This is a genomic window from Streptomyces sp. B93 (genome assembly GCF_018070565.1).
Lineage (GTDB): Bacteria > Actinomycetota > Actinomycetes > Streptomycetales > Streptomycetaceae > Streptomyces.
The window spans coordinates 1-115,343 of sequence record NZ_JAGPXL010000004.1 but is presented as its reverse complement, the minus strand read 5'-3'; the positions used below and the strand labels follow the sequence as shown (position 1 = coordinate 115,343).

Below are 115,343 nucleotides of genomic sequence, written 5' to 3'. Positions count from 1 at the left end.
CGCGACGACCGCCAGGCCGTCCTGCGCACCGCGCTGCTCGGCAACCGCTATCCGGCCCCGGCCGGTCCGCGCCGTGGCGCCGACCTTCCCGACCGGCTGGAAGGAACGAGCCTGGCCCGCACCGCGTGCGCGGTCGCGCTGGCCGCAGGCCGCACGGAGCAGGCGGCGGCGCTGCTGGAACAGGGGCGGGCCGTACTCATGGGGCAGGACCTCCAGGCCCGCAGCGATGTCTCCGACCTGGCCGCGGTCCATCCGCGGACGGCCCGGGAGTTCACCACCCTCGCCTCCCGCGTGCGGGAGACCGAGACGGGCACGCCGGACGGGCCCGTCGAAGCCACGCGGATCCGGCAGCAGCACGCGGTGGTCGAGGAATGGCAGCAGCTGCTGGCCCGGATTCGAGAGCTCGACGGGTTCGGGAACTTCCTGCTGCCGCCGAGCGCCGAACAGATGAGACGCGAGGCGAAGGAGGGGCCGATCGTCCTGGTCAACATCGACCGGCTGCGCTCCGACGCCCTCGTCGTCACGGCCGAGGACATCAAGTTGGTGCCACTCGAAGTCACCGAGGGGCAGCTCGCCCATACCGCGCGGCGATTCCTCTCCACGGTCTCCATGGGCGTCGGCGAGTCACGCGCCCGGCGCAGGGAAGCCGCGGAGGCCGTGTTCGACACGCTCGAATGGCTCTGGGACACCGTCGCGGAACCGGTGCTGGAGGCAGCGGCACTGACCCGGCCGATCCCCGCGGGCACCCCGCGCGGTGCGGTACCGAGGCTCTGGTGGTCGGCGTCCGGGCCGCTGGCCCATCTGCCGCTGCACGCCGCCGGTCATCACCGAACCACCGAACTCGGTCAGGGGCGTTCCGTGCTGGACCGGGTCGCCTCCTCGTACACCCCGAGCATCAGGGCACTGCGGCACGCGCGGCAGGCCGCCGTCGCGGGTGGCGGCGCCGGGCCCTCTCTGGCGGTCGGGCGCCCCACCGGTGCCGACGGCGCGGAAGGCGCGTCCGCGGCGGAGGTGGCGGCGATGGCTCGCACCATGAGCGGGCTGCGGATCGTGCAGGGCGCCGACGCGACGGTCGGACGGGTACTCACCGAGCTGTCCTCGGCGGCCATCGTGCACTTCGCGTGTCATGGCCTCAGCGATGCCGAGGACCCGTCCAGGAGCCATCTGGAACTCGCCGACGGGCGGCTCGAGGTGCGGGACGTGGCCCGCGGACACTTGCCGCACGCCCGGCTCGCCGTGCTGCTGGCCTGCCACACCACCCGTACCGACCGCCTCCCCGACGAGGCGGTCCATCTGACGTCGGCGTTCCAGACGGCCGGGTACCCGCAGGTCGTCGGGGCGCTGTGGGAGGCGCCGGACCTGGTGTCGGTGCGGCTGACGGAACGTCTCTACCGTGCCCTGCGGACGTACGGCGGCGGCCTCGACGTCACCGACACCGCGCGGGCCGTGCACGGGATCGTACGGGAGCTGAGGGCGCGGCACGCGGGGTCACCCGGTGTGTGGGCGCCGTACGTCCACACGGGGCGTTGACGAGGACGGACGAGCGAGTGGAAGGACGACGCTTGAGTACGTCGCAGGGGGCGGCCGCGATCGACCGGAGGACGGCGGACGCGGCGCGTCGGGTGCTGCAACTGATGCTGGGGGAGTGGCGACTGCTGCCCGAGGGGTGGGAGGAGATCGCCGAGCTGCTTGAGGAGCTGGCGGTGGCCGTCGCCGCGGGGGACACCGCGGCGGTGGACGCGCTGACCGGCGAACTGGAGGAGTTCTCCGGCAGCCGGGTGTCGAGGATCGAGAAGGGCCCGGACGGGAAGGTGCCGCTGCCCGACCCGGACCGGGAGCGCGTCGTCGCCCTCGTGCACAAGCTCGCCCCGGACGCCCGGCCCGGTGACCCCCCGCCCCCGCCCCCCGAGCGGACCTGAGGGCGGGCCGATGCTGTCGGTGATCGCCAACGTCGCGGTGGGTCTGCTGACCAGCCTGGTCGGTCTCGGGCTGGGAGCGTTGTGGGAGCGGGGGCGGCGGACCAGGGCGGTCTACCGCCGGGCCGCCTTCTTCGGCGTCAGGCCGGGGGAGCAGTGCGTGATCGTCGTCGGTACCAAGCACGGGCAGCCGGGCACGACCCAGCACCGGGATCTGCGGGCGGTCGTCGAACTGACCGTGCTGCTGAGCGAGCTGGGCTGCCAGGTGAGTGTGGAGTCCGGGGCTCTGCGCGGCAGCAATGGTGACCGGACCGAGTTCTGTGTCGGAGGGCCGATCGGCGGATCCAATCCGCGCACCGGCGGCCATCTGACGGCCCATCTGCCGGGGGTGACGATCACTCCGTTCGGTGACGGCCCCGACTCGGTGGCCATCGTGGTCGGAGGGCGGCGGTACTACTTCGACCGCGGGCACCAGGAGTACGCGGTGGTCGCCAAGTTCACGCCGCCCGAGTCGACCCGGCCGGTCGTACTGGTGTGCGGGCAGAGTTCGGTGGCGAACCAGGCGGCGGTGCACTTCCTGCGCCGCGAGTACGCGCGGGTGGTCAGGGCGGTGGCGTCGGCGGACCGGTACTGCCTGCTGGTGAAGGTCTCCCACATCGACATCTACTCGTTCCACCGTTCGGAACTCGAGCGGGACGTGTCGGCGGAGGCGTTCACAGCGGCCGGGTGACCGCAGGGTCGGGGCGCGCTCCCGGCACGGGCGCTGCGCGTCGGCCCTTCCACGGTGACGAGCACCCGGCCCCCCTGTGCCGGGTGCTCGTCGGACCGTCGGGCCCGAAGGCCGGCCGGGGCGGCCGACCGGGCCGGCCGCGCCCCGGGTTCTCAGATCCCCGTGTACTTCATGGACGGATCGAGATCCGCCAGCGTGTCGAGGTAGCGGCGGATCTTGCGGTTCGCCTTGATGCCGAAGGCGCCGAGGTTGCGGCCGACGCCGAGCATGATCTCGCGGTGGGCGCCCCGGTCCCACATGTACATGTGCACCGCGGACTTCTGGATCTCCGCTCCCCGGCCGCCGAGCAGCGCTATCACGGCGAAGTCGGGCCGGTCCTCGGCCACGGTGTCGAAGACCGAGCCCCTGGGCTCCTCGAAGGTGGTGCCCGCGCCAGTGATGTTCTCGTTCCACCAGCTCACCCGCATCGCACCGCGGAAGACGTCGGCCGCCTCCGCCATCGACAACTGGGTGGTTATCTCCACCGGTGACTTGGCCATGCTGTACTCCCTGCTCGTTCCGCTCGCTCTACTTGTCCTCGAAGACCTTTTCGCTGAACCGGTGGCGCTGACCGCTGTCGATCCAGTTCTTGCAGGCGGGGTTGCGGCACTCGTAGACGATCCACGAGCCCATCGGCTGCCGTTGCTCGCTCTTGACGCTCATGCGCTGCCGGCAGACCCGGCAGCTGAGACCCTTGGCCATGTCCTTTCCTCTCCTCGTGAACCGTTGCCTCAGAAACCGGACGGAGGCAGCGGGATGAACGGGCGCAGTTCCTCGGCGACCCAGTGGACGGGTGTCTGGAACACCTCGCCGATCTGCGTGTAGAGGCCGTGCAGGGTGTCCGCCGAGGCCCAGTCGAAGCGGGCCCGGGTCGGATCGGTGTCGCTGGCCGGCGCGTCCACGACGGCCTTGAAACGGCCGCCGGGCGCGGCGCAGACGTAGACGACGTTGGCGTCCGAGGCATCGGTGAGCTGTGCGATCCGACGCAGCTCACCCGCTACCAGGGCCGGGATCCGCACCCGCTCGGGCGTCGGTCCGGGCCGGCCCACGAGCCAGGGCTCGGAGCGGTTCTCCTGCCAGAACCGCAAGTCGTCGGCGGACAGCCGGTTGCGCGGCACCCCGTTCGCCCGGAAGAACTCCAGCGCGGCCATCCGTACGCTGTCGTACGCCGGGCTGCCGAAGTCGGAGCCGACGAGGTTCCACACCGTACGCGCGGCGCCGAACAGGGCGAAGCCACCGACCGGCAGTACGGCGTCCGCGAGCGCGCGGGCGAAGCCCTCCGGGTCCGACTGCGCGAACGGCAGGAACGGCGCCTGGAGTTCGCCCCACACGTCCGAGGCGTCGATGTCGGTGCCGACGGGGTCGAACTCGAAGCGGCCGAACCGCTCCATCAGGGACACCACGTCATCCGGCAGCCGCGGAGTGCGGGGCGTCCTCGCGAACAAAGCCATCGTTCTCTCTCCTGGCACAAGAGCGGGAACCGGCCGACGCGGGCGCACCGGAACCGGACGTAGCTTGTCTAACAAGGGCCCGAGGCGGGGCTCAACGGCTCTCCGGCGAACCGGACGATCTCCGGAAAACCCGGGCGGCACCCGGGCGGGTCCACAAGACCGGGACGAGTCGCCCCGCCCTGTGCGACACTCGGCCGCGACGTCGGTGGCAACATCGGTGCGAAGTGGAGGAGTTGCCTACGATGGGGCGCCCGCAGAAGGAGATCGTGCTGGACGGGTCACCGGCCCGGCTCTTCGCCTACTGGCTTCGCGACCTGCGCGGATCGGCCGGACTCACACTGGACCAGCTGGCCCGTCGCACCGGCTACGGCAGGACCACCGTCAGCGACGCGATGCGGGGCGAGAAGCACCCCACGCGACCGGTCACGCTGGCGATCGTCGGTGCCTGTGGGGGCGATGTGCGGCGGTGGGGCGAGTACTGGGCACAGGTGCGCCGGGCCCTGGACCCGGACTGTCCGGACGGCCCGGCAGGCGTCACTCCGCCGCCCTGGGACGATCCGGCGGACCGCATGACCGGGACGCACGCCGAGCGGTGTCCGGCGGGCTGCGCCCGCGCCGAGCCGCACGGCTGGTACACGGAGTCCGTCTCCACCGTGCTGAGGCTGGACACCCCGGCTCCCGAGGCGTGGGAGCGGCGGATCGTGGTCGCGACCTGCGACGGCCTGGCCCGGATTCCGGTCGGCGTCAGCGTGCCCCGGCGCCCCGGTGACGACACGGCCGGGCACGGGCTGGAGATCTCCCTCGTCAGGGGAGGACGGCTGGCGGACGGCGGGCCGCAGTACGAGAGCTACTTCGAGCGATTCCTCGTGCTGCCCACGCCCCTCAAGGCCGGCACCCGGCATGTGTACGAACTCAAGCTGCGCATCCCGCCGGCCCAGCCGATGGCACCGCACTTCGTCCATGTACCGCTGACGCCGAGCCAGCACTTCCGGCTGCGGGTCGGCTTCGACCGGGCGAGTCCGCCGCGCACGGTGTGGCGACTGGCCGGTGTGCCCACCGCAGTGATCTACCAGCGGGACCCGGGCACACCGGTCCTGCTCCCGGACGAACGGGGTCTGGTGGAGACCGAGTTCGGGGACATGAAGGTGGGCTACGGCTACGGGCTCAGCTGGCTGGAGGCGGCCACCGGAGGGTAGTCCGCCACAGTCGAGCGGAGTTTGGCACGGACCGCCTCGGCGTCGGGGTGGTGCAGTTCCTCGAACAACGCGAGGGCCTCCTCCCACAGGCTGTTCGCCTCCTCGCCCCGGCCGAGCGCACGGTGCGCGTCCCCGAGGTGTTCCAGGGCGTGGGCCTCGCGGAAGCGGTCGCCCAGGGCCCGGTCGATGGCCAGGGACATCTCGTAATGGCCGACCGCGGTGGTGGGCCGGCCGAGCCCCTGCTCGACGCGGCCCATGCCGAGGAGGATGCCCGCCTGCCCGTCCAGGTGGCCGAGCCCGGTGTAGAGGTCCAGGGCTCGACGGGCGTGTTCGAGGGCGACGATGTGCTCTCCCAGCCGCTCCCACTGCTGCGCCACGGCGGTGAGACCGTCGGCGAGTGCGAGGGGATCTCCGGTGCGCTCCGCCATGGCAAGGGCGAGCCGGGCGTGGGGCAGTGCCCTGCGCGGGGCGCCGTGGGAGTCGTACACCCGGACCAGGGAGAGCCGGACCTCCCGAACGCCCTCCTCGTCGTCGAGGCCGCGGCAGGTGCGCAGTGCCTCGTGCAGTAGTCCGAGTGCCTCGCCCGTGCGACCCAGGCGTGAGAGGGCGTCGGCGAGCCGACGGGTGGCCGTGGCCTGGGCGGCCCGGTCCTCGGCCCGCCCCGCCGCGTCACGGGCCAGCGCGTGAATGGCGGCGCGCTGGGCGCGGCGGCCGGAGCGGCGCAGATGCACCGCACAGGCGTCCGCCAGCCGCCACGCGTACGACTCCAGGCCCGCGGTGGCGGCGGCGAGGGCGATGGAGGCCTGGAGAGAGGGCAGTTCGGCCTCGAACCAGTCGGTCGCCGTGGCGCGGTCGCCGATCGCCGACCGCGTGGCCGTGGGCCGGGGCGGGCCGCCGATGCCCGGTCGCCAGGGCTCCAGGCGGTGGTCGGCCAGGCGCGCGGTGTCCAGGTAGTGACGCAGCAGCCGTTCGGTGCCGTCCCGGCGCTCCTGCCGGGGACCGCCGTCCAGGAGTTCAGCGGCATAGAGCCGGAGCAGGTCGTGCAGGGTGTAGCGGCCCACGGTGTGCTGACGGACGAGATGGGAGGCGGCGAGCGTGTCGAGGACAGCGGTGGGCGGGTCCGCGGCACCGATGAGGCCCGCACACGCCGCGGCGTCGATCTCGGGCCCGGGGTGGCAGGCGAGCAGCCGGAAGAGACGCGCGGCGGGAGCCGGCAGCAGCGCGTAGGAGCAGTGGAAGACGGTCCGCAGGTCGACGTCCGCGTCCTGCACCCCGAAGACGTCCAACGGCCTTCGGGCGCAGCGCAGTTCACGGACGAGCGCGGCGACCGAACCGGCCGGGCCGGCCGCCGTGCGGGCGGCGGCGACGCTCAGCGCGAGCGGTAACCGGGCGCACAGATCGACCAGTTCGTCGGCCTCGCTCGGTTCCAGGGCGAGGCGCTCGGCACCCAGCTGCCGCTCCAGCAGGGCACGTGCGGCATAGCGGGGCAGGACGTCGAGGGCGATACGGAGGGCACCTTCGCGTACGACCAGGCCGTCGAGGCGGTTGCGGCTGGTGACAAGGGCGACGCAGCCGGAGGCGGTGGGCAGCAGCGGCCGGACCTGGTCCGTCGAGCGGGCGTTGTCCAGGACGAGCAGCACCCGACGGCCCACCAGCAGGGTACGCAGCAGCCCGGCTGCCGCGGCGGTGTCGGCCGGGACGGCGGCGGGAGTGACGCCGAGGGCTTGGAGGAAGCCACGCAGCGCCTCTGCGGGGTCCGTGACGGCCCCGTCGCCGAAGCCCCTCAGGTCGACGTAGAGCTGACCGTCCGGGAAACAGTCCTGGGACCGATGCGCCCAGTGCAGGGCGAGCGCGGTCTTGCCGACGCCCGCGGTGCCCTCGACGACGGCGACGGCGGCCCTGGCCGCGGTGGGGTCCCGTAGCCTGTCCAGCCGGACGAGTTCTGCCTCCCGGCCGACGAACGCGGGGTTGCTGAGGGGGAGTTGCCGGGGAACGGCGGAAACGGCGGTGGACCGGTGGCCCCGCGTACGGGTGGCGGCGGGACGCAGCCGCCGGGCGGCGTCGGCCTCGTCCCGCAGGGTGGCGAGCCGGCCCGCCTCGGGCCCTGGGATGCCCAGCTCGGCCATGAGAGCGTCCAGCAGCACGGCGCCGGGCAGGGTGGTCCCGTTGAGATAGGCGTACAGGCTGCTGCTGGAGACGTTGAGCCGCCTGGCGAGTTCACGACGGTCCAGTGCCCTGCCGAGCGTCTTCTCGGCCCGGACGACAGCACGGGCCAGTTCGACCGCCAGGCGCTGTGCCGGCGCGTCCTCGTCCGCGCCGGACGGCCGGGGGAGTTCGTTCGCCACCGTTCCTCCGAGTGGGCGTCCGCGGTTCCGCACCGCGCGGATCCAGACGTTTCCAGTGTGTTCCAGGACGGCGGGCGCTGGACCGATCCGCGTGTTTGCCTGCGGATTCCACGGAGAGGGGATACCGGACCTCGCCCGGCCGCAGGAGGACGACAGCCGTGCAGACCCACTGAGCGCCGACGCCGCGTCAACCCCGGTCCTCCCCTCCCGCCGACGGAGCGTGGAGGGCCGGTCGCGGCGCGGTGGTCAGACGGTGCCGTGCCGTCCGGCACAGCCGAGCACGGTCGCGGCGGCCGTGGCCCAGGGGTGGCGGGACGCCATGGCGGCACGGAGTTCGGCGGCCTCGCGGAAGGCGGCCGGCAGGCTCCGCATGACGGCGTGGATGGACTTCTCCCACAACCGGACATCCGCCTCGAGGTCCCGTGCGGTGGCGGCCACATCCACCACGGCCTGCTGCGCGACCGGCAGCCGCTCCTGTTCGAGCAACAGCACACCGAGACCGCTGCGCCCGCTCACCAGCACGGGCACGCCCGCTGCGATCGCCTCCAGACCGACCAGACCGAACGCCTCCGCGCGGGACGGCATGAGGACCAGACTCGACCTCGCCACGTCCTCCATGACGTGCCGGGGATCCGCCGAGAACGGGCGGAGCGTCACATCCACCGCGGGAGTGCCGATCCACTCCTCCACCTGCGCTTTCAGCTCCCGGGACTTCTGGTCGGGCACCCCGCGGATCAGCAGTTCCCATGAGCCGTACCCCGCCCTCTGCGGTACCGCCGCGCCCAGCGCCCGACAGGCGATGTCGAGCCCTTTGAGCGGGGCGTCCTCCAGCCGGCCCATCATCAGGATCTGCGGGATCTCGTCGGGGCCGGGAGGCAGGGCGGCGGGCCGGCCGTCGAAGCCGGGGTCGACGCGCAACAGGGGGGCCAGATCCCGTGTGCGCAGATGGCGCCGCATGCTCCTCGCCAGCCGAGGACCGACCGCCACCGACCGCAGGGCGCCCTCGCAGAGTTCGAGCTCCCGCTCGGTACGTTCCTGGGCGCGGACCGCCAAGTCGGTCTCCACGTGGGGTTTCTGGGCTTCCGCGCGGTCCGGTTCCACGTGCAGGAAGTGCAGCCGTCCGGCGTCGGGGAAGTGCTCCTCCACCTGCGCCCGGGCGGCCTGCCCCATGTCCCTGCCGTGGCCGATGACGAGGTCGGGCTCGAACCCGTCGGTGAGCGGGGGCCGCAGGAACAGGGATTCCTTGCCCGGGAGGCCCGGCCGGGCGGCGTCGATGAGCCGCACGTCATGTTCGGTCGCGTCCGCCCGCTCCGCCGGAGTGGAGGACACCAGCAGGACACGGACGTCCGCGCCGGCCTGGGCGAGCGCGATGCACAGCCCGCGGTTGAAGGCGCTGAGGCCACCGTGCGCGGGGAACCACTCGTCGACGACGGCCAGTACCCGAGACCGTCCTGCCGCCCCGGGGCTTCGCTCCGGTGCTGGTGCTGGTGCTGGTGCTGGTGCTGGTGCCGGTGCCGGCTGCTTCACCGGCCCGGCCAGTTCCCGGAGTGCGAGGAGGTCGTCCAGCCGCTGGAGGAACGACGAACTGAACCGCCGGTCCCTCAGCAGCGGGTCATGGCTGTCGAGACCCGAGTCCTCCAGGGCATGCCGGGCGTTCTCCTCGAGCACCTCCACCACCCGCCGGGTGTAGCGGAGTTCGCTCTCGGGGTCCGGCAGCTTGTGGTGCGCCGGCCCCCAGTACGGAAGCCGCACCGTGGCGAGCGCCCCGTCCCGGCCCGCGGCCCTCTCCCCACCCAGCCATTGGTGCGTCGCCCACTGATGACGCAGGGCGGTCATGTGCATCAAGTAGCGCACGAAGTACGGCATTTCCGAACGATGGTCCTCGGACCATGCCCAGGACCCGAGCCGTGAGTCCGCGCCTACCCGCCCCAGCATGCGCAACAGCCGTTCCCGCTCCGATGCGTCCCCGCCCTCCGGTTCCGACAGATCGACGTCCCCGGGCGTTCCCTCCGGGAGCTTCCCCAACTCCACCGTGACCGCGCCCAGATGACACGCCGGGATCGGTCCCGTGATCGTCCTCGCCCGCTCCCGCAACCCGGCCCATTCCCGGTCCGGTCCGGCGCCGAGCAGGAACGACATGTTGAGGATCTCCTGGTGCCGGCGGAGGATCGCCTGGTCGAGCCGGTCGGCGGACTGCGCGCCTGCCACCACGACCGAGCCGTGTGCGGAAGGGGCGGGGCGGACGTCTCGCACCTGGACCGGTGACGCGGCGTACAACTCCGTATGGGCGTCCTGGAGTTGACGGAAGCGCTGCCACATCGCCCGCAGGGACGCGACTCCCTCCTCGACGTGGTTGCCGTCCAGCGGGACGAAGACGTGCACCACCACTTCCTGCTCCGTGACCTCGTGCTCCGTCGTTCTTCCTTCGGCCACGTGCCGGTACACCCCCGCTTCGCGTCGCCGCTCCCGGCGATCCCGCTAGAGTTGAGGTCATGCAGTCTAGGGCGGATTCTCCCGGAACGGACATGGATGCCGCGTTGCTCGCGCGGGCCGTCGAGTTGCTCGACGACGTCCCGGCCTGGCGGCTTCCTCCGGCCGCGTGGTCACGTCCCGCCGCCGCGGTCGAGGCGCTCGCCGCGGCGTACGACGCCGGGGACGGCGGCGCGCTCGAAGCCGCTGTCGCCCGGCTCGAAGTCCTCAGTCCGAACCGGGTGGGCCGGATCACCGACCCGGCCGACGTCCCGCCGCCGGAGCCCCTGCGGGAGCGGGTGACGGCCCTGGTGCACATCCTGGACGAGCCGGGCGGGGACACGGCGGGAGAAGCCGACGGCCAGGACGACCGACGCTGACGCGGGACCGCCCGCGACGTCGGTGCGGATGTCCCCCTTCGGCCGGCTGCGGCTCGCCCTGGCGCTCCGGCGTGCCCGCCGGGCGACCGTCGACAGCCGCTTCCCACGCCGTGTGGACCGGGCCGTCGGCTCACTGGAGGCCGTCCTCGGGTCCGCAGGGCGGGAAGACCGCGTCGCGCTGCTGGAGGGGATCGCGGCCCTGCACGCCGAGTCGGCCCGCCGCCACGGGGACGCGGCGGCGGCGATGCGATCGGTGGAGGCACTGCGCCGGGCCCTGACCGACGCGGGACCGGACGAGGCGCTGATCCTCGCCCAACTCGCCGAGGCGCGAGCCGCACTGCATGCGATGACGGGCGACACCGGGATGCTGCGTGCGGCCGTGGACGCCGCGCGCCTGGCGGTCGACCGGGCACCGGACGACCCGCTGTCCCGGATCATGGTCCTGTCGTCGGTGGCCCTCCTGCTGCTGCGGGCGGGGTCCGACCTCGCGGATCCCGAGCTGTTCGAGGAAGCGGTCGCAGCGGTCGAGAACTCACTCGCGGCGGGCGGCGGTTCACTCCTGCACCTGGCCCAGGCCCACCGGCTGCGGTACGAGTACGACGGCGAAGCCGAGACACTCGCGCGCGCCGAGACGGCGGCCCGGGATGCCGTGGCACAGTGCGAGGAAGCGGGGCTCGACGCCGCCGACGCCTACGCCGAACTCGCCCAGGTCCTTCGCTACCGCTCCGACCTCAGCGACGGTCCACGTCTCGCCCGCGAGGCCGCTGCCGCGGCGCGTGAGGCGCTCGACCGGACGGCCGACAGCGACGACGAACGCCCCAAACGCGCCGGCCTGTTGGCAGGCGCCCTGACCGAGTGTCACTACGCCGGGGACCCGCAGGCACTGGCCGAGGCGGTCGCGGTCGTCCGCGCTGCCACGGCCACGGGGACGCCGCGATCGCGGACAGCGGTGTCCGGCGGCCGGGCCGACGCTCCCGGGGCGAGAGGCCGCTCGTCCGTACCCCAGGCGGACTCCAGCCCGGGGGCCGCCCGCTCCGACGTCTGGCAGATCGCCGCCGCGGTGTTGTGCGCCTGGGCCGACCACCACGAGGACGCCGACGTGGCCGAGGAGGCCGAGCAGATGGCGAGGACCGCGCTGGTCCTGGCCGGGGACGACCCGCAGCGGCGGGCCGACGCCCTCGACGCCCTCGCCGACGTCCTGCGCTGCCGCCATCTGCTGACCGGCGACACCGGGTTGCTGGACCAGGCGGTCGAGTACGGCGAGTCGGCCGCCCCCGTCGAGGCCGGTCCGCCCGGCGACCGGGCCCGGCGCGTCGGCAACCTCGGAGTCCTCCTCGTCCTGCGGTACGAGGTCAGCGGCGCGCCCGCCGACCTCGACGCGGCGATCGACCGGTACACCGAGGCCCTCGCCCTGCTGGGCGACGACCACCCCGACGCCAGACTCCACCTCAACAACCTGGGCTCCGCCCTCGCCGCCCGCACCCGGCTGCACGGCGCCGACGACGAACTGGACGCAGCGATCGCCGCCGGCCGGGCCGCCGCACGCGGCGACGGTCCGGCCCACCAGCGGGTGCAGCGGCTGAGCAACCTGGGCGGGGCACTGTACGCGCGCTTCGAGCGCGACGGCCGCCTCGACGACCTCGACGAGGACATCGACCTACAGCGCGAGGCGCTGCGGCTGGCCCCGCCGGGCCACCCCGAGCGCCCCGGTCTGCTCAGCAACCTCGCCACCGCCCTCACCGAACGCCACGAGACGCTCGGCGTCCGCGACGACCTGTCCGAGGCGCTCGCGCTCCTGGAGGAGGCGATGACGGCCGGGCCCGCGCCCCGGCGGCTGGCGACCGTCGCGGGCGCCCACGGTCTGGCGCTGAGCGCGCTGCACCGGGCCACCGGCGACCGGGACGTGCTGGAGCGGGCCCTCGTCAGCCTGCGCACCGCGGTGAAGGCCACCGCGCCCACCGATCCGCATCTGCCGCTCCAGCTCGCCAATCTGGCCGCGTCGCTGCGTGAGGAGTCGGCGCATCGCGCGGCGGCGTCCACGGAGGCCGTCGAAGCGGCGCGCGGTGCCCTGGCCGCCCTCGCCGAGGGCCGGGCCGCCACCGCGGTCCGCGGGAGCCTGCTCCTCGCCCTGGCCGCCCGGTCCGGCGATGGAGACCTGGACGAGGCGGTGGCGCTGGCCCGCCGGGTGGTCGCCGACACCCCACCGGACGATCCCGACCTGAGCCGCTCGCTGAGCAACCTCGCCTACGTACTGAACCTGCGGTACGAGTCCACCGGAGCGACGGACGACCGGGCAAAAGCCGTCGGCGTTCTGCGGTCGGCCGCCCGGACAGGGACCGGCGCTGCCGACGTCCGCCTGCACGCGGCCCGTGACTGGGGCAGGCTCGCGGCGCTGGCGGGCGATGCGGCAGCCGCGGCGCAGGCGTTCGCGCTCGGAGTGGAGCTGCTGCCGGTGGCCACGCCCCGCCGGCTGGAGCGCCCCGACGCCCAGCGGAGGCTCGCCGAGGCCGCGGGACTCGCGAGCGACGCGGCCGCGATGTCGTTGGCCTGTGGGGATCCCGAGCGGGCGCTGAGTCTGCTGGAACTCGGCCGCGGGGTGCTCCTCAACCGCCGGTCGGGAATCCGCGCCGACCTCGCGGGCCTCCACGACGCCGACCCCGAGCTGGCCCGGCGCTTCGGGGAACTGCGCGACGCGCTCGACCGGCTGGACCGTCCTTCGCGGCAACCGCCGGGCATCCCGCCGCAGGCGGAGGTGAACGGCCGGGAGCGCGAACGCCGCCGTGATCTGGAGGCCGAGCTGGACGTCGTCGTTCGCGCCGTCCAGGCGCTGCCCGGTCAGGCGGGCTTCCAGCTCCCGCCGTCGGTGGAGTCGCTGCTCGCCGAGGCGGCGCACGGACCGATCGTCGTGGTGAACGTCAGCGAGTACCGTTGCGACGCGCTGCTGCTCACCGTCGAAGGGCTGCGGCAGGTTCCTCTGGACGGCCTGGACGCGCACGAGCTGGAGCGGGCGGCGGAGGACTTCCATACGGACGTCGTCACCGCACTGGACCCCCGGGCCGCCCAGGCAGACGTCGACGCGGCCAACGCGCGCGTCACCGCGACGCTCGACCTGCTGTGGCGGGAGGTGGCCGCTCCGGTCCTCGCCGAGTTGCGGGTGACGGGTCCGGACGCCCGCGTGTGGTGGGTGCCGACCCAGGCGCTGTGCCGGTTGCCGTTGCACGCGGCGACGGCGGCCCGGGAGGCATCGAAGTCGCCGGTGGACGGCGCGCCCCCGGAGTCGCTGGTGGACCGCACGGTGTCCTCGTACACGCCGACGATCACCACCCTGCACCACGCGCGGGCCCGCGGCGCGGCGCCCGAACGCGCGATGGCGGCCGTCGTGTACGCGAGCGCGCACCGGCGGGGACTGCCGGAGCTGCCCGCCGCGCGCCGCGAGGTCCGGGCGGCGGCGGACCGTTTCGGTGTCGAACCGCTGGACCTCGTCGTATGCGAGCGCGCCGTCCTCATCGAAGCGCTGAGCACCTGCACCCATCTGCATCTGGCGCTGCACGCGGTGGCGGACCGCGACGACCCGGGCAACAGCCGGTTCCTGCTGCCCGACCTCGATCTGACGTTCGCGGAGATCGCCGCGCGCCGAGGCGGCTGGGGCCGTCTCGCATACCTCTCGGCGTGCGAGACGGCGCAGACGCCCCGCCACCTCGCGGACGAGGCGATCCACCTCACCGCCGCGTTCCTGCTCGTCGGGTTCTCCGGGGTGGTCGGCACACTCTGGCGGGTCCCGGACGCCGTCGCGGAGGCGACGGCCCGCGACTTCTACGATGCCCTGGACGACGCCCGTGACGAACCGGCCGTCGCGCTGGCCCGCACCGCGCGACTCGCCCGCGTCCACTACGGCGACGCCCCCGCCGCGTGGGCGGCCCACCACCACGTCGGCATCTGAGGCGTCTGAGAACCCCGGGACGTCCGGAGTCATGCTGAACGCCATTCCCTCCGCCGGGACATTCGAGGTTCTCCGCGAACCCTTGCAAGGGCGCGGGACGAGGCCCGATCCTGATCGGGATACCGTACGGGCATCGCGGATATCCGTACGATATAGCGAACGCACATGGAAGTGAGAGGGGAGAACGTGAGCGTCTCCGAGGGTTCGGTGCGAGGCATGCTGGCCGTCAATCTCCGCCGCGTACGGACCGAGCGGGGGCTGTCGATCTCCGAACTGTCCCGGCGCTCGAAGATCGGCAAGGCGACGCTGTCGCAGTTGGAGTCGGGATCCGGCAACCCGACGATCGAGACGGTGTTCAGCCTTTCCCGGGTACTCGAGGTGCCGATCTCCGACCTGCTGGACGCCCGGCCCGCCAGCGGGCTCACGGTGGTGCGCGCCAAGGAGGCCGAGGTACTCAGCGGCGAGGGCGTGGACCTGCGCCCCCTCCGTCGGATCGAGTCCGGCGACACCGCCTTCGAGGTCTTCGACCAGGAGGTACGGGCAGGCTGCCGACAGGAGTCCCTCGGACATGTGGGGACCGAGCACACCATCGTGCAGGCCGGTCGGCTGCATGTGCAGGTGGAGGGGCACGACGTCGAACTGGGCCCCGGCGACTACGTCGGCTTCGACGCCTCCCTCCCGCACAGCTACGCCGCTCCCGGCGAGGCCGTCCGCTCGGTGCTGCTGCTCCAGTACCGGGCGGACCAGCGCCTGCACCTGTCGGACACGGCTCCCGGCACCCCTTCCTCGCCGGAGGGCTGACACCGCTGCGGCGGCGATCGAGAAGCGTCGCAGGGGGCCGAGGCCATACCGGCGTGGCCTGACCGTTGACACGTCCTGAATGGCGTCGTACGTTTCCTGGCGTTCGGTTTAACGAACAAGGAGGGTTCGGTGTACGGAACGCGAGTCGTCGTGCTGGGCGCCGGGATCGTCGGTGCCGCCTGCGCTCGCGAGCTGGCCCTGGCCGGACTCGAGGTGACCGTCGTCGACCGCGGCGCGCCCGCATCGCAGACCACGGCGCACTGCGAGGGCAATGTCCTCGTCTCCGACAAGGGACCGGGCCCGGAACTGGAACTCGCCCAAATCTCCCGGGCGTTGTGGCCCGAGGTACTCGCCCGGATCGCCGAACGGTCCCCGCACGCGGCGCGGGCCGTGGAGTGGGACCCCAAGGGCGGCATCGTCGTCGCCACGACCGACGCCGGGGCCCGGGAGCTGACCCGTTTCGCCGCCGACCAGCGCGCGGCGGGAGTGCGCGCCGAGGTGATGGACGCCGACGACCTCGCCAAGGCGGAGCCGTACGTCACCCGGGAGCACACCACGGCCCTGCTCTACCCGGAGGACGCCCAGGTACAGCCCGCCGGAGCGGCCGCCGCGCTGTTCGGCGACGCGCTCGCGGCGGGCGCGCGGCTGCGGACGGGCTGCGAGGTGCTCGGCGCGGTCGTCCGCGGAGGCCGGATCACCGCCGTCCGTACCTCGACCGGCCTGGTGGAGGCCGACTGGTTCATCGACGCCGCGGGCCCCTGGGCCGGTGAACTCTCCGCCCGCCTCGGCGCTCCGGTGGACGTGCGGCCCCGGCGCGGCGACATCCTGGTGACGACACCGCTGCCGCCGACGGTCTTCCACAAGGTCTACGACGCGGACTACGTGGGTGCGGTCGGCAGCAGTGCCGAGGATCTGCAGACCTCCGCGGTCGTGGAGTCCACCCGCGGCGGCAGCGTGCTGATCGGCTCCTCGCGTCGCCGGGTCGGCTTCGACGACCGGCTGCGCCCCGAGGTGCTGTCCGCCGTCGCCGCGAAGGCGCTGCGGCTGTTCCCGACGCTGGCCGACGTACCGGTGATGCGGGCGTACGGCGGATTCCGGCCGTACGTCCCCGACCATGTGCCGGTCATCGGTGCCGACCCGCGGCTGGCGGGCCTCTGGCACGCGGGCGGTCACGAGGGCGCCGGGATCGGTCTGTCGGTGGGCACCGCGCGGCTGCTGCGGAACCTGATGCTCGGCGAGCCGACGGTCATGGACGCCACCCCGTTCCGGGTGGACCGTCCGGCCGTGCTCGGTGAGGGCGCACATCCCGTGAGTGAGGAGACGGCATGAGCCCCAGACGCGTCCGCGCCGAGTCCGACGCCGTCGGGCGGCGGGACCGGCCGCTGCGGATCACCGTCGACGGCGAACCCGTAGACGGCATCACGGGCCAGACCATCGCGGGCGTCCTGCTCGCCGCCGACCGCCTGGCCTGGCGTCGGGGTCGCTCCGGCGCTCCCCGCGGGGTGTTCTGCGGGATCGGTGTCTGCTTCGACTGTCTGGTGACCGTGGGCGACGAGCGCGACGTACGCGCCTGCCGCCGACGGGCGCGCGACGGCGACATGGTGACCACGCAGAGCCGTGGGCCGACGCCGGACCTGCCGGGAGAGGCGGAGCCGGAGCCGGAGGCCTCGCCGGAGCCGAGAACCGCGCCCGCCCCCGAAACCCTGCCCGAGTCCGAAGCGGTGCCCGAGTCCGAAGCGGTGCCCGAGCCGGACCAGGTGACCGGCCGACGCCAGGCACCGGTCGGCCGGGAGACGTCCGATCCATCCGCTACGGAGGAGCGATGACATCCCGCCACGTCGTGGTCGTCGGCGCGGGCCCCGCGGGTCTCGCCGCCGCGGAGGCCGCGCTGGGCGCCGGTGCCCGGGTGACGCTGATCGACTCGGCGGAGCAGCCCGGCGGCCAGTACCACCGGATGCTGCCCGAGGCGTATCACGCCACCCGCCCGGAGGTTCTTCAGCACGGCTGGTCGGCCTTCGACCGGCGCCGTCGGCGGGTGCTGGCCCACCCGCGCTGCGCCTGGTGGCCCGAGGCCTCGGTGTGGGCCCTGGAGCGCCCGGACCCGGAGCACCCCGGCCCGCCGCGCGTCCATGTGCTGCGCGGGCAGGCCGACGGCGGCGGACGGCGCCGTACGACGCTGGACCCCGACGCGCTGGTGCTCGCCGTCGGCGCGCACGACCGTGTACTGCCCTTCCCCGGCTGGGAGTTGCCCGGTGTCTTCACCGCCGGCGCGGCCCAGGCACTCGCCAAGGGGGAGCGGGTCGTGGTCGGCGACCGCGTGGTGGTCGCGGGCACCGGACCGTTCCTGCTCCCGGTGGCCGCCTCGCTGCTGGAGGCAGGGTCCGAGGTGCTGGAGGTGCTGGAGGCCAACACCGCGCGCACCGTGGCCCGCGGCTGGTCGCGACGCCCGTGGCAGCTCGCGGCGCAGGTCGGCAAAGGCGGCGAACTCGCCGAGTACACCGCCGCGCTGGTCCGCCAGCGGGTGCCCTACCGGCTGGGCCGCACCGTGATCGAGGCGCGCGGTGACGGGCGGGTCGAGGAGGTCGTCACCGCACGGCTGCGTACGGACTGGTCGGTGGTGCCGGGCAGTGAGCGCACCGTCGCGGTCGACGCGGTGTGCGTCACGCACGGCTTCAGCCCGCAGCTGGAACTGCCGGTGGCCGCCGGATGCGCCCTGCGCACCACACCGGGCGGCGAGTTCGTGGCCGTCGACGACGACCAGGCCACCAGCTGCCCCGGCGTGTACGCGGCGGGCGAGATCACCGGCATCGCGGGCGCCCCCGCCGCACGGGCGGAGGGCGCGCTCGCTGGATGGCTCGCCGCGGCCGGTGACCCCGGCACCCCCGCTCTGCGTGCGCTGCGCCGCAGCCGCGACCAGGGCCGCGCGTTCGCCGAACGGTTGGCCCGGGCGCACCCGATCGGTGCGGCCTGGCCCGAGTGGCTGCGGCCCACGACCGTCGTCTGCCGCTGCGAGGAGACCGACTACGCCACGCTCCGCCGGGCGGCCGCCGACCGGGCGAGCACCGCGGCCCGGGTCGCCAAGCTGGAGACCCGGGCCGGTCTCGGTCCCTGCCAGGCACGTGTCTGCGGCCCCACGGTCGCCGAGCTGAACGCCCGCCTGTCGGGCGAGCCCGTCGGCCGGCCGGCCGAGGACCTTCCCGCCCCCACACCCCACCGGCGCCCGATCGCCCAGCCCATCCGGCTCGGCGAACTGGCCGCCGCCCCCGAACCGCCCCCCACGGCTCCCGACACCCTCTGACAGCCCGCCCCCTCACCCCATTGACTCCCCTTCCAAGGAGCGGAGTTCATGAAGGAGCAGAGTTTCATGAGCGACACCCAGAAGCAGTCCCTGTCCCTGGGCGGCGTGGTGGTGGCCACGGCCCTGCCGTACCGCGAGGACGCGTCCGCCCCCGCCGGGCTCGCCGTCGACTACGACAAGTACGCCGACCACTGCCGCTGGCTGGTGGAGAACGGCTGTCGCGGCGTCGGCCCGAACGGCTCGCTGGGCGAGTACTCCTCCCTGACCGACGACGAGCGCCGCAGGGTCGCGCGGACGGCGGTCGAGGCCGTGGGCGACTCGGGCGTCGTGGTCGTCGGCGTACACGGCGTCGGCTCGCACCAGGCGAAGCACTGGGCCGAGGTCGCCGCGGAGGACGGCGCCGACGGGCTGCTGTGCCTGCCGCCCACGATGTACCGCGCCAACCGCGGTGAGGTCCTGGCCCACTTCGAGGCCGTGGCCTCCGTCGGCCTGCCGGTCATGGTCTACAACAACCCGATCGACACCAAGGTCGACCTGACGCCGGACCTCGTCGCCGAGATCGCGCGGATCGACAACATCGTCGCGATCAAGGAGTTCTCCGGCGACGTGCGGCGCGTCCTGGAGATCAGGGAGCAGGCGCCCGGCCTGGAGGTCGTCAGCGGCGCCGACGACGTCGTCCTGGAGAGCCTGCTGATGGGTGCCACCGGCTGGTTCGCGGGCTTCCCGAACGTCTTCCCCGCGGAGTCGGCCCGCCTGTACGACCTGGCCGTCGCGGGCAAGCTGGAGGAGGCGCGGGCGCTGTACGAGCCGCTGGTCGCCGCCTTCCGCTGGGACTCGCGCACCGAGTTCGTCCAGGCCATCAAGCTCGGCATGGAGCAGGTGGGGCGGTACGGCGGCCCCTGCCGCCCGCCGCGCGGTCCGCTCACCCCACGGATGCGGGAGCGGGTCCAGGCCGACATGGCCCGCGCCATCGCCTCTCTCGAGAAGCGGGCCGTGTGATGCGGTCCGTCCGTACGGTCAGCGCGGTCGACTCGCACACCGAGGGCATGCCGACCCGTGTCGTCACCGGCGGGGTGGGCCCGATCCCCGGGGACACCATGGCCGAGCGCCGTCGCCACGCGATGGAGAACCTGGACGGGCTGCGCCGCTTCCTGGTGGACGAGCCGCGTGGGCACTCGGCGATGAGCGGGGCGATCCTCCAGCCGCCCACCCGGCCCGACGCCGACTGGGGCGTGCTCTACATCGAGGTCAGCGGCTTCCTGCCGATGTGCGGCCACGGCACCATCGGCGTGGCCACCGTCCTCGTGGAGACCGGGATGGTCGAGGTCACCGAGCCGGAGACCAGGGTGCGCCTCGACACGCCCGCCGGGCTGGTCGAGGCACGGGTGACGGTCACCGACGGCCGCGCCGAGAAGGTCACCCTGCGCAATGTGGACGCCTTCGCGCTCGAACTCGACGCGTCGGTCAAGGTGCCCGGCCTCGGTGAGGTCCGCTACGACATGGCGTACGGCGGCAACTTCTACGCCGTCGTCGAACTCGACCGGATCGGGCTGCCGTTCGACCGGGCGCGCAAGGACGAGATCCTCGCCGCCGGGCTGTCGATCATGCGGGCCGTGAACGAGCAGAACCGTCCGGTGCACCCGGTCGACCCGCTCATCGGCGGCTGCAAGCACGTGCAGTTCCTGGCACCCGACTCCACCGCCCGGCTCTCGCGCAACGCCATGGCCATCAGCCCCGGCTGGTTCGACCGCTCTCCCTGCGGCACCGGTACGTCGGCCCGTATGGCCCAGCTGCACGCACGCGGCGAGCTGCCCCTGAACACCGAGTTCGTCAACGAGTCGTTCATCGGCACCCGGTTCACCGGCCGACTCCTGGAGACCACCGAGGTGGGCGGGCTCCCGGCTGTGGTGCCGGAGTTCGCGGGCCGTGCCTGGATCACCGGCACGGCGAACTACCTGCTCGACCCGAGCGACCCCTTCCCCAGCGGGTTCACTCTCTGAGCCCCGGCAATCGCACGAGCGAGGCGGAGCCTTGGCGGTCCGCCTCCGGCCATGCCCCCGACCGGCACGCCTCCTCCAGCGCCGCGGCGGCGGCGCGCCGGTCGTCCTCTCGTTCAGGCGGGGGTCCACTTCTGGTTGTTCTGGCCGTTGCAGGGCCAGGTGATGACACGGGTGCCGTTGGCGGTGCCCTGGTGGTAGGCGTCCAGGCACTTGTCGCCGTAGACGCGGATCTCGTCGCCCGCCCATGTGGTCCACAGTCGGTTGGCGGCCGTGTGGCAGTCCCGCAGCGCCCCTCACCCGGTATGCGGCGACACCGTGCGCGGGGACGCTCCCGCCCCGGTGGAACAGCCCCACCGCGACAGAGCCGTCCGCCAGGGGCTTGGCGAACACCTCGGTGTTGCCGTCGTCACGCACCCTGCGTCCGCCCGCGCTCAGGGAGTCGTGGTTCACCGGCAGCAGACGCGGGTTGCGGACGCGGGCGGCTCCAGGTGCCTCCGGCGTCACGGAGCCGGCTGGATACGGTGCAGGTGCCGACGGGCGCTGAGAGGTCGGAAAGAGCTGAGTGGACCCGACCGTCGCCGTCCCGCAGAAGGGACTCAGAGGGCCGTATCTCAGCAGGTCAGCGCGCGGGACGTCCCAGGATGAGGTCACTTCCACGACACCTGTGGCCGAACATCGCGCTGAACCCGCAGTCTCGTCGCGGAGCCGATCCGTGCGGGAGTCCTGCGTCGGCAAGTGCCTTGCGCTGGGACATTCCCACCGACTGCCGCGAGGCCGCCGAAGCCCTCGCCCGCCAACAGCGAGCAACCGCCCGCCGAACCACCTCAACCATCCTGAAGGGGTTGAACCAGCATGTCGCGATTCAGCCGCACCATCATCGCCAGCGCCGCCGCTCTGGCATTCAGCGTCACCCTCAACACCAGTCCCGCCGCCGCCAGCGTGAGCAGGGGGTACATCGACGAAAACGCCGGCGCCCAGAACGACTTCTCCGACGAGGCCACCCTCTGGTCGGGCAGCGCCTACCAGAACAGCAACGCGGTGGGAGTGATCCAGGCGATTCTGTACGCCGAATTCATCATTGATGCCGTGGATGTGGACTGCGCCTACGGTTCGATGACGACGTGGGGTGTCAAGGAGCTGCAGAAGAAGCTGGGGTTCACAGGCAGTGACGTCGACGGCGTCGTAGGCCCGAAGACCTGGGACAAGCTGGACGACCGCCTCGTCGAGGGCAGTGTCTACAGCGACAGCATGCTGTACATCAAGTACCGCGCCACGAACGGTACGACTCCCAACCTGTTCCTGCGGGCAAGGGTCAGCGGCGGCACGTACATGTTCAAGTACTACGGCGGCCTCTTCGGCGGCAACGCGGGCTGGAAGCAGGCCCTGTACCGATCGCTGTCGGGTCGCGAGTGCAGCTGAGTCCTTCTGTTGGTGCTCCGTGTCTGGTGGCCGTGTGAAGTGTCGAGGCGAACGTGGAGGACGTGCGGCGGGATGCCGGGTGGTGGCGTCGAGCGGGACAGCTCCAGCACCCGGCAGGCGGGATCGAGCCCGAAACCCCGCAGGTGGGCGATCACTTGCTCGGCCTCGTCCGGGGGCGGTCGATCTCCTGGGCGGAGAACACGCGGGCGGCGGCCCGGCCCGTGGTCGTGTACCACTGGACGGCCAGCACGGCGGCCAGCGAGATCTCGACGAGATCGCCGCCGTAGTACATCAGCTGGGCTCCTGTGTGCAGGTCGCTGGTGGTGAAGGCGGTGCCGGGCGGGGGCGCGGCGTACAGGCTCTTGGCGAGCACGGCGTGGCCGGCACCGACGGCCAGCAGCGCGGGACCGCGCACGGCGAGGCTCCAGCGGTGTCGTACCGGGTCCAGTTGGCAGACCGTGAAGGTGAACAGCAGTCCGGCGGCCAGCACATGGGCGTGCGTCACGGCGTGCGGTAGCGGCTGGTGCTGTGCGGCGGCGAAGAGTCCGGTGCGGTAGAGCAGCCAGAGCCCGCCGATGTCCAGCACCGCCGCCACCGGCGGGAAGAGGAGCAGGTGGAGCGGCCGTGCGTTCCTCATGGCCAGCAGGCCGCGTCGCACACGTCCGGGTGGCGTACTGCGCAGGGCGAGGGTGAGGGGACGGGCGAGGACGAGGAGCAGCGGGGCCGCCATGCCGACGATCAGGTGCTGAGTCATGTGAGCGGTGAACGGCCCGCCCGGCAGCGGCCCCGACACCGCACAGGTCAGCGTGATGCAGCCGGTGGTGAAGGCCACGTCCCGCGGCCACGGCCACGCGTCCCCGCGGCGGCGCAGGCGGTGGGCGGCCAGCAGATAGACGCCGGCCGCGAGGATCGCGAGCGCGGCGGCGTACGGCTCGGCCGGGCTCCCCGAACCTGTTCCCGTATCGGCCGGTGCGGGGTGGACGTGGACCTGCGTCACGCTGTCGGCTCCGCCCGGGTGCGGCGGGCCGCGCGGGCGGCCAGGGCACAGCCGATGAGCAGCAGGATGAGTCCGCCGATGTTCCAGGCCCAGTCGTACGGGGTGACGTCCACCCCGTAGCGGATCTGGTGCAGGCGCAGCAGCTTGTGATCGACGATCCCGTCGAAGAGCTGGAAGGCGCCCAGGCCGAGGAAGAACCCCGCCCGCGCGTGTGCGGGGGCCAGGGCCCGTCGGCGGCGCAGGTCGGCGTAGAGGGAGAACCCGGCGACCAGGGCGAGCAGCTCAGCGGTGTGCAGGAGGCCGTCGGAGAACAGCCCCGCCCGGCTGGTGGAACGGTCGTAGAAGTGGTGCCAGCCGAGGAGCTGGTGGAAGACGATCTCGTCCACGGCGGCCATCACGGCCGCACCGATCAGCGCACTCACGGCCAGCGACCTCCGGCGCTGCGGACGCGGCCCCGACACGGGCTGCGGAAGGGCCGAATCACTCATGCGGGAGTCTCTCGCCTTCTGCCGGGCTGTGTCCTGTCGACCTTCCATCTGACCTGGTGAACCGGCCCGGGGGGACCCGCCTGGGATGCTGTTCAGTCACTGGCGCGGTGCAGTCCGCTCGGATGGGTGAAGGTATACGCGCCGGGTACCCGGCGGGGCGTGATCACGCGCGTGCTGTGGCGGGGACTGCAGGCCGGTACGGCCGGGGCGCCGTGATGACGCTCGGCGAGGAGATCGAGCAGGCGATCACCCGCCGACCCGGCTCCCATGGGCCCGGCGACCTGATGCGCCGCCACGAGGGACGCGACCCGCAGGAGATCCTCGCGCCAGAGCTGCCGAACGTGCTCACCTTCGAGGAGAACAAGCAGTTCGTCCGCGGCCTCCTCGACACCCAGATGGACCTCACCACCCCGGGCACCGGGTACGTCCGTGAGGCGCACGAGCGGTTCGAGCGGATGCAGGAGCAGACCCACGGCGGCGAGTACCGCCACCAGACCGAGGGCCCGCACCCCGACACGGCTTCCCGGGAGAGGTGAACGACATGGCTGGTGTCGCGGCATCGGACGCCGACGCGGTCGCCTTTCTGATGCGCCAGCACGGCGACATCCGCAATCCGGGCGGGGAGAAGGTGGTGGAGCAGCGTCTCACCGAGGGAACGCCAGGCCAAGGAAGCACTCGCCGAGCTGGACGGCATGGACCCCGACGACCCGGAGTTCCTGCCTCGGCTGCGGACCCTGCGCGCGGACGTGAGGACACACGCCCGCGCGGAGGAACGCTACGAGTTCATCCACATCCGTCGGCACGCGGACAAGGAGCGCCTGGCGGCCCTGGCGTCGGCGCTGCGCACCGCCGAGGCGACCGCCCCGACGCACCCGCACCCCGGCACCGAGTCCGCGGCCCAGAATTTGGCAATGGGGCCGCTGGCGGGGCTGGCCGGCCGGACGGCCGTCGGGCGGTCCACTGCGCGCCTGGATGGGTCCGCCGGCGATCGTCCGGACGTCCCGGGACGCCCTCGACGGGCAGACAGCCGACAAGGCCGACCTCGCCGTGCGGGAACGACCCGGTGGCGGACACCCAGATGGCGACCTGGGCGTCCGCCGGAGTCCTCGTGGGCAGCAGCAGAGCGCACAGACGACGACGGTGCGTCACCGAGCATGACGGTCCGGGCTCCTTCGTCGCCGTATCGGCCGTCTGCCGGCCGTCTGCTCAGCGCTCGGTTCCGCCGTAGGTACCCTCGGTACCACGTGCGTCGCTGGAGCGGGCTGCCGCGCTGGCGGCCAGGGCGAGCAGCAGGGCGATCACGCCAGTGATCACGTTGTTGGTGATGGTGCGTGTGGTGTCGACGTTGCCTGCCACCACCCATGGGGCGATGATCGTCCAGGCGCCCAGTGCGCAGGCGGCCCAGGCCATGCTGTGCGTCCGGTCGTAGGCGCGGCCGAATCCGCCGCTCATCAGCAGCGCGTAGCCGATCCCCACGATCAGGTTGTTGATGGCGAGCCGGGAGAAGTCGCCGCCACCGAATCCCGCGATCCACGGGGAGGCCGCGAGGTAGAGGCCCGTGAGCAGGGCCAGGGCGTCGATGGCTTGTGCCCTCGGGGTCGTTGCGGCACGTTCGGCCAGCGTGTGGCGCTGGCGCATCTCGACGATGTCGGGGTGGGTCTCCATGGCCGACCCGGTCGACGTGGCCGATCCACTCGATCGGGTCGATCCGGTGGGTCCGTAGCTGGGTGACGTCACTGCGATCACTTCCGGGAGAGAGGAACAAGAGCCGTGTTCAGCGCCGCTCCCAGAGGGCCGGTGTCATGCGGTCGGCCCGCTGGTGGGCGGTGCCCCTGGGTCCAAGGGCTGCGGGGCTTCCCGCGTCCTCCTCGGCCGATTAACCCTCACCGGGTCAACGAAACAGTAAAAATGCCATCAAATGGAACCAAATTTTGTCGTCAGGTCCCGTCATGGTCCCGCCATGTCGCCTCAGGGGGAGAAGCCTGCGGTGCATACCGCCGTCGGGCCGAGTCCCCTGCGGACTGAACCGCTACGGCGGATTACAGCATTGTCACGCAGAGGTCGGGGGAGTGGGGGCAGCGGAGTGATGCCCCTTGCGTGGTGGTGCTTGCCGATTGCGGGCTCTGCTGGGTGTGGAGTTGGGTGAGAGTCCAGGGCAACTGCTTGTGCGGGAGGGTGCGTTGTCGGCTGTCCTCCGCAGTCGCGTGCGCGCTGGGGGTGAGGGGCGGTCATCGAGGTGTGACGGTTGCCGGTCGTATGCCCACGGCTCGCCCACTACCTGAACCGCCTGCCCCAGTGATCAACTCTGCCTGTTTCATTGACATTTCACTCGGAAGACCTACCGTTGGGAGCGCTCCCAAAACAGCTGCGAAACTGGAAGGAGTTCCCCCCACATGCGCAACCAGAGTCCGTTAACCGGGCGGTCGCGGTCTTCCCTCCGTCGGCCCCTCCAGGCGCTCGTCATGCTGTTCGCCGCGGTGGTCGGCGCACTGGCCTGGTCAACCCCCGCCCAGGCTCACGGCACCATCGTCAACCCCGCTACCCGCGCGTACCAGTGCTGGAAGACGTGGGGCAGCAACCACACGAACCCGGCCATGCAGACCCAAGACCCCATGTGCTGGCAGGCCTTCCAGGCCAACCCCGACACCATGTGGAACTGGATGAGCGCGCTCCGCGACGGCCTCGGTGGCCAGTTCCAGGCGCGGACCCCGGACGGGACGCTCTGCAGCAACAACCTCTCCAGGAACGCCAGCCTGGACAGGCCCGGGCAGTGGAAGACGACCAACATCAGCAACAACTTCACGGTCCAGCTGTACGACCAGGCGTCCCACGGCGCCGACTACTTCCGGGTCTACGTGAGCAAGCAGGGCTTCAACCCCCAGACCCAGACCCTGGGCTGGGGCAACCTCGACTTCATCACGCAGACCGGTCGCTTCGCTCCGGCGCAGGACATCAGTTTCAACGTCAACACCTCCGGCTACACCGGACACCACATCCTGTTCGTGATCTGGCAGGCATCACACCTCGACCAGGCGTACATGTGGTGCAGCGACGTGAACTTCGGCTGAGCCGGAGAGCGCCGCACACGCACCGGCCCCGGCCGGGCGCCGGTAACCCGGCCGCCCGGCCGTCCGGGGCCCGTCGGGGCAGGGGACCCATGTGGTCACCCTGCCCCGACGGGGCTTTCCGCACTCCTGCTGCCCACCCGCTGCGCCCGTCGGCGCCGGGAGCCGCGCCCGGCCTCAAGGGCCGCCGGGAGAGCGAGGTGCGGGGCGTTCGGCGCCGCTGGTGTCGGCGGGACCCAGGCACGGGGTGCCCGCGCACACGTACACCACCTGCGCCGCGCGATCGCGGAGCTACAGGTCGTTTCAGGTGGCGGGGTGGAAGGGCCGTACCCCTTCAGGGGGTGTTACGGGCGCGGAAGGCGCTAGGACTCACGTCCCGGTGGCGTTTGAAGGCGGCGCTGAAGCCGAAGGCATCGGCGTAGCCGACCGACTTGGCGATCTGGGCGATGGAGGAGTCGGTGTCGGACAGGAGTGCCTCGGCCTCGTCCATACGGCATTCGGTGAGGTAGGTCAGTGGTGGGCGACCCATCACCTTGGTGAAGTGTTTGGCGAACAGCGCTCGGGAGACACCGGATTCGGTGGCGAGCGCCTCTACCGTCCATCTCTCGGAAGGCCGGGCGTTGAAGGCTTCGAGCGCGGGGGCGAGGATCGGGTCGGCCAGGCCGCGATACCAGTCGGGGGCTTCGGAGCCCGCCTGGTCGAACCAGGTACGCAGCGTGCACACCAGGGCCCAGTCCAGCAGTCGGTCCATCAGGGCCTGGGAGCCGGGAGAGCGCAGGGCGGCGTCGGCGGCGGCCGTCTCCAGCCAGGCGCAGACCTCCGTGCCCTCGTTGATCACGAGCACGGGCGGCAAAGCGCGGAGCAGTCGTTCATGGCGATGGCCCGAGGCACGGTAGGCGCCCACGATCAGTGCGGTGGCTCCGTCCGGTTCGTTGCCCCACCGGATGCCGCCGAGATCTTGCGCAGTGCATTCGGGATCTGCCGTGAAGCAGGCGATTTCGTACTCGGCGTGGGGGCGATCGAGGGTGGCCGGATGGTCGGCGAGGTGAAACGCCTCGGGCGTGCGCACGATGGCCGTGTCCCCTACGCCGACCGCTTGTTCGGCGCCGTCGGGCAGCAGCAGGGTGCCACCGCCCCGCAGCACGCTGACCATCGTGAGCGGGGCGCCGTCGACGAAGCGGATGCTCCAGGGCGCTTCCAGCACGGCGTGGCTGACGACGGAGCCCTCGGCCCGGATGCCACCGAGGAGCGCACTCAAAGGATCCACAGCAGCCATCGTAGACGAACTCCTATGCAGTGGAGGGTTTCTCCTATGGATCGTCTAATGGATCACGTGTCTACTGGACTGGTCGGACGCACCCAGACCTGCCAGGAGAAGCCGTGTCGCACCGTAGCGCCGCTGCCAGGACCGCCCTTGTGGTCATCGCCCACCATCGGGCCGATTCCCTCACCGCGCACACCGCCCGCCGTACCACCGCGCAACTCGAGACGGCCGGATACCGAGTCGACCTGCTCGACTTGCACGCCGAAGGGTTCGACCCGCGGATGAACGAGGCGGACCAGCCGGACTGGGGCAACCGGGAGAAGCCCTACTCGGACGAAGTCCAGGCCCATATGCGGCGCATTCTCGACGCCGACGTGGTTGTGGCCGTGTTCCCCGTGTACTGGCAGAGCGTGCCCGCCCTGCTCAAGGGCTGGATCGACCGCGTGTGGAACTACGGATTCGCCTACGGCCGCAGCAAGCCGCGCCTGGCGGGCAGGCGCATCCTGTGGCTGGGCCTGGCCGGCGCCACCTCCGATGACCCCGTCACAGAGGGAATGCAGGCCGCGCTGGAGACCAACCTGAGCGAGGGCATCGCCTATTACTGCGGCTTCTCCTACTCCTCCGTCGCCCTGCTCCCCGACGCCGAGGAGCGCCCGCAGCGCATCGACGCCGAGGGCAATCTGCTGGTGGGCGACGCCGTTGCGGGAGCCGAACGCGAGGCGCAGTACGCCGAGTTCGACCGCCGCGCGCTGAAGGCCGTCGAAAGCTTCCTCGCAGCGGAACTGTCGGCGGCCTGAGCACGGACACGGGCCCCCGCGCCGCCAGGTGCCGTGGGTTGTGGTGAGGGCGACTGGAGCGAGCAACACCCCTAGACCCGCCCCGACATGGGCGGCAGGCGGTTCTCGTCTGCTGGTGGTACGGCGCTTTGCGGGGCCGTGTGCCGCCCCGCGCTCGCGGATCTTTCCGCAGACGGGAGTAAGCCTGTTGTCGTCCACGAGCTGAAAACCACAGCGTGCGTAGTAGGGGGCGTCCCAGGGGAGCTGGGCGAACGTGGTGAGGGTGAGAGCGGGCGCCCCCTCGTTCCTGGCCTGGGTCGCCACATGGCCCCAGCAGCAACCGGCCGACACCGCGACGCGCGCTGTTTGAGTGCACCGAGACCTGCCCGACGTGGAGGCTGCCGTCGACGCGGTCGGCGATTGGGTAGTCGACCGGGGCGGCGGCGTCGTTGGCCACGAGCCAGGCCAGCCTCGTGGGGTGGTTGCGGACGAGTTCACCGGGAGGAAGCGGCTCGTCCTCGGCGATCTCCGGCATGCCGATGCGTCGGAAGCACTGCCCGGCGTCCCTCTCGATGTCCTGGAGGGCGGGCAGTCCGTCCAGGCGCACGGCTCGGATGTGAACGCAGGCCTTCTCCACGGCACGCCCACCGCCCGCACAGACCGGGTGGACGTCGACGTGTTGCTCATCCGGCCCGACGGCCGTGTCGTCCGGGCCTTGCCCACCGGGCAGGACCTCGATGCCACCACGCTGGTGCGTGTGCTGGGCACATGGTGCGGCCAACCGGCCTGAGCAGCGCATTAACAGTCGCCTCAGGTTCGCTCGGTACGAAGTGGGCGTCCAGACAAGCGATGCAACCCGTATGTAGGAGGCTAGTGATGGCAGTCAACGCAGCGCCGTCCGGGAAAACACCGGCCGGTCGGTTGGCGGGCCGGTGGGTGCCGTGGTTGGTGATTGGCTTGTGGCTGGTGCTGGCGGCGGGCATGGTGCCGCTGAGCGGAAAGTTGAGCTCGGTCACCACCGACAGCGCCGTAGACACCCTGCCGGCCAGTGCCGAGTCCACCAAGGTGGCGGTGCTGGAGGACAGTCTCCCCGACGGTGACAACAACACGTTCGTCTTCGTGTACCACCGCGCCGGCGGCATGACCGACGTCGACCGAGCGACGGTCGAGCGCCACTACGACAGGCTTGCCAAGCGGTACCCGCCGAAGGCGACGGACGCCGACGAGGACGACGAGGGCTCACCGACGAGCCCCTCCACCGACCGCGAGGCGATGATGTTCACCCTCGAGGTGAGCACGACCTACGGCGAACCGGAGACCATCGTCGGCCCGTTGCGTGACGCCACGCAGGACCGGCCCTCAGGCCTCGAACTCGACGTGACCGGCCCGGGCGCGATCGACGGCGACATGGATGCCGTCTTCGACGGCATCGACGTGCAGGTCCTCCTCACCACCATCGTCGTCGTCACGCTGCTGCTCATCCTCACCTACCGCAGCCCGGTGTTGTGGATCATCCCGCTGGTGGTCGTTGGCGCGGCCGCACTGACCGCGATGGCGACCGTCTACCTGCTCGTCAAGGGCTTCGGCATCGTGGTCAACGACCAGAACTCGGCGCTGCTGACGATCCTGGTATTCGGCGTCGGCACGGACTACGCGCTGTTGCTCATCGCTCGATACCGGGAGGCACTGCACCACCATGAGAACGTCCGGGTGGCGATGGTCCACGCGCTGCGCGGCGCGGCGCCGGCCATCGTCGCGTCCGCGGCCACCGTGGTCGCCGGCCTGCTCTGCCTGCTCGCCGCGGACCTGAACAGCACCAGCGGGCTGGGCCCGATCGGTGCGGCCGGCATCCTGTGCGCGCTGGTGGCCATGCTGACGCTGTTCCCGGCGGTGCTCGTGGTGCTCGGCAGGCGGATCTTCTGGCCGGCCATCCCGCGGTTCAGCACGGCCGTGGAGGAGAAGCCGGGGCTGTGGGGACGGCTCGGCACCGCCATCAGCCGCCGCCGGTGGGTGGCGACGCTCGGCTCGCTCGGAGTCCTCGGCGTGCTCGCCCTCGGGCTGGCGGGCAACACCGGCGCCCTGCGGGAGCAGGACCAGTTCCTGTCCGCGCCGGAGTCGGTCACCGGCTTCACCGTTCTCCGCCAGCACTTCCCGGAGCTCGGCGGCCAGCCGATGACGATCTTCACACGGCCGGCGCACCAGGAGCGGGTGCTCGACGTCGTCAAGGACACTCCCGGTGTGGCCCTGGCCATCCCGGAGCAGACCAGCGGTGGCTGGGCCAACATCTCCGTGTTCCCGAAGGACGCGCCGGACACCGCCGCGGAGTACGACACGATCAAGCGGGTGCGCACCGCCGTGCACGCCGTGAGCGGGGCGGAGGCTATCGTCGGCGGGCCGAGTGCGGAGAACCTCGACACCGAGGTGACCACCGAGCGCGACGAGAAGCTGGTGATCCCGCTGGTGCTCGCCGTCGTCCTGATCGTCCTCGGGCTGCTGCTGCGCGCGATCCTGGCCCCGCTGGTCCTGATGGCCACCGTGGTCGTCTCATTCGCCGCAGCCTTCGGCGGCAGCGTGTTCGTCTTCGACACGATCCTCGGGTTCAAGGGGGTCGACTATTCGGTGCCGCTGCTGGCATTCCTGTTCCTGGTGGCGCTCGGTGTCGACTACAACATCTTCCTGGCCAGCCGGGCCCGGGAGGAGACCGCGCGTCTCGGCACCAGAAAGGGCATGCTCAAAGCCCTCTCCGCCACCGGTGGCGTCATCACCTCGGCAGGCCTGGTCCTGGCGGCCACTTTCGCGGTCCTCACCACGCTTCCGCTGGTGATGCTGATCGAGGTCGGGTTCCTGGTGGCCTTCGGCGTGCTGCTCGACGCCCTGCTGGTGCGGTCGGTCCTGGTGCCCGCCCTCACCCTGCTGATCGGCCGGCGGATGTGGTGGCCGAGCAGGCTGTCCCGTCCAGCGGCGGAGCTGCCGGACCGTCAACAGCCGCTCACCGACGACGAGGAGCCCGCGCTGCAACGGTGAGCGCGACGGCACGGACGAGATCCGGGACGGGCCCCAGGCCCGTCCCGGACTTCTTCATGGCATGGGCCCGACGGTCGCCGCCCTTTGGTCCTGCGTCGTGCGGCCGGGGCCGGGGCTGGGGCCGGCGCATCGCGGTGTCCTGCCCCGACGGTGAGCCGCACGAAGCCATGCCCGAGGGTCGCCGCCCCTTGTCCTGCGCCGCCGCCGGGGCGGGTCAGCACACCGCGGTGTCCTCCCCGGCGCTGAGCCGAGCGATCGGGGCGGGCGGGGCCGCGGCCGGAAGGTCGACCCGAAGCAGCGCGCCACCACGTGCGGAGCGGGCGACGGTGGCCCGGCCGCCGTGGGCGTCGACGACCCGCTGCACGATCGACAGGCCCAGACCGGATCCCGGCAACGCCCGGGCACTGTCGGCACGGTAGAACCGGTCGAACACCCGCGGTACGTCGGCGGCGTCGATGCCCGGCCCCGCGTCGTCGACCTCGAGCACCGCAAACGCGCCCTGGGCACGGAGCCGGACCTGGACCGGCTGGTCCGCGGGGGACCACTTGCCGGCGTTGTCGACGAGGTTGAGCACCGCCCGCTCGAGCGCAGCGGGACGCCCGCTCACCCACACGGAGGTCACGTCGAGCGCGACCTCGATGTCGGGCATGCGGGAACGCGCCCGGGTCGCGGCGGCCACCACCACGTCGGCGAAGTCGAGCACCTCGGTGCTCTCGTCGCTGACGTCACCGCGCGCCAGGTCGGTCAGCTCGGCGACCAGGGTGCTCAACTCGGCCACCTGGGCGCCGAGATCGTTGAGCAGCCGGGTCCGGCTCTCCGCCGGCAGTGCGCTGTCCAGGGTGCCGCGCCGATCGAGCCGGATCAGCAGCTCGGCGTTGAGGCGCAGGCTGGTGAGCGGGGTCTTGAGCTCGTGGGCGGCGTCCTCGGCGAGGAGTCGCTGGGCCCGTCGGGAGTCGCGGAGCGCGGCGAGCATGTCGTTGATCGACTGGATCAGCCGCCGGATCTCCCCACCGCCCTCATCCGGGATGTCGGCGTCGAGGTCCCGGGTGCGGGCGACACGTACCGCGGCGGCGGTCAGCCGGTCGATCGGTGCCAGCCCGGTCCGTGCCACGGTCCGCCCGACAAGGGCGCCGCCGACCACGCAGAGCAGCCCGATCAGCAGCATGCCGAACCCGAACCGGTTGATCGGGCTGTCGTCGACGACGCGGGCCACCTGGACCGCGCCGTCGCCCGCCCGCAGCGTGTAGATGACGTAGCCGTCCTCGTCGCTGTCGTTCGACTCCATCAGGTCGGCCGACACGCCCTGTGCCACGCGCTCGGCGTGCTCGCTGACCGGGGGCAGCGAAGGTTGGCCGGCCGGCGTCCGGATCGAGCCGTCGGGCAGGATGATCCGCACCAGCCGACCGGACCCGGGATACGGCGGTAGCTGGACCTGCGCCAGACCGGCGCGCTCCGCGTTAGTCGCCAGGACGCGGGAGTCGGCGCGCAGCTGATTCTCGGCGGTGTCCCGCAGCTCCCAGTCGAGAAGCTCGCTGGCCACCTGGAAGGCCACGAACACGCTGACCGCGATGGCCGTCGCCGCGATCACCGTCAGCCTGGTCCGCAGGGACCGCCGACGCCACCATCGGGTCAGCCGGCGCGGTTCCCGGCCGGCGGGCCTGCTCACGGAGGAGTCTCCCGCAACGTGTATCCCAGGCCGCGCAGTGTGTAGATCAATCGCGGCTCACCCTCGGCCTCCATCTTGCGGCGCAGGTAACTCACGTATACCTGGAGGTTGTTGGCGGTGGAGCTCATGCCGAAGCCCCAGATCGCCTCGAACAGCGCGTCGCGGGTCAAGACCCGGGTCGCGTTGCGCAGGAGAACCTGCAGGAGGGAGAACTCGGTCCGGGTCAGTCGCAGCGGCCGCCCGCCCCGCCACGCCTCGAACCTGTCGGGATCGAGCCGGACGTCGGCGAACGACAGGATCTGCGACTCCTCGTCGGCCGGCGTGCGCCGACGCAGCAGGGCCCGCACCCGGGCCAGCAACTCCTCGGTGGCGAACGGCTTGGGCAGGTAGTCGTCGGCGCCCGCGTCCAGCCCCGCGACCCGGTCGGAGACCTGGTCACGGGCGGTCAGCATCAGCACCGGCAGATCCCGACCCGTGGCCCGCAAACGCCGGCAGGTCTCCAACCCGCCGAGGCGGGGCATCATCACGTCGAGGATCAGCAGATCCAGAGTGTCACCGCCGGCCCCACCGACCCCGTCGAGTACGGCGAGACCGTTGGCGACGGTGCTGGTGTCGTAACCCTCGACCTGGAGCACCCGCTCCAGCGAATCCCGGATGGCTGCTTCGTCATCCGCGATCATGATCCGCACGCCGGCCCGCCCCCTTCCAGTCGATGTTTTTGCCGCTCATTGTCCCCGATCAACCTGAGGCCAGGATTAGAGCGTCGCTGCGGACCGCGCTCCTGCGGCTACGTAGGGTCATCAACGAGGCAGGGCGAACGCCGAAATCTGCGGCTGCCTGTTCCAGAGTGACGCCAGCCTCGCGGCTTCGCGCGACCCGCACGACGTCTTCGCGGAACTCGTTCGGATACGGCTTGGGCAGTGCAACATCCTTCCAGGCCGCTTCTCAGCAAGCCAGGTCAGGTGTCACCTGTTCGTGCAGCAGTCCCGACGTCCGCCTCGACGGACAACGGGAACTGCGCACTCTCACCTCAGGAACGGTCGAGGGCAACGTCACCAGAATCAAGCTGCTGAAGAGACAGATGTACGGCCGGGCCGACGTCGCTCTCCTGCGACGCCGCATCCTCTTGCCACCTTGATCAAGCGACTGACACCACCAAATCAGCGACAGAGCCCGGAAAGTGATCCAGAACCACGATTCAGCCGCCGACAGAGGGCGAGCTGGAACTCGGTGGCTGTTCAGACTTGCTGCTCGAACTTCAAGGCTTCATACCGGCGCGCGGCGATGTCCTCACGGGTGCCGACGATGAGGGTCTGGGTGTAGACGTTGAGGTCGATCGACTGGCCGTGTATTTGGGCAAGGAGGACGACGCCGCCTTCGTCCGGTGGTGACTGCCAGGGGGTGGAGTAGCCGCCGAGTTGGACGGCGACTCCGTGTGATGCGCCGCCGGCTGCCGCTTCGCGCACGGCGTCCTCGAAGTCATCCAGGGTGTCGTCGCGGCCCGCGCCAAGGTCCAGGAACGCGCTGGTTGCCGGGCTGTCGCGCCAGTCGGGCGAGACGGTCAGTCCCGGTACCGGATACAGGTCACCCGGTTGGTAGACCTTGACTTGCTCTCGTTCCCCGTCGATCTCATAGGCCGCCGTGCGTTGTGTGGTTCGCACGCCGGCGGGAACGTGCAGTACCACCGACGACTCCGGCTCGTACTCGATCGCGGTGAAGAACAACAGGCTGCCGTCGGACGGCAGATCGATGTCCAGGGCTTCACGAGGGAGCGCTGCACAATCGACGGTCAGTACCAGAGGTTTGCGCCCATCGGGCCAGGCGACGCCGTCTGGCAGGCAGGGGAGGCCTCCCGTGCGCGCGACCGGACGGGCCTCTTGCTGCTGGGCGGGCGTCAGGTCCTGGAAGGGGACCAGGTGGAGACACGGCCGGGAGCCGGCTAGCAGTTCCTGGGCTACCGGGCTGGGAACGCCACGCTTCTGGGCCGCCCTCAGAACGAGCTCTTCCACGATCGGAGTGGTCATGACCGCGATCATGCCAGGACCGGACATCGGCTCACCTCAACTCCCGCCCCGGAGAACGCAGTTACCGGGCCTACAGCGAGGTGAGAGACCGAGCGACACAGGCATTGAGGGTGCGGGCCTGCTCCTTGACCGGACGCTGCTGGTCCCTGACCGGCGCAGCTCAGCGGGTGATGGACGATCTCGACTTACCGACAGGCTGGAGCAGCTTCGTTGTGTTGCTCGGAAGGCGCCGAGAACGGGTGATCGGTCACCCGGAGTCGCGCGAGCTCGGAGCGACGGAGCGACGCTGGTGACGGGGGATGGGCTGGCCGTACCGTCGCTTGCTCGGGAGGGGACGGGTCTCCATGTGCCCGCGGAGACGAAGCCCAGCGCACCATCGGCCGCCGTGATGGCGGTTTCGTCGTCGATCGCGCTATGCCGGATTCGGCACACAGAACGGCTCCGGCACGGGAAGAAGCGAGCAGGGCGGCATCACCGACCGCATGGCCCCGCATGGTCGCAATAGGGCTGCAGGCGGCTCTGTCCGCAGCCGCACAGCACGGCTCGGGTCTCGGCCTGCGAGCCTTGCGGTGTGTCCACGCTCAACTCACCGCGCACGGTCAGCTCACCGGTGGGGCTGCGGGTGATCGTGGTGGGCCGGTCAGGCGTCTCAGCCCCGCCGTCCGCGCGTGCGTACTGCAGGGCGCCCGAGGGGCAGCGCCGCACCACTTCAGTCAGTTGATCGGCCGTGGCGTTGTCCGGCTGGATCCAGGGGCGCTTCGTCGGGTCGAACACCTCGGGCAGGCCATGGACGCATTCGGCGGCGTGGAGACAGTGCCTGGCCTCGAAGGTCACTGTGATCGACGCTGCCTCGTACGCCCTCTGTTCGGACTCGCGGCTCATGCCCGCCTCCGTCTTCGCTGTGTTCGCCTTGTCAGTCACTGACCTTGCTGCGGGACTGGTACAGCAGATCCTGGTACTCGGGGTGCCGGGCGATCCAGCCCGCGAAGAAGGGGCAGGTGGCGAGCACCCGCAGCTCCGCCGCGCGTGCCTCGTCGAGGGCGGTGCGGACCAGCGCGGACCCGACTCCTCTGCCCTCGTACTGCGGCTCGACCTCGGTGTGCACGAACGCGATAAGTTCCGTCGTACGGATGTACTGCGCGATACCCGCGGGCTTGGACTCCCCGTCGACGCGGGCTTCGTAGCGCTTCGCCTCGGGAGCGTCGCTGACCTCGACTGCCATATGTCCTCCTGTGGGCCTGCCACCACTCGGCTCGACGGATTTCCGTCTGCCAGGCCTCCACTGTAACTCCGGTCGGTTGATGCATCAACTTAATGGTGTGAGAGGGTGCCCGCGCCGCGGGGGATATGGGCTTGGTCAAGCGGATTGGGCGGGTCGGTATTCGCAGAAGGCGCTGTCGCGAGCATCGTGAAGAGGGCGTCGGCTCGTCGTCCGGCGAGGCGGGGGAGGGCTTGGGAGTGATGCTTGCCCTGGGCGTTTTCTTGTCGTGGGGAGACTCGGAGGCCGGGTCGCTGAGGGCGGCGACCGCAGAGAGGAACCAGACCCGTTTCTGCTGTTTGTTTCCCTCTTTGAGGGGCTGCTCGCCTCTGATCGAGGAGCCCGAGTTGCGGGTCGCGGGGGCGAGTCTCTCGTAGGCGGGGAGGTTGGCGGCGGTCGGGAAGCTGCTGCCGTCGCTGATCTCGGTGAGCACCCCGGCGCCGGGGAGTGACCCGGACCCTGGAGCTGGTGATGACCTCGGCGTCCGGGTGTGTCAAAAGCCTCGACCGTCGCTTCTGTGAGGTCGTCGACGCTGGCGCAGACGGCATCGAGCTGTCTGGGCAGGGCGATGGCTTGGCGTCCCGAGGGTGCCGGTGCCTGGGGCGACGACGGCCTGCTCGTCGAGCGCGGTGAAGCTGTGTCGACCAGCCGCACTTTGTCGCGCAGGATGAAGTCGCGTTTGTCGTACGGGGCGTCGCCGCCCTTGCCGAAACTGTCTCCACAGGACGCATTACCGCCCTCGTCCGAGCTGTGCTCTCCCGGCATCTGGACAGCTCCGACGGATAATGCGAAAGCCTCACTCACTGGTGCACAGCGATGGCGACTTTGCCGCGTGGACGTCTGCGGCCCTCGCCAGCAGAGCCGCCCTCCAGCAGTGAGTGCGCCTGAGCGATATCGGACAGCGGTAGCACGGCGCCAATCACAGGCCGGAGTTTGCCCTGGTCGACCAGTCGGCCGAGTGCCGCGAGCTTCGCCCGGCTCGGGCTGACGAAGAGGAAGTGATAGGTCGCGTTCACGCCCCACGCGGCGAGCAGGTTCTGAGGTTCGGGGATGTCCACGATGGACACCACACGGCCTCGGTCGGCAAGGATCTCCGGGCTGCGGGCGAGGGTGTCCCCACCCACTGTGTCCAGGACGACGTCGATTCCACCTACCGCGTGGACCTGGGGCACATAGTCACCAGCTGAGAAGTCGATCGCGATGTCGGCGCCCAGTCCGGTGACGAACTCGTGATCCCTTGCCCGTGCTGTGGTTACCACCTCGGCTCCCAGCGCGCTGGCGAGCTGGATGGCGACCGAGCCGACCCCGCCCGCTCCGCCGTGCACCAAGACTCGTTCGCCAACCCGCACCCCGGCGCGTTCGACCAGGGCCTCCCACACCGTCACGCCCACCAGCGCGAGACCGGCGGCCTCGACGTGCGACAACCCTGCGGGTTTGCGGGCAATCAGAGCCTGGTCGATCGCGTGGTACTCGGCATAGGTTCCCTGCCCGGCGAAGATCGGCGCTAGGTACCAGACCTCGTCGCCCGGCTGGAAGTCGCCTGCCCCAGGCCCGGTCTCGACCACCACACCGGACACGTCGCTGCCGATCACCGCGGGCAGCGCTACCTGGTCGCGGTAGTCGCCGCGCCGGGTCTGCAGGTCGAGAGGGTTCACGGACGTGGCCTCTACGCGCACCAGCACCTGGCCGGGTCCGGGAGTGGGTCTTGGCAGCTGTCGGGTGGCGAACGCGGTGTCCGCGTCACCGAAGCGGACGAGTTCCATCACACGCATCGAAGTCGACATATGATGAGCATATCGAAGAATCGCGAATTGTCAATATGTACATGCGTTACGATCATCGTATGTTCTCGGAGGCGGAGTTGCTTGCTGTGTTCCGGGCCCTGTCCAACCCGGCCCGCCGCCAGATGCTGGTGTGGCTCAAGGAGCCGATGAGTTTCCCTGGCCAGGAGCCCGACGACGTCGAAATCGGTGTCTGCGTGAAGGACATCCAGCAGCGTATGGGGCTGGGACAGTCAACCACCTCGCAGTACCTCGCGATGCTGCGGCAAGCGGGGCTGGTGGTCGCCACCCGGCGGGGCAAGTGGACCTACTACCGCCGCGATGAGGCGAACATCGCCCGCCTCCTGGAGACCCTGAGGGACGTGTTCTAGTGCTGTTCAGTGAGGGGCTCGACGAGCAGACCTTCGTCGTCCCGGGCCCTGGCACCCTCGACGTGATCGTCCCGTCGCTGGCGAAGTCGCCAGCTGCCGTCCACGAACAACGCCGGGGGCTTCCCGTCTGGTAGAGGGTTCCGTCGCGGAGCATGGCGAAGAGGGCGCTGATGCGGTGGCGGGCTCAGCAGCGGTCGTGACGGGTCCGGGAGGCGGGATTGTGCAGGGCCGCGAACGCGGAGATGGACATCGCGTTTCAGTTGCCGGGTCCCGCCTCTGGGGCTTGTTCGCCGTGGACTGACGCGCCGCACCGCCGGGTCGCCGGAGCGAGTCCAGCATAGGAGGCCAGGGGGCCGGCGGTGGGGGACGAACTGCCGTCGTCGACGGTGGTCAGTGGCCCGGGGTGCCGTTCGTGGGCTCCCGGGCGAGTGCGGGGTGCGACGGGAAGCCGAACGCCCCGAGCCGGTGGTTGACCGTGACGGTGATCGCCTTGCTCGGGAGGCCGGTGACCCGCCGTCGTAGATCGGAAGGGCACCGGAACCGAGGACGCCTCGGACGGGTCCTTCGCATGTGTAGACGGTCCTGGACGGCCGGGGGTCACTTCCCCGGCTGTACGGTTCTGCGCCGAGGGGTAGGTGAGGACAGCAACGCCGGACCCCGGCAAGCAGCCACGCCTCCACCTTCAGCAAGGCGGGTCTCGACCCCACCAGCGCACGGTGAGACCGAGCGCCGCGAGGACGACGACGACGAGCGACCAGCCTCACCAAAGTGACCGGTTGAGCCAGAAGATCGCGCAAGCGAACTGCGGTCAGAACGTGAGGGGGAACCCAGTACCGGTGAGATCCCATCGATGGGGACGGTTTCGCCTGCCACGCCTGCCACGCCTGCTGGTCTCGGAGGCCCGGGGCCAATGTCGCAAAGTGACGAACTGTCGGTACGGGCCAGCTCGTTCTGCGACGCCCGCCCGTTCTCCCCTTCGCGAACGCATCCGCGCAGCACACATCGGAGGGTGGAGTCATAGCCCCGCCCCCCGTCGCGCATGGGTTCACACCATGCTGTTTCCGCTGGCGGTTGCCTCAGGCGGAGTGAGCTCCTGCACGACGTCCCAGTGCTCGACGATCCGACCGTTCTCCAGCCGGAAGATGTCGACGATCACGGTGGGGCCGGGCCCCCAGCCGTGGACGAGGCTGTGGGTGAACACGAGGTCGCCCTGGGCCGCGGTGCGCTTCGGCTCCCAGGAGAATCCCTTCAGACCGGGCACCGCGGCACGCAGCGTGCCGAGACCGTCGGGCATCTGGGGGCTGTGCTGCACGTAGGGCTCGGCCCAGTAGCGATCCAGCGCGGTGAGGTCCTTCTCGACGAACAGTTCCCGCATCGCGGTGACGACGATGTCGATGTTGCGCTGAGCCTGATCGTTGCCAGTCATGATCACGCCTCCTTGATGGTTCCGACGAAGTTGTAGAGGGTGCCGTCGACGGTGACGTTGGAGTACACCGTCGCCTTGGTGAAGTCCTCGACATGGGTCACGGTGGCGCCGCTGGCCTCGGTCCAGGAGTTCAGATAGACACCCTCGCGGATCTCCTTCAGGTCGAGCGTGACGGTCTCCGCGTGGCCGTCAGGTGCGAGCCCGCCACCTTCCTCGACCACGAAGCTGCCCTGCGACTGAGAGTCGAAGGTGAACCTCACCTTCAGTGGGCCTAGTTCGAACTTGTAGCTCTTGCCGACCATTGGATACGTCATGGCGTTTCCTTCACTGGGCGCCGGAGAACCGCGACGAGTTTGATGTCCGCGACTGGAAACCCTGCCTGCGGCGCCGGCCTCGATCACTTCACCGCGGGTCGTTCTGCATGGGCGGGCCGTCCTGCGATGTCTGTAACGCGCCGCGACGGAATCGATACGACATGTTGTGCGCTGCCCTCGCGGCGCCGCCTACGTCACCGACGTGTAGCTGCGACCCCCGCACAGCGTTTCTTTGTTGATGCATAAAACATACGGCTCTATGGTTTACGTGTCAACTAGATTGTCGGGAGGTGCTGGGGTGACGGAAGGGGCATGACCGTCGTACCAGGGCCGGAGTTCCGGCCGGTCGGCTGCGTTCCCGAACCGGTGGGCGAGACAGTCGCCCCCAGGAGTGGACGGACTGGACCCGGCAGCTTCCACCACGCACACTTCGACAACAGGGCCTCTTGTTCCTCGCTGGACCCGACAACCGCGAGCTACCAGCCGACAAGTCACCCGATCCAGGACCCCCGCGAACCAGCCCAGCCCGACCGCAGGACCGGATAGAGAACGGCCAGTTAGGCGCGTCAACTAACTTCCGTAGTAGCGTTGTGGCGAGAGGACCAGACGTGGTCTGGAGCCGCAGACGGGCACAACCGGGCTGCACGCTAGAGACGTTCGCTGTTGGCGAGCGGCCGCTCGCAGTCGGCCGACCTCGTCGGGCCCCCTGCCTCGCGGATTGCACCGTGGGTCCTCGACCGCATCGCGACGACCCCGCCGTTCGCCCGGGCGCGCCTCGGGTGACTCCTCGGCTCGGATCTCTTCTGTGATAGGCGCCGTAAACCGCAACGCGCGAAGAACGCCAACGACGCCCCGACGCCTGCATGATCTGGACAATCATCGTCACCAGACGTGTCGGCGGCATGGATGAGCTGCCGAAGATCTCGTTACGCTCGTTCCATGAACGCATCACCCCGCTGGCTGACCCAGGAGGAGCAGATTGCCTGGGACGGTTTCATCCGCATGCAGGAAAAGCTCATCGGGCGCCTTTCCCGCTATGTCCAAGCTGACTCCCGCATGTCCGCCTCCGACTTCATCGTGCTGGCCAAGCTCACCGAAGCCGGGGGACGGATGCGCTTCATGGACCTGACCAAGCTGGTGGAGTGGGAGAAGAGCCGCATGTCCCACCAGGTCGGACGGATGGCGAAGCGTGGACTGGTGGCCAAGGAGGAGTGCCCCGACGACGGGCGCGGAGCGTTTATCGTCGCCACCCCGGCCGGCTACCAGGCGATCGAGGACGCCGCGCCCCTGCACGTCGAGCACGTCCGCCGACTGTTCATCGACGCCCTGACGAAAGACGAGCTCGCCACTATCGCCAGGATCTCGGCTCATGTCCTCGAGCACCTCGAGAAGGAGCCCGACTGACCGGTCCGGAGCTCCCTTCGCCGGCCAAGGACTGGTCCCACAGCTGGTCCAGCAGGCACTCGACGACGTGCGTGCGTCCGGGATGCGGATCGTCCCGGTCTGTCCCTACGTCGCCAAGTTCCTAAGACGCCATCTCATTTGGTGAGTCGGCGATGGCAGATGAGGGTGCAGGCGATGCTGGTGAAGGCCAGGAAGTGCTCGGCTTTGCGCTCGTAGCGTCGGTGCAGTCGGCGGCATCCTGCGAGCCAGGACATCGTGCGTTCTATCGTCCAGCGGTGGCGGCCCAGGCGAGTCGAGGACTCGATGCCCTTGCGGGCGATGCGGTGCCTGATGCCTCGCCTGCGTAACCATCGCCGCAGGTGGTCGTAGTCGTATCCCTTGTCGGCGTGGAGCTTTCCCGGTTTGCGCCGCCGTCGTCCGCGCCGGGAGCGGATCGGCGGTATCCCCTTCACCAGCGGGATCAGCGCCTGACTGTCGTGCAGGTTCGCCCCCGAGATCCCGACGGACAGGGGCAGACCGGTCCGCTCGGTGATCAGGTGGATCTTCGAGCCGTACTTGCCCCGGTCGACAGGATTCGGACCTGTCAGCTCCCCCTTTTCAGGGCCCGCATGTTCACCGAGTCGATCGCACAGCGGGACCAGTCCAGCTCGCCGCGGGCACCAAGCTCATCGAGGACCAGGCGGTGGAGTTTTGCCCACACCCGGGCCTTCGACCACTCGGAAAAGCGCCGGTGAGCCGTCGCTCCCGATGGCCCGAACGACGCGGACGGCAGCTGCTGCCACGTGCAGCCCGACGTGGCCACGAACACGATTGCAGCCAACACCTCCCGGTCGCCATGCCGACGCCGACCGCCGCCCTGAGGCCGCGAGGGAGCCTCCGGGACCACCCGCTGGAACAGCTCCCACAACTCATCCGGCACCAGCCGCTCAACGATCGAAACCACGACCGATAGGCTACCGATCCAAATGAGATGACGTCTTAGCGAGACCTTGGCCCGGAAATGCCCCGGAACTGCTGGTCAGAGCTGGGATACGGGTGGGTCATACCGGGAGTAAGGGTGTGTTCCGACTCGCTGCTGAGATGTGCGCTGAGAAGGGCGCCGACCAGGAATCGTCCCTGGTCAGGCGCCCTTTTCCGGTGTCTAGAAGAAGCCCAGCTTCTTCGGAGAGTACGACACCAGAAGGTTCTTCGTCTGCTGGTAGTGCTCCAGCATCATCTTGTGTGTCTCGCGGCCGATGCCGGACTGCTTGTACCCGCCGAATGCCGCGTGTGCCGGGTAGGCGTGGTAGCAGTTCGTCCAGACACGGCCCGCCTGGATGGCGCGTCCGGCGCGGTACGCGGTGTTGATGTCGCGGGTCCAGACACCCGCGCCGAGGCCGTACGGTGTGTCGTTGGCGATCTTGATGGCGTCGGAGAAGTCGCCGAAGGAGGTGACGGAGACGACCGGGCCGAAGATCTCCTCCTGGAAGACCCGCATGCGGTTGTCGCCCTCGAAGATGGTCGGCTGGACGTAGTAGCCGCCCTTCAACTCGCCGTCGTACTCGATCCGTTCGCCGCCGGTGAGGATCTTCGCGCCCTCCTGGCGGCCGATGTCCAGGTAGGAGAGGATCTTCGCCAGCTGTTCGCTGGAGGCCTGCGCGCCGATCATGGTGTCGGTGTCCAGGGGGTGACCCGAGGTGATCATCTCGGTGCGGGCCACTGCCGCCTCCAGGAAGTCGCCGTAGCGGCCCCGTTCGATCAGTGCCCGGGACGGGCAGGTGCACACCTCGCCCTGGTTGAGTGCGAACATGGTGAAGCCTTCGAGGGCCTTGTCGCGGAGGTCGTCGTCGACCGCCCAGACGTCGTCGAAGAAGATGTTCGGCGACTTGCCGCCGAGTTCGAGGGTGACCGGTTTCAGGTTCTCGGCGGCGTACTGGAGGATCAGCCGCCCCGTCGACGTCTCACCGGTGAACGCGACCTTGGCCACCCGTGGGCTGGAGGCCAGCGGCTTGCCCGCCTCGGGGCCGAAGCCGTTGACGATGTTCACCACGCCGGGCGGGAGCAGGTCCTCGACCAGGCTCATCCAGTAGTGGATCGAGGCGGGGGTCTGCTCCGCCGGTTTGAGCACCACGGCGTTCCCGGCCGCGAGGGCGGGGGCGAGTTTCCACGCCGCCATCAGGATGGGGAAGTTCCACGGGATGATCTGCGCGACGACGCCGAGCGGCTCGTGGTAGTGGTACGCCACCGTGTCGTCGTCGACCTCGCCGAGCGAACCCTCCTGTGCGCGGATCGCGCCCGCGAAATACCGGAAGTGGTCGATGGCCAGCGGGATGTCCGCGGCCAGCGTCTCGCGTACGGGCTTGCCGTTCTCCCAGCTCTCGGCGACCGCCAGCCGTTCCAGGTTCGCCTCCATACGGTCGGCGATCTTCAGCAGTATGTCGGAGCGCTCGGTCGTGGACCTGTGGCCCCATGCCGGGGCGACCGCGTGCGCCGCGTCCAGCGCCGCCTCGACGTCCTCCGCCGTGCCGCGCGCCATCTCCGTGAAGGGCCGTCCGTTCACCGGGCTCGGGTTCTCGAAGTACTGACCGCGTGCCGGGGGTACGTACTCGCCGCCGATGTAGTGGTCGTAGCGCGCCTGGTAGGAGACGATCGCGCCCTCGGTGCCGGGTGCCGCGTATCGGGTCATGGCGGTGTGCCTCCTTGAGCTGTGCTGCCCGCCGTTGGGCAGCTCTCGCCGCGAGGCTAGGGACGCGGACGTTGCAATCACGTTGCGTGGGGCAGGAAGAGTGCCTTCTCGGGTGCCTCCTAGGGGTGTCCGTGAGTTTCAGGGGAGTGGGTGGGGTGTGCCGGGGCGGGAGCGGGGTCGTAGGGTCGCCGTCCGGGGCGGACGGTGGTGGTCGGGGCGTGCGGCCAGTTCCGATTCCAGTGCGGTGAGCCGGGAGCGGACCGCGGCGCTCGGCCGGATCGCCGCCAGGGCCCGCCACACGTCCAGGTCGTCCTCGCCCCAGGGCGCGTGCGCCCAGTCCGCCAGCAGGTCAGGGTCGCGGTGGGCGACCAGCGCCGTGCGCAGACCGTCGGTGAGGCGCCGCCGGAGCCGGACCACCGCCGGTGCCTGGGACGCGGGCAGCAGCGGACCGGCGTACGCCGCCGCGGCGGCCGTGACCGCACCGGCCGACAGGCGCCGCTCGACGACCGCGACGTCCGACTCGACCGGCACCGTCAGCCGGTAGGGGCGCGACGCCAGCAGCTCGGGGCCGAGCAGCCCGCGCAGCCGGGTCAGTTCGGCGCGCAGGGTCACCGGGGTCACCGACTCGTCCTCGTACAGCGCGCACAGCAGCTCGTCGCCGGTCAGGCCCTCGGGGTGGCGGGCCAGCAGCACCAGGATCTCGCTGTGCCGTCGGCTGAGCCGGATCCGGCGGCCGCCGGTGTGCAGTTGTGCCTCGTCCCGGCCGAGCGCGGTCAGCTCCGCGGTCCCCTCGGCCGGTCGGTCGGAGGTGAGCAGTGACAGGTGCGACTCGGCGGCCCGTGCGACCGCCTGGACGAAGCCGAGGCTGTGCGGGTGGGCCAGTCCGTCCCCGCCGGTGATGTCCACCGCGCCGAGCACCCGCCCGGTGCGCGGGTCGTGCACCGGAGCGGCGGCGCAGGTCCACGGCTGCACGCGCCGGGTGAAGTGCTCGGCCTGGAAGACCTGCACCGCCCGGTCCACGGCGACCGCGGTCCCCGGCGCGTTCGTCCCGACCGCCGACTCCGACCACCGGGCGCCCGGCACGAAGTTCATGCGCCCCGCCCGCGCCCGGGTCGCCGGATGGCCCTCGACCCACAGCAGCCTTCCGTGCGCGTCGCACACCGCGACCAGGTGTTCGCCGTCCAGGGCGAACGTGCTCATCAGCTCGCGGACCAGGGGCATGACCCGGGCCAGCGGATGCTCGGCGCGGTAGGCGCCGAGGTCGCCGTCCGACAGTTCCACGCTCGCGGTGCAGTCCGGCCCGACACCGGCCCGCGCCGAACGCCGCCAGGAGTCCGCGACCACGGGACGGACCGGCCGCGCCACCGTGCCCGCCTCGGTGAAGGCCGCATGCGCGCGCCGCAGCGTCCGCGCACGCTCCGCGGGGTCGGCCCCCGGCTCCAGGGCCACCCAGGAATTGGACAACTCGGCCTCCCGGAAGGCGATGCGGCTTGGGGGGACATCGTCACTCCGGGTGCGGGCGCCGACAACAGTTTCGACGCCACTCACCCGAACGAGGCACCGCTGCCTTCCGGCCCGGGGTCGTCGGTGGGTCAGACGGCGCCGACGAGCCGTATGTAGCGCGTCCAGTCCCAGAGCGGACCGGGGTCGGTGTGGTCGGTGCCCGGCACCTGGTGGTGACCGATGATGTGCTCCCGGTCCCTGGGGATGCCGTATCTCTTGCAGATCCCCGCCGTCAGCCGGGCCGAGGCCTCGTACAGGGTGTCGGTGAAGTAGGCGGGCTGGTCCACCCAGCCCTCGTGCTCGATGCCGATGCTGCGTGTGTTGTAGTCCCAGTTCCCCGCGTGCCAGGCGATGTCGGACTCGCGGACGCACTGCGCCACGTGTCCGTCGCCGGAGCGGACCACGTAGTGCGCGGACACGTCCTTGCTGGAGTTCTGGAAGATGCCGAGGGTGCTGGTGTACGTCGCCTGGGTGACGTGGATGATCACGAGGTCCGGGCGGCGTCGGGTGCCGGTGCCCTTGGCGAGCGTGTAGTTGGAGCGGTGCGCGGGCTGCCACTCGGCGAGCGGATAGTCCGGGGCCTGGGCCAGCGCCCCGGCCTGCGGCCCCGGGAGCAGCGCGTACGGCACGGCGGCGAGGGCGGCGCCCTTCAGCAGTCGTCGCCTGCTGGCGAAGGAGTCGTCCCGCTCCTCCGGCCGGTCAGTAGTCAGCCCGTTCACCGACATCAGTCGTCCCCCCTCAGCGATCAGCGGCTTGCGCGAATCACGTTACGCCGTCCGCCGGTTGGGCTGCGGCGCGACGCGCGTCGCCGTGGACAGCCGCAGCGTTGTGGACAACTCGCCCACTCGTGCGGGTGAGGGAGGGGCGTCCGACCGTCCTCAGGCACCCGCCGCCACGGCCGCCGGATCGTCCAGCACCGCCCGGACGACGGAGTGCGCCGCCCCCAGCAGCGGACCTTCAGAGCCCAGTCGGGACACCGAGACGGGGCAGGCGGGACCCGCCGTGCGCCGGGCCAGCTCGGTCTCGAGCGAGGGCAGGAGCCAGGGAGCGAGCCCGGCCAGCGCGCCGCCCAGCACGACACCTTTGGGGTCCAGCAGGTTGACGGCCCCGGTCAGCGCGATGCCCAGCGCCTCTCCGGCGTCCCGCAGGGCCCGCCGTACGTCCTCGTCGCCCTCCGCGGCGCGGCCCGACAGCAGCCCGACCCGGTCGCCGTCCGGCTCCAGGCCCGCGGCGCGCAGCACCGCCTCCTCACCGGCGTACTGCTCCAGGCAGCCCCGGCCGCCGCAGACGCACTCCGGGCCGTCCGGGCGCACCGGCACATGCCCCAGCTCACCGGCGAAGCCCCGGACGCCGCGCAGCAGCCGTCCGTCCACCACGACCGCGCCACCGATGCCGATCTCGGCCGACACATGCAGGAAGTCCCGTGGGGTGCCGTCCCCGAGCCAGAGTTCGGCGAGGCTGCCGAAGTTGGCCTCGTTGTCGACCAGCAGCGGGAACTCCCGCGGCAGCAGGGCGCCGAGGTCGACGTCCTGCCAGCCGAGGTTGGGGGCGCGTACGACCGTGCGGGCGTCCCGTGCCACCAGGCCGGGCACGGCGACGGCGAGTCCCACGGGCGTGAGGCCCTCGCGTTCCCCTTCGGCGACCACCCGGCGGATCAGCTCGGTGAGTTCCGCGACGACCGGTTCTGGGGAGCGGGCGCGGTTCGTGCCGTGCCGGACGGCCCTCGCCCGTACCTCTCCGCGCAGGTCGACCGCGCAGACCGCGAGGTGGTCGACGCCGATCTCGGCGCCGAGCCCGGCCGGGCCGCGCCCGGGGACCGCGAGGGCGGAACCGGGCCGTCCCACCCGTCCGGGCCGCTCCGGCCCGAGTTCCTCCAGCAATCCCGAGCGGATCAGTTCGTCGACCAGCGTGGACACGGCGGCCCGCGTCAGTCCGATCCGGGAGGCGACCGCGGCCCGTGACAGTGGCCCCTCGGCGCTGACCGTGTGCATCACCCGGGCCAGATTGCGGCGTCGCATGCCCTGCTGGGTGTCGGGCAGCGCCCGTCCGGGACCGGCCGGGTGGGCCTCGTGCAGCGGTGCGGTCATGCCTCCGTCAATCCTTCTCGGGGTCGGTCACGGCAGCGTGGTGGTCGCTCTCCCCGGTGGGATCAGGCGCCCTGCGTCCCCCGTTCCAGCAGCGGTGCCGCGTCGGAGAGTACCCCGCTGATCCTGGCCAGCGCCTCGTCGTCCCGCGCCACGGCGTCCAGGACCGGCCCCCGCGCGGTGTTCCAGCGCCGGGCGACGGCCCCCGGGTCCTCACCGGTGAGCAGCCCGGCGGCCTGTGCGGCGGCGCCCAGCGCGACCAGTTCCCTGGCCTCGGGGACCTGGACGGGCCGCCCGGAGAGCCGCCGTACCGTCTCCTGCCAGGCCGTGCCCCGGGCGCCGCCGCCGATCAGCAGCAGCGGGGTCGAGCGGTCCGCGTCGTCGTCGAGGACCAGGTCGAGCGCGCCGAGCAGTGAGTGGACGGCGCCGTCGTACGCGGCCTGGAGCAGTTGACCGGCGGTGGTGTCGTGGCGCAGGCCGTGCAGCAGCCCGGAGGCGTTCGGCAGGTCGGGGGTGCGCTCGCCGTCCAGGAACGGCAGCAGGGTGACGGACGTGCCGGGCTCGACGGCCTCGCGGTCCAGGCCCAGCAGGGCGGCGACGCGGTCGACGGCGAGGGTGCAGTTCAGCGTGCAGGCCAGCGGAAGCCAGTCGCCGCGGGCGTCGGCGAAGCCCGCGACGGTGCCGGTCGGGTCGGCCGGGCGGCGCCGCGAGACCGCGTAGACCGTGCCCGAGGTGCCCAGACTCAGCACCGGTGTGCCGGGGAGCAGCCCCAGGCCGAGCGCCGCGGCGGCGTTGTCGCCGGTGCCGGGGGCGACCAGGGTGCCCTTGGAGAAGGGCAGGTCATGGCTGTCGCGGACGGTCCCGGCCACCTCGCCGGGGCGTACCACGCGCGGCAGCAGCGCCGGGTCGAGACCCACATGGGCGAGGGTTTCGGCGTCGTACGACTCGCTCCCGGCCGCCCACCATCCGGTACCCGAGACGTCGCCCCGGTCGGTCGTGCCCTCTCCGGTGAGCCGCTCGGTGAGGTAGTCGTGCGGGAGGCGTACGGCCTTGGTCGCGCGCACGGCGTCGGGCTCGTGCTCGGCGAGCCAGGCCCACTTGGTGACCGTGAAGGACGCGGCGGGCACGCTGCCGGTGCGTTCCGCCCAGGCCTGCGCGCCGCCCAGTTCCTCGACCAGGCGGCGCGCCTGGGGAGCGGACCGCACGTCGTTCCAGAGCAGGGCGGGGCGGACGGGCTCGCCACGCTCGTCCAGGGTGACCAGCCCGTGCTGCTGCCCGCCGATCGACACGGCGGCGGCCTCGTGGGCCGCGTCCCCGCACTGGCGCAGTGCCTCGCGCAGCGCGTCCCACCACTGACGCGGGTCGCTCTCCCGGCCGGCCCCGGTGGAGACCGTGTGCGGCGCCTGGCCGCTCGCCACGACCTGACCGGTGGCCACGTCGACGACCAGCGCCTTGGTGGACTGGGTGGACGTGTCCACCCCGACGACGAGCGGACCTTCGGCTGCTGACATCGGGCGTTCTCCCTCTCCTGGCGGCTCGTGTCCCCGGGCGGGACACCTGTCCCTCGTACCCGGAGAAGTGTCTCCGGGGGGTGTCTCTTCCCAGGGACGCGTTCGCATACTAATTTGTTAAGCGCCATGACGAAATAGTCGTGAGCAACAGTCGCACACGAGCAAGGAGCCGCGGCATGAGCTACCAGCCCACCCCCGAGGACAAGTTCACCTTCGGACTGTGGACCGTCGGCTGGCAGGGAGGGGACCCGTTCGGCGACGCCACGCGACGGGCCCTCGACCCGGTCGAGACGGTGCAGCGCCTGGCCGAGCTGGGCGCCCACGGAGTGACCTTCCACGACGACGACCTGATCCCCTTCGGGTCCTCCGACACCGAGCGCGAGTCGCACATCAAGCGCTTCCGGCAGGCTCTCGACGCGACCGGCATGACCGTGCCGATGGCCACCACGAACCTCTTCAAGCACCCCGTCTTCAAGGACGGCGGCTTCACCGCCAACGACCGCGACGTACGCCGCTACGCCCTGCGCAAGACGATCCGCAACATCGACCTGGCGGTGGAGCTGGGCGCCAGGACCTACGTCGCCTGGGGCGGCCGTGAGGGCGCCGAGTCCGGCGGCGCCAAGGACGTCCGCGCCGCCCTCGACCGCATGAAGGAGGCCTTCGACCTCCTCGGCGAGTACGTCACCTCCCAGGGCTACGACATCCGCTTCGCCATCGAGCCCAAGCCGAACGAGCCGCGCGGCGACATCCTGCTGCCCACCGTCGGCCACGCCCTGGCGTTCATCGAGCGCCTGGAGCGGCCCGAGCTGTACGGCGTCAACCCGGAGGTCGGCCACGAGCAGATGGCCGGGCTGAACTTCCCGCACGGCATCGCGCAGGCCCTGTGGGCGGGCAAGCTCTTCCACATCGACCTCAACGGCCAGAACGGCATCAAGTACGACCAGGACCTGCGCTTCGGCGCCGGTGACCTGCGCGCCGCCTTCTGGCTGGTCGACCTGCTGGAGAGCGCCGGGTACGAGGGACCGCGGCACTTCGACTTCAAGCCGCCGCGGACCGAGGACCTCGACGGGGTGTGGGCGTCGGCCGCGGGCTGCATGCGCAACTACCTCATCCTCAAGGAGCGGGCGGCCGCCTTCCGCGCGGACCCCGAGGTGCAGGAGGCCCTGCGCGCCTCGCGTCTGGACCAGCTGGCGCAGCCCACCGCGGCCGACGGTCTCCAGGCGCTGCTCGCCGACCGCACGGCCTTCGAGGACTTCGACGTGGACGCGGCCGCCTCGCGCGGGATGGCCTTCGAGCGCCTCGACCAGCTCGCCATGGACCACCTGCTGAACGCACGGGGCTGAGCCCCGGCGTACGGTCGGCGGCACGGCGGCGCCTCCGCGCGGGACGACCCGGAGCCATGCGTCCATGGCGTGAATCGTCGTGCGCCCCAGGCGTGAACCGGTGATGGTCCCCGCGCGGGGGGTCGCGCCCCGACGGGCGCACGGCGATTCTGGGCGGTATGACCATCCCGCCCGTACCGCCCCGGCCGCCCGGCGACACCCCGCCATCGGGCGGTGGCTTCGGACCGCCTCCTCCCGGGGGCTACGGCCCCGGCGGGGAGCCCGGTCCACCGCCGGAGCGGCCGCCCCGGCGGTGGAACCCGATCCTGCTGGTCCTCATCGTGCTGGTGGCCCTAGCCGCCGTCGCCGCGGTCGTGCTCATGGCGGTGGACGGCGACGACTCACCGGACCGGGAGCCGTCGCCGCGGACCACCCTCCCGGCCAGCCCGTCGGCCGAGCCCTCCTTCGGCATCCCGACGGACCTGCCGACCGACCTGCCCACTGACCTGCCGACGGAACTGCCCACCGGGCTGCCCAGCGGTTTGGAATCGCTTATTCCGTCACTGGGGGAGGCGGCAGCGCCATAGCCCAGCGCTCACCCCGGCCGGACGACAGCGCTCACGGTCCGTCCTCTTGGGCGGACGTGGACGCCAGTGCCGTCGCCGGGTCCCGCGCCGGGCCGCCCGCGGGCTGCCAGTGGCCGTCCTCCTCGCGGTACGGCCACCAGCGGCCGTCGCGTCCCAGGCGCAGCTGCCGTGGCGCACCGACGACCGTCCACCGGTTGCCCCGAACCGTCAGCGTCGGCCGCTCGTCCTCCTCCCAGGCCGACTTCACAGCGGCACGCGCGCGTGCCAGGGCCTCACCCTCGACGACCCACTCCTCCTCCAGCACCGACAGCCCGGCCGGCCCGCCGTACCGCCAAGCCCGGACGGCCGACGTCAACTCCTCCCGGCTGCGCCCCGACCCGGCGGCAAGCCGGTCCGTCACGGCCCGCGCGGGAGAGGCAGAGGCCAGCCGTACGGCGTCCTGGGCCAGGGACAACCCGACGCTGGGGCCACCCTGCCCAGGCACGGCCCACGGCGCGGCTTCCTCCTCGGATACGGGTCGCAGCGCGGACGCCAGCAGGCGGTGCGCTTCCATGGCGGTCGCGACGGCCAGGAACTCCAGCGCCGCCGGGTCGACGCCGGGGACGGGTGCCGCCTCGGCGTCCAGGGACGGCGGCGCACCGGGCTCGCCCGGGAACTCGGGCAGGGCGGGCAGCGGCGGCAGGATGCCCCCGGCCGCGAAGGCCTCGGCGGCGTCCACGCCCTCCGGGGGAGCCTCCTCCGCGTCCGACCCGCCGCCTCGGGACTGGAGCTCGTCCAGCAGGGCGCCTTGCCCGCGGCCCCGCATCAGCAACAGGATGAAGGGATCCTGGTCTACCAGGCGGGCCACCTGGTAGCACAGCGCGGCCGTGTGCCCGCAGTGGTCCCAGGCACCGCAGTCGCAGGACGGCTCCAGATCACCCAGCCCGGGCAGCAGTTCGACCCCGGCCGTCTGCGCGTCCTCCACCAGATGCGGCGGCATGTCATGGTCCAGCAGCGCGGCCACATGACCGGCCCGCTCGACGGCCAGGTCCAGGAAGCGGTCCCACTCGCCGTCGGACAGTTCCTCCAGCAGGACGTCGGCCCGGTGGCCGGTGCCGTTGCGATCCTGTACGACGGCGGTGATCCGCCCCGGCCGTACGGAGACCGCGCCCACGGCTCCCGCGCGCGCGAGGCGACGCCCGGTCCGCACCTGCTCACCGTCGAGCGCCGTGTCCTCCAGCGCCTTCAGCCAGGACTGCCCCCACCAGGTGCGGGCGAAGCCGCGCCCCCGCGCGGGCGGCAGCGCGGCGAACGTGCGCTCGGTGTCGTCGTGGTGGTTCACGCGGTGCTCTCTCGCAGTTCGACCAGTTCCGCCAGTTCGGCGTCCGACAGCTCGGTGAGCGCGGCTTCCCCGGAGCCGAGCACCGCGTCCGCAAGCTCCCTCTTGCGGTCCAGCATGGCGGCGATACGGTCCTCGATCGTGCCCTCGGCGATCAGCCGGTGCACCTGGACGGGCCGGGTCTGGCCGATGCGGTACGCGCGGTCCGTGGCCTGCGCCTCGACCGCCGGGTTCCACCAGCGGTCGTAGTGCACGACATGCTCGGCCCGCGTCAGGTTCAGGCCGGTGCCAGCGGCCTTCAACGACAGCAGGAAGACGGGGACTTCGCCGTCCTGGAAGCGCCGCACCATGGCCTCGCGCCCGGCGACGGGTGTGCCGCCGTGCAGGAACTGTGTGGCCACACCACGATCCGCCAGGTGCCTCTCGACGAGGCGGGCCATCTCCACGTACTGCGTGAAGACCAGTACGCTCGCCCCCTCCGCGAGGATGGTGTCGAGCAGTTCGTCCAGCAACTCCAGCTTCCCGGAGCGTCCGGCGATCCTCGGCCGGTCCTCCTTGAGGAACTGCGCCGGGTGGTTGCAGATCTGCTTCAGACCGGTCAGCAGCTTCACGATCAGTCCGCGCCGCCGCATGCTGTCCGCCTCGGCGATCTCCGCGAGCGTCTCTCGGACCACCGCCTCGTACAGCCCCGCCTGCTCCTGGGTGAGCGACACCGCGCGGTCGGTCTCGGTCTTCGCGGGCAGCTCCGGTGCGATACCGGGGTCGGACTTGCGGCGTCGCAGCAGGAACGGCCGCACGAGCCGCGCCAACCGCTCCGCCGCGGCCGGATCCTGGCCGCTCTCGACGGCCTGCGCGTACCGGCTGCGGAAGGTGCCGAGACGGCCCAGCAGCCCCGGCGTCGTCCAGTCCAGGATCGCCCACAGCTCCGACAGGTTGTTCTCCACCGGGGTGCCGGTGAGCGCCACGCGCGCGCGTGCGCCGATGGAACGCAGTTCCCGGGCGGTCGACGAGTACGGGTTCTTCACGTGCTGCGCCTCGTCCGCCACCACCAGTCCCCACCCCACCTCGGCGAGGCGGCGGGCGTCGAGGCGCATCGTGCCGTACGTCGTGAGCACGAACTCGCCGTCGGCCAGGGCGTCCAGGTCTCGCCGCGACCCGTGGAAGCGCCGCACGGGAGTGCCGGGCGCGAACTTCTCGATCTCCCGTTGCCAGTTGCCCATCAGCGACGTCGGGCAGATCACGAGGGTCGGTCCGGCGGACGCCGGGTCGGTCTGGCGGTGCAGATGGAGCGCGATCAGTGTGATGGTCTTGCCGAGTCCCATGTCGTCGGCGAGACAGCAGCCGAGGCCGAGGGAGGTGGTCCGGGCCAGCCAACTGAGCCCGCGCCGCTGGTAGTCCCGCAGATCGGCGGCGAGCGCCTCGGGCTGGGCGACGGGCTCCTGCCCCTCGGGGTCCGCGAGGCGCTCGCGCAGCGCCGCCAGCCAGCCCGTCGGCCGCACCTCGACCCGGTGGCCGTCGACCTCGGTGGAGCCCGTCAGAGCGGCGCTCAGCGCGTCGACGGGCGTGACCTTGCGGTCCTGCTGGGCGCGGGCGCGGCGCAGGGCCTCGGGATCGATCAGCACCCACTGGTCGCGCAGCCGTACGACGGGCCGGGCCGCCTCGGAGAGACGGTCGAGTTCCGCTCGGGTGAGCCGCTGGTCGCCCAGCGCGAACCACCAGTTGAAGGCGAGCAGCGCGTCCGCCGAAAGGAACGACGGCGTGTCCGAGGTCAGTCTGCCCGGCGTCGTCCCGTCGTCGGGCGGGCCGATCACCGCGCGGGCGGTCAGCTCGCGGGCCAGTTCCTTGGGCCAGTGCACGTCCACTCCCGCGGCGGCCAGGGCGGCGGCACCGTCCCCGAGCAGCTCGGTGATCTCCTCGTCGGCGAGGTCCACGGCGTCCGGGACGGCCGCCGACAGCAGCGGAGCGAGCGGCGGCCAGGCGCGGGCCGCGCGGCGCAGCGCGAGCAGGGCGTCCATCCGCGCGCGCGGACCGAAGGCCCGGTTCCCGTCGGGGCCCGCCCAGACGTCGGCGGCGTCCGCGACCAGCGCCGGATCGCTCGCACTGTGCACCTGAGGGACGGCGCGGAAAGTGGGGCCCGAGGTGTCTCCTGCGCCTGCTGCGCCGGAAGGGATTTCGCCCTCGGCCTCGGGACCGAACAGATCAGCTGCCGACTCCAGCCCCGAGACCTCGATACGCAGCGAGATCCGGACGCCCGCGTCATGGCCCGCGGCGATGTCCGCCACCCACGCACGCTGGCCGGGCAGAAGCTGAGGCGGCTGGGCCGCGTACGCCGGGCCGCCCGTCACGAGGGGCGCCGCGGGGGACCGGGGGAGTGTGTCGGCCGCGGCGTCGAGGAAGGCACGCAGCAGCAGCTCGGGGTCGGGCAGCCGGGGCGGCTCGGACCCGGTCAGCGGTGCGGCGTGCGCCTCGGGCGGCATCGCGGCCGCGAGGTGCCGGACGCGCTCGATGTCGTCGGTCTTCAGGGGACCGATGCGCCAGGCGTCGTGGTCGGTCGCCGACAGCCCGGGAAGCAGCAGTCCACGGGCCAGGAACTGAAGGGCGAGCACGGTGGCCGTGCCCCAGAACACCGTGGCACGGTGCGCCTCGGCGGCGGCCCGCGCGCGCGTGAGGACCGGCAGGGCCTCGCGCATCGGCAGCAGGACGACGGGCACGACGACCAGCTCCACGCCGTCGCCGCCCGGCACCGCGACGGTCAGCTCGGTACGCGTTCCGGCGCCGATGCCGGGTGGCAGGTCGCCGTCGGGGCGCCAGAAGGCGACGCCGCCGGTGCGGGCCGGGTCTCCAGGTACGAAGACAGCGTGGCAGTGGGCCAGTTCGATGATCTCGGAAGGTGGTGCCGCGGGAAGCCTCTGCACAGCGATGTCAGTATTCCTCAAATTTGACTACTGGGGTCGGGTCGCCGAGGGTACAGCACTTGCGCGAACGACCTGGCATGCTCGACTTGTGGCCTGAGTCACGGGATCGATGCGGTGTCACGGAGTCCGTAGGGGGCGTACCTCAGGGATGTCTCAGGGTCGCGGTCCGGAACCGCCGGAAGCGTGGGCCCGTTCTCAGGACAGAGAGCGGCAGTGGCCGCGAAGGAGGCGACATAGATGTCGAAGAACGCGAAGATCGCCGCAGGGGGTGTGGTTGCCGGGCTCATCCTGCTGATCTGGCTGCCCTGGTGGGCAGTGCTGCTGGTCATCCTGGGCGTCCCGGCCGCCGCGTACCTCACGCTGGATCCCTCGCAGCGGCGCAGGCTGAGGCGTGTCAGCCGCAAGGAACTCGGTCGTTAGCGACGATCACGACCATGACAGCGATCACGACTGAGTCCCTCGGCTGCACGACCGCCCGCGGGCCGGACCGCAGGACGGTCCGCGGGCGGTGAGAACAGCGACTCCAGGACCGGCCCTTGACCCCGCCGAACCGGCCAAGGGCCGCTCCCGGCAATTCATTTGCGCCGCGCACTCCCCGAACGCCACGATGGTGAACATGACTTCCGGAAAGGAGGCCCAGCGACTCCACGGTGAGCGCTGATGGCCGGAACCGAGGCGTCCAGGACGCCGTCCCGACAGCCCCAGACCCCGCCGGCGCCCCTGACGCCCGCCTGGCTGAGGGCCCATTTCGACCCACTGCCCTTCCCGGCACGCATGAGTGCCCTGGCCCGCTACGCCCGCACCCTCACCCCGCACGCGTACGAGACCCTGCGCCACGCCCTCGACGGCGGTGACCCCGGCGAACGCCACACCGCCCTGTTCCTGGCGGTCGTACGCCGTGATCTCGAACGGGTGGCGGCCGCGCTCGACGACCCCCTGCTCGGCCGCCGCGCACGCTCCGCCGCCATCCGACTGCCCGTGCCCGAGCCAGCGCTGGAACGCGCCGCCCTGAGCAGCGTCGCCGCCGTCCGCCGCGACACCTACCGACTGCTCCGGATCAGCCGCCGCCACACCCTCGCCGCCCGCCTGCTGCCCACGGTGTACGAACGCCACGGAGCCCAGGACGCGGCCGTCCTGCTCACCGCCTGCCCCGCGCCCACGGCCGAGGACTGGCTGCGCCGCGTCGAAGCGCCGCTCAGCACCCTCAACTCCCTGGCCCGCAACGCACCCCGCGCCGTGGCCGCCCACCTCGCGGCGCTCAGCGAGCAGACGTCGCGGCAGCACCACGGCTTCCTACGGCGCCACCGCGCGGTCGCCACCAGCGCCGCCCGGCGAGACCCCGACGCGGCGCTGATCCTGCTGGCGCGGGCGCCCGAACTGCTCACCGCACACGGAGTGCTCGCGGCGCTGGAACGCCCCGCCGAGGCACTGGCCGTCCTGCGCGCGGCGCCACCCGCGCCGGACCGGGGCCGTCGGGAACACCCGATCCCCGCCGGGCCACTGCCTCCCGCCCTGCGCCGGGCCCTGAGTGCCTTGCCGCTCGACGACCTCGTCGAGCTGGCCGGTCACCTGCCCTCCACCGGCACCCGGTACCGCGGTCCCCAACGCCATGAAACAGCCCCGGACGGCCTGCTGCGCCTGCTGCCGCCCGCGGAGCGCCGACGCCTCGTCGAGGCCACCGTCGCCGGACGCTCCTCGTCCCGCCGTGCGCCCCTGTCCACCCTGGCCGCCCTCGAACCGGCGGACCGCCGGGAGCTGATCAGCCCTCGTCTGAAACGGTTGGGCCGCCGCCGGTGGAGCGCGGTCACCTTGATGGCAGCCCTGCCGCTGGCCGACGGCGAGCCACTGCTGCGGGACCTCACCGCCGACCATCGCGCGCATCACCGTGCCATGGCCTGGCCCGCCCTGCTGGCCTGCGCCGAGATCCACGCGGACCCCGGGGAGTTCGCCCGGATCGCCGCCTTGTGCGAGCGTGCCTGGCACGACCAGGACGAGGTGCGCCGTGCGACCCTGCACCAACTCGCCGGAGCCGCACCCGACCTGCTCGACGCCCTGCCCGAACAGGTTCTGCGCGACGCCGTCCTGACCGCCACCCAGTCACGGGACTCCACGACCGCGACGCTGCGCGCCGCCGAACGGCTGCTCTCGCGTGTGATCCGACGGGCGGCGGTGACCGGCCACGCCCAGCGAGCCGCACACGCCGTCGAACTGCTCGGCGAGGTCTTCGTGCCACCGGGAAGCCCACTCACACCCCGACCCCTGCACATCGACGAGGCGGGCGCCCGCACCCTGTGGGCCGCCGCCGGCACCACCGAGCGTCGCCCCAGGGCGACCGTCGTCCTCGCCGAACTCCTCGCACCCCACCTGGCCGCGCTCCCGGCCCTGGACGCGGAGATCCGCCGTATCGCCGTGCAGAGCGACGACGCGGACCTGGCCGTCCGCGCGGCCGCGGCCTGGGTGCACCCCGCGCCGCTGCGGGACTCGCGGTGCGGTGAACTCGTCCTCGTCGACCCGGCGTTCGCCGTGGTGCCGCTGATCCTGCGCACCCTGGCCACCCGGCGGACCGATCTGCTCGACGGCGTGTGCGCCGCCGCGCGCGAGGGATTCACCGGGCGGCTCTGGCCGCACGCCCATCCCTGGGCGGCGCGCTGGGGACCAGCCATCGCCGGGCGGTGGCTCCCGCACCAGCGGGACGCGTGGAGCGAGCACCACGCGCGCGTGGCCATGGACGAGACGGCCCCGCTCCGCTTCCGTACCGACGCCGTCACCCTGCTGACGGACCCCGCGCGGCTCACGGAGCTGGCCGGGCAGGCACCGCAGCCGGTCGCGGCGGCGGCCCTGTGGGCGCTGAGCGACCCCGCGGCGGACCCGGAGCACGACACGGCCAGGACCGACAACCGACCCGGCCTGCGCGACCTCCTCCTCGCCCATGCGGCGACCGGCGGAGTCCGCGGCCGGGCCGCGACCGCCTCCCTGCGCCGCCTGCTGACCCACCTCCCGGACGGCCACGCCGTCGCGCTGCTCACACCTCTGGCGTGCGCGCCGGACGCGCCGGTGGGCGCCCGCAAGGAGGTCGCCCGGGCTCTCGGCATGCTGCCCGGTCCCGACGCCGTACGGGCGCTCCTCGCGGCCTGGGACGCACCACGGCAGCACCCCGACGTCCGGGCGGCCCTGGCGGTCGCCCTGCTCCCCGCACTCCACCAGCCGGACGTGGCCGACCGTCTCGCGCGGGCCGTGCACGAACCCGCCGTCCGTGACGCCGTGGTCCACGCGCGCGTGGGCAGGATCCCCGAGACGCGCAGCGGTCCGTACCGGGCGTTCCTGGTGCGCCTGGCCGAGGAGGGCGACGACGACGTGGTGATCGCCGTCCACCGGGCGCTGTCGACCTGGCTCGAACCGGACGCCGACGACGCGATGCGGCTCCTCGCCGACGCCGTGACCGCTCCGGAGCGCCCGGAGAAGGTGTGGGCGGCGGCAGCCGGAACCCTCACCGGGTTCCCGCCCGGGACGGTCGCCGAATCCGTGGTCAGCCGTGCTTTCGCGACTCTCGTCGAACGCGCCCGCGCGGAGGAGCCACGGGTGCGTGCCGACGCGCTGCGGCGACTGCACCGGGTCGCGGGCGCCGCATACCCGCCCGGGCCGGAAACCGAGGTCACGAGCGCCTTCGACCTGCTGGCCGCGGCCCTGGAGAAGTCCGGGCTGCACCAGGACGCGGCGCGGCTCGGGTGGCGGCTCGCCCTGGACGCCCTACGCCGGGGACAGCACGACGGACCCCAGTGGGAGCGGTTGGTCCGCCTCTGCGAGGTCGCGCCCTCGCGATTGCCCGACCGCTCCTACCTTGCGCTGGACCTCCGGCGGGCACGCGTGCGTGAAGCGGCGTTGGCCACGGCACGTGGGCTGCGCGGTCGTGGTACGGCCGTGTCCGGACAGCTGGCACTCACCCTCGTCGAGGAGTGCGGCACGGCCACCGCCTGGGGAACGCCCTGGCGCGCGGAACTCGACGCCCTGCGCGCCCACAGCGACCCCGACACCGCTATGGGCGCGCTGCTGGTCGAGCCGGTCCCGCCCGGCTGACCGGAGCGGGCCCGGTCAGCCGCGCGGGCTCAGCTGGGGCGTACGGCCATCTGGTCGAGTGCCGCCAGCAGACCGGGCAGCTCCGGGCCCCGGCCCACCGGCAGAACCTCGCCGGGCATGTCGTCGAGCAGCACGAAGGCGATGTCGTCGGTCCTGGCCACGAGCGACCAGCCAGGGCCGTCGGCACGCAGGGTGCGGGCATCCCCCGGCGCGAAGGACGACCGGACCCTGCCGAGCGGCGGGGGCGTGTCGACGTAGGCGCGCGCCTCGGCGAGGACGCGTCGTACACCGGTGGGCCGGTCGCCGTCCGTGTCGGATGCGGGTGCGTCGCCCGGGGGTGATACGTCCGCGGTGGCGTCGGAGTGGTTCCCTGAGGGCGGGGCGTCCACGCCGGAGTCCGAGCGGTCGCTGTCCGGGGCCGGACGGTCCGTGGCTGGGACCGAGCCGCCCGGGACCAAGGCCGAGCCACCCGAAAGCGGGGCCGAGCCGTCCGCGGCCGAGCCCTCCGCGACCGGGGCCGAGTTGTCCGGGACCGAGCCGCCCGAGCCAGGGCCGGGCGCCGCGTGGCCTGTCCCGATCGCCTCCTCGCCTCCCGTGTCGCCGCCCCCGGCGGGCCCTCCCGCGCCCGCGTCGGACCCCGCCGCGCCGCTCGCGGTCGCGAACTCGCTGTCGTCGATCTGCTCCCGCCACATCGCCCACTGGAGCGCGATCTCGTCCGCCCCGAGGCGGCGCTGCGCCGGTCCCCAGATGTCGGTGTCCGGTGGGCTCAGAGCGGGGCCCCCGGCGATCTCGGGCGCGGGATCGTGCGGCGCGGGGACACCCGGCGCCGCGACGGCGACCGCGAGCGGCCAGCCCGGCAGCGCGGCGACCACACTGCGCTCGTCCGGCGACAGGTCGTACTCCATGCCGCAGTCCCAGGCGGCGATCGCCACCGCGACCAGCGACACGTCGTCCGTGACGACCGTCCAGCGCGCGCCGTCGCCGTCCTGGCCGAGCACCAGGCCGTACCCGTCGACGAGCGGCGCCAGGCCGAGCGCGGCACACGCCTCCGGATAGTCGTCGCCGAGCACACTCGGGAACTGCGCGGGCGTCAGCAGCACCGCCGTCAGCACATAGAGCGCGTCGTCCTCGGCGGCGACGGCGTCCTCGTCCGTCCCGGCCATCCCAGCCTCCCCAGGAGTTGTCCAACGGCGCGCACCCTAATGCGACGGGGAGCCGGTTGTCACGACTGCGAAGACCATCCGGAGCTGCGGCTTCCCGGCCCGGCCCTGGCGGGAGACCTCTTGGACGCCGCTTCCGGACGCCGCTTCCGGACGCCGCTTCCTCAGGCCGCCGGAAGGCCGAGCAGCGCGCGTGCCACCGTCCGCGGCGACTCGTCGCGCTCCCGCGCGAGCGCGACGACGGCCCGGCACGCCAGCTCGTTCACCCCGAACGACAGCGCTTCCGGCGACACCCAGCCCGCCGCCTCGTCGATCCGGTCCTGGTCGTCCTCCGCGCACGCGGAGACATAGGCGGCGGCCGCCTCGAACAGATTGTGGCTACGGGCATCCCGGTCCGTGCTTCCCTCCAGTCGCACGGCGTTCCGGAACCCGGCCCATGACTTGCGCAACCTGCCCCACATACTGACCACCCTCACCTGGCACGGCACTTCCTCGCGGACCGTTCGCCCTCGGCTACTCAACGTAGAGTTGGAGTTCCGACGGCAGAAGGGGGACGGCGCGGTGAAGCGCTTCGCACGGCTCGAACAGATCCTGAGGATGGACCCGCACGAGGACGCCTCGGAGATCCACCGGCTCAGTACGGCCTACGAGTTCCCCTGGGACTACACACGAGCCCTGGAACTGGCCCTGTACCGCACCTATGCCGTGCCCTCCATCGGGCGGCTGCTCGCCGAGACCGCCGAACTCACCGACCGCGCACAAAAGCGCTACGACGACACATCCCTGCTGCTCGACGCCGTCGTGGAGCACGGCTTCGACAGCGAACAGGGCCGGACCGCCGTCCGCCGCATCAACCAGATGCATCACCGTTACGACATCGGCAACGACGACATGCGCTACGTCCTGTGCACCTTCGTCGTGACCCCCAGGCGCTGGATCGACGCCTACGGATGGCGCAGGCTGTCCGGCCACGAGGTCGTCGCCGCCACGGTCCACTACCGCACGCTGGGGCGCCGTATGGGCATCAAGGACGTGCCGGACTCCTACGAGGCCTTCGAGGAGTGCCTCGACGCCTATGAGGACGCCCACTTCGCCTGGGACCCGAGCGCCCGCCGGGTCTCGGACGCCACGCTGGATCTGATGGGCTCCTGGTATCCCCGTCCACTCGCTCCCCTCCTCCGGACCGCGACGCTCTCCCTGCTCGACGACTCCCTGCTGCGCGCCTTCCGTTACCGGCCGCCGGGCGCGGCCACCCGGGCGCTGGTCCGGCGGGCGGTGCGCACCCGGGGCCGGGTCGTCCGGCTGCTGCCGCCTCGGCGCCAGCCCCACTTCGCACGGCAGAACCGGGAGATCAAGGGCTATCCGAACGGCTATCAGTTGAACGAACTCGGCACCTGGCCGGTTCCCGGAACCGGCGGCTGTCCGGTGCCGCACGGAAGCGGGCAGAGCGCCGTCTGAAGGCCGCGGGGCGAGTGTCGGGGCTCAGTCCGCGCGCACCGACAGTGCCAGAAAACGGTCGTCCTCGTCGACGTACGACGTCATGCGCCAGCCGGACGCGGCCAGCAGCGGACGGAGGTTGGGCTCGGCGCGCAGGTCCTCGGCGGTGATCCGGCGGCCGTGGCGCGCGGCCAGTGCCGCCCGGCCGATCGGGTGGAACAGCGCCAGCGTGCCGTCCGGGCGGACCACGCGCGCCAGCTCCCGCAGGTTCTCCTCGGGCCGGGCGAGATGGGCGATGAGCCCGGCCGCGAACACGGCGTCGAGGGACCGCGAGCGCAGGGGCAGCGCGGCCACGTCGGCGAGCAGCAGCTGCCCCTCCTGGTCCCGTCCGGCCTCTCGGGCCGCCGCCAGCATGGCGGGCGTCAGGTCCGCCCCGAGGACCACACCGGACGGGCCCACCGCCGCCCGCAGCGGGGGCAGCGCGCGCCCGGTTCCGCAGCCCGCGTCGAGCACGCGACCGCCCTCGCGCAAGCCGAGTTCGGCGACGGCGGCGGCATAGGCGGGCCCGTCGTCGGGGAACCGGCGGTCCCAGTCGGCGGCGCGTGCGGTGAAGAACTCCTGGACGTGTGTGCGGTCGTCGCTCATCTCCGCATGATCCCTCACCGACAGGGATGACGTCGCTGTGCGCACCTTCGAGCGGGAGGCGATCGCTCCCGCCCACCGCTGCGTCATATTGCGGCACCTTTCGAAATGCGCCCCCTGCGTGCTCCCATGCCCCCTAGCGTCCCGGGGCCATGGGACACCTGGACCATGCCACCTTCGGCTGGCTGACCCCCGTGCTGTCGTACGCGATGGCCTGCACCGGCGCCGCCCTCGGGCTGCGCTGCACCGTCCGGGCGCTCGCCGCGACCGGCACCTCGCGCCGCAACTGGCTGATCACGGCGGCCTCCGCCATCGGCACCGGCATCTGGACGATGCACTTCGTCGCCATGCTGGGCTTCGGTGTCAGCGGCACCGAGATCCGCTACGACGTGCCACTGACCGTGCTCAGCCTGATCGTCGCCATGACCGTGGTCTGCGCCGGGGTCTTCGCCGTCGGCTACGGCAAGGACCGTGCCCGTGCGCTCCTGCTCGGCGGACTCACCACCGGGCTCGGCGTCGCCAGCATGCACTACCTCGGCATGGCCGCGGTGCGGCTGCACGGCAGGGTGACCTACGACCCGGCGCTCGTCGCCCTCTCCGTGGTGATCGCCGTGGTCGCCGCGACAGCCGCGCTGTGGGCGGCGCTCAACATCAGGTCACCGGCCGCGGTCACCGTCGCCTCCCTTGTCATGGGAGCGGCCGTGAGCAGCATGCACTACACCGGCATGCTCGCGGTGCGCGTGCGCGTCACCCCGTCCGGCGACCTCCTGCCCGGGGCCACGGCGATGCAGTTCATCTTCCCCCTCGCCGTCGGCCTCGGGTCCTACCTCTTCCTGACCTCCGCCTTCGTCGCACTGTCGCCCACCGCGGGGGAGCGCGAGGCAAGCGCGTCCGCCCAGCGGCCCGCCGAGAACGCCGCCCGCTGACGGCGGCCCCCGGGGTGGTCCCGCGCGGACGGCACGCCCCGAACCACACCGAGCGAGGAGGCCATGCGTACACCCCGCAGAAGCACCGACGCGGGCGCCGGGACACCGGCCCCGACCCCAGCGCGGGGCCGCCGCGCGCACGCCGGACCACCGGCCGACGAGGATCCGGACGACATCTTGAGAGCCGCCGCCGACACGCAGCCCACGCGTGTGGGGCGCCGACGCATACGGCCGGGCACCGTCCGGGCCAAGATCGTCTGCCTGTTGATGGTGCCCGTCGTGTCGCTGCTGGCACTGTGGGCCTACGCCACGGTCAGCACCGCCCAGGACATTTCCCGGCTGCGGCAGGTGCAGCGCGTGGACGCCGACGTCCGTGAGCCCGTCGCGGCGGCGGTCGCGGCCCTCCAGGCCGAGCGGGCCGCCGCTGTGCGCTACGCGACCGAGCCGTCCACCAGTCGGCTCGGCGACCTCGAGCGGCTCACGGAACGCACCGAACGCGCCGTGGCGGCCCTCAGGCTCGGCGACGACAGCACGGTCGCCGACGGCCAGGAACTGCCCGCCCAGGTGGCCGGGCGGCTGGAGACGTTCGTCTCCGACGCGGAGCGACTGTCCGCCCTGCGCGGCGCGGTGCGCGACCGGCAGGCCGGATGGCAGGAGACGTACGAGCGCTACACGACCTCCATCTCCGCGGCCTTCGCGGTGAACGGCGCGCTCACCGGCATCCAGGACGCCGATCTCGGCTCCGACGCGCGCGTGCTGCTTGAGTTCTCCCGCGCGGGCGAGGCACTGGCGCAGGAGGACGTGCTGCTCGCCGGTGCCCGCCTCGACGGCGGACTCACGGGGGACAGGCTGCGACTGTTCACCGGCGCCGTCGACACCCGCCGGGCACTCACCGACTCCGCCGTGACCGACCTGCGCGGCGACGAGCGGGCAGGGTGGCGGCGCCTCGCCGACAGCCGCGACTACGCCGCCCTCGTCGACGCCGAGGACGAGATCCTGGCCAGCGGCCCCGGAGCCGCGGCGCTCCAGGCGGCACCGGAGGCGACCTGGGACCCCGCCCACGCGCGCGTGCGGGACGGGATGCGCACCGTCGAGCGGAACGCGGCCCGCGGGGTCGCGGACCGGGCCGACCCGTTCACCCGGGGCGTGCTCACCCCGGCGGGCGCCGCCGTCCTCCTCGGCCTCGCCGCCGTGGCCGCGTCACTGGTGATCTCCGTACGCATCGGGCGCGCCCTCGTCGTCGAACTGGTCGGCCTGCGCAACAGCGCCCTGGAGATCGCCCGGCACAAACTCCCGGAGGCGATGCGGAGACTCCGCGCGGGCGAGGAGATCGACATCCGCGCCGAGGCGCCGCCGGGACCGCGGTCGGAGGACGAGACGGGGCAGGTCGCCGAGGCCCTGGGCACCGTCCACCGGGCCGCCCTGCGTGCCGCCGTCGAACGTGCCGAACTCGCCAGCGGCATCTCCGGGGTCTTCGTCAACCTCGCCCGCCGCAGCCAGGTCCTGGTCCACCGCCAGCTGAGCCTCCTGGACAGCATGGAACGCCGCTCCGACGATCCGAACGAGTTGAGCGACCTCTTCCGCCTCGACCACCTCACCACCCGGATGCGGCGCCACGCGGAGAGCCTGATCATCCTCTCCGGCGCCGTCCCCGGCCGGGCCTGGCGGCTGCCCGTCTCACTGACCGACGTGGTCCGCGCGGCGGTCTCCGAGATCGAGGACTACGCGCGCGTGGAGGTGCGCCAGCTTCCCGAGGCCCAGATCGTCGGCGCCGCCGTCGCCGACCTCACGCATCTGCTGGCCGAGATCGTGGAGAACGCCGCCCAGTTCTCCCCGCCGCACACGCGCGTGCGCATCACCGGAGAACCCGTCGGCAACGGTTACGCCGTCGAGGTCGAGGACCGTGGGCTGGGCATGGGCAAGGAGACGCTCGCCGAGGCCAACCGCCGTATCGCGCAGTCCGAGGCGCTCGACCTGTTCGACAGCGACCGGCTCGGCCTGTTCGTGGTGAGCAGGCTCGCCGCCCGGCACGACATCAAGGTGCATCTGCGCACCTCGCCCTACGGCGGCACCACCGCGGTCGTCCTGCTGCCCACCGCGCTGCTGCACAGCGACATGCCGCAACGTTCCGCCATGGAGGAAGCGGACGACCGGCAGCCCGTGGAGCACCTCCACGCGCGCGTGCCCGCCCCGGCGCAGAGCCCGGAGGCCGCCGTCCCCCCGCCCACCGCCCGGCCCGCACTCGTGCCGCCCGCCCCGCCCGCGACGGAGACCACCACCGAGCGGCAACCCACCCGGGTGGCCGCCCTGCGGCTGCACCGCCCCCCGGACACCCCGGAAGGCTCCGACGACCTGCCGCGCCGGGTACGGCAGGCCAGCCTCGCACCGCAACTGCGCGCACAGCGCCCCGAGGAACCGCCACGGCCGTCCGGACCTCAGGGCGACGACGGGCGCACCCCCGAACTGGTACGCGACCGCATGGCGGCGTACCGCGACGGATGGGCCCGCGGCGGCGGCCGACGACCCGGCCGCGGGCGCACCCCGGCCGCCGCACCACGCAGCGACAGCAGCGAAGGAGACCCCGCATGATCCAGGACCCGAGCACGAAGGCGGACGCGGGGGTCCCCCCGTTCGAGCGAGGACGAGAGCCCGGGAGGTCCGGCGAACTCGACTGGCTGCTGGACGACCTGGTGCTGCGCGTGCGCGAGGTACGGCACGCCGTGGTGCTCTCCACCGACGGACTCGCCATCGGCTCCTCCACCGACCTCGGACGCGAGGACGCCGAGCACCTGGCCGCCGTGGCCTCCGGCTTCCACAGCCTCGCCAAAGGCGCCGGCCGGCACTTCGGCACCGGCGGGGTACGCCAGACCATGGTCGAGATGGACGACGGCTTCCTGTTCGTCGCCGCGGCGGGCGACGGCTCCTGCCTCGCCGTCCTGACCGCGGTGACCGCCGACATCGGCCTGGTGGCGTACGAGATGGCACGCCTCGTCAAACGCGTCGGCGAACACCTCTACACGGCTCCACGCACCGGCTCGCGGCCCGCCTTCGGCGGCTGAGGGGAAAGGGCGGCCCGAGCAGATGAGCGACGACGACACCGGCGGCCCGCGCGAGCAGGGCAGCCAGTGGTACGACACCGAGGCCGGACCCCTGGTCCGCCCCTACGCCATGACGGGCGGACGCACCAGACCCGGCCCCGCCGGGGTTCGGTTCGACCTGATCGCCCTGGTCACCCTCGACCCGGGCGCACCCGGCGTCGACGACCGTCCCGGCCTCGGACCGGAGCACCGGACCCTGGTCGGCCTGTGCCGCACGGAGACCCAGTCCGTCGCCGAACTGGCCGCCGGTGCCGACCTCCCCGTCGGTGTGGTCCGGGTGCTCCTCGGAGACCTCCTCGAACTCGGCACCGTCACCATCAGCCGACCGGTGCCGCCCGCTCAACTGCCCGATGAACGAATTCTGCGTGAAGTGATCGAAGGGCTGCGTGCGTTGTGACGAGTTCTCTCGCAATCCAGCGACGAGTTGGGGAAAAGACGGTCACATCGCGCACAAGAGTGGTCCAGCCATCCCGTAAGAAAGAGCACTTGCCATGATGCGGGCGCCGTGTCCCCATCGCGCCGACGACCGCAACAGGCACTCCAGAGAGAAGTGATCGATGGTCTCCGAGCACTCCGACCGAACGGGCGACGAGTCGACCGCCCTCGCGTTGAAGATCCTGGTCGCGGGCGGATTCGGTGTGGGCAAGACGACCTTGGTTGGTGCGGTCAGTGAGATCAGGCCGCTGCGGACCGAGGAACTGCTCAGCGAGGCGGGCCAGTCGGTGGACGACACCGACGGCGTGGACCAGAAGGTCACGACGACTGTGGCGATGGACTTCGGCCGCATCACCATCCGCTCCGGGCTCTCCCTCTACCTGTTCGGCACCCCCGGCCAGGACCGCTTCTGGTTTCTCTGGGACGAACTGGCACAGGGCGCGCTCGGGGCCGTGGTGCTCGCCGACACCCGGCGTCTGGAGGACTGCTTCCCCGCCGTGGACTACTTCGAGCACCGGCGCATCCCGTTCGTGGTGGCCGTCAACTGCTTCCCCGGCGCCCGCGGTTACGGAGCCCATGACGTCTGCCGGGCCCTGGACCTCGACCCGGGCACCCCCGTCGTGCTCTGCGACGCCCGTGACCGCGACTCGGGCAAGGAGGTGCTGATCCGTCTCGTCGAGTACGCCGGGCGGATGCACACCGCCCGGCTGCTGGACTCCGTGGGCTGAGCGGTCGGCCACGCCCGGCCGGCGTGGGTCAGTCGGCCACGTCCTTCTCCGCGAGGACCTGGTCGATCGTGACCCGGACGAGGAGTTCACCCGGCACACCGTTGCGCGCGCCGAACTCCTCGGCGCGCTCCTCGCCCATGTAGCGCGCGCCGATCCGGGACGCCCAGTGCTCAAGTTCGCCGAGATCCTCCAAGACCCGGGCACGGCCCCGCAGCACCACGTACCCGAACGGCGGCCGGTCGTCGTCCACGCACAGGGCGACCCGGCCGTCACGGACCAGATTGCGACCCTTCACACTGCGCGCGGAGGTGTTGAACACGACCTCGTCCCCGTCGAGCAGGAACCAGATCGGTGTCACATGCGGGCTCCCGTCGGCCCGGACCGTCGCCAGTTTGCCCGTGCGGGTCCCGTACATGACGAACGCCCGCCATTCCTCATCGGTCATCTTCTGTGCCATGCCTCCATCTTCCTTGCCCGGCGGCCGGTCCTGGGGAAGGCTGACGGAGAGATCCCCCGGCCAGGGGGGAGTCATCACACGGGGAGACCGGACCATGGCGCAGAACCAGGGACTCGGCTGGCTGCTGGACGACTTGACCGAGCGCGTCGAACACGTGCGGCACGCACTGGTGTTGTCCACCGACGGGCTGGTGACAGGGGCGAGCACGGGATTACGGAGGGAGGACGCCGAGCACCTCGCCGCGATAGCGTCCGGACTGCACAGCCTGGCCAAGGGGTCGGGGCGGCACTTCGGCGCGGGCGGGATGCGCCAGACGATGATCGAGTTCGACGACGCGGTGCTGTTCGTCACCGCGGCGGGCAGCGGCAGCTGTCTGTGCGTGCTCAGCGGCGCGGAGGCCGACATCGGCCAGATCGGCTACGAGATGACCCTGCTCGTCAACCGGGTCGGCGAGCACCTCGGCGTGGACGCCCGCCATCCCGAACGCGCCCCCGTCATAGACCCCTGACCTGCACGTTCTCCATCCCCTTCGGAGTTATCCACAGGCTCGCCACGAGATCCGCGGAACCGGCTACGGTTTTTTCACGGCGAGCGCAGACGGCGCGAGCCGCCGACTCCACGGGGGAGACCGACCATGTCAGGCCACACCGCCACCCAGTCCGCCCAACCTGCCCAACCCACCGAGGCCACCTGCGCACCCAGTCGCGCCGCCCGAGAACTGGGGCTGAAACGGGGTGAGTTCGACCTCGCCGTACACCTCGGCCGCATCCGCACCGTGCCCGACGAGACCGGCACCGGGGCCCGCGTCGCCCAGGCCGAGCTGGACCGCCTGCGCGGACAGCCGGGTTTCCCCGAAGCCCTGCACGAAAGCGTCCGGGTCGTGGGCACCACGGCGGGCGCCGCCCTCATGGAGGTCTCGTCCGCCCGGTTCACCCGGCTGGCCCGGCTGGGCCTGCTGATTCCGGTCAACTTCTACCTCAACCGGTACCGAGCCGTGGTCTGGCTTTATCTGGCCGAAGAACTACGGCAGTTCGCCGCCGGACAGGAGAACTCCGCACTGCTGCGCCAGCGCATGCCGGAAGGCCTGCGGCGGAAGCTGGACGGCGGCGCGGACCTGCGACCGCGGAACTGGCGGGGGCGACGCCTGGGATTCCTGCTGCGGCAGGCCACCGACCCGTGGCAGCGCGCCGGGGCCCTCGCGGCCTTCCTCGATCCCGTCCAGATCGCGGAGATCGTCGACGATCCCTACGAGCGCTCCCATCTGCACCGGTTCCGGTCGGACCCGCCGTCGCACGGTGCCCCCGGCTCGCCGGCCGCGCAACTCGCCGAGCGGCTCATGACGGCGGACGACCCGGACGAGATCGCCTGGCTGCGCAGCGATCTGGCACAGACCCTGTGCGAGGCCCGCGACCACCGACCCGCCCCGCGTCCCACACCCCACGGGACACCTCTGCCGTCAGCACCCGAGGGCCGGACGCCCTGTGACGAGCTCGTCCCCGAGGAGCTGGAGCGAACTCGCGGACTGCTGGACCGACTGCTGCGCAGAGGCTCCCGTCCCATGTGACCGTGCCCGAGCGCACCCGGCCCCCAGACGTCCTACACCGCCCGGAACAGCCCCTCCTGCACGACGGACACCAGCAGACGCCCCTCCAGGTCGTAGATCCGCCCCCGGGCGAGCCCTCGGCCGCCGGTCGCGATCGGTGACTCCTGGTCGTACAGGAACCACTCGTCCGCCCGGAAGGGCCGGTGGAACCACATGGCGTGGTCCAGCGACGCCATGTCGAACCCCCGAGGACCCCACAGGGGCTCGACCGGGATGCGCACGGCATCCAGGAGGGTCATGTCACTGGCGTACGTCAGCGCGCAGGTGTGCACCAGCGGATCGTCGCCGAGCGGGCCGACCGCGCGCATCCACACGGCGCTGCGCGGGTCCGACCCCTTGACCTCGTCAGGGGTCCAGCGCAGCCGGTCGACATAGCGGATGTCGAAGGGCTGACGGCGCGCCATCCGCTCCAACTGTTCGGGCAGCGCGCCCAGATGCCCCCGGATCTCCTCCACCACGGTGGGGAGCGACTCCGGGTGCGGGACCTCGCGGGCCGGCGGCAGCTGGTGCTCGAAACTCCCCGGTTCAGGCTTGTGGAAGGAGGCGGTCAGATTGAAGATCGTGCGGCCCTGCTGCACGGCGGTGACCCGGCGGGTCGTGAAGGAGCGACCGTCCCGGACCCGTTCGACCTGGTACACGATGGGTACGCCCGGCCGTCCCGGGCGCAGGAAGTACGCATGCAGCGAGTGCACCGGGCGGTCACCCTCGGTGGTGCGCCCGGCGGCGACCAGTGCCTGGCCCGCCACCTGCCCGCCGAAGACCCTTTGCAGCGACTCCTGGGGGCTGCGGCCGCGGAAGATGTTGACCTCGATCTGCTCCAGGTCGAGCAGGTCGACGAGTCTCTCGGCCGGGTTCGTCATGGGTGTCCTTCTCCTGTGCTCACAGCGGGCCGACTGCTCACAGCTGGCCGACGTCGGTGACGCGGACCACGGCGCGGCCCTCCGCGTCGGAGGCCGTCAGGTCGATCTCGGCGCTGATGCCCCAGTCGTGGTCGTCGTTCGGGTCGTCGAAGATCTGCCGGACACGCCACAGCCCGTTCTCCGGCTCCTCCTCGATCAGCAGCAGCTTCGGGCCGCGCGCGTCGGGGCCGGTGCCGAGGTCCTCGTACTCGTCCCAGTACTTGTCCATCGCCTCGCCCCACGCCTCGGCGTCCCAGCCGGACTCGCCGTCCATCTCGCCCAGCTCGTCCACCTGGTCGAGAGCGGCCAGCTCCACGCGGCGGAACATGGCGTTGCGGACCAGGACCCGGAAGGCGCGCGCGTTCGCGGTCACCGGCTTGACCTGGTCGGCCTTCTCCTGGGCTTCCTCGGCGGTCATCTCCTCGGGGTTGGCCAGTTGCTCCCACTCGTCCAGCAGGGAGGAGTCGACCTGACGGACCGTCTCACCCAGCCAGGCGATGAGGTCCTCCAGGTCCTCGGACTTCAGATCGTCGGGGATGTTGTGGTCGAGGGCCTTGAAGGCACTGGCGAGGTAGCGCAGCACGATGCCCTCGGTGCGCGCCAGCTCGTAGACGGACACCAGCTCCGTGAAGGACAGCGCCCGCTCGTACATGTCCCGGACGACCGACTTCGGCGACAGCGGATGGTCACCGACCCAGGGGTGGCTCTTGCGGTAGGTGTTGTACGCGTGGAAGAGCAGCTCCTCCAGAGGCTTCGGGTAGGTGACGTCCTGGAGGCGCTCCATGCGCTCCTCGTACTCGACGCCGTCCGCCTTCATCGCGGCCACGGCCTCACCACGCGCCTTGTTCTGCTGCGCCACCAGGATCTGCCGCGGGTCGTCCAGGGTGGACTCCACGACGGAGACCATGTCCAGGGCGTACGACGGCGACTCCGGGTCCAGCAGTTCGAAGGCGGCCAGCGCGAACGTGGACAGCGGCTGGTTCAGCGCGAAGTCCTGCTGGAGGTCCACGGTGAGGCGGACGATGCGGCCCTCGGCGTCCGGCTCGTCGAGCTTCTCGACGATGCCGCCGTCCAGCAGCGAGCGGTAGATGGCGATCGCCCGCCGGATGTGCCGCAACTGCTGCTTGCGGGGCTCGTGGTTGTCCTCCAGCAGATGGCGCATCGCCTCGAAGGCGTTGCCCGGGCGGGCGATCACCGACAGCAGCATCGTGTGCGTCACCCGGAAGCGGGACGTCAACGGCTCCGGCTCGGAGGCGATGAGCTTCTCGAAGGTGTCCTCCGACCAGGCGACAAAGCCCTCGGGCGCCTTCTTGCGGACCACCTTGCGGCGCTTCTTCGGGTCGTCGCCCGCCTTGGCGAGCGCCTTGTCGTTCTCGATGACGTGCTCGGGCGCCTGCGCGACGACGAAGCCCGCCGTGTCGAAGCCCGCCCGTCCCGCCCGGCCCGCGATCTGGTGGAACTCCCGCGCGCGCAGTGTGCGCACCCGGCTTCCGTCGTACTTGGTCAGGGCCGTGAACAGCACGGTGCGGATGGGGACGTTGACCCCCACGCCGAGCGTATCGGTACCGCAGATCACCTTCAGCAGACCCGCCTGCGCGAGTTTCTCCACCAGCCGCCGGTACTTGGGCAGCATGCCCGCGTGATGGACGCCGATGCCGTGCCGGACGTACCGGGACAGGTTGCGCCCGAACTTGGTGGTGAAGCGGAAGTTGCCGATCAGCTCGGCGATCTGCTCCTTCTCCTCACGCGAGCACATGTTGATGCTCATCAGCGCCTGCGCCCGCTCGACGGCCTGCGCCTGGGTGAAGTGCACGATGTAGACGGGCGCCTGCTGGGTCTGGAGCAGCTCGGTCAGGGTCTCCGTCAGCGGGGTGCGCCGGTACTCGTAGGACAGCGGCACGGGGCGGGTCGCCGAGCGGACCACCGAGGTCGGGCGGCCGGTGCGCCGGGTGAGGTCCTTCTCGAACATCGACACGTCGCCGAGCGTGGCCGACATCAGGACGAACTGCGCCTGCGGCAGCTCCAGCAGCGGGATCTGCCAGGCCCAGCCGCGGTCCGGCTCGGCGTAGAAGTGGAACTCGTCCATGACGATCTGGCCGACGTCCGCCTGCCTGCCGTCGCGCAGCGCGATCGAGGCGAGCACCTCGGCGGTGCAGCAGATCACCGGGGCGTCGGCGTTGACGGAGGCGTCGCCCGTGAGCATGCCCACGTTCTCCGTGCCGAACAGCTTGCACAGCTCGAAGAACTTCTCCGAGACCAGCGCCTTGATCGGCGCCGTGTAGAAGGTGACCTCGTCACGGGCGAGCGCGGCGAAGTGCGCGCCCGCGGCGATCATGCTCTTGCCGGAGCCGGTGGGCGTCGACACGATGACGTTCGCGCCGGACACCACCTCGATCAGCGCCTCCTCCTGATGGGGGTAGAGCGTGAGACCGCGATCCACGGCCCACGACTCGAAGGCTTCGTACAGGGCGTCGGGGTCGGCGGTCGGCGGCAGCTGATCGATGAGGGTCACGCCCCCATCTTGCCTGCCGACCCACCCGGAACGGCAATCGGATACGGGTACGAAGATCGCGAACGCTACGCTGTGTCGCCGACGCGGCGTCACGGCGCCCGGTCGGCCAAACAGCCGGGCAGGTCAACTGCACAGCGGAACACGAGGAATGGGGCGGGCAGCGGCGATGATGGGACCAGCACACTCACTTTCGGGCGCCGCGGCCTGGCTCGGCGTCGGAGCCGCCGCCGCGGCGGCCGGGCACACCATGCCCTGGCCGGTCCTCCTCGTCGGCGCGCTGATCTGCGCGGGCGCCGCCCTCGCCCCCGACCTCGACCACAAGGCCGCCACCATCTCGCGGGCCTTCGGTCCCGTCTCGCGCTGGCTGTGCGAGATCGTCGACAAGCTTTCCTACGCCGTCTACAAGGCCACCAGGAAGCAGGGCGACCCACGCCGCTCCGGCGGGCACCGCACGCTCACCCACACCTGGCTGTGGGCGGTCCTGATCGGTGGGGGCACCTCGGTGCTGGCGATCACCGGTGGCCGCTGGGCGGTGCTGGCGATCCTCTTCGTGCACATGGTGCTGGCCATCGAGGGCCTGCTGTGGCGGGCGACCCGGGGTGCCAGCAGCGATGTCCTGGTGTGGCTGCTGGCCGCGACGAGCGCGTGGATCCTCGCCGGAGTGCTGGACGAGCCGGGCAACGGCTCCGACTGGCTGTTCACGGCGCCGGGCCAGGAGTACCTGTGGCTGGGCCTGCCGATCGTCCTGGGCGCGCTGGTGCACGACATCGGGGACGCGCTGACCATATCGGGCTGCCCGATACTCTGGCCGATACCGGTAGGCCGCAAGCGCTGGTACCCCGTGGGCCCGCCGAAGGGGATGCGGTTCCGGGCGGGCAGCTGGGTGGAGCTGAAGGTGCTGATGCCCGCGTTCATGGTGCTCGGGGGAGTGGGCGGGGCCGCCGCGCTCAACTTCATCTGAGGCGCCGTCCGCCAGGTGCCCGGCGTCTGGCGCGCCGCCCGCCGGGTGCCCGGCCGCCACTCTCAGTCGGAGCCCGGCGACACCTGCGACGCGCCCTCGCCGTACCGCCGCTCGAAGCGGGCGATGCGGCCCTCGGTGTCCACCGTGCGGGCCTTGCCCGTGTAGAAGGGGTGGCTCTCCGAGGAGATCTCGACGTCCACCACGGGGTACGTCTCGCCGTCGTCCCACTCGATGCTCTGGTCACTGGTCGCGGTGGACCGGGTCAGGAAGGCGTAGCCCGCGGCCCGGTCGCGGAAGACGACGGGGTGGTAGTCGGGGTGCTTGTCCTGCTGCATGGCTGCTCCTGGTGCGGCGGTGGCAGGGAAGGAAGGCGGTGCGGTGACGGCGCGGGGGCCCACGAGGCCGACGGGGGAGTTTCGGTGGCCGCGGCGTCAGCCCGACAGGGAGTCCTCGTCGACTATGTGCATCGCGGCCTCCTCGGCGGAGGCGGCCGCGCCGTCGATACCGACGTCCGTGGCCACCAGCGCGCTCTCCTCGTCCTCGTGTACCCCTTCATCGGGGGCGACGAGCCGGCCGGAGCGCATGGCGCCGACCTCGTTGTCGATGAGTTCGCCGTCGGTGCCCTCGGAGTCGCCGATGCCGTCACCGTCGGGGGTCACCGTGTCCGGCAGCTCCTCGGCCAGCCGCTGGTCCAGCGTCTCGCCGCGCTGCCGCTCGGCCGCGGTCACACCGTGGTGCTCCACGGCCCACGGCTTCTCGGGCGGGGACCAGCCGCGGTCGAGGGGATCGTCGACACCGTCGTACTCCAGGGTGTCCTCAGCGTCGAGCAGCCCCGTGTCCTCCCGCTGGTCGGACTGGTCGGGCTGGTATACGTCGTCGCCCCATCCTTCGGCGCTGTTCACGGGTACCTCCAGGTGGTGCGGACGGACCGTTCCCGTCGTCTTCGGCGGGTGGCCGGCGCGCCCGGGCGCAGGTTTCGACAGGCGCGGGACCGCAGGGTTCGCGGGCGCTCCCCGAGCCGACGCCGCTTTCCAGCCTTCCACCCCTCGTCGCAACCGCGCAACGCCACGGCCGCCGCCAGGCCGCCCATCCGCACCACCCCGGCCCCCGTCCCGCTGCCGGTCACCCCTCGCACGGGCAGGTCACCGGCCGTCGTGACCTCCGCGTGGCCGGGCGCGACGCCCGGTTCACCCGTGCCAGGACCGCCACAGCGCCGCGTAGGCCCCGTCGGCCGAGACGAGGTCGTCGTGACTGCCGAGTTCCGTGATGCGGCCGTTCTCGACGACGGCGATGACGTCGGCGTCGTGGGCGGTGTGCAGACGGTGGGCGATGGCGATGACCGTGCGGCCGTCGAGGACGCGGGCCAGGGACCGCTCCAGGTGGCGGGCCGCGCGGGGGTCGAGCAGCGAGGTGGCCTCGTCGAGGACCAGGGTGTGCGGGTCGGCGAGCACCAGCCGGGCCAGGGCGATCTGCTGGGCCTGTGCCGGGGTGAGGGCGAAGCCGCCCGAGCCGACCTCGGTGTCCAGCCCGTCGTCCAGGGCACGGGCCCAGTCGTCCGCGTCGACGGCGCCCAGGGCCGCCCACAGCTCGGCGTCGTCGGCGTCCGCGCGGGCGAGCCGGAGGTTGTCACGCAGGGAGCCCACGAAGACATGGTGTTCCTGGTTGACCAGGGCCACATGGGAACGGACCCGTTCCGCGGGCATCCGGGACAGCTCGGCGCCGCCGAGGGTGATCCGGCCGTCGCGGGGCGCGTAGATCCCCGCGAGCAGCCTGCCCAGCGTGGATTTACCGGCACCCGAGGGACCGACCAGGGCCAGCCTGGTGCCGGGAGCCACACCGAGGGAGACCTCGCGCAGCACGTCGACGCCCTCGCGGTAGCCGAAGCGCACCTTGTCGGCGCGCACGTCACGCCCGTCGGGTGCGACCGAGGCGTCGCCGTCGGCCGCCTCGATGTCCCGGACACCGACCAGCCGGGCCAGCGACACCTGCGCCACCTGAAGCTCGTCGTACCAGCGCAGGATCAGCCCGACGGGGTCGACGAGCATCTGCGCGATCAGCGCGCCGGTGGTCAGCTGGCCGACGCCGATCCAGCCCTGGAGGACGAAGACACCGCCGATCATCAGGACGGAAGCCAGCACCGTCACATGGGTGACGTTGATGACGGGGAAGAGCACCGAGCGCAGCCACAGCGTGTAGCGCTCCCACGCCGTCCACTCCCGGATCCGCTGGTCCGACAGCTCGACCCGGCGGTGGCCCAGCCGGTGCGCCTCGACGGTGCGCCCGGCGTCCACGGTCTCGGCGAGCGCCGCGGCCACCGCCGCGTACCCGGCGGCCTCCGAGCGGTAGGCGGCGGGCGCCCGCCGGAAGTACCAGCGGCAGCCGGCCACCAGCAACGGCACGGCGAGCAGCACGGCGGCGCCGAGCGGCGGCGCGGTGACGACCAGTCCGCCCAGCAGCAGCGCCGCCCACACCACACCGATCGCCAGCTGGGGCACGGCCTCGCGCATCGCGTTGGCGAGCCGGTCGATGTCGGTGGTGATCCGGGACAGCAGGTCACCCGTCCCGGCCCGCTCCAGCACGCCCGGCGGCAGCCCGACCGAGCGGACGAGGAAGTCCTCGCGCAGATCGGCCAGCATCCGCTCACCGAGCATCGCGCCGCGCAGCCGCACCTGACGCACGAAGAAGGCCTGCACCAGCAGCGCCAGGACGAAGAGCCCGGCCGTCAGTTCCAGCCGCAGCTCCCGCGCCCCGTCGGACACCCGCTCGACGAGATCGCCCAGCAGCCACGGACCAGCCATGGAGGCGACCACGGCGACCGTGTTGACGGCGACGAGCAACAGGAACGCACGCCGGTGCCGCTGGAAGAGTTCGGCCACGTAGGCGCGTACGGTCGTGGGGGCGCCGACGGGCAGCGTGTGGGCCGTCGTCGGGGCCGCCGGGTCGTACGCCGGTGGCGCCACGCCGATCATGCGGACTCCTCGATCTCTTCCAGTTCGTTCAGTTCGTTCATCTTGTCGACGTCGGGCAGGGCGCCCGCGCCACCTGCGGCGGCCCTCACCCGCACACCGGTGAGCGCGGCCTCCTCGTCGGTCTCACGGGTGACCACGGCCCGGTACCCGGGCTCGCCGCGCATCAGGTCGCGGTGCGATCCGACCGCGGCGACCGCGCCCTCGTGCACGAGGACGACCCGGTCCGCGCGGTCCAGCAGCAGCGGCGAGGAGGTGAACACGACCGTCGTACGGCCCGCCCGCAGTTCCCGTACGCCCTGGGCGATCCGTGCCTCGGTGTGCGAGTCGACGGCCGAGGTCGGCTCGTCCAGCACCAGCACCTCGGGGTCGGTGATCAGCGACCGGGCCAGCGCCAGCCGCTGCCGCTGGCCGCCGGACAGCGACCGCCCGCGCTCGGTGATCCGTGAGTCGAGCGGGTCCTCCGCGTCCAGCGAGCCCTCGACCAGCGCGGCCAGCACGTCCCCGCACTGCGCCGCCGCCAGCGCCTCCTCGGCGGCCACGGTGCCGGAGCCGGGTACGTCGAGCAGCTCCCGCAGCGTCCCGGAGAGCAGCACCGGGTCCTTGTCCTGGACCAGGACGGCCGTCCGGGCGGAGTCCAGCGGGAGCTCGTCGAGCGGTACGCCACCGAGCAGGACCGAGGTTCCTGGTTCCGAGGGGTGGCCACCCAGCCGTTCCGCGAGCCGTCCCGCCGCGTCCGGGTCGCCGCAGACCACCGCGGTGAGGAGCCCGGCGGTGGCGAGCATGCCGGTGGCCGGGTCGTACAGGTCCCCGGCGGGCAGTTCGGCGGCGCGTGACCCTCCGGCGTCGGTGGCGCGCTCCAGGGACAGCACCCGGGCGGCCCGCTTGGCGGAGGGCCGCGAGAAGGAGTACGCCATGGCGATCTCTTCAAAGTGGCGCAGAGGGTAGGTGAGGATCATGACCGAGCTGTAGACGGTGACGAGTTCGCCGACGGTGATGCGGCCCTCGCGGGCCAGGTGGACGCCGTACCAGACGACCGCGATCAGCAGCAGGCCGGGCAGGAGGACCTGGATCGCGGAGATCAGGGACCACATGCGGGCGCTGCGGACGGCGGCGTGGCGGACGTCCTGGGAGGCGTCGCGGTAGCGGTCGAGGAAGAGTTCCTCGCCGCCGATGCCGCGCAGGACACGCAGTCCGGCGACGGTGTCGGAGGCCAGTTCGGTGGCGCGGCCCGCCTTCTCGCGTTGGAAGTCGGCCCGCCGGGTGGCGCGCGGCAGCAGGGGCAGTACGGCCAGCGCCAGGACGGGCAGGCCCACGGCGACGACCACACCGAGGGCGGGCTGGTAGACGACCAGCGCGGCACAGACCACGACGACCGTCACCGCCGCCGCGGTGAACCGGGAGACGGCTTCCACGAACCAGCCGATCTTCTCGACGTCGCCGGTCGACACGGCCACCACTTCACCGGCCGCGACGCGTCGGGTCAGCGCCGAGCCCAGCAGTGCGGCCTTGCGGGCCAGCAGTTGCTGGACGCGGGCGGCGGCGGTGATCCAGTTGGTGACGGCGGCGCGGTGCAGGAAGGTGTCGCCGATCGCGTTGCCCGCGCAGGCCAGCGCCATCAGTCCGCCGGCGAGGGCGAGCCGCTCACCGGACCGGTCCACGACCGCCTGGACGGCCAGACCGACGCAGAAGGGCAGTGCCGAGACGGAGAGGAAGTGCAGCAGGCCCCAGGCCAGGGACTTCAGCTGACCGCGCAGCTGATTGCGGCCCAACCACCACAGGAATCGAGACCCCGAGCGTGCGTCCGGCACACCAGGGTCGGGATAGGGAAGGTCTTGGATCTGCATGACGTCCCAGTGGCTCGAGTCAGGGGTGGAAAAGGGCGGGCCGATGCGCCGCGGACCGCGCGCGGCGACCGCAAACCGTGCAAGGTTCGCGCCGCCGGGCGCACCGAGGCAAACGGTTTTCCGCGCCACGGCACGGAATCGGCTGCCCGCACGGCAGCCACACCCCCGCGGCACCCCACCGACGGCCCCGGCCGCACACGGCAGCCACACCCCCGCGGCATCCGACCGACGCCCCCGACGCGCACCAAGGACACGCCCTCGCGCCCCACCCGGACGCCCCCCCCGGACGCCCGGCGCAGGTCTCAGCAGCGCCGCACCGCCACCCCGTCGACCAACGTGTCCAGCAACCCGCCCAGCACGACCCGCTGCTCCTCCGTCAGCGGCGCGAGGATCTCCTCGGCGGCCGACCGGCGGGCGGCGTGGAGTTCGCGCAGGGCGTGGTGGCCCGCCTCGGTCAGTTCGATACGGATCACCCGGCGATTGGCCGGATCCGGTGCCCGGCGCACCCTGCCGCTCAACTCCAGCGCGTCGACCAGGGTCGTCACGGCTCGCGGCACCACCTCGAGGCGTTCGGCGAGGTCCGCCATCCGCGGCGGCGCCCCGAAGTGCGCGAGGGTGCGCAGCAGTCGCGACTGGGCGGGAGTGATGCCCAGGTCGTGCCGTTCCAGATGGCGCTTCTGGATGCGGTGCACACGCCGGGTCAGCCGCAGCAACTGCTCGGCGAGCTGCCCCTCGGAGCCCTCCGCGCCGCCTTCCGTACCGACTTCCGTACCGACGGAGCCGTCAGGACCGTCGGAACAGGCAGGACCGTCAGGACCGGCGGGGCCGTGCGGGCCGGCGGAACCATCGGTGGCGGGGTGCGTCATGCGGGAACAATATCAGGACTAAGTTCATTGTGAGCATAGGTAACAATGAGCTACGATCCGGCGGGCGCCACCCGGCGCCGTCTCACCCACCGTAGGAGCCCATGCACCCCGACCGTGAAACCGCCTGGACACCACCCGCCGACGCCGAGCGGCAGCCCCGGCAGTGGCGTCGCATCCTGAGTCTCTTCCGCCCCTATCGCGGCCGCCTCGCGGTCGTCGGCCTGCTGGTCGGCGCCGCATCGCTGGTCTCGGTCGCCACGCCGTTCCTGCTGAAGGCGATCCTCGATGTCGCGATCCCCGAGGGCCGCACCGGTCTGCTCACCCTGCTCGCCCTCGGCATGATCCTGGGCGCCGTACTGACCAGCGTCTTCGGCGTGCTCCAGACGCTGATCTCCACGACGGTCGGCCAGCGTGTGATGCACGACCTGCGCACCGCCGTCTACGGCCGCCTCCAGCGCATGTCGCTCGCCTTCTTCACCCGCACCCGCACCGGCGAGGTCCAGTCCCGCATCGCCAACGACATCGGCGGTATGCAGGCCACCGTCACCTCCACCGCCACCTCGCTGGTCGCCAACTTCACCAGTGTGGTCGCCACGATCCTCGCGATGCTCGTCCTGGACTGGCGGCTGACGGTGGTCTCCCTGCTCCTGCTCCCGGTGTTCGTGTGGATCAGCCGCCGGGTCGGCAACGAGCGCAGGCGGATCACCACCCAGCGCCAGAAGCAGATGGCCGCGATGGCCGCCACGGTCACCGAGTCCCTCTCGGTCAGCGGCATCCTGCTGGGCCGCACCATGGGCCGCTCCGACTCCCTGACCCGCGCCTTCTCCGACGAGTCCGAACGCCTGGTCGACCTCGAAGTGCGGTCGAACATGGCGGGCCGCTGGCGGATGGCCGTGATCACGATCGTCATGGCGGCGATGCCCGCCGTCATCTACTGGACCGCGGGCCTCGCCCTGCACTTCGGCGGCCCGGCCGTCTCCATCGGCACGATCGTCGCCTTCGTCTCCCTCCAGCAGGGCCTGTTCCGCCCGGCGGTCAGCCTGCTCGGCACCGGCGTCCAGATCCAGGCCTCGCTCGCCCTGTTCCAGCGCATCTTCGAGTACCTGGACCTGCCGATAGACATCACCGAGCGCGACCGGCCGGTCCACCTGGACCGCGTCAAGGGCGAGGTCCGCTTCGAGAACGTCGAGTTCCGCTACGACGACAAGGGCGGCCCCATCCTCGACGGCATCGACGTCACCGTCCCCGCGGGCGGCAGCCTGGCGATCGTCGGCCCGACCGGCGCGGGCAAGTCGACGCTGGGGTACCTGGTGCCGCGGCTGTACGACGTGACGGGCGGTCGGGTCACCATCGACGGGGTCGACGTACGCGACCTCGACTTCGACACCCTCGCGCGCGCGGTCGGCGTCGTCTCGCAGGAGACGTACCTCTTCCACGCGACGGTCGCGGAGAACCTGCGCTTCGCCAAGCCGGACGCCACCGACGAGGAGCTGCGCGCGGCGGCGAAGGCGGCGCAGATCCACGACCACATCGCCTCGCTCCCCGACGGCTACGACACGGTCGTGGGTGAGCGCGGCCACCGTTTCTCCGGGGGTGAGAAGCAGCGGCTGGCCATCGCCCGCACCATCCTGCGCGATCCGCCGGTGCTCATCCTCGACGAGGCGACCAGCGCCCTGGACACCCGTACGGAGCACGCGGTGCAGGACGCGATCGACGCGCTGTCGGCCAACCGCACCACGGTCACCATCGCGCACCGCCTGTCCACCATCCGGAGCGCCGACCAGATCGTGGTCCTCGATGCCGGACAGGCCGTGGAACGGGGTACGCACGAGGAACTGCTGGAGCTGGACGGCCGGTACGCGTCACTGGTCCGCCGGGACGCCCGACTGGAGCCGACAAGCTGACGATATGCCGGGTTTGTGACGGTATAGGCGCTACCGTGCCCGCATGCAGATGAACACTCCGCCACGGAGCACGATCCGACTGACGCGCAGGGGACGCATTGCCCTCATCGCGACCGGGGCCGTCGTGGCCGGCACCGCCGTGGCGGTGCCGCTGCTGACCCTGGCCGACGACGACGAGGAGAAGCCCACCACCCTGGTGATCCCGGAGGGCTGGCGCGCCAGCCAGGTGTACACCGCCGTCGACAAGGCCCTCGCCCTGCCCGCGGGTACCACGAGGAAGTCCCTCGACAAGGCCCGGCTGAAACTGCCCAACGACGCCGAGGGCAACCCGGAGGGCTACCTGTACCCGGCGACGTATCCGCTCCAGGAGCAGTCCACTCCGGAGCAGTTGCTGTCACTGATGGTCGACACCGCCAACAAGAAGTTCAACGGCGCGCCCATCGCCGCGGGTGCGCAGCGCAATGCCATGAACGTCTATCAGGCCGTCACCATCGCCAGCATCGTCCAGGCCGAGGCCGCCACCAAGGAGGACATGGGGAAGGTGGCGCGGGTGGTCTTCAACCGCCTGGAGCGCGGCATGCCGCTCCAGATGGACTCCACCCTCAACTACGCGCTGAACCGCACCACGCTGAACACCACGGTCAGTGACACCCGTATCGACAGCCCTTACAACTCGTACCAGCGCATGGGCCTGCCGCCCACGCCCATCGACAACCCGGGCGAGGAGGCGGTGCGGGCCGCGATCAACCCGACACCGGGGGACTGGCTCTACTTCGTCACCGTCAAGCCCGGCGACACCCGCTTCACCGCCGACTACGCCGAGCACCAGCGCAACGTGGCCGAGTTCAACGCCCGGCAGAGGAGCGCCTCGCCCACCCGGGGGTGAGCCCACGGGGCATCACGCGGCGACCGGCTCCCCGGCCAGCAGCCGTCTGATGTCCCGTACGGCCGCCCGGCCCGCGCGGTTGGCGCCGATGGTGCTCGCCGAGGGACCGTAGCCGACCAGGTGGATCCGCGGATCGGCGACCGCCCGGGTGCCCTCGACCCGGATGCCGCCGCCCGGCTCGCGCAGCCGCAGCGGCGCGAGATGGTCGACGGAGGCGCGGAAGCCGGTCGCCCAGAGAATCACGTCTGCGCTCACATGCCGCCCGTCGTCCCACTCGACCCCGTCCGGGACGATCCTGTCGAACATCGGCTTCCGGTCCAGCACCCCGTTCGCCAGCCCTTCCCGGATCGCGTCGTTGAGCGGCAGCCCGGTCACCGACACCACGCTCCTCGGCGGCAGCCCCTGCTTCACCCGCTCCTCCACCAGCGCGACCGCCTGTCGTCCCGCGTCCTCGTCGAACGGGCCCTCGCGGAACTCCGGCGGCCGTCGGGTCACCCAGGTGGTGGCCGCCGCGTACGGGGCGATCTCCAGCAGGTGCTGGGTCCCGGACGTGCCGCCGCCCACCACGACGACCCGCTGTCCGGCGAAGGCCCGCGGCCCCGGGTACTGCGCGGTGTGCAGCTGCCGCCCGCCGAACGTCTCCTGGCCGGGGTAGCGCGGCCAGAACGGCCGCTCCCAGGTGCCGGTCGCGTTGATCAGGGCGCGCGTCGCCCAGGTCCCGGCCGAGGTCTCGACGAGCAGCCGCCCGTCACCGCCCTCCCGTACGGCCCGCACGTCGACGGGCCGCCGCACCCGCAGACCGAAGGCGCGCTCGTACGACGCGAAGTACTCGGCGATGACCTCCGAGGACGGCCGCGCCGGATCGGCCCCGGTCAGCTCCATCCCCGGCAGCGCGTGCATCCCGTGCACCTTGCCGTACGTCAGCGACGGCCACCGGAACTGCCAGGCGCCGCCGGGGCCGGGGGAGTGGTCCAGGGTCACGAAGTCACGGTCCGGCTCGTAGCCGGTGCGCCGCAGATGGTAGGCGGCGGACAGCCCGGCCTGACCGGCCCCGACGACCACGACCTCGACCTCATCCAGACCCGCACCCATATCGTTCACGTTTCTACTAACCGGCCGGAGGTCGCGGATCTTCCCACCGCGCCCCAGACCCGCCCGCCACTGCGCACCACGGCTGCCGCCATGGGCCAGGATGGGAGCCATGCCAGACGCGTTCACGACCCGAGTCCTGCACATCTCCTCCGGCGCCTCCGAAGCCGTGGTCGACCTCACCCGGGACTGCGAGAGCTTCCTGCGCGAGGTGGCCGGGGGCCGCGACGGCCTGCTCAACGTCTTCGTCCCGCATGCCACCGCCGGTGTCGCGATCATCGAGACGGGCGCGGGCAGCGACGACGACCTCCTCGCCGCCCTGCACACCCTCCTGCCCGCCGACGACCGCTGGCAGCACCGCCACGGCAGCCCCGGCCACGGCCGCGACCACGTCCTCCCCGCCTTCGTCCCACCCCACGCCACGCTCCCCGTCGTGGGCGGACGCCTGGAACTGGGGACCTGGCAGTCGGTGTGCCTGGTCGACACGAACAAGGACAATCCCGACCGTCAGGTGCGGCTGTCGTTCCTGGGCGGCGCCGACGCGGCCTGACCGTACGGCCCGGAACCAGAGCACGGCGTCCAGCGCGTCCCCCCCGCCCGACCGTCCAGCGCACAGTGCGACCGTCGCACGCCGGGGTCGTACGCGGTCCGGGCGCCGTACGCCCTTGTTGCGCTCGGCCGTTCGGGGGAAAGGCCGTTGCGCTTCTGGCGTGGTGCAAACAGGCGGGCGCGTACTGGTGGGACCGACGGGCCGCCCATCCCACTGTCGGGGGATGGCGGTCAGTGGTGCCCATCATCGATCACCTGAGGCAACAGCCCCCAGCAGTGCGGTGACACGAGGAGGCCCCTCGATCCAGTCCCGAACTCTGGAGGCCATCTTCATGCCTGCCACCCTTACCTTATTGACCACGTCGCCGAATCCCTCGGTCTTCGGTCAGCCGGTGACGCTGACCGCGACCATCATTCCGCTCGGCCTGGGGACTCCCACGGGGACGGTTACCTTCACCGTCTCCGGCGGTCCCACCGTGACGGCGCCCGTCGTGGGCGGTACCGCGACGGCGACGGTCAGCGACCTGTCCGTCGGAGGCCACCCGGTCACCGCCTCCTACAGCGGCGACGCCAACTTCACCCCGTCCAGGGGCGCCAACATCCAGATGGTCATCAAGGCGTCCACCCGGACGACGGTGACCTCGTCGCCGGATCCGTCGGACTTCGGCCAGCCGGTGACGATCACGGCGACGGTGGCGGCGGCCCCACCGGGGGCGGGCACGCCGACGGGCAGCGTCACGTTCGTCATCAGCGGGGGGCCGACGCTGACGGCGCCGCTGGTGGGCGGGACGGCGACCGTCACCACCGACTCGTTGAGCGTCGGCCCGCACACCATCACCGCGATCTACGGCGGGGACGCCAACTACCTGCCGTCGGCCGGAACGGACACGCACACCGTCCTGGGCAAGGCGGCGACCACCACCACGGTGACCTCCTCGCCGGACCCGTCGACGGTGGGCCAGCAGGTGAACTTCACCGCGACCGTGGCGACGGTGCCCCCAGGGCTGGGCACGCCCACGGGCACAGTGACCTTCACCTTCGGCGACGGCTCGCCGCCCGTGACGGTCCCCCTGGTCGGCGGGGCTGCCACGGCCAACCACACCTACACCAGCGCTACCGGCGGCACCCCGTACACGGTCACCGCGACCTACAGCGGGAACGCCAACCTCAACCCCTCCACGGGAACCGACACCCAGACCGTGCTGTCGGCGGCCACGACCACCACGGTGACCTCTTCGCCGGACCCGTCCGTGGTGGGGCAGCCGGTGGGCTTCACGGTGACGGTGGCGCCGGGCGCGGGCGTGCCGACGGGCACGGTCACTCTCGACTTCGGTGACGGTAGTCCGGGCGAGACGGTGACGTTGACGGGTGGCACGGCGACGGTGAGCCACACCTACACGTCCGCGACGGGCAGCCCGTTCGCGGTGACGGCCGCCTACGGTGGTGACGGGAGCTTCTCCCCGTCGACGGGCACGGACAGCCACTCCGTCGGCCCCTCGGCCACCACCACGACGGTCACCTCCACGCCGGACCCCTCGACGGTCGGCGAGGAGGTGACCATCACCGCGACGGTGGCACCGGCGGCACCCGCGACCGGCACCCCCACGGGGGCCGTCACCATCGACTTCGGCGACGGCACCCCGGCCGAGACGGTGACCCTGGTGGGCGGTACGGCGACGGTGACCCACGCCTACGCGAACACGACCGGCAGCCCGTTCACCATCACCGCCTCCTACGGCGGGGACGCCGACTTCACCGGCTCGACCGGCACGGACACCCAGACCGTGACGGCGGCCGGGACGACGGTCACCGTGACATCGGATCCGGACCCGTCGACGGTGGGGCAGCAGGTGTCGTTCACCGCAGCCGTCGCTCCCGTAGCGCCGGGGGCGGGGTCTCCGACGGGGACGGTCACCTTCGACTTCGGTGACGGCAGCGCGCCGGTGACGGCGCCGGTGGCCGGCGGTGCCGCGACGGTGACCCACACCTACACGACCGCGACCGGCAGCCCGTACGAGGTCACCGCGACCTACGGCGGCGACGCCAACTTCACCGCCTCGACCGGCACGGACACCCAGACCGTCGAGGTGGCGGCAACCGTCACCGCGGTCACCACCAGCCCCGACCCCTCGGTGGCCGGCCAACCGGTCGACGTCACGGTGGTGGTGTCCGTCGTGGCACCCGCGGTCGGGACACCGACCGGAGACGTGGTCGTCAGCTTCGGGGACGGGTCGCCCACCGAGACCGTGACGCTCGTGGGCGGGACGGCGACTCTCACCCACACCTACGCCAGCGCCGTGGGCAGCCCGTACACCGTCACGGCGGCCTATGCCGGGGACGCGGAGTTCGGCGCCTCCACCGGTACGGACACCCAGACCGTCGGCATCGCCGCGACGACCACCACGGTCACGTCGACGCCCGACCCGTCGAACTTCGGCGAGCAGGTGACGATCACCGCCACGGTGACTCCGGCCCCGCCCGGAGCCGGTACGCCCGGCGGGACGGTGTTCTTCGTCATCAGCGACGGACCGGTACTCAGCGCTCCGGTCGTGGCGGGCTCCGCCACGGTCTCGACCACTGCCATGACGACGGGCACCCACACCATCACCGCCATCTACACCGGCAACAGCAACTTCGGCCCGTCGGTGGGCACCGACACCCACACGGTGAACCAGTCGCCGACGACGACCGAGGTGACATCGGCTCCTGACCCGTCGGTGGTGGGCGAGCCGGTGACGTTGACGGCGTCGGTGGCGGCGGACGCTCCGGGCGCGGGGACCCCGACGGGGACGGTCGCCTTCGACTTCGGCGACGGTTCCATGCCGGTCACCGGATTCGTCGTGGGCGGGACGGCCACGGTCACCCACACCTACGCCACGGCGACCGGCAGCCCGTTCACCATCACGGCCACCTACGGCGGAGACACCAGCTTCGCGGGGTCGTCGGCCACTGACCCCCACTCGGTCGTCGCCGCGGACACCACGACCACGGTGACATCGGACCCCGACCCGTCGGTGGTGGGTGAGCCGGTGACGTTGACGGCGTCGGTGGCGGCGGACGCTCCGGGCGCCGGGGCCCCGACGGGGACGGTCACCTTCGACTTCGGTGACGGCAGCCCCGGCGCGACAGTGACCCTGGTGGGCGGGCTGGCGACGGCCACCCACGCATACGCCGCCACAGCGGGGAGCCCGTACACCGTCACCGCCACCTATGGCGGGAGCGGTGACTTCAACTCGTCGTCGGGTACCGACACCCAGACCGTGGGCCAGGCGTCGACGACGACCACGGTGACGTCGGACCCCGACCCGTCGGTGGTGGGCGAGCCGGTGACGTTGACGGCGTCGGTGGCGGCGGACGCTCCGGGCGCCGGGACTCCCACGGGGACGGTCACCTTCGACTTCGGCGACGGGGCACCGGCCGTCACCGCGACCCTCGTCGGCGGAACCGCGACGACCACCCACGCCTACACGGACGCGACGGGGAGCCCCTACACCATCAGCGTCTCCTACGGTGGGGACACGAACTTCGCCGCGTCGACCGGAACCGACACCCAGACCGTGGGCGAGGCTTCGACGACGACCGTGGTGACCTCGGGCCCTGACCCGTCCGTGGTCGGCGAGTTGGTCACGTTGACGGCGTCGGTGGCGGCGGACGCTCCGGGCGCCGGGATTCCGACGGGCACGGTCACGTTCGACTTCGGTGACGGTTCGGGGACGACGTCCGCGACGGTGGCAGGCGGGGTGGCCACGGCCACGCACGTCTACACGGACACCACGGGGAGCCCGTACACCATCACCGCCACCTACGACGGTGACGCCAGCTTCGCGGGGTCGACCGCGACGGACACCCAGACGGTGGACCAGGCCTCGACCACGGCGGAGGTGACCTCGAGTCCTGACCCGTCGGCGGTGGGCGAGTTGGTCACGGTGACGGCGTCGGTGGCGGCGGACGCTCCGGGCGCCGGGATTCCGACGGGCACGGTCACGTTCGACTTCGGTGACGGTTCGGGGACGACGTCCGCGACGGTGGCAGGCGGGGTGGCCACGGCCACGCACGTCTACACGGACGATGCGGGAAGTCCGTACACCATCACCGCCACCTACGACGGTGACGCCAGCTACACTGGGACCACCGCGACCGACACCCACGAGGTCACCGCCCCCTAGCAACCCGCGCACGGCAGCCGACGTGCGCCTCGACCGCCAGTGACGCCCGGCCGGCCTTCCCGGTCGGGCGTCACTGCACTGAGGCCGTGCCTCAGTCCTCCGGGGCCCGGAAGGTCACGTTCGTGAAGGAGTGGCCCTGGAGGACCGGGCCGTGTTGGGTGCCGCCGGTGATGGTGTTGCGAACGTGGCCCGTTGCCGGGGTCGGGTCGGTGAACTCCTCCACGAGGCAGCGGAGTTCGTCGACGGTGTCGGGGTTCTCCGTCAGCAGGCGGCGCAGGCGGAGTCGTAGCAGGGCTGTCGTGTCGGCGGTCAGGTCCGCGTCGTCGGGGGCGGCGAGGAGGGCGGTGCGGGACTCCTCCAGTTCGGCGGCGGTGGTCGGGTCGTCGCCGCCGCGGGTGAAGAGGCGTACCAGGCGGTGTCTGGCCTGTTCCCAGGTCTCGGTGACCATGAGGCCGACCATGGTGGTCGCTCCGGCACCGACGAGCGTCGCCAACTCCGGTTCCACTTTTCCCCCTTGGGATCTTCATTACCGCAGGTGTTCGTCTTTCGCAAACCCTGTCGTGTCGCCTCCAGTTGGCGGCTAGGTTCTCGCATGAATCACACAACGACAGGACGAGGAGCCTCCCCCCTGACCTTCTATCTCCCCTTCCGCTGGATGTGGTGACCCCCGGACCGGCTCCCGGGTGGGGGACTCAGGAGCCGGTCCACTCGAGGGCCCGGCAGGGACTCGCGCGGTTTTGCCGCTTCCGTGTCGGCGCCGAGGCTCCGGTACAGGGTGACCGCTTCCTCGGCGTACCCATGGGCCTGCTGGATGTCACCCGGGCGCAGCGCGGCGATGCCGGCGAGGCCCGCGAGGGCGTGGGCGATGCCCAGAGGGTACTCGGCGTTGCGGGCCACGCCGAGGGCCTGTTCGTAGCCCCGGGAGGCGAGTTCGAGCCGACCCGACTCGCGTTGGACCTCGGCCGCGCCGATCAGCGCCCGTAGTTTCTCGTAGGGGTTGTCGATGCTGGTGGTGGCGACCTGTTCCGCCATGGTGAGGCGCAGCAGCGCCTCGCCCCTGCGGCCGGACTCGGCGTGGGCCGTTCCCATGCGTGACCGCGCCTCCGACCTTCTGGTCGACGACCGCGCCCCAAGGCCGCGGTCGGCTACGCGAACCGTGAACTGGGCACCGGTCCCGTGGAGTTCAGCCCGGCCCGGTCACCCCGCAGCCAGGTCCCGCGGACGGCCGTCGCGAAGGCGGTGAGGGTTTCGTCCGGGTCCGCGGGGGCCGTCTCGTCGCCCTGCTGGGGCTCCGGGTCGGCGCCCGTGACGTCCTGGGCGACGACGGCGTCGGGGCGGTCGTCGGCCGGGCCGCGCTCGACGCCGCCGTCCGCGCCCTGGCGCAGCTGCCCCTCCCAGGGGGCGATCACGGCCTGGTGGAGCAGGGTGACGCTGTCGGCGGTCACCGCCGGGGCGTCGGTCCAGCAGCTCGCGTGCTCGTGCAGCACCTGTCCGGGCGCGCGGCCGAAGAGGCGGTCGACGGTCTCCGGGCCGCCGTCCGCCGCGGCGACGTCGTTCAGGTCGTAGGCGACGACGACGGTGTCCTCACGCCCGGCGGTGAAGGGTTCGGCCGGGAGCCCCAGGACCTCGGCGGCGGCGAGGCCGAGGATCCGGCTGCTGCGGTCCGGCAGCAGCGACACCGACCGCGGCTCTACCCCGGCGGCCGTCAGCAGCGCCTTCAGCCGCAGCAGACCGTGCAGACACTGGCCGGGGGTGTCCTGGAGGAAGGCGTAGCGGCCGGTCATCCCGGCGTCGAAACCGTGCGGGGAGAGGGTGCCGAGGACCGTGCCGCCGATCACGTACTGCCAGCCCCGCAGATCGGTGCCGTCCAGCGGGCTCGCGGTCGCCGCGGCCGTGGCGCGCTCCAGCATCCGGCGCTGCCGGTCCCGCGCGGGCACCCACTGCGGGTCCTCGGGGTCGGGCAGGAGCCCGTGCTGGCGCTGGGCGAGGGCGAGATCACCCGCCATGATCGCGTTGTACGCCAGCAGGTAGCGGTCCGGCCAGTCGACGAAGGTGTCCTCGTACCGGGTGAGCAGTTCCACGGCCTCCCGGTGGCGGTCCTCGCGTTCGTACGCCGACACCAGTTCCCGTACGACGACCAGTGCGTCGGGGTTGTGCCGCAGCACCTCCCGCAGCGCCGGGACGGCGAGGTGGGGCAGGCCGCGCTCGATGCAGGCGTACCCGAAGTCGTAGAGCGCGCGGGCGTTCTCCGGTCGGGCCGCGAGTGCCGTGGCGGCCTGCCGCAGGTCGTCGAAGCCCGCGGTCCCCGCGGCCCGGCCGACCACCAGGGCCACCTCGTCCAGGGGCAGGCTCTCCGTACCGGTCCGCAGGTGCCGCAGGGCGCCGGGGACGTCTCCGGCGTCCAGCAGCTCCCAGGCCTGGAGGAGTTCGGGGGTCTTGGGTCGGCGACCCTTGCGCGAGAACATACCCATGATCATGAGCGATCTCGGCGGCCGACCTCAATACGCTTGTTCGATACCGATGCGGTGTCGTTCCGGAACGACCGGTTCAGTGGCCGTCGGGAAGGCTCAGTCGCCGTCCCGCTCCGCGTCCCGCTGCTTGATCCGGGCGGCCTCCTTGCGGACCTCGGCCTGGGTGGCGCGCTCCTTCTCCAGCCACTCGGGCCGCTCCGCCTTCAGGGCCTCGATCTGCTCCGTGGTGAGCGCCTCGGTCACCCCGCCGCGGGCCAGACCGGCGATGGAGACACCGAGCTTCGCCGCGACGACCGGACGGGGGTGCGGGCCGGTGCGTCGCAGCTCCCGCAGCCACGCGGGCGGCTCGGCCTGGAGCTGGTTCAGCTCGGCGCGCGAGACGGTCCCCTGCTGGAACTCGGCGGGGGTGGCGGGGAGGTACACACCCAGCTTCTTCGCCGCGGTCGCGGGCTTCATCGTCTGGGTGCTCTGGTGCGACGTCATGCCGTCCAGACTATCCGCCGGACGGTGTGGCCCCGTACCGCCGCCGACGGCGTCCCCGCCGGCGGCGGGTAGCCTTGCGGGGTGACAGGCTCCGACACACCCCCCTCGTTCCGGCTGGCGTACGTCCCCGGGGCGACCCCCGGCAAGTGGGTGCGGATCTGGCACGAGCGGCTGCCCGACATTCCCCTGACCCTCGTCCAGGTCACGGCCGCGCAGGCGCCGGACGCGCTGCGCGACGGCACCGCGGACGCGGGGATCGTACGGCTGCCGGTGGACCGTACGGTCTTCAGCGCCATCCCCCTCTACACGGAGGAGACCGTCGCGGTCGTCCCCAAGGACCACCTGCTGACCGCGGCCGAGGAGGTGACCGTCGCCGACGTGGCCGACGAGGTCGTCCTCCACCCCCTCGACGACGTCCTCGGCTGGGAGCAGGGTCCGCCCGGCGAGCCCGCCTTCGAACGCCCCGCCACCACGGCGGACGCCGTCGAACTGGTCGCCGCGGGCATCGGCGTCCTCCTGGTGCCCCAGTCCCTGGCCCGGCTGCACCACCGCAAGGACCTGACCTACCGGCCGGTCGTGGACGCCCCGCAGTCGGGTGTCGCCCTGTCCTGGCCGGAGGAGGCGACCACCGAGCTGGTCGAGGAGTTCATCGGCATCGTGCGCGGCCGTACGGTCAACAGCACCCGCGGCCCCTCCCGGACCCAGCCCCAGCGCCGGGAGGAGAAACCGGCCCAGCGGAAGCCGACGGCGAGGAAGACCCCACGACCCGGCACCTCCAAGGGCACCCGCCGGGGCAGGCCCCGCCGCCGCTCCTGACCCGCGTCCGCGGCCTCCAGGGGACGTACGAGGCCCGCTGCGCCGTACGCAGCACCGCCTGGCCGTCGGCCCGGGGCAGCCGTCCCTCGGACACCCACGCGGCCACCACCGACCGCACCCGTGTGAGCAGCGTCCCCTTGTCGTCGAACGGCGCGCCCGCCCAGACCTCGTCGAGCAGGGTGGTGCCGTTGTCCCGCGTCGGATTGGCCACCCCGGAGTCGACGGTTCCGAAGACGACCGTCGGTTCCACGCGCCGGAAGTAGGCGTGCGTGGGATCCTCAGTCCCCTCGAAGAACGGGGCGAACGCGACGCCGTCCAGCGTGTGGTGGAGGGGGCGGCCGGGCACCGGGGCCAGACTGGGCAGCAGGTCGCCGGAGAGGGCGGCGTTGCCGTACAGCCCGAACTCCAGGTACGACGTCGCCGGGTCGCGGGCGACCAGGTTGACCGGCCCGAGGAAAGGGTCTGGAGGCCCGGGTCGTCGAGGGCGCGCTCCACCCGGAGCCGGAACGGCATGTCGATCCGCACGGTGTCGCCGTCCCGCCAGGTCCGTGCCACGCTGAAGTAGTTCCCCGGCACCGGAGCACCCTCCACCGCACGACCGTTGACGGTCACCCGGAACCCGGCGGTGGCCCAGGAGGGCACCCGCAGCCGCAGCGCGAAGGCGGCCGTGGTGTGGGCGCTGCCGTCGGACGCCTTGAAGTACACCGAGTCCTGGTACTTGGTGGCGCTCTCCATGCCTGCCGGTGCCCTCGCAGCAGGTCGTGCCCTGCTTGGGCGTGTAGTCGCGGACATGGCCGGGCGTGAGCCCGATGAAGTACGTGTAGTCCATTGAGCATGTTGTACGCGCAGCAGGTCTCGGCGGTGGTGTCGCCGAGCGTCCCCGCGATCGCCCCGCGCGCCCGCCAGAACTCGCCGGTGCTGGTGCCGCCGATGCCGTACATCCGCACCGGCACCACCATTCGCCAGAAGTTCCTGGCCGCGGTGAGGTAGCGCTCCTCGCCGGTCTCGTCGTACAGCCGGACCAGCCCGGTGAAGATCGGTATGTGCTGGTTAGCGTGGAGTCCGTCGAGGACGTCGGTGCCCGCGGCGCAGGCGTCGATGAGCCGGTCCAGGTCGAACAGACGGGCCAGCGCGAGGTGTTCGGCCCGGCCGGTGAGGGCGTGCAGATCGCAGATCGCCTCCACGATGCCGCCGTACTCGCCGCTGGAGAAGATCCCCCACATGCGCTGCCGGACCGCGTCGGGCAGTGGTGCCAGCCGGGAGTGCATCCAGTCGCCCATGCCGGACGCCAGGTCGAGCGCCCGCCCGTCCCTGGTCGCCAGATACGCGTCCAGCAGTCCGCGCAGGATCTTGTGCGCGGTGTAGTACGGCGCCCAGACCCGGTGGTAGCCGGAGCCGGTCATCGACTCCAGCTCGATGCACTGCGTCTCCGGGTACGCCGCCAGGAACCCGGGGTGACTGGGCCCGCCCCAGGTCCGCCGCAGGGTCGCGGTGCGGCCCCGTCCGGAGGCCTCGGCGAAGGTGCCCCCGCCGGTCTCCTCGAAGTCGTACGAGGCCAGGTCGCCGCGTCCGGCGGGGGTACCGGCGGCCGGGCCGTCCTGGAGCGCGCCGATCTCGGCGGCGGTCAGCGCGCGCGACCAGACGTTGAACTCGTCGAAGGCGCCCGCGCAGACCGGGTCGGCGGCGAAGTGCGAGCGGCCGAGCCAGTGGTGTGCCGGGGTGCCGAGGTCCGCGGGGGTCAGCGTCATGGCGGTGTCGCGGGCCACGGCCGTCCCGTCGACGTACAGCGTTCCGGTGCCGTCCGCGATCGTGACCGCGAGGTGGCTCCACCGGTCCAGCGGCAGCGGAGCGGTGCCGTCGATGCCCTGCTCGGCGCCGGGGTCGCCGGCGGTGAGGGCGAACCGGGGTACTCCGGCGGCGTTGCGGGCGGCGAGGTACGGATAGCGGGTGGTGTCGTCGCCGAAGTGGAGGACGCGGGCCCAGGAGCCGCCATGGCCGGGTCTGACCCAGGCCGAGAAGGTGACGGCGGGGGGCAGGGCGCCGACGGCCAGGTCGACGTACTGGTAGGAGCCGCGGAGCTGCTCGGTGGCGCGGCCGAACCTGCCCTCGGCGCTCAGCACGGCAGGAGCGTGGCGCAGTGCCGCGCGGACCTCGGTCAGCGCGCCGATCATCGTGCGCAGCCGGTCGGCGTGGAGCGGGTCGCCGGTGCCCGCGTGCGCCTGGGCGAGCATCGTCATGACGTGGCCGGGGTAGTGGCCGCGCAGATTGCCGTTGGCCTCGCCGTCCAGGCCCTCCCGGCCGCCGGGGGAGACCGCGCCGCCGGTGGGCACGTTGGCGTTGGCGCGGAAGACCTGGAGCAGCCGTTCGACGTCGTAGCCACGGGCGTAGTCGAGCATCAGACGGCGCTTGGCGGCGAAGATCCCGTCGCCGAGCGCCACCTCGTCGAGCGCGAAGGGCTGGACCGTCCAGGAACGTGGCGGGGGCAGCGGGACGGCGGCGGCGAGCACCGCGCTCTGGAGGAGGGCGCGCCGGGAGAGGGGCGGGGCCATGGGGTGCTCATCTGGTTCGCAAGTCGATGTTCGGGATATCGGACGTCGTGCGACTTGTCGACCGGGGGCCGTAGGGGTGAGGCGAGGGTGCGTCAACGGTTCTGACGGGTCCCGGCAGCGGGCCCGTCGCTCAGGCGGACGCCGTCGTGCGCAGCAGCCAGTCGTGGGCGCCGCGGGCGGTGAACTCCGCCTGCCCGCCGCGCAGCAGCAGACCCGCGGTCGCGAACTCGGGCGCGTCGGCCTGCTCGGGCACGTACGGCACCGCGATGCAGCGCATCCCGGCCGCGTGCGCGGCGGCGGCACCCGGAGCCGCGTCCTCCACGACCACACAGCGCTCCGGGGGCACGCCCAGGCGCCGGGCCGCCTCGAGGAAGACGTCCGGGGCGGGCTTGCCGTGCGCCACCTCGTCCGCGGAGACGACGGTCCGCAGCTGGGCGTCGAGTCCGGTACCGGCCAGCACCGCCGCGATCGCCTCCGGCGACGAACCCGAGGCCACGGCCAGCGGGACGCCCTCGTCGGCCAGCAGCTCCACGAACCTGCGCATCTCCGGGTACGCGCGCGTGCCGTGCCGGGCGAGTGCCAGATAGCGGCGGTTCTTGGCGGCCAGCAGCTCGGCCACGGAGGCGGTCAGGCCGTAGCGCCGCCGCCAGTCGGTGACCGTCTCCTGCGTGCTGATGCCGACGTACCGCTCGTGGTCGGCCCAGGAGAAGTCCGGTACGCCGTGCTCGGCGAGGGTCAGTCGGCCCGCCTCGTAGTAGTGGGGCTCGCTGTCCACGAGCGTTCCGTCGAGATCGAAGACGACCGCGGTACCGGCGAGCTGGTTCATGTGGTCATGATGCCAAGGGCTGGGCGCGGGGCTCACGCGCGGGGGTCACGGGTGCGTTCACCCGGCCGTCGCCCGGCCGATCGACTCGACCAGCGGCAGCAGCCGGTGCGGGACGCGCTCGCGCAAGGCGACCTCGCTGCGGGTGCGGACGACACCGGGCAGGCTGATCAGCTTCTGGATCACGTCCTCCAGGTGGGCGTTGTCACGGGCCACGACCCGGGTCAGCAGATCGCCGCCGCCGGTGATCGAGAACGCCTCGACGATCTCCGGGACCCCGGCGAGCGCGTCGCCGACGTCGTCGAGATGGCCCTGGGTGACCTCGATGTGCACGAACGCCAGCACCGGGTGCCCGAGGGCGGCGGGGGAGAGTGTCGGACCGGTGCCGGTGATCACGCCCTCCCGCTCCAGCCGGTCGAGCCGGGCCTGGAGCGTGCCGCGGGCGACGCCCAGTATCCGCGCGTACTCCCGCACGGATGTGCGCGGCTGCTCCAGCAGCAGCCGCAGGATGCGGGTGTCGAGTTCGTCCACGGTCATGGCGCCCGGCCTCCATGGTTGATCTTGGTCGACTGTACCAATGGCGCAGTGGCCCCGGGCCCGGCCGAACCGTCCAACGTGGTCCGTTGGTCCTGCGGTGGCCGACCCGCGCCGCTTGCCGCTGTGCCAATGGCCCAGTTGCGAGGATGCCACTTGAGCCAGTGGCGGGATTGATGCTGTCATGGGGGAGTCGATGGCGCTGCGGATACCCGCGGCGCCTTTTTCATGCTGATTTTGACCGAGGGGCGGGATTCAGTGCTGAAGAGGGTGTTCGTGGCTCCGGACCCGGGGCGGACGCGGCTGCGCTTCGCCACCCGGGCCGTCCTCGGCATCGGGCTGGCCGTGGTGGCGTGCGGCCTGCTCGGCCACTCCCTCGTCGGCGCCGTCACCGGCGGTCTCGCCGCGCTCCTCGCCCTGTTCACCGTCACCGACGCCACCGTGCGCGGGCAGGCCCTCACCACCGCGCTGCTGCCCGTCGTCGGCGTGCCGGTGCTCACCGCGGCGGCCGAGCTGCACGACCACCCCGTCGCCCGCGACCTCACCTTCCTCGCCGTGGTCGGCGCGGGCGTCTACGCCCGCCGCTGGGGGCCGCGCGGCCACAGCCTCGGCGTGTTCGCGTTCATGACCTTCTTCATCGCCCAGTTCCTGCGGGCGACCCCCGGCCAGCTGCCCGAGCTGTACGCCGCCGTCCTGCTGTCCGTCGCCGCCGCGGCGGCGGTGCGGTTCGGAGTGTGGTGCTACGAGCGCCGACTGCCGGTGCCCCCGGCCGTCGTCCCGCCCGGGGGAACCGGTCTGGCCCGTGTCACCACCCGGCAGGCGGTCCAGGCGACCGCGGGCGCCGCCTTCGCCCTGGTCGTCGGGCAGCTGGTGTCCGGGCAGCGCTGGTACTGGGCGGTCGGCGCCACCTGGTGGATCTTCGTCAACACCACCTCGCGCGGCGAGACCCTGGTCCGCGGCTTCCGGCGGGTCCTCGGCACGGTGCTGGGCATCGGCCTCGCCCTGCTGGTCGCCGTACCGGTGCACGGGGCGGCCATCCCCACGGCCCTGATCACCGCCGTCTGCGTCTTCGGCATCTTCTACACCGCCGCGGTGTCCTACACCTGGATGATGCTCAGCGTCACGCTGCTCGCCGGCCTCCTGTACGGGGCGCTGGACATGCTCACGCCCGGCCTGCTCGCCGTGCGGCTCGTCGAGACCGGCGTCGGGGCGCTCGGTGCGGTCCTCGCCGTGCTCTTCGTACTGCCCGTCACCACCCACGCCGTCACCGACGCCTGGATCCAGCGCGCCCTGCGCTGTGTGCACGCCTGCACCGCCGCGGCCGCCGCACGGCTCGGTGGCGCCGACGCCGACCCGGCGCGGCACGTCGCCGAACTGGAGCAGCTGCTCGCCCGCGTCCGGCTCGCCGTCGCCCCACTCGTCCACCCGCTCAACCCGATGCTCGGCCGCAAGCGGCGCGCCCGCCGGGTGCTCGGCCTCCTCGACGACTGCGCCCGCGAGATCCGCGGCCTGGTCGCCGTCGCCGCCGACCCGGAGGCCTCCCACGACGCCCGCCTGGCCGCCGCGTGCTGGCGGGTGGAGGGGGCGGTGGAGGCCCTGGTGACGGGGGGTGGTCGCGGGGGTGCCGTGGGTGCGGCGCCCGCCGTTGCCGCGGTGTCCGGGGTGTCGGTCGTGAACCCCGGGCCTGCTGGGCTTGCCGGGTCTGGCGGGGCTGCCCGCTCTGGCGGGTCGGCCACGGTCACCGCGCCCGGCGATTCGTCCGTGGGCGCCGCCCTCGCCGCCCCTGCGGCGCCGGAGCCGCTCCTGCCCATGGGGTCCGCCGCGGCCGCCGATTCGCCCGTCCCCGCCGGTGCCGCCCTGCCGGACGCCGCCCACGCGCCCCTCCCCGCGCTCACTCATCTGCACGGCCTGGAGCGGGCCCTGGCTGAGCTGGCCGCCCCGTTGCGGGCGTCGTCCGGGTCACCGTTGGTCGGGGCCTGAGGTGGGGCGCACCGCGCCGGTCGTCTTGGTCTAGACCTAGCGTGATCGACTGCTACCGTCGGCGACGGGACGGCACCCGACCGAGAGGGGACAGCGGTGGCAGACGGCGACAGGCGGCGGCGACGGGCGTTCATCGGGTCGTTCACGGCGGCCGGAGGGCCGGGCGTGGTGACCGCCGCGGTGGACCCGCACAACGGCGCGCTGACGGTGCTGAGCACGGTGACCGGCGTACCCGACCCCTCCTACCTGGCGCTCTCCCCCGAGGGCGACATGCTGTACGCGGTCAGCGAGACCACCGACGGCGCCGTGGCCGCCTACCGCGTCGCCGGGGACACCCCCGAACCCGCCGGACCCCCGGTTCCCGTCGACGGCAGCGGGCCCACCCACCTCAGCGTCCACGCCGGACACGTCCTGACCGCCAACTACGGCTCCGGCAGCGTCAGCGCCGTGCCGCTGCGCCCCGACGGCGGCCTCGCGGACACCGCCCCCGGCGTGCTCCAGCACCACGGTTCCGGGCCGCACACCCCGCGCCAGCAGCAGCCGCACGCCCACCAGGTGCAGCCCGACCCGAGCGGCCGGTGGGCGGTCAGCGTGGACCTCGGCACGGACTCGGTGCGCGTCTGCACCCTGAAGGACGGCACCCTCGTACCGCACCGCGAGATCGCCCTGCGCTCCGGCTTCGGCCCCCGCCACCTGGCCTTCCACCCCACCGGCCAATATGCGTACGTCGTCGGCGAACTCACCCCGGCCCTCACCGTCTGCCGCTGGGAACCGGCCGACGGCACCCTGAAACCGCTGGCCGAGGTGCCGGTGCTGGCCGCCGCCCCCGCCGGGGACGCCTATCCCTCCGGCATCGCCGTCTCACCCGACGGGCGGTTCGTGTGGACCGCCACCCGGGGCGAGGACGTGCTGTCCGTCTTCGCCGTCGAGGGCGACACCCTCCGGCTCACCGGCACCGTGCCCTGCGGCGGTCACTGGCCCCGCGCCCTCACCGAGGCGCACGGCCTGCTGTACGTCGCCAACGAGCGCTCCGGCGACGTGACCTGGTTCCGCCTGGACCCGGACACCGGGCTGCCGGTGCGCGCCGGGGCGGTGGAGGTGCCCGCGGCGTCCTGCGTGGTCGTCGAGACCGCCCGGGGCGGCAGCGGCACGGCGAAGGGCCCGCTTCCGATCCGGTGATCGCAAGCGGGCCCCATGTCGTCCGTGGCGTGAGCCTCAGCGCACCGGCGCGCCCTGCGGCTGCTGCGGGGCGATACCGAGCGCCGTCGTGTACTTGGCCAGCGCGAGCTTGCCGATCGCCGGGTACGGGCCGAGCGCCTCGGAGGCGGAGCAGCCCGCCTCCTTCGCGGCCTCCTCGACCAGCGCCGCGTCGATCTCCGGCCCGATCAGGTACGGCGCCAGCGCCAGCTGCTGCGAACCCGCGGCACGCAGCTGCTCGGCGACGGAGTTGATGGAGCCCTCCTGGTCCAGCGCCGCGGCCATCACCGGCACCGCCAGGCGCGCGGCCAGCAGCATGCCGGTGATCCCCGCCGCCTGCACGGCCTCCTCACCGCCCACGGAGGCCAGCACGATGCCGTCGGCGGCGGTCGCCACGGTGAAGAGACGGGCCCGGTCGGCGCGGGCCAGCCCCGCCTCCGACAGCCGCACGTGCAGCGCCTCGGCGAGCAGCGGGTGCGGGCCGAGCACATCGGTCAGCTCCGCCGCGACCCGGCTGTCCATCACGGCCTGCCGGACCTGACGCAGCAGCGCGCTGTCCGGACCGGCCAGCAGCGGCACCACCACGGCGACGGGACCGTCGGGCTCCTTGACGTCCTCCACCCCGGCCGCGAGCGCCTGCTCGTACCGGGCGGTGCGCTCGTCGGCGGCGTACGACAGCACGGACTGGAGTGTGGGGAACTCCTCGTCGTCACCGTCGACGTACCCGATGCGCGCGTCCAGGCCGGGCAGCTCGGAGCGGGCGATGCTCACGATCTCCTCGGCCAGGCCGCGGGTGGCGGCGCTGGGCGTGCCAGGCACCGCGAGGACGAGCGCGGGCGCGCCCTCGGGAGCCGCCAGGGGCTCGGGTCGGCGGTGCCGCCCGGGCTGGCGGGGGCGCGGCATTCGTACTGGCAGGCCGGACGCGGGCCCAGTGGGGGAGCTCATGGCGCCGCATGTTACTTGTTTCCGGTGCTCCCCTGTTCGGGGAGGGTGCAGGTGAGCGGTATCCGTCCGGTTTTGTCTGATGAGTTACTTACGAATCAGAACCGATCGGCCCATTCGGCGGCTGTCAAGAGAGCGTTGCTGCTACGTGCAGCAGTGTCCCGTCGACCGGCAGTGCGAGGGCTCCGGTCGCCAGGTCGGTGGCGATGCGCACCGAACCCAGCAGCGGATCGCCGTCCGCCGCCACCCGCCGCGCGTCGGGCAACCGCCGGGACAGCTCCTCCTCCAGAGGGACGAGCAGTGGCGCGCCCAGCTTCATCAGGCCACCCGTGAACGCCACTTGCGGCGCGCCCTCCGCCGGGCAGACGGCGGCGGCGGACTCGGCCATGTGCCGGGCCGCCGCGCGCAGGATGCCCGCGGCCACCGGATCGCCGTCGGCGCAGGCGGCCACCCGGGGTGCGAACGAGGCGAGGACGGCGGGCCGGTCGGGCCGCGGGTACAGCGCCCCGGGCAGTGCGGGCGCCGGTCCGAACTGCTCCTCGGCGCAGGCCAGCAGGGCGGTCGAACCGCCGTCGCGGCCGTCGAAGGCGCGCAGCGCGGCCTCCAGGCCGGCCCGGCCGATCCACGCCCCGCTGCCGCAGTCGCCCAGCAGATGCCCCCAGCCGTCCGCCCGGCGCCAGCGCGTCAGCTCCGTGCCGATCGCGATGACGCCCGTCCCGGCGGCCACCACCGCGCCCGGCCGGGCACCGAGGGCGCCCGCGTAGGCGGTGACGGCGTCGGCGGCGAGGGCGACGGCCCGCACCCCGAACTCCCGGCTCAGGGCGCCGGGCAGTTCGGCGCGCAGGGCGTCCCCGAGCGTGGCCAGACCGGCGGCGCCGATCGCCGCCGTGCCCAGTGCGCCGACGCCGGTCTCCGCGCTCAACGACCGCACCATGGGCGCCAGCTGGGCCATCAGATGCTCGGGGTCGAGCCCCCGTGGCCCGGTCCGCACCGGTTCCGTGGACTCCCGCTGCCCGAGCACCCCACGGCCCACCGTCCCCACCACCACGCGGAGCCCGGAGCCCCCCGAGTCCACGGCGAGGACGGCCTCGGTGCCCTCCGCGCCGCCCACCGTCACGGCAGGCGCCAGTCCACCGGCTGACCGCCCTGCCGGATCAGCAGGTCGTTGGCCCGGCTGAACGGACGCGACCCGAAGAAGCCGCGGTCGGCCGACATGGGGGAGGGGTGGGCGGACTCCACGGACGGCAGATCGCCGAGCAGCGGACGGCAGTTACGGGCGTCCCTGCCCCACAGCACGGACACCAGCGGCTTGCCGCGCGCCGCCAGCGACCGTATCGCCTGCTCCGTGACCTCCTCCCAGCCCTTGCCGCGGTGGGCGCCCGGCTTGCGCGGGGCCGTGGTGAGCGCCCTGTTGAGCAGCAGCACGCCCTGCTGGGTCCAGGGCGTGAGATCGCCGCTGGACGGCTGGGGCAGCCCCAGGTCGGTGTGCAGCTCGCGGAAGATGTTGATCAGACTGCCGGGCAGCGGACGCACATCGGGCGCCACCGAGAACGACAGCCCCACCGCGTGCCCCGGCGTCGGATACGGGTCCTGGCCGACGATCAGGACCCGTACGTCGTCGAAGGGTTGCTGGAAGGCCCGTAGGACGTTCGGTCCGGCCGGGAGGTAGGTGCGCCCCGCGGCGATCTCCGCGCGCAGGAAGTCGCCCATCTCGGCGATGCGTCCGGCGACGGGTTCCAGGGCCTTCGCCCAGCCCGGTTCGACGATTTCATGCAACGGTCGTGGTGCCACGGCGTCACCCTACTGCCGTGGGCGTGCCGGACTTCAACCGGTGGCCAAGGCCGGGCAGTTGGCCGTGGCTCATCCGACGACCGCCGCCCGCACGCACAGCACGTCCGGCAGATGGGCGGCCAGCTGGCGCCAGCTGTCGCCGTCGTCGGGCGAGGCGAACACCTCGCCGTTGCGGTTGCCGAAGTAGACGCCCGCCTGGTCGGCGTCGTCCGTGCACATCGCGTCGCGCAGCACCGTGCCGTAGTGGTCCTCCTGGGGCAGGCCCGCCGACAGGGGCTCCCACGTTTTGCCCGCGTCGGCGGTGCGGAACACCCGGCAGCGGCGGTCCGCGGGGACGCGGTCGGAGTCGGCGGTGATCGGGAAGACATAGGCGGTGTCGCCCCGGTGCGGATGCGCGGCCACCGCGAAACCGAAGGTGGACGGCAGGCCCTCACCGATGTCCGTCCACTGCCCGCCCGCGTCGTCGCTGCGGTAGACCCCCCAGTGGTTCTGGAGGTAGAGCCGGTCCGGGTTGGCCGCGTCCCGGGCGATCTTGTGCACGCACTGACCGAACTCCGGGTCGGGGTCGGGCAGGAACACCGCCGACACGCCGGAGTTGGACGGGCGCCAGCTCGCGCCGCCGTCCGTGGTGCGGAAAACTCCGGCCGTCGACACGGCCACCGTCACCGCGCGCGGGTCCCGCTCGTCGGTGAGTACGGTGTGCAGGCCCTCACCGCCGCCGCCCGGCACCCACTGCGAGCGGGTCGGGTGCTCCCAGAGCGGGCGCACCAGCTCGAAGGACTCCCCGCGGTCCTCCGAGCGGTACAGCGCGGCGGGCTCGGTGCCCGCGTACACCACGTCCGGCTCGGCGGCGGCCGGGTGCAGCTGCCACACCCGCTCCAGGGACGCCTCCGTGTCCTTGGGGAACTTGACGGCGGGCTGGGCCGGTTCGGTCCAGGTGCGGCCCAGGTCGTCGGAGTGGAACACCGACGGGCCCCAGTGCGCGCTGTCGCCCCCCGCCAGCAGCCGCGGGCGGTCGCCGCGGGTGTCGATCGCGACCGAGTACACGGCCTGCGCGTTGAAATACGGACTTTCGTCGAACTCCCAGGGCTGCCCTGTGCCCCCGCTCCGGCGCCCGATGAAAAGGCCTTTGCGCGTGCCCACGGCGAGCAGTACCTCGGTCATGCCGATCACCTCCGCGACGTCTTTGTCTCAGACACCGGCCAGTCTGCACCCCACCACTGACAGTCACCCCTGCATCGGGCACTGCCGCAGGTCAGCGCGGTGTCGCCGGTTCCGGGAGCGGTCGTGGACGGTCGGCTCCGGTCACCGGCTGCGCGGCCGCCGGGTCCGTGGGACCGTCGGATCAGGAGGGGCTCGTCCTGAGCACCGGGGGGCCGTCCGCCGTATGGAGTGGCGGTCGGGGGATGTCGACGCGCTCACGAGGAGGAAGCCTTCGATGGCGTTCCGAGGTCCGGGGGTGACGAGGGTGCGGCTGTGGCGCTGGCGGCGCAACCCGCTGCGGCGCCGTGCCGATGTCGTGGAGGGCTGGGTGCTGCTAGGCGCCTGGCTGCTCACCGTCGTCGTCGGGGTGCTCGTGGGCCTGGCCGCCACGCACACCGTCGAACGGCAACTGGCCCGGCAGCGCGACGAGTGGCGCCCCACCACCGCGCACCTCGCCGAAGCCGTGCCCGGCGGGCACCGGGAGGCCGGGGCGGGCGAGCGGGTGTGGTCCGAGGTCCGCTGGACCGGGCCGGACGGCGTCGTGCACACCGGGCAGGTCAGGGTCCGGCCGGGCAGCCCCGAGGGCGCCCCGGTGACCGTGTGGACGGACCGGCGGGGCCGCCTGGTGACCGAGCCCGCCACCGAGGTCCAGGCCCGGGTGAACTCCGCCCTCGTCGGCGGCCTCGCCGGACTGAGCGCGGCGGCGGTGCCCTGCCTGGCGGGCCGGGCCCTGCGCTGCCGTCTCGAACAGGCGCGCCTGGACCGGTGGGACGCCGACTGGGCCCACTTCGACCCACTGTGGGGCCACCGGACCGGATGACGACACCGCCCGGTGCCCCCCGGGCCGGGCGACGGTGTCTACTGGCGCTCCGGGCCGGGTGACGGTGGGCCTGGCACCCGTGGGGCCGGTGACGGTGTCTACTGGCGCTCCGGGCCGGGTGACGGTGGGCCTGGCACCCGTGGGGCCGGTGACGGTGTCTACTGGCGCTCCGGGCCGGGTGACGGTGGGCCTGGCACCCGTGGGGCCGGTGAGGGTGCCTACTGGCGCTCCGGGCCGGTTGACGGTGCGCCTGGCACTCACGGGCCGGTTGATGGTGCCGCCCGGTCCCCCCGGGCCGGGTGAGGGTGTCTACCGGCTCTCCGGGCCGGTAGACGATGTTGCCCGGTACTCCCGGGCCCGATGACGGCACCGCCCGCCCCCCGGACCGGGTGACAGCGTCCACCGGTGCCCCGGACCGGATGACGGGTGCCGCCCGACGTACCCGGACCGGACGACGGCGACGCCCCGGCCCGTCGACGTGTTCCGCCGCCTCGCGTCGCCTGCGTGTCAGTCCGCCGCCGGAAGCGCCCGCACCAGGACCGCCCCCAGGTCGGCGCCGTCCGGCAGGGTGCCGAAGGCGTGCCCCCAGTCGCCGCCCAGCCGGCTGGCGCAGAAGGCGTCGGCGACCGCCGGCGGCGCGTACCGGACCAGCAGGGAGGCCTGGAGGGTGAGCGCCATCAGCTCCACCAGCCGACGGGCCCCGGCCTCGGAGGCCCCGGCCAGCGAGTCCTTGAGCCGGGTCACGGCCGCGTCCAGCCGGGCGTCCGCGCCCCGCGCCGCGGCCAGCTCGGCGAACAGGGCCTGCGCGGTGGCCGGGTCACGCCCCAGCGCCCGCAGCACGTCCAGGGCGTTGACGTTCCCCGACCCCTCCCAGATCGACAGCAGCGGCGCCTCCCGGTAGTGCCGGGGCATCCCGGACTCCTCGACGTAGCCGTTGCCGCCCAGACACTCCAGGGCCTCCGCGGTGAACGCCGGGCCGCGCTTGGTCACCCAGTACTTGCCGACGGCGGTGGCGATCCGCCGGAACGCCCGCTCGCCCTCGTCGCCGCGCACCGCACGGTCGGCGGCACCCGCGAGCCGCAGCGCGAGGGTGGTGGCGGCCTCCGACTCCAGCGCGAGATCGGCCAGGACGTTGCGCATCAACGGCTGGTCGGCCAGCCGCGCCCCGAAGGCGGACCGGTGCCGGGCGTGGTGGCCCGCTTCGACGAGGGTCCTGCGCATCAGGGTCGCCGACGCCATCACACAGTCCAGCCGGGTGCAGTTGACCATCTCGATGATGGTCTTCACACCCTGGCCCTCCGGACCGACCAGCCAGGCCACGGTGCCGTCGAACTCGGGCTCCGAGGACGCGTTCGAGCGGTTGCCCAGCTTGTCCTTCAGTCGCTGGATGCGGAAGGGGTTGCGGCTGCCGTCGGGCAGTACGCGCGGCACCAGGAAGCAGGACAGCCCGCCCGGCGCCTGGGCCAGCACCAGGAACACGTCGCACATCGGCGCCGACGTGAACCACTTGTGCCCGCGCAGCGTGTACACGCCGGGTTCGGCGGTCGGCGTGGCCGTGGTGGTGTTGGTGCGGACGTCCGAGCCGCCCTGCTTCTCGGTCATTCCCATGCCCGCCAGCAAGCCGCGCTTCTGGGTGGGCACCCGCAGCCCCGGGTCGTACTCCCGGCTCGTCAGCAGCGGCTCGTAGACCTTCGCCAGCTCCGGTTCGCGGCGCAGCGCGGGGATCGCGGCGTACGTCATCGACGTGGGGCAGCCGTGCCCGGCCTCGGCGTGTCCCCACACCAGCCCGCCGGCCGTACGCGCCACATGGGCACCCGGCCGGTCCTCCGCCCAGGGCGTGCCCGCCAGGCCCTCGCCGACCGCGACCCGCATCAGGTGGTGCCAGCTCGGGTGGAAGTCGACCTCGTCGACCCGGTGGCCGTACCGGTCGTGGGTGCGCAGCACCGGCTCGTGGCGGTTGGCCAGCTCGCCCCACTCCTGCGCCTCGGCGCTCCCGGCCCGCAGGCCGAGACGCCGGATGTCCTCCTCGGCCCACCCGGCGCCCTCCCGCCGCAGCCCCTCCAGCAGGGCGGCGTCGTCGGCGGCGTCGTACGGGGCCGGGGGCGGGGGCTGGTTGGTGACGTCATGGGTGGCGGTCATGCCGTCATGTTGCACTCCCGCTGCGGCTGTAGCAATAGTGCAACAACACGGTCGTGCGTAGAGTACGTGCCCATGTCCCTAGACGTGCCGGACCCGCGGGTGGGTGAGGTCGCGCGGCGCCCGCTGTCCGCGCGGTCCGTCGTGCTGAGCGTGCTGCTCGGCGCGCACCCGCCCGAGCTGCCGGTGCGTGACCTGGTGCGGGTGGTGGAGCCCTTCGGGGTCGGCGCCGCCACACTGCGGGCCGCCCTCAGCCGGATGGTGGCCGCCGGTGACCTTCGGCGCACCGATGCCGTGTACGGCCTCAGCGACCGGCTGCTGGAGCGGCAGCGCCGCCAGGACGACGCCCTGCGGCCCCGCACGCGCGCGTGGGACGGCGCGTGGGAGATGGTCGTCATCACGTCGACGGGACGCGGCCCCGCCGAACGCGCCGGACTGCGCACCCACCTGACAACCCTGCGCCTGGCCGAGCTGCGCGAGGGCGTCTGGCTGCGGCCCGCCAACCTCGACCGCCCGTTGCCGGACGACCTCGCGCGGGTGGCCGAGTCGTACACGGCCCGTCCCGCGCGGGACGCGCGCGAGCTGGCCATGAGCCTGTGGCCGCTGGGCGACTGGGCCACGACCGCCCGTGCCCTGCTCGCCGAGGCCGCCGGGGCCCCCGACCCGGCCGGTCGGCTGACCGCCTTCGCGGCCGTCGTACGCCATCTGCTCGCCGACCCCGTGCTGCCCGGCGTGCTCCTCCCGGCCGACTGGCCCGGCGCGGCGCTGCGGGACGCCTACGGCGACTACCAGCGGGAGCTCACCCGGGTCGTGCGGGGCGGCCGGACATGATGCGGCGGCCGTACGGGGCGCCGCGCGGGGGCGCCGGGTACGGCCGCCGTCACCGTGGGGGGATCAGCGGTAGGTGATGTCCGAGGCGCTGTAGAGGCAGTTGGTGCTGTCCGGGCCGGTCCCGACCGCCGTGTTGTTGTTGTACTTCTGGCAGGGGACGACCTTGCGGCCGGCGTCGTTGAGGATGGTGATGCCGCGCAGGGTCGCCACGTCGTTGCGGTTGGTGTTGATGCCGACGATCCTCGCCGTGGACCCGGTGCCGGTCACCTCGATGGTGTTGAGGTTGACCCGGCGCGTGTACTGCGTGGAACAGTCGCCGCAGGAGCGGTACAGGGTCTTGAACTCCTGCACGGCGAAGTTCGAGATGTTCACGGTGCCGCCGCCGTTGTGCTGGAAGACCTTGTCGGCGGCCTTCTTGGCGCCGCCGCCGCGCACCGTGTAGACGGCGCTCGTGCCGCCCCGGAAGGTCGCGGCGTCCTCGCCGACGTCCTCCCACCACACGTTCTCCAGCGTGCAGCTGCCCATGCAGTGGATGCCGTCGGCGCCCGGATAGCCGATGACCACGTTGCGGAGGGTGGCGCCGTCCGCGAGCCGGAAGATGGGGTCCTGGCCCTCCTCCTGGCCGCCGGACGCGAGGCCGCCGGTGCCGTAGTAGCGGATCATCCCGCCGTCCCGGACACCGGAGACGGCGATGGTGGCGCTCACGCCCTGGCTGCCGCTCGGCGTCGGCCAGGTCGCGGCGCTCGCTGGACCGGCTCCGATAGTCATGATCATGCCAACTGACAGGCCGAGGGTGGCCAGCCCGCCGGTCAGCGCGCGCCCTCGGTGGGCGCCCGGTCGTGTCGTGGTCATGTCCCGATTCCTTCTCTCTTCGTGGGGGTCCCGGTCGTACGGGCTTGTTCGGTGAGGGGGCGGGATGTTGGATGTCGTTCATCCACATGAACACTCGCTCCCGCTCGTCACCGTCGACAGGTGCGGGCGGGTCAGCTCGCTGAACGGAACGTAGAGGGCAAGCGCTTTCTAGTCAACGCCTCGCGCAGAACGTACGCGGAGACCCGACGGGGACCCGAGGTTGAGCCGGGAAAGGCCCGTGGGAGCGCTTCCATGGCGGCCATGTGCATGCCACCATGCCGGTGTTTCCTCCCTCAGCGATGCCCCCACGAGCCGCTATCACGAAGGGACGACCCCGTGCCAGCCCTCACCCGCACCCCCGCACGCGGACCACGGAGCCGGATGACCGTCGCGCTCCTCGCGGCGCTGCTGTCCCTGCTCGCCGCGCCGCTGCTCGGCGCACCCCGGGCGGCCGCCGCCCCCGCCGACGCGGCCCCCACCGCGCAGCTCACCGAGGTCACGGGCTTCGGCAGCAACCCCAGCAACCTCCAGATGTACCTGTACGTCCCCGACACCGTCACCGAGCGCCCGGCGGTCCTCGTCGCCGTCCACTACTGCACCGGATCCGGACCGGCGATGTACTCCGGCACCGAGTACGCCCGGCTCGCCGACCGCCACGGCTTCATCGTCGTCTACCCGTCGGTCACCCGCGCGAGCAAGTGCTTCGACGTCTCCTCCCCGCAGGCGCTGCGCCGCGACGGCGGCAGTGATCCGGTCGGCATCAGGTCCATGGTCGACTGGGTGACCCGGACCTACGACGCCGACCCGAGCCGCGTCTTCGCCACCGGCATCTCCTCCGGCGCGATGATGACCAACGTGCTGCTCGGGGTCTACCCGGACGTGTTCGCGGCCGGCGCCGCCTTCGCGGGAGTCCCGTTCGGCTGCTTCGCCACCACCGACGGCTCCGAATGGAACAGCGCCTGCGCCAACGGCACCGTGATCCGCACCCCGCAGCAGTGGGGCGACCAGGTCCGCGCCGCGTACCCCGGCTACACCGGCCCCCGGCCCCGGATGCAGCTCTGGCACGGCACCGAGGACGACGTCCTGCGCTACCCGAACTTCGGCGAGGCGGTCAAGCAGTGGACCAACGTCCTCGGCGTCCCCGGGACCCCGGCCGCCACCGACACACCCGCCGCGGGCTGGACCCGCACCCGCTACGGCGGCACCGGTGACCAGGCGCCCGTCGAGGCCGTCAGCCTCCAGGGCGTCGGCCACAACCTCTACTCCTGGGGCATGGGCGAGCGCGTCCTGACCTTCTTCGGCCTGGACGGCGACGCACCGGCGCCCCAGCCGCAGCCGGGCGCCTGCCGGGTGACGGCCACCACGAACGCCTGGAACACCGGCCTGACCGCCTCGCTGACGGTCACCAACACCGGCACCGCGCCCGTGCAGGGCTGGCGGCTGGGCTTCACCCTGCCCGCCGGCCAGACCATCACCGGCGGCTGGGGCGCCACCTACGCGCCCGCCTCCGGGCAGGTGACGGCGACCAACGCCTCGTACAACGGCTCCGTCGCACCCGGCGCGAGCGTGAGCATCGGCTACCAGGCGAACCACGGCGGGAACAGCGCGGCCCCGGCCGCCTTCACGCTCAACGGCACCGCCTGCGCCGTCGGCTGACGGTCACCGGCCGGACGCGGCCCTACTTGTCACTTCGCGCGCGGATGACGACCCGATTCGCGGGCACTCGGCCTCCCACCAGAGTGATCTGCCGGGAGGTGTGGGGAGCCATGACAGCGCAGAAGTCGACGTCCGGCCTTCCGCAGCCGCTGCGCGGCGCGGTGTCGGTGCTGGGCCGGGTGCCCGGTGCCGGGCTCGTGGGCAGGGTGGCCGAGGAGACGTTGAACACGGTCGGCTCCGTGTCGCCGCGCCGCCGCCGGCTGGCCGTGTACACCGGGGCCGGGGTGCTGGGGGTGGCCGGGGTCGTCGAGTGGCCGGTCGCCGTGGCCGGGGCGGCCGTCGCCTGGCTCACCCAGCCGAAGCCGCGCCCTGAGGATGCCGAGGGCGACGAGTTCGGCGAGGGCGGTGAGGGTGGTGAGTTCGGCGCCGGGCAGGCACGGGCCGAGCGGGCCGAGGCATCTGCCGAGCCCGCCGCGTCCACGGAGCCCGCCGCGTCCGCCGGGCCCACCGCCTTCTCCGGACCCACCGCCTTGTCCGGACCCGCCGCGCCCACCGAGCCCGCCGCCGACGAGCGAGACATGCCCGCCACCGGCGACGAGCGGCCCGGCGCGCCCGCCGACCAAGAACGGCCCGCCGCACCCGCCGACCGTGCCCCCGCCGACGCGTCCCCCGGCTCCCGCCCCGTGCCCAAGCCCTCCGAGGTCGCCGCCTCCGTCCACGGCCCCGCGTCGACCGGACGCGCCGCCACCCCGAGCACACCGTCCGCGAAGCTGGACTCCGCCAAGCGCCCGCCCGACGAGGCCCGCGCGAGCGGGGCACGGCACGGCGTCGGTACCGGAAGCTGAGGGAGCACCATGCCACTGGCTTTGCTGACGGGGCCGTCGTCGGGTGTCTCCGGTGTGCTGCTCGCGGCGCCCCGGCTGCTCGCGCGCGGTGCCGCGCCCGCGGTCGGCGCGGCGGCGGGCGCGGTCGCCGGAACCGCCCGGGCCGGGGTGCGCGGCGCCGACGCCGTGGTCAGGGTGGCCCGCGTCGGCCGCAACGCGCTGCCCGGCGACGACCACGCCTGGCGGTCAGGCCGCCGGGCCCATCTCGCACTGCGCCCCGCCCACCGGGAACGCGTCCTGCGGGCGGGCGGTCTGGAGCACGCCGCGCGCCGGGTGGCCACCACCCTCGCCGAACGCCCCGACGTCGCCTACGCCTACTGGGACGGCGGACTCGCCCGCCTGGTGGTGGCCGCCACCGAGGACGCGCTGACCGACCAGGTGCTGGACAAGGCCTCCGTACTGGCCGAGCGGCACGGGCTCGGCCCCGACGTCGAGACGGTGGAGGAGTTCGCACACCCGGGCGACCCGGCCGGGGTGCGCACCGCCGCCGCGGCCCTCGCCGTCGACGCGGCCGGGATCGTCGCCGGTGTCACCGCCTCGGTGCTGCGGCTGCCGCCCCTGCCCCGCCATGTCACCGCCCTGGTGACCCTGCTGCGGGAGAACCCCCGCTTCCGCGGCTGGCTGCGCGCCCGGCTCGGCCGCTCCCGCATGGACCTGGTGCTCGCCGCCGCCAACGCGGCCACCCACGGCGCCGGTCAGACCCCCGTCGCACTGCTGCTCGACGGCACCCTGCGCGGTTTCCAGTTGGTGGACACGGTGGCGCGGGCGGCGGCCTTCGACGCCGTACACGATCGACTGTGTGCGCCGGGGCGGCCCGATGTCGCCGCGGACGCCTGCCCGCGTCCGCCGCTGCGCACCTCGCCCGCACAGGAGTACGCCGCCCACGCGTCGACCGGCAGTGTGCTGGGCGCCGCCGCGACGCTGCTGGTCAAGCATGACGCGGCGGAGGCCTCCGAGGCCGTGCTCTCCGGGTCGCCCAAGGCCGCCCGCTACGGGCCCGCCGCCTTCCACGCCGCGCTCGGCACCGCGCTCTCCCGGACCGGGGTACTGGTGCGCGACACCGACCGGCTGCGGCAGCTGGAGACCGCCCAGTCGCTGGTGCTGCATCCCAGCGCCCTGCACACACCCGACGAGGGCGTCGACCCGTGGGCGGAGGCCGTGCTGGACGCGGCCCGCCGCGCCGGGCTGCGGGTCGTGGTGGTGGAGCACCCCGCGCTCGGGGACTTCACCGCCCTCGCCGACCATGTCGTCGCCGACGACCGGCCGCTGGCCCAGGTCGTGGACCGGCTGCGTGACCGCGGCGGCGTGATCACCGTCGCCCGGCCGAGTTCGCCCGACGACGACGATCTGCTGACCGGGCTGCTCGGCGGCGATGTGGCTGTCGCGCTCGCCGACCAGGACGCCCCCGTCGTCTGGGGCGCCGACGTGGTCGCGCCGGGCGGCCTGCGGGACCTGTGGCGGCTCCTGGCCGCGGTGCCCGCCGCCCGTGCGGTGGGCCGCCGCTCGCAGACCCTGGCCCGCTCCGGCGCCGCCCTGTCCGGGCTGCTGGTGGCCGTGGGGGAGACCCGCGGCAGACGCCGTCCGCTGGTGCCGGGACTGCGGCACCTGCCCGTCGACGTGAGCGCGGCCGTGGCGCTGCTGAGCGGTGCCCGGGGCGCCCTCGGCGTGGCGTTGGCACGCTCGCCGCACCCCAGGCCCCGCGTCGCCTGGCACGCCCTGCCGCCGCACGAGGTCCGGTCCCGCCTGGAGCGGATGCGGGAGGCGGCACCGACCCCGCTGGAACAGGCGGCCTCCCGTACCCGCAAGGCGCTGGAAGCCGCCGCCGAGGTCCCCGCGTTCGCCCCGGTGCGCTGGGCGGTGCAGCTCGGGCACGCCGTACGCGGCGAACTCGACGACCCGCTCACCCCGGTCCTCGCCGTCGGCTCGGCCGCTTCGGCGATCCTCGGCTCCTTCGTGGACGCGCTGCTGGTCGTCGGCGCCCTCGACCTGAACGCCCTGGTGGGCGGTGTGCAGCGGCTGCGCGCCGAGCGGGCGCTGTCCGGTCTGGTCGCCGAGCAGAAGCAGAAGGCCCGGGTCGCGGACGGGAAGGAGGAGGGCCCCGCGCACACCGTCGACGCCGCCAAGCTGCACCCCGGTGACGTGATCGAGCTGAAGGGCGACGACGTCGTGCCCGCCGACGCGCGCCTGCTCTGGGAGGACGGCCTGGAGGTCGACGAGTCGGCGCTGACCGGTGAGTCGCTGCCGGTGGACAAGCAGACCGACCCGACCCCGCGCGCCCCGGTCGCCGACCGCCGCTGCATGGTCTTCGAGGGGACGACCGTGGTGGCCGGGCACGCCCGTGCCGTGGTCGTGGAGACCGGTGAACGGACCGAGGCCGCCCGCGCCGTGCACCTCGCCGCCCGCACCCCGCCCGCCGCCGGGGTACAGGCCCGGCTCCAGGAACTCACCCGCAAGGCACTGCCGTTGACCTTCGCGGGCGGCGCCGCGGTGACCGGTCTCGCACTGCTGCGCGGCACCCCCATCCGGGAGGCGGTCAGCGGCGGTGTCGCGGTGGCGGTGGCCGCCGTACCGGAAGGGCTGCCGCTGGTGGCGACGGTGGCGCAGCTGGCCGCCGCCCGCAGGCTCAGCAGCCGGGGTGTGCTGGTGCGCGCCCCGCGCACGCTGGAGGCGCTCGGCCGGATGGACACGCTCTGCTTCGACAAGACGGGCACCCTCACCGAGAACAAGCTGCGCCTGGTCCGGGTGACCGACCCCGACGGCACCGTCCACAAGCCGGACGAGGCCCGCGCGGGCGCCACCCTGCGCACCGCGGTGCGCGCCTGCCCCCAGTTCAACGGCGGCTCCGACAAGCCCGTGCACGCCACCGACGAGGCCGTCCTGGACGCGGCGGACCGCGACGACCCGGAGTGGACCCAGACCGAGGGACGCCCCTTCGAGGCGGGCCGCGGTTACGCCGCCGCCGTGGGGCGGACCGCGGACGGCACCCGGGTGCTGGTGGCCAAGGGCGCGCCGGAGACCATTCTGCCCGCCTGCGCCGACCTGCCCGGCCACGCCTCGGAGGGCGCGCACGACCTCGCCGCCGACGGACTGCGCGTCCTCGCGGTGGCGCACCGGGTGCTGACCGACGGCGAACAGGACACGGAGGTACTCGAAGCGCCCCTGGAGGGCCTGGAGTTCACCGGGCTGCTGGCGTTGGCCGACGTGGCCCGCGACACCTCCACCGCGTTGGTCAGCGGGCTGCGCGAGGCGGGCGTACGGCCGGTGATGCTGACCGGCGACCATCCGCAGACCGCGCGGGCCATCGCCGTCGACCTGGGCTGGCCGGAGGACACCGCCGTGATCACCGGCGATGAACTCGCCGCCGCCGACCGCACGGAACGGTCCCGGATGCTGCACGGCGTCGATGTCGTAGCCCGGGTCGCGCCGGAGCAGAAGCTCCAGGTCGTCGAAGCACTGATGGACGCGGGCCGGGTGGTCGGCATGGTCGGCGACGGCGCCAACGACGCGGCCGCCATCCGCGCCGCCGACATCGGCGTGGGCATCAGCGCCCGCGGCTCGGCCGCCGCCCGCAACGCGGCCGACCTGGTGCTCACCGGCGACGACCTCACCGTCCTCGTCGAGGCGATCGCCGAGGGACGTGCCCTGTGGTACAGCGTCGCGGACGCCGTGGCGATCCTGATCGGCGGCAACGCGGGCGAGATCGGCTTCGGCGTCGTCGGCACCCTGCTCGCCGGGTCGGCGCCGCTGTCGACCCGGCAGATGCTGCTGGTGAACCTGTTCACGGACCTGTTCCCGGCGATGGCGGTCGCGGTGACCCCGCGGCGGCAGCCGGAGGAGGACGCGTCCGCGCTGGAGGTCGCGGGCGCGGAGCCGCTGGGCAACGAACTGCTCGGCGAGCCGCTGCTGCGCCAGATCCGCGACCGGGCGCTGACCACGTGTCTGGGCGCGGTGACGGCCTGGCTGATCGGCCGCTTCACCCCGGGCACCGCCCGCCGCTCCACCACCATGGCCCTGTGCGGCGTGGTCGGCACCCAGCTCGCCCAGACCCTCGCCGACCGCCGCGACAGCCCCCTGGTCCGGGCCACGTCCCTGGGCTCCGCCGCCGCCCTGGTCGCCCTGATCCAGACGCCGGGCCTCAGCCAGGCCTTCGGCTGCACCCCGCTCGGCCCGGTCGCCTGGGCCGGGGTGGTCGCGGCGATCGCGGTGGCGGTGACGGGCCAGCGGGCACTGCCCCGCCTGGAGCAGGCGGTCAACACGCTACGGCGATGACCAAAGGGCCCCGGCGGGGGCGGCCCCCGCCCTTGCCGGGGTCAAGGCGCTCGCCCTTGCCGGGGTCAAGGCGCTCGCCCTTGCCGGGGTCAAGGCGCTCGCCCTTGCCGGGGTCAAGGCGCTCGCCCTTGCCGGGGTCAAGGCGCTCGCCCTT

Annotated in this window: 93 protein-coding genes and 7 pseudogenes (1 of these 100 running past the window's edge); 46 read left to right on the top strand and 54 right to left on the bottom strand. The window is 72.5% G+C overall.

Translation table 11 applies throughout. From position 1 onward, the window contains the following. The 3 genes in view from KBY47_RS37170 to KBY47_RS05645 are tightly spaced (at most 32 nt apart) and all read left to right on the top strand, a layout consistent with a single transcriptional unit that may run on beyond the window. Nucleotides 1–1,530, top strand: partial view of a CHAT domain-containing protein gene (locus KBY47_RS37170; RefSeq protein WP_210919805.1) — the 3' end only. Its footprint begins 2,211 nt before the window's first position; the window shows 1,530 of its 3,741 coding nt (coding positions 2,212–3,741); its start codon lies off the left edge, out of view; the stop codon is at nt 1,528–1,530. Nucleotides 1,531–1,562: 32 nt separating this feature from the next. After that, a complete protein-coding gene (locus tag KBY47_RS05650) occupies nt 1,563–1,919 on the top strand; it encodes a CATRA system-associated protein (RefSeq protein WP_210919804.1) in 357 nt (118 codons plus the stop codon). Between the two features lie 10 nt (nt 1,920–1,929). Further along, a complete protein-coding gene (locus KBY47_RS05645; RefSeq protein ID WP_210919803.1) occupies nt 1,930–2,646 on the top strand; it encodes a hypothetical protein in 717 nt (238 codons plus the stop codon). Between the two features lie 152 nt (nt 2,647–2,798). Here the strand turns inward: KBY47_RS05645 and KBY47_RS05640 are convergent, their stop codons facing one another. The 3 genes from KBY47_RS05640 to KBY47_RS05630 are packed head-to-tail and all read right to left on the bottom strand — an operon-like array spanning nt 2,799 to nt 4,136. Then, the gene (locus KBY47_RS05640; protein WP_210919802.1) at nt 2,799–3,185 is read right to left on the bottom strand and encodes a hypothetical protein; all 387 of its coding nucleotides are present in this window, start codon (nt 3,183–3,185) and stop codon (nt 2,799–2,801) included. 28 nt (nt 3,186–3,213) lie between these two features. Beyond that, nucleotides 3,214–3,387, bottom strand: a complete 174-nt coding sequence (locus KBY47_RS05635) for a hypothetical protein (protein WP_210919801.1) — start codon at nt 3,385–3,387, stop codon at nt 3,214–3,216. Nucleotides 3,388–3,416: 29 nt separating this feature from the next. Then, complete coding sequence (locus tag KBY47_RS05630) at nt 3,417–4,136, bottom strand: hypothetical protein (RefSeq protein WP_210919800.1); 720 nt, start codon at nt 4,134–4,136, stop codon at nt 3,417–3,419. Between the two features lie 242 nt (nt 4,137–4,378). Between KBY47_RS05630 and KBY47_RS05625 the strand changes: the two genes are divergently transcribed. Continuing rightward, nucleotides 4,379–5,332, top strand: coding sequence for a helix-turn-helix transcriptional regulator (locus KBY47_RS05625; protein WP_210919799.1), 954 nt, complete (start codon nt 4,379–4,381; stop codon nt 5,330–5,332). On the opposite strand, the gene KBY47_RS37165 is transcribed toward KBY47_RS05625, so the two are convergent. Further along, the gene (locus KBY47_RS37165) at nt 5,293–7,677 is read right to left on the bottom strand and encodes a tetratricopeptide repeat protein (protein WP_210919798.1); all 2,385 of its coding nucleotides are present in this window, start codon (nt 7,675–7,677) and stop codon (nt 5,293–5,295) included. The genes KBY47_RS05625 and KBY47_RS37165 overlap by 40 nt on opposite strands. Nucleotides 7,678–7,923: 246 nt before the next feature. Further along, nucleotides 7,924–10,110, bottom strand: a complete 2,187-nt coding sequence (locus tag KBY47_RS37160; RefSeq protein WP_210919797.1) for a CATRA conflict system CASPASE/TPR repeat-associated protein — start codon at nt 10,108–10,110, stop codon at nt 7,924–7,926. Nucleotides 10,111–10,169: 59 nt separating this feature from the next. Here KBY47_RS37160 and KBY47_RS05610 point away from each other — a divergent pair, with 59 nt between their 5' ends. The 8 genes from KBY47_RS05610 to KBY47_RS05575 all read left to right on the top strand — a co-directional run bounded on the left by KBY47_RS05610 (nt 10,170) and on the right by KBY47_RS05575 (nt 20,565). Next, on the top strand, nt 10,170–10,526 hold the full coding sequence (locus KBY47_RS05610) for a CATRA system-associated protein (protein WP_210919796.1): 357 nt from the start codon (nt 10,170–10,172) through the stop codon (nt 10,524–10,526). 28 nt (nt 10,527–10,554) lie between these two features. After that, nucleotides 10,555–14,466 carry a CHAT domain-containing protein gene (locus KBY47_RS05605; RefSeq protein ID WP_210919795.1) on the top strand — a complete coding sequence of 1,304 codons (3,912 nt, stop codon included), beginning with the start codon at nt 10,555–10,557 and terminating at the stop codon, nt 14,464–14,466. A gap of 165 nt (nt 14,467–14,631) precedes the next feature. Continuing rightward, on the top strand, nt 14,632–15,267 hold the full coding sequence (locus KBY47_RS05600) for a helix-turn-helix domain-containing protein (protein WP_247694266.1): 636 nt from the start codon (nt 14,632–14,634) through the stop codon (nt 15,265–15,267). Between the two features lie 129 nt (nt 15,268–15,396). Beyond that, the gene (locus KBY47_RS05595) at nt 15,397–16,596 is read left to right on the top strand and encodes an FAD-binding oxidoreductase (RefSeq protein WP_210919794.1); all 1,200 of its coding nucleotides are present in this window, start codon (nt 15,397–15,399) and stop codon (nt 16,594–16,596) included. After that, nucleotides 16,593–17,093 carry a (2Fe-2S)-binding protein gene (locus KBY47_RS36310; protein WP_247694265.1) on the top strand — a complete coding sequence of 167 codons (501 nt, stop codon included), beginning with the start codon at nt 16,593–16,595 and terminating at the stop codon, nt 17,091–17,093. The genes KBY47_RS05595 and KBY47_RS36310 overlap by 4 nt, the downstream gene beginning before the upstream one ends. Next, entirely contained in the window at nt 17,090–18,565 is a 1,476-nt protein-coding gene (locus KBY47_RS05585; protein ID WP_210919793.1) for an FAD-dependent oxidoreductase, read from the top strand. Before KBY47_RS36310 ends, KBY47_RS05585 begins: the two co-directional genes overlap by 4 nt. A gap of 48 nt (nt 18,566–18,613) precedes the next feature. After that, nucleotides 18,614–19,564 (top strand): dihydrodipicolinate synthase family protein, encoded by a 951-nt coding sequence (locus KBY47_RS05580; RefSeq protein WP_247694264.1) that lies wholly within the window; start codon nt 18,614–18,616, stop codon nt 19,562–19,564. Next, complete coding sequence (locus KBY47_RS05575; RefSeq protein ID WP_210919792.1) at nt 19,564–20,565, top strand: proline racemase family protein; 1,002 nt, start codon at nt 19,564–19,566, stop codon at nt 20,563–20,565. The genes KBY47_RS05580 and KBY47_RS05575 overlap by 1 nt, the downstream gene beginning before the upstream one ends. A gap of 122 nt (nt 20,566–20,687) precedes the next feature. On the opposite strand, the pseudogene KBY47_RS05570 reads toward KBY47_RS05575, so the two are convergent. Continuing rightward, nucleotides 20,688–21,090: pseudogene (locus tag KBY47_RS05570) on the bottom strand (ricin-type beta-trefoil lectin domain protein); the annotation flags it as partial. Between the two features lie 327 nt (nt 21,091–21,417). Between KBY47_RS05570 and KBY47_RS05565 the strand changes: the two are divergent. Further along, complete coding sequence (locus tag KBY47_RS05565) at nt 21,418–21,984, top strand: peptidoglycan-binding protein (RefSeq protein ID WP_210919791.1); 567 nt, start codon at nt 21,418–21,420, stop codon at nt 21,982–21,984. A 151-nt stretch (nt 21,985–22,135) separates the two neighbouring features. Here KBY47_RS05565 and KBY47_RS05560 read toward each other — a convergent pair whose 3' ends face one another. Together KBY47_RS05560 and KBY47_RS05555 are read right to left on the bottom strand one after the other, a co-directional pair. Next, on the bottom strand, nt 22,136–22,981 hold the full coding sequence (locus KBY47_RS05560) for a cytochrome c oxidase assembly protein (protein WP_210919790.1): 846 nt from the start codon (nt 22,979–22,981) through the stop codon (nt 22,136–22,138). Continuing rightward, nucleotides 22,978–23,469: a DUF2243 domain-containing protein gene (locus KBY47_RS05555; protein WP_210919789.1), complete on the bottom strand. Its 492-nt coding sequence runs from the start codon at nt 23,467–23,469 to the stop codon at nt 22,978–22,980. Before KBY47_RS05555 ends, KBY47_RS05560 begins: the two co-directional genes overlap by 4 nt. A 176-nt stretch (nt 23,470–23,645) precedes the next feature. On the opposite strand from KBY47_RS05555, the gene KBY47_RS05550 reads away from it, so the two are divergent. Next, entirely contained in the window at nt 23,646–24,005 is a 360-nt protein-coding gene (locus tag KBY47_RS05550; RefSeq protein ID WP_247694263.1) for a hypothetical protein, read from the top strand. A gap of 670 nt (nt 24,006–24,675) precedes the next feature. Here the strand turns inward: KBY47_RS05550 and KBY47_RS05545 are convergent. Next, nucleotides 24,676–25,134, bottom strand: a complete 459-nt coding sequence (locus KBY47_RS05545) for an SPW repeat protein (protein WP_210919788.1) — start codon at nt 25,132–25,134, stop codon at nt 24,676–24,678. Nucleotides 25,135–25,931: 797 nt separating this feature from the next. On the opposite strand from KBY47_RS05545, the gene KBY47_RS05540 reads away from it, so the two are divergent. Next, nucleotides 25,932–26,537 (top strand): lytic polysaccharide monooxygenase, encoded by a 606-nt coding sequence (locus KBY47_RS05540; protein WP_210919948.1) that lies wholly within the window; start codon nt 25,932–25,934, stop codon nt 26,535–26,537. A 331-nt stretch (nt 26,538–26,868) separates the two neighbouring features. Here the strand turns inward: KBY47_RS05540 and KBY47_RS05535 are convergent, their stop codons facing one another. Beyond that, nucleotides 26,869–27,810 carry an AraC family transcriptional regulator gene (locus KBY47_RS05535; protein ID WP_210919787.1) on the bottom strand — a complete coding sequence of 314 codons (942 nt, stop codon included), beginning with the start codon at nt 27,808–27,810 and terminating at the stop codon, nt 26,869–26,871. Nucleotides 27,811–27,914: 104 nt separating this feature from the next. Here KBY47_RS05535 and KBY47_RS05530 point away from each other — a divergent pair, with 104 nt between their 5' ends. Further along, nucleotides 27,915–28,595, top strand: a complete 681-nt coding sequence (locus tag KBY47_RS05530; protein ID WP_210919786.1) for an NAD(P)H oxidoreductase — start codon at nt 27,915–27,917, stop codon at nt 28,593–28,595. Nucleotides 28,596–28,730: 135 nt separating this feature from the next. Here KBY47_RS05530 and KBY47_RS36305 read toward each other — a convergent pair. Continuing rightward, nucleotides 28,731–29,211: pseudogene (locus KBY47_RS36305) on the bottom strand (GNAT family N-acetyltransferase); the annotation flags it as partial. Between the two features lie 239 nt (nt 29,212–29,450). Here KBY47_RS36305 and KBY47_RS05520 point away from each other — a divergent pair. After that, on the top strand, nt 29,451–31,598 hold the full coding sequence (locus KBY47_RS05520; RefSeq protein WP_210919784.1) for an MMPL family transporter: 2,148 nt from the start codon (nt 29,451–29,453) through the stop codon (nt 31,596–31,598). A gap of 214 nt (nt 31,599–31,812) precedes the next feature. Here the strand turns inward: KBY47_RS05520 and KBY47_RS05515 are convergent, their stop codons facing one another. The 7 genes and pseudogenes from KBY47_RS05515 to KBY47_RS05485 form a co-directional block, all read right to left on the bottom strand. After that, nucleotides 31,813–33,264: a HAMP domain-containing sensor histidine kinase gene (locus tag KBY47_RS05515; protein WP_210919783.1), complete on the bottom strand. Its 1,452-nt coding sequence runs from the start codon at nt 33,262–33,264 to the stop codon at nt 31,813–31,815. Beyond that, nucleotides 33,261–33,953 carry a response regulator transcription factor gene (locus KBY47_RS05510; protein WP_210919782.1) on the bottom strand — a complete coding sequence of 231 codons (693 nt, stop codon included), beginning with the start codon at nt 33,951–33,953 and terminating at the stop codon, nt 33,261–33,263. Before KBY47_RS05510 ends, KBY47_RS05515 begins: the two co-directional genes overlap by 4 nt. A 549-nt stretch (nt 33,954–34,502) precedes the next feature. Further along, on the bottom strand, nt 34,503–35,288 hold the full coding sequence (locus KBY47_RS05505) for a DUF1963 domain-containing protein (protein WP_210919781.1): 786 nt from the start codon (nt 35,286–35,288) through the stop codon (nt 34,503–34,505). Nucleotides 35,289–35,759: 471 nt separating this feature from the next. After that, nucleotides 35,760–36,170, bottom strand: coding sequence for a (4Fe-4S)-binding protein (locus KBY47_RS05500; RefSeq protein ID WP_210919780.1), 411 nt, complete (start codon nt 36,168–36,170; stop codon nt 35,760–35,762). Between the two features lie 31 nt (nt 36,171–36,201). Further along, a complete protein-coding gene (locus KBY47_RS05495) occupies nt 36,202–36,510 on the bottom strand; it encodes a GNAT family N-acetyltransferase (protein WP_210919779.1) in 309 nt (102 codons plus the stop codon). Between the two features lie 304 nt (nt 36,511–36,814). Beyond that, nucleotides 36,815–36,997: pseudogene (locus KBY47_RS37325) on the bottom strand (transposase); the annotation flags it as partial. Between the two features lie 349 nt (nt 36,998–37,346). Next, nucleotides 37,347–38,318 (bottom strand): zinc-binding dehydrogenase, encoded by a 972-nt coding sequence (locus KBY47_RS05485; protein ID WP_247694284.1) that lies wholly within the window; start codon nt 38,316–38,318, stop codon nt 37,347–37,349. Between the two features lie 71 nt (nt 38,319–38,389). Between KBY47_RS05485 and KBY47_RS05480 the strand changes: the two genes are divergently transcribed. Next, nucleotides 38,390–38,698 (top strand): helix-turn-helix transcriptional regulator, encoded by a 309-nt coding sequence (locus KBY47_RS05480; RefSeq protein ID WP_210919777.1) that lies wholly within the window; start codon nt 38,390–38,392, stop codon nt 38,696–38,698. Then, a complete protein-coding gene (locus tag KBY47_RS36955) occupies nt 38,698–38,832 on the top strand; it encodes a hypothetical protein (RefSeq protein ID WP_282108361.1) in 135 nt (44 codons plus the stop codon). Before KBY47_RS05480 ends, KBY47_RS36955 begins: the two co-directional genes overlap by 1 nt. On the opposite strand, the pseudogene KBY47_RS36300 reads toward KBY47_RS36955, so the two are convergent. From KBY47_RS36300 to KBY47_RS05470, 3 genes and pseudogenes are all read right to left on the bottom strand, one after another. Continuing rightward, nucleotides 38,811–39,092 (bottom strand): annotated as a pseudogene (locus KBY47_RS36300) (transposase); the annotation flags it as partial. The gene KBY47_RS36955 and the pseudogene KBY47_RS36300 sit on opposite strands and share 22 nt — an antisense overlap. Nucleotides 39,093–39,743: 651 nt before the next feature. Then, the gene (locus tag KBY47_RS05475) at nt 39,744–40,124 is read right to left on the bottom strand and encodes a nuclear transport factor 2 family protein (protein ID WP_247694262.1); all 381 of its coding nucleotides are present in this window, start codon (nt 40,122–40,124) and stop codon (nt 39,744–39,746) included. 2 nt (nt 40,125–40,126) lie between these two features. Further along, nucleotides 40,127–40,438, bottom strand: coding sequence for a hypothetical protein (locus tag KBY47_RS05470; protein ID WP_210919776.1), 312 nt, complete (start codon nt 40,436–40,438; stop codon nt 40,127–40,129). Between the two features lie 939 nt (nt 40,439–41,377). On the opposite strand from KBY47_RS05470, the gene KBY47_RS05465 reads away from it, so the two are divergent. Beyond that, on the top strand, nt 41,378–41,842 hold the full coding sequence (locus KBY47_RS05465; RefSeq protein WP_210919775.1) for a MarR family winged helix-turn-helix transcriptional regulator: 465 nt from the start codon (nt 41,378–41,380) through the stop codon (nt 41,840–41,842). A 16-nt stretch (nt 41,843–41,858) separates the two neighbouring features. Continuing rightward, nucleotides 41,859–41,975: pseudogene (locus KBY47_RS05460) on the top strand (GNAT family N-acetyltransferase); the annotation flags it as partial. Between the two features lies 1 nt (nt 41,976). On the opposite strand, the gene KBY47_RS05455 reads toward KBY47_RS05460, so the two are convergent. From KBY47_RS05455 to xylB, 6 genes are all read right to left on the bottom strand, one after another. Then, a protein-coding gene (locus KBY47_RS05455; protein ID WP_308405064.1) for an IS5 family transposase occupies nt 41,977–42,776 on the bottom strand; the annotation gives its coding sequence in 2 pieces (ribosomal slippage) (nt 41,977–42,438 and nt 42,441–42,776; 798 coding nt in all). Nucleotides 42,777–42,983: 207 nt separating this feature from the next. Continuing rightward, a complete protein-coding gene (locus KBY47_RS05450; RefSeq protein WP_210919773.1) occupies nt 42,984–44,507 on the bottom strand; it encodes an aldehyde dehydrogenase family protein in 1,524 nt (507 codons plus the stop codon). 138 nt (nt 44,508–44,645) lie between these two features. Next, nucleotides 44,646–45,971 (bottom strand): GAF domain-containing protein, encoded by a 1,326-nt coding sequence (locus KBY47_RS05445; protein WP_210919772.1) that lies wholly within the window; start codon nt 45,969–45,971, stop codon nt 44,646–44,648. 128 nt (nt 45,972–46,099) lie between these two features. Next, on the bottom strand, nt 46,100–46,735 hold the full coding sequence (locus KBY47_RS05440; protein ID WP_210919771.1) for an N-acetylmuramoyl-L-alanine amidase: 636 nt from the start codon (nt 46,733–46,735) through the stop codon (nt 46,100–46,102). A gap of 153 nt (nt 46,736–46,888) precedes the next feature. Further along, nucleotides 46,889–48,097 (bottom strand): ROK family transcriptional regulator, encoded by a 1,209-nt coding sequence (locus KBY47_RS05435; RefSeq protein WP_210919770.1) that lies wholly within the window; start codon nt 48,095–48,097, stop codon nt 46,889–46,891. A 62-nt stretch (nt 48,098–48,159) separates the two neighbouring features. Next, entirely contained in the window at nt 48,160–49,605 is a 1,446-nt protein-coding gene (gene xylB / locus KBY47_RS05430) for a xylulokinase (protein ID WP_210919769.1), read from the bottom strand. 176 nt (nt 49,606–49,781) lie between these two features. Here xylB and xylA point away from each other — a divergent pair, with 176 nt between their 5' ends. Next, complete coding sequence (xylA, locus tag KBY47_RS05425) at nt 49,782–50,948, top strand: xylose isomerase (RefSeq protein WP_210919768.1); 1,167 nt, start codon at nt 49,782–49,784, stop codon at nt 50,946–50,948. A 158-nt stretch (nt 50,949–51,106) separates the two neighbouring features. Continuing rightward, entirely contained in the window at nt 51,107–51,514 is a 408-nt protein-coding gene (locus tag KBY47_RS05420) for a hypothetical protein (protein ID WP_210919767.1), read from the top strand. 31 nt (nt 51,515–51,545) lie between these two features. On the opposite strand, the gene KBY47_RS05415 is transcribed toward KBY47_RS05420, so the two are convergent. Together KBY47_RS05415 and KBY47_RS05410 are read right to left on the bottom strand one after the other, a co-directional pair. Then, nucleotides 51,546–52,835 (bottom strand): SWF or SNF family helicase, encoded by a 1,290-nt coding sequence (locus KBY47_RS05415; protein ID WP_210919766.1) that lies wholly within the window; start codon nt 52,833–52,835, stop codon nt 51,546–51,548. Next, nucleotides 52,832–55,747, bottom strand: a complete 2,916-nt coding sequence (locus KBY47_RS05410) for a DEAD/DEAH box helicase (protein ID WP_210919765.1) — start codon at nt 55,745–55,747, stop codon at nt 52,832–52,834. The genes KBY47_RS05415 and KBY47_RS05410 overlap by 4 nt, the downstream gene beginning before the upstream one ends. Nucleotides 55,748–55,984: 237 nt before the next feature. Between KBY47_RS05410 and KBY47_RS05405 the strand changes: the two genes are divergently transcribed. Together KBY47_RS05405 and KBY47_RS05400 are read left to right on the top strand one after the other, a co-directional pair. Next, complete coding sequence (locus KBY47_RS05405) at nt 55,985–56,167, top strand: hypothetical protein (protein WP_210919764.1); 183 nt, start codon at nt 55,985–55,987, stop codon at nt 56,165–56,167. 354 nt (nt 56,168–56,521) lie between these two features. After that, complete coding sequence (locus KBY47_RS05400) at nt 56,522–59,821, top strand: hypothetical protein (RefSeq protein WP_210919763.1); 3,300 nt, start codon at nt 56,522–56,524, stop codon at nt 59,819–59,821. A gap of 29 nt (nt 59,822–59,850) precedes the next feature. Here KBY47_RS05400 and KBY47_RS05395 read toward each other — a convergent pair whose 3' ends face one another. Next, the gene (locus KBY47_RS05395; RefSeq protein ID WP_210919762.1) at nt 59,851–60,984 is read right to left on the bottom strand and encodes a hypothetical protein; all 1,134 of its coding nucleotides are present in this window, start codon (nt 60,982–60,984) and stop codon (nt 59,851–59,853) included. 161 nt (nt 60,985–61,145) lie between these two features. Next, nucleotides 61,146–61,442, bottom strand: a complete 297-nt coding sequence (locus KBY47_RS05390) for a hypothetical protein (protein ID WP_210919761.1) — start codon at nt 61,440–61,442, stop codon at nt 61,146–61,148. Between the two features lie 100 nt (nt 61,443–61,542). Here KBY47_RS05390 and KBY47_RS05385 point away from each other — a divergent pair, with 100 nt between their 5' ends. Next, the gene (locus tag KBY47_RS05385; protein WP_210919760.1) at nt 61,543–62,439 is read left to right on the top strand and encodes an oxygenase MpaB family protein; all 897 of its coding nucleotides are present in this window, start codon (nt 61,543–61,545) and stop codon (nt 62,437–62,439) included. Nucleotides 62,440–62,463: 24 nt separating this feature from the next. On the opposite strand, the gene KBY47_RS05380 is transcribed toward KBY47_RS05385, so the two are convergent. Next, complete coding sequence (locus KBY47_RS05380; RefSeq protein ID WP_210919759.1) at nt 62,464–63,063, bottom strand: class I SAM-dependent methyltransferase; 600 nt, start codon at nt 63,061–63,063, stop codon at nt 62,464–62,466. Between the two features lie 149 nt (nt 63,064–63,212). Between KBY47_RS05380 and KBY47_RS05375 the strand changes: the two genes are divergently transcribed. The 5 genes from KBY47_RS05375 to KBY47_RS05355 all read left to right on the top strand — a co-directional run bounded on the left by KBY47_RS05375 (nt 63,213) and on the right by KBY47_RS05355 (nt 68,247). Continuing rightward, the gene (locus KBY47_RS05375) at nt 63,213–63,986 is read left to right on the top strand and encodes an MHYT domain-containing protein (RefSeq protein ID WP_210919758.1); all 774 of its coding nucleotides are present in this window, start codon (nt 63,213–63,215) and stop codon (nt 63,984–63,986) included. Nucleotides 63,987–64,049: 63 nt separating this feature from the next. Continuing rightward, the gene (locus KBY47_RS05370; protein ID WP_210919757.1) at nt 64,050–66,575 is read left to right on the top strand and encodes a nitrate- and nitrite sensing domain-containing protein; all 2,526 of its coding nucleotides are present in this window, start codon (nt 64,050–64,052) and stop codon (nt 66,573–66,575) included. Beyond that, a complete protein-coding gene (locus KBY47_RS05365) occupies nt 66,572–67,045 on the top strand; it encodes a roadblock/LC7 domain-containing protein (RefSeq protein WP_247694261.1) in 474 nt (157 codons plus the stop codon). Before KBY47_RS05370 ends, KBY47_RS05365 begins: the two co-directional genes overlap by 4 nt. Nucleotides 67,046–67,067: 22 nt before the next feature. Then, nucleotides 67,068–67,481 (top strand): DUF742 domain-containing protein, encoded by a 414-nt coding sequence (locus KBY47_RS05360; RefSeq protein WP_210919756.1) that lies wholly within the window; start codon nt 67,068–67,070, stop codon nt 67,479–67,481. Between the two features lie 160 nt (nt 67,482–67,641). After that, entirely contained in the window at nt 67,642–68,247 is a 606-nt protein-coding gene (locus KBY47_RS05355; protein WP_210919755.1) for an ATP/GTP-binding protein, read from the top strand. Between the two features lie 28 nt (nt 68,248–68,275). On the opposite strand, the gene KBY47_RS05350 is transcribed toward KBY47_RS05355, so the two are convergent. Continuing rightward, nucleotides 68,276–68,704: a PPOX class F420-dependent oxidoreductase gene (locus KBY47_RS05350; RefSeq protein ID WP_210919754.1), complete on the bottom strand. Its 429-nt coding sequence runs from the start codon at nt 68,702–68,704 to the stop codon at nt 68,276–68,278. A gap of 94 nt (nt 68,705–68,798) precedes the next feature. Here KBY47_RS05350 and KBY47_RS05345 point away from each other — a divergent pair, with 94 nt between their 5' ends. Further along, on the top strand, nt 68,799–69,212 hold the full coding sequence (locus KBY47_RS05345) for a roadblock/LC7 domain-containing protein (protein ID WP_210919752.1): 414 nt from the start codon (nt 68,799–68,801) through the stop codon (nt 69,210–69,212). Between the two features lie 126 nt (nt 69,213–69,338). Further along, nucleotides 69,339–70,268, top strand: coding sequence for a DUF6397 family protein (locus KBY47_RS05340; RefSeq protein ID WP_210919751.1), 930 nt, complete (start codon nt 69,339–69,341; stop codon nt 70,266–70,268). A gap of 32 nt (nt 70,269–70,300) precedes the next feature. Here the strand turns inward: KBY47_RS05340 and KBY47_RS05335 are convergent, their stop codons facing one another. Both KBY47_RS05335 and KBY47_RS05330 read right to left on the bottom strand, forming a co-directional pair. Further along, nucleotides 70,301–71,167: an acyl-CoA thioesterase II gene (locus KBY47_RS05335; RefSeq protein ID WP_210919748.1), complete on the bottom strand. Its 867-nt coding sequence runs from the start codon at nt 71,165–71,167 to the stop codon at nt 70,301–70,303. Nucleotides 71,168–71,204: 37 nt separating this feature from the next. Next, on the bottom strand, nt 71,205–73,718 hold the full coding sequence (locus KBY47_RS05330) for an RNA helicase (RefSeq protein WP_210919747.1): 2,514 nt from the start codon (nt 73,716–73,718) through the stop codon (nt 71,205–71,207). Between the two features lie 166 nt (nt 73,719–73,884). Between KBY47_RS05330 and KBY47_RS05325 the strand changes: the two genes are divergently transcribed. Further along, nucleotides 73,885–74,679, top strand: coding sequence for a metal-dependent hydrolase (locus tag KBY47_RS05325; protein WP_210919746.1), 795 nt, complete (start codon nt 73,885–73,887; stop codon nt 74,677–74,679). 62 nt (nt 74,680–74,741) lie between these two features. On the opposite strand, the gene KBY47_RS05320 is transcribed toward KBY47_RS05325, so the two are convergent. The 5 genes from KBY47_RS05320 to KBY47_RS05300 all read right to left on the bottom strand — a co-directional run bounded on the left by KBY47_RS05320 (nt 74,742) and on the right by KBY47_RS05300 (nt 80,358). Then, nucleotides 74,742–75,014, bottom strand: a complete 273-nt coding sequence (locus tag KBY47_RS05320; protein WP_210919745.1) for a type B 50S ribosomal protein L31 — start codon at nt 75,012–75,014, stop codon at nt 74,742–74,744. A gap of 96 nt (nt 75,015–75,110) precedes the next feature. Further along, nucleotides 75,111–75,581: a DUF5709 domain-containing protein gene (locus KBY47_RS05315; RefSeq protein WP_210919744.1), complete on the bottom strand. Its 471-nt coding sequence runs from the start codon at nt 75,579–75,581 to the stop codon at nt 75,111–75,113. 285 nt (nt 75,582–75,866) lie between these two features. After that, nucleotides 75,867–77,648 carry an ABC transporter ATP-binding protein gene (locus KBY47_RS05310; protein WP_210919743.1) on the bottom strand — a complete coding sequence of 594 codons (1,782 nt, stop codon included), beginning with the start codon at nt 77,646–77,648 and terminating at the stop codon, nt 75,867–75,869. After that, entirely contained in the window at nt 77,645–79,492 is a 1,848-nt protein-coding gene (locus KBY47_RS05305) for an ABC transporter ATP-binding protein (protein WP_210919742.1), read from the bottom strand. The genes KBY47_RS05310 and KBY47_RS05305 overlap by 4 nt, the downstream gene beginning before the upstream one ends. Before the next feature lie 302 nt (nt 79,493–79,794). Further along, on the bottom strand, nt 79,795–80,358 hold the full coding sequence (locus KBY47_RS05300) for a MarR family winged helix-turn-helix transcriptional regulator (protein ID WP_210919741.1): 564 nt from the start codon (nt 80,356–80,358) through the stop codon (nt 79,795–79,797). A gap of 101 nt (nt 80,359–80,459) precedes the next feature. Between KBY47_RS05300 and KBY47_RS05295 the strand changes: the two genes are divergently transcribed. Together KBY47_RS05295 and mltG are read left to right on the top strand one after the other, a co-directional pair. Beyond that, nucleotides 80,460–82,262 carry an ABC transporter ATP-binding protein gene (locus KBY47_RS05295; protein ID WP_210919739.1) on the top strand — a complete coding sequence of 601 codons (1,803 nt, stop codon included), beginning with the start codon at nt 80,460–80,462 and terminating at the stop codon, nt 82,260–82,262. Between the two features lie 43 nt (nt 82,263–82,305). Then, nucleotides 82,306–83,148 carry an endolytic transglycosylase MltG gene (gene mltG, locus KBY47_RS05290; RefSeq protein ID WP_210919737.1) on the top strand — a complete coding sequence of 281 codons (843 nt, stop codon included), beginning with the start codon at nt 82,306–82,308 and terminating at the stop codon, nt 83,146–83,148. Nucleotides 83,149–83,160: 12 nt separating this feature from the next. Here the strand turns inward: mltG and KBY47_RS05285 are convergent, their stop codons facing one another. Continuing rightward, entirely contained in the window at nt 83,161–84,240 is a 1,080-nt protein-coding gene (locus KBY47_RS05285; RefSeq protein ID WP_210919735.1) for an NAD(P)-binding domain-containing protein, read from the bottom strand. Between the two features lie 109 nt (nt 84,241–84,349). On the opposite strand from KBY47_RS05285, the gene KBY47_RS05280 reads away from it, so the two are divergent. Both KBY47_RS05280 and KBY47_RS36295 read left to right on the top strand, forming a co-directional pair. Then, nucleotides 84,350–84,787, top strand: a complete 438-nt coding sequence (locus KBY47_RS05280; RefSeq protein WP_210919734.1) for a YjbQ family protein — start codon at nt 84,350–84,352, stop codon at nt 84,785–84,787. Between the two features lie 352 nt (nt 84,788–85,139). Further along, nucleotides 85,140–88,952, top strand: a complete 3,813-nt coding sequence (locus KBY47_RS36295) for an Ig-like domain-containing protein (protein WP_247694260.1) — start codon at nt 85,140–85,142, stop codon at nt 88,950–88,952. Between the two features lie 91 nt (nt 88,953–89,043). On the opposite strand, the gene KBY47_RS05260 is transcribed toward KBY47_RS36295, so the two are convergent. The 4 genes and pseudogenes from KBY47_RS05260 to KBY47_RS05245 form a co-directional block, all read right to left on the bottom strand. After that, nucleotides 89,044–89,457, bottom strand: a complete 414-nt coding sequence (locus tag KBY47_RS05260; RefSeq protein ID WP_210919732.1) for a hypothetical protein — start codon at nt 89,455–89,457, stop codon at nt 89,044–89,046. A gap of 131 nt (nt 89,458–89,588) precedes the next feature. Beyond that, a pseudogene (locus KBY47_RS05255) lies at nt 89,589–90,050 on the bottom strand (hypothetical protein); the annotation flags it as partial. Nucleotides 90,051–90,097: 47 nt separating this feature from the next. After that, complete coding sequence (locus tag KBY47_RS05250; protein WP_210919729.1) at nt 90,098–91,417, bottom strand: hypothetical protein; 1,320 nt, start codon at nt 91,415–91,417, stop codon at nt 90,098–90,100. Between the two features lie 102 nt (nt 91,418–91,519). Next, entirely contained in the window at nt 91,520–91,906 is a 387-nt protein-coding gene (locus KBY47_RS05245; protein ID WP_210919727.1) for a DUF5997 family protein, read from the bottom strand. 81 nt (nt 91,907–91,987) lie between these two features. Here KBY47_RS05245 and KBY47_RS05240 point away from each other — a divergent pair, with 81 nt between their 5' ends. Then, nucleotides 91,988–92,722 (top strand): LysR family substrate-binding domain-containing protein, encoded by a 735-nt coding sequence (locus KBY47_RS05240; protein ID WP_210919725.1) that lies wholly within the window; start codon nt 91,988–91,990, stop codon nt 92,720–92,722. A gap of 19 nt (nt 92,723–92,741) precedes the next feature. Here the strand turns inward: KBY47_RS05240 and KBY47_RS05235 are convergent. From KBY47_RS05235 to KBY47_RS05225, 3 genes and pseudogenes are all read right to left on the bottom strand, one after another. Continuing rightward, a pseudogene (locus KBY47_RS05235) lies at nt 92,742–95,271 on the bottom strand (beta-L-arabinofuranosidase domain-containing protein); the annotation flags it as partial. Nucleotides 95,272–95,401: 130 nt separating this feature from the next. After that, the gene (locus KBY47_RS05230) at nt 95,402–96,097 is read right to left on the bottom strand and encodes an HAD family phosphatase (protein WP_210919724.1); all 696 of its coding nucleotides are present in this window, start codon (nt 96,095–96,097) and stop codon (nt 95,402–95,404) included. 57 nt (nt 96,098–96,154) lie between these two features. Then, nucleotides 96,155–96,631 carry an Lrp/AsnC family transcriptional regulator gene (locus KBY47_RS05225; protein ID WP_210919722.1) on the bottom strand — a complete coding sequence of 159 codons (477 nt, stop codon included), beginning with the start codon at nt 96,629–96,631 and terminating at the stop codon, nt 96,155–96,157. Nucleotides 96,632–96,886: 255 nt separating this feature from the next. On the opposite strand from KBY47_RS05225, the gene KBY47_RS05220 reads away from it, so the two are divergent. Then, nucleotides 96,887–98,608, top strand: a complete 1,722-nt coding sequence (locus tag KBY47_RS05220) for an FUSC family protein (RefSeq protein WP_308405050.1) — start codon at nt 96,887–96,889, stop codon at nt 98,606–98,608. Between the two features lie 96 nt (nt 98,609–98,704). Continuing rightward, complete coding sequence (locus KBY47_RS05215; protein ID WP_210919719.1) at nt 98,705–99,787, top strand: lactonase family protein; 1,083 nt, start codon at nt 98,705–98,707, stop codon at nt 99,785–99,787. 36 nt (nt 99,788–99,823) lie between these two features. Here the strand turns inward: KBY47_RS05215 and KBY47_RS05210 are convergent, their stop codons facing one another. The 4 genes from KBY47_RS05210 to KBY47_RS05195 all read right to left on the bottom strand — a co-directional run bounded on the left by KBY47_RS05210 (nt 99,824) and on the right by KBY47_RS05195 (nt 103,702). Continuing rightward, nucleotides 99,824–100,750, bottom strand: a complete 927-nt coding sequence (locus KBY47_RS05210; protein WP_210919717.1) for a sirohydrochlorin chelatase — start codon at nt 100,748–100,750, stop codon at nt 99,824–99,826. A gap of 124 nt (nt 100,751–100,874) precedes the next feature. Further along, on the bottom strand, nt 100,875–101,864 hold the full coding sequence (locus KBY47_RS05205) for a BadF/BadG/BcrA/BcrD ATPase family protein (RefSeq protein WP_308405049.1): 990 nt from the start codon (nt 101,862–101,864) through the stop codon (nt 100,875–100,877). Then, nucleotides 101,861–102,538, bottom strand: coding sequence for a uracil-DNA glycosylase (locus KBY47_RS05200; RefSeq protein WP_210919715.1), 678 nt, complete (start codon nt 102,536–102,538; stop codon nt 101,861–101,863). Before KBY47_RS05200 ends, KBY47_RS05205 begins: the two co-directional genes overlap by 4 nt. A gap of 69 nt (nt 102,539–102,607) precedes the next feature. Next, the gene (locus KBY47_RS05195) at nt 102,608–103,702 is read right to left on the bottom strand and encodes an exo-alpha-sialidase (RefSeq protein ID WP_210919714.1); all 1,095 of its coding nucleotides are present in this window, start codon (nt 103,700–103,702) and stop codon (nt 102,608–102,610) included. A gap of 274 nt (nt 103,703–103,976) precedes the next feature. Here KBY47_RS05195 and KBY47_RS05190 point away from each other — a divergent pair, with 274 nt between their 5' ends. Beyond that, nucleotides 103,977–104,561, top strand: coding sequence for a hypothetical protein (locus tag KBY47_RS05190; RefSeq protein ID WP_210919713.1), 585 nt, complete (start codon nt 103,977–103,979; stop codon nt 104,559–104,561). A 507-nt stretch (nt 104,562–105,068) separates the two neighbouring features. On the opposite strand, the gene KBY47_RS05185 is transcribed toward KBY47_RS05190, so the two are convergent. Beyond that, complete coding sequence (locus KBY47_RS05185) at nt 105,069–106,700, bottom strand: acyl-CoA dehydrogenase family protein (protein WP_210919712.1); 1,632 nt, start codon at nt 106,698–106,700, stop codon at nt 105,069–105,071. 72 nt (nt 106,701–106,772) lie between these two features. Between KBY47_RS05185 and KBY47_RS05180 the strand changes: the two genes are divergently transcribed. After that, nucleotides 106,773–107,528, top strand: coding sequence for a PaaX family transcriptional regulator C-terminal domain-containing protein (locus KBY47_RS05180; RefSeq protein WP_210919711.1), 756 nt, complete (start codon nt 106,773–106,775; stop codon nt 107,526–107,528). A gap of 63 nt (nt 107,529–107,591) precedes the next feature. On the opposite strand, the gene KBY47_RS05175 is transcribed toward KBY47_RS05180, so the two are convergent. Further along, complete coding sequence (locus tag KBY47_RS05175) at nt 107,592–108,380, bottom strand: pectate lyase (RefSeq protein ID WP_210919710.1); 789 nt, start codon at nt 108,378–108,380, stop codon at nt 107,592–107,594. A 381-nt stretch (nt 108,381–108,761) separates the two neighbouring features. On the opposite strand from KBY47_RS05175, the gene KBY47_RS05170 reads away from it, so the two are divergent. The 3 genes from KBY47_RS05170 to KBY47_RS05160 all read left to right on the top strand — a co-directional run bounded on the left by KBY47_RS05170 (nt 108,762) and on the right by KBY47_RS05160 (nt 115,189). Next, on the top strand, nt 108,762–110,036 hold the full coding sequence (locus KBY47_RS05170) for a PHB depolymerase family esterase (protein ID WP_210919709.1): 1,275 nt from the start codon (nt 108,762–108,764) through the stop codon (nt 110,034–110,036). Nucleotides 110,037–110,146: 110 nt separating this feature from the next. Beyond that, the gene (locus KBY47_RS37155; protein WP_210919708.1) at nt 110,147–110,881 is read left to right on the top strand and encodes a hypothetical protein; all 735 of its coding nucleotides are present in this window, start codon (nt 110,147–110,149) and stop codon (nt 110,879–110,881) included. Between the two features lie 9 nt (nt 110,882–110,890). Next, entirely contained in the window at nt 110,891–115,189 is a 4,299-nt protein-coding gene (locus KBY47_RS05160) for a cation-translocating P-type ATPase (RefSeq protein WP_210919707.1), read from the top strand. Nucleotides 115,190–115,343: the final 154 nt, after the last annotated feature.

Coding starts and splice junctions, on each gene's coding strand:
- KBY47_RS05645 (WP_210919803.1), top strand. CDS start 1,930: ATGCTGTCGGTGATCGCCAACGTCGCGGTGGGTCTGCTGACCAGCCTG.
- KBY47_RS05640 (WP_210919802.1), bottom strand. CDS start 3,185: ATGGCCAAGTCACCGGTGGAGATAACCACCCAGTTGTCGATGGCGGAG.
- KBY47_RS05635 (WP_210919801.1), bottom strand. CDS start 3,387: ATGGCCAAGGGTCTCAGCTGCCGGGTCTGCCGGCAGCGCATGAGCGTC.
- KBY47_RS05630 (WP_210919800.1), bottom strand. CDS start 4,136: ATGGCTTTGTTCGCGAGGACGCCCCGCACTCCGCGGCTGCCGGATGAC.
- KBY47_RS05625 (WP_210919799.1), top strand. CDS start 4,379: ATGGGGCGCCCGCAGAAGGAGATCGTGCTGGACGGGTCACCGGCCCGG.
- KBY47_RS05610 (WP_210919796.1), top strand. CDS start 10,170: ATGCAGTCTAGGGCGGATTCTCCCGGAACGGACATGGATGCCGCGTTG.
- KBY47_RS05605 (WP_210919795.1), top strand. CDS start 10,555: ATGTCCCCCTTCGGCCGGCTGCGGCTCGCCCTGGCGCTCCGGCGTGCC.
- KBY47_RS05600 (WP_247694266.1), top strand. CDS start 14,632: ATGGAAGTGAGAGGGGAGAACGTGAGCGTCTCCGAGGGTTCGGTGCGA.
- KBY47_RS36310 (WP_247694265.1), top strand. CDS start 16,593: ATGAGCCCCAGACGCGTCCGCGCCGAGTCCGACGCCGTCGGGCGGCGG.
- KBY47_RS05585 (WP_210919793.1), top strand. CDS start 17,090: ATGACATCCCGCCACGTCGTGGTCGTCGGCGCGGGCCCCGCGGGTCTC.
- KBY47_RS05580 (WP_247694264.1), top strand. CDS start 18,614: ATGAAGGAGCAGAGTTTCATGAGCGACACCCAGAAGCAGTCCCTGTCC.
- KBY47_RS05575 (WP_210919792.1), top strand. CDS start 19,564: ATGCGGTCCGTCCGTACGGTCAGCGCGGTCGACTCGCACACCGAGGGC.
- KBY47_RS05565 (WP_210919791.1), top strand. CDS start 21,418: ATGTCGCGATTCAGCCGCACCATCATCGCCAGCGCCGCCGCTCTGGCA.
- KBY47_RS05555 (WP_210919789.1), bottom strand. CDS start 23,469: ATGAGTGATTCGGCCCTTCCGCAGCCCGTGTCGGGGCCGCGTCCGCAG.
- KBY47_RS05545 (WP_210919788.1), bottom strand. CDS start 25,134: ATGGAGACCCACCCCGACATCGTCGAGATGCGCCAGCGCCACACGCTG.
- KBY47_RS05540 (WP_210919948.1), top strand. CDS start 25,932: ATGCTGTTCGCCGCGGTGGTCGGCGCACTGGCCTGGTCAACCCCCGCC.
- KBY47_RS05535 (WP_210919787.1), bottom strand. CDS start 27,810: ATGGCTGCTGTGGATCCTTTGAGTGCGCTCCTCGGTGGCATCCGGGCC.
- KBY47_RS05520 (WP_210919784.1), top strand. CDS start 29,451: ATGGCAGTCAACGCAGCGCCGTCCGGGAAAACACCGGCCGGTCGGTTG.
- KBY47_RS05505 (WP_210919781.1), bottom strand. CDS start 35,288: ATGACCACTCCGATCGTGGAAGAGCTCGTTCTGAGGGCGGCCCAGAAG.
- KBY47_RS05500 (WP_210919780.1), bottom strand. CDS start 36,170: ATGAGCCGCGAGTCCGAACAGAGGGCGTACGAGGCAGCGTCGATCACA.
- KBY47_RS05495 (WP_210919779.1), bottom strand. CDS start 36,510: ATGGCAGTCGAGGTCAGCGACGCTCCCGAGGCGAAGCGCTACGAAGCC.
- KBY47_RS05485 (WP_247694284.1), bottom strand. CDS start 38,318: ATGCGTGTGATGGAACTCGTCCGCTTCGGTGACGCGGACACCGCGTTC.
- KBY47_RS05480 (WP_210919777.1), top strand. CDS start 38,390: ATGTTCTCGGAGGCGGAGTTGCTTGCTGTGTTCCGGGCCCTGTCCAAC.
- KBY47_RS05475 (WP_247694262.1), bottom strand. CDS start 40,124: ATGACTGGCAACGATCAGGCTCAGCGCAACATCGACATCGTCGTCACC.
- KBY47_RS05470 (WP_210919776.1), bottom strand. CDS start 40,438: ATGACGTATCCAATGGTCGGCAAGAGCTACAAGTTCGAACTAGGCCCA.
- KBY47_RS05465 (WP_210919775.1), top strand. CDS start 41,378: ATGAACGCATCACCCCGCTGGCTGACCCAGGAGGAGCAGATTGCCTGG.
- KBY47_RS05450 (WP_210919773.1), bottom strand. CDS start 44,507: ATGACCCGATACGCGGCACCCGGCACCGAGGGCGCGATCGTCTCCTAC.
- KBY47_RS05440 (WP_210919771.1), bottom strand. CDS start 46,735: ATGTCGGTGAACGGGCTGACTACTGACCGGCCGGAGGAGCGGGACGAC.
- KBY47_RS05435 (WP_210919770.1), bottom strand. CDS start 48,097: ATGACCGCACCGCTGCACGAGGCCCACCCGGCCGGTCCCGGACGGGCG.
- xylB (WP_210919769.1), bottom strand. CDS start 49,605: ATGTCAGCAGCCGAAGGTCCGCTCGTCGTCGGGGTGGACACGTCCACC.
- xylA (WP_210919768.1), top strand. CDS start 49,782: ATGAGCTACCAGCCCACCCCCGAGGACAAGTTCACCTTCGGACTGTGG.
- KBY47_RS05420 (WP_210919767.1), top strand. CDS start 51,107: ATGACCATCCCGCCCGTACCGCCCCGGCCGCCCGGCGACACCCCGCCA.
- KBY47_RS05405 (WP_210919764.1), top strand. CDS start 55,985: ATGTCGAAGAACGCGAAGATCGCCGCAGGGGGTGTGGTTGCCGGGCTC.
- KBY47_RS05400 (WP_210919763.1), top strand. CDS start 56,522: ATGAGTGCCCTGGCCCGCTACGCCCGCACCCTCACCCCGCACGCGTAC.
- KBY47_RS05395 (WP_210919762.1), bottom strand. CDS start 60,984: ATGGCCGGGACGGACGAGGACGCCGTCGCCGCCGAGGACGACGCGCTC.
- KBY47_RS05390 (WP_210919761.1), bottom strand. CDS start 61,442: ATGTGGGGCAGGTTGCGCAAGTCATGGGCCGGGTTCCGGAACGCCGTG.
- KBY47_RS05380 (WP_210919759.1), bottom strand. CDS start 63,063: ATGAGCGACGACCGCACACACGTCCAGGAGTTCTTCACCGCACGCGCC.
- KBY47_RS05375 (WP_210919758.1), top strand. CDS start 63,213: ATGGGACACCTGGACCATGCCACCTTCGGCTGGCTGACCCCCGTGCTG.
- KBY47_RS05370 (WP_210919757.1), top strand. CDS start 64,050: ATGCGTACACCCCGCAGAAGCACCGACGCGGGCGCCGGGACACCGGCC.
- KBY47_RS05365 (WP_247694261.1), top strand. CDS start 66,572: ATGATCCAGGACCCGAGCACGAAGGCGGACGCGGGGGTCCCCCCGTTC.
- KBY47_RS05360 (WP_210919756.1), top strand. CDS start 67,068: ATGAGCGACGACGACACCGGCGGCCCGCGCGAGCAGGGCAGCCAGTGG.
- KBY47_RS05355 (WP_210919755.1), top strand. CDS start 67,642: ATGGTCTCCGAGCACTCCGACCGAACGGGCGACGAGTCGACCGCCCTC.
- KBY47_RS05350 (WP_210919754.1), bottom strand. CDS start 68,704: ATGGCACAGAAGATGACCGATGAGGAATGGCGGGCGTTCGTCATGTAC.
- KBY47_RS05345 (WP_210919752.1), top strand. CDS start 68,799: ATGGCGCAGAACCAGGGACTCGGCTGGCTGCTGGACGACTTGACCGAG.
- KBY47_RS05340 (WP_210919751.1), top strand. CDS start 69,339: ATGTCAGGCCACACCGCCACCCAGTCCGCCCAACCTGCCCAACCCACC.
- KBY47_RS05335 (WP_210919748.1), bottom strand. CDS start 71,167: ATGACGAACCCGGCCGAGAGACTCGTCGACCTGCTCGACCTGGAGCAG.
- KBY47_RS05325 (WP_210919746.1), top strand. CDS start 73,885: ATGATGGGACCAGCACACTCACTTTCGGGCGCCGCGGCCTGGCTCGGC.
- KBY47_RS05320 (WP_210919745.1), bottom strand. CDS start 75,014: ATGCAGCAGGACAAGCACCCCGACTACCACCCCGTCGTCTTCCGCGAC.
- KBY47_RS05310 (WP_210919743.1), bottom strand. CDS start 77,648: ATGATCGGCGTGGCGCCACCGGCGTACGACCCGGCGGCCCCGACGACG.
- KBY47_RS05305 (WP_210919742.1), bottom strand. CDS start 79,492: ATGCAGATCCAAGACCTTCCCTATCCCGACCCTGGTGTGCCGGACGCA.
- KBY47_RS05300 (WP_210919741.1), bottom strand. CDS start 80,358: ATGACGCACCCCGCCACCGATGGTTCCGCCGGCCCGCACGGCCCCGCC.
- KBY47_RS05295 (WP_210919739.1), top strand. CDS start 80,460: ATGCACCCCGACCGTGAAACCGCCTGGACACCACCCGCCGACGCCGAG.
- mltG (WP_210919737.1), top strand. CDS start 82,306: ATGCAGATGAACACTCCGCCACGGAGCACGATCCGACTGACGCGCAGG.
- KBY47_RS05285 (WP_210919735.1), bottom strand. CDS start 84,240: ATGGGTGCGGGTCTGGATGAGGTCGAGGTCGTGGTCGTCGGGGCCGGT.
- KBY47_RS05280 (WP_210919734.1), top strand. CDS start 84,350: ATGCCAGACGCGTTCACGACCCGAGTCCTGCACATCTCCTCCGGCGCC.
- KBY47_RS05250 (WP_210919729.1), bottom strand. CDS start 91,417: ATGTTCTCGCGCAAGGGTCGCCGACCCAAGACCCCCGAACTCCTCCAG.
- KBY47_RS05245 (WP_210919727.1), bottom strand. CDS start 91,906: ATGACGTCGCACCAGAGCACCCAGACGATGAAGCCCGCGACCGCGGCG.
- KBY47_RS05230 (WP_210919724.1), bottom strand. CDS start 96,097: ATGAACCAGCTCGCCGGTACCGCGGTCGTCTTCGATCTCGACGGAACG.
- KBY47_RS05225 (WP_210919722.1), bottom strand. CDS start 96,631: ATGACCGTGGACGAACTCGACACCCGCATCCTGCGGCTGCTGCTGGAG.
- KBY47_RS05210 (WP_210919717.1), bottom strand. CDS start 100,750: ATGAGCTCCCCCACTGGGCCCGCGTCCGGCCTGCCAGTACGAATGCCG.
- KBY47_RS05195 (WP_210919714.1), bottom strand. CDS start 103,702: ATGACCGAGGTACTGCTCGCCGTGGGCACGCGCAAAGGCCTTTTCATC.
- KBY47_RS05190 (WP_210919713.1), top strand. CDS start 103,977: ATGGCGTTCCGAGGTCCGGGGGTGACGAGGGTGCGGCTGTGGCGCTGG.
- KBY47_RS05185 (WP_210919712.1), bottom strand. CDS start 106,700: ATGACCGCCACCCATGACGTCACCAACCAGCCCCCGCCCCCGGCCCCG.
- KBY47_RS05180 (WP_210919711.1), top strand. CDS start 106,773: ATGTCCCTAGACGTGCCGGACCCGCGGGTGGGTGAGGTCGCGCGGCGC.
- KBY47_RS05175 (WP_210919710.1), bottom strand. CDS start 108,380: ATGACCACGACACGACCGGGCGCCCACCGAGGGCGCGCGCTGACCGGC.
- KBY47_RS05170 (WP_210919709.1), top strand. CDS start 108,762: ATGACCGTCGCGCTCCTCGCGGCGCTGCTGTCCCTGCTCGCCGCGCCG.
- KBY47_RS37155 (WP_210919708.1), top strand. CDS start 110,147: ATGACAGCGCAGAAGTCGACGTCCGGCCTTCCGCAGCCGCTGCGCGGC.
- KBY47_RS05160 (WP_210919707.1), top strand. CDS start 110,891: ATGCCACTGGCTTTGCTGACGGGGCCGTCGTCGGGTGTCTCCGGTGTG.